The 107,783-nt window shown below is 70.7% G+C and carries 103 protein-coding genes and 1 riboswitch (1 of these 104 cut by a window edge); of the genes, 48 read left to right on the forward strand and 55 right to left on the reverse strand.

Features of this window, described 5'->3' with window-relative positions:
* The 4 genes from ACFY1H_RS36455 to hppD form a co-directional block, all read right to left on the reverse strand.
* Nucleotides 1–1,257 carry the beginning of a hypothetical protein gene (locus tag ACFY1H_RS36455; protein ID WP_386954143.1) on the reverse strand. The gene continues 2,691 nt to the left of window position 1, outside the view, so only the first 1,257 of its 3,948 coding nucleotides appear in the window; its start codon is at nt 1,255–1,257; the stop codon falls past the left edge of the window.
* The gene (locus ACFY1H_RS36460) at nt 1,257–1,571 is read right to left on the reverse strand and encodes a type VII secretion target (protein ID WP_366579906.1); all 315 of its coding nucleotides are present in this window, start codon (nt 1,569–1,571) and stop codon (nt 1,257–1,259) included. Before ACFY1H_RS36460 ends, ACFY1H_RS36455 begins: the two co-directional genes overlap by 1 nt.
* Nucleotides 1,572–1,609: 38 nt before the next feature.
* Complete coding sequence (locus ACFY1H_RS36465) at nt 1,610–2,155, reverse strand: YbaB/EbfC family nucleoid-associated protein (protein ID WP_386954146.1); 546 nt, start codon at nt 2,153–2,155, stop codon at nt 1,610–1,612.
* A gap of 299 nt (nt 2,156–2,454) precedes the next feature.
* Entirely contained in the window at nt 2,455–3,654 is a 1,200-nt protein-coding gene (hppD, locus tag ACFY1H_RS36470) for a 4-hydroxyphenylpyruvate dioxygenase (RefSeq protein WP_386954149.1), read from the reverse strand.
* Nucleotides 3,655–3,773: 119 nt separating this feature from the next.
* On the opposite strand from hppD, the gene ACFY1H_RS36475 reads away from it, so the two are divergent.
* Entirely contained in the window at nt 3,774–4,238 is a 465-nt protein-coding gene (locus tag ACFY1H_RS36475; RefSeq protein ID WP_326838059.1) for an Lrp/AsnC family transcriptional regulator, read from the forward strand.
* Here ACFY1H_RS36475 and ACFY1H_RS36480 read toward each other — a convergent pair.
* The 3 genes from ACFY1H_RS36480 to ACFY1H_RS36490 all read right to left on the reverse strand — a co-directional run bounded on the left by ACFY1H_RS36480 (nt 4,235) and on the right by ACFY1H_RS36490 (nt 6,281).
* Nucleotides 4,235–5,047, reverse strand: a complete 813-nt coding sequence (locus tag ACFY1H_RS36480; protein ID WP_366579899.1) for an MBL fold metallo-hydrolase — start codon at nt 5,045–5,047, stop codon at nt 4,235–4,237. The two genes, ACFY1H_RS36475 and ACFY1H_RS36480, sit on opposite strands and share 4 nt — an antisense overlap.
* A gap of 82 nt (nt 5,048–5,129) precedes the next feature.
* Nucleotides 5,130–5,627 (reverse strand): transcription elongation factor GreA, encoded by a 498-nt coding sequence (greA, locus tag ACFY1H_RS36485; protein ID WP_360594206.1) that lies wholly within the window; start codon nt 5,625–5,627, stop codon nt 5,130–5,132.
* Nucleotides 5,628–5,825: 198 nt separating this feature from the next.
* Nucleotides 5,826–6,281 (reverse strand): DUF4307 domain-containing protein, encoded by a 456-nt coding sequence (locus tag ACFY1H_RS36490; RefSeq protein ID WP_366579897.1) that lies wholly within the window; start codon nt 6,279–6,281, stop codon nt 5,826–5,828.
* 158 nt (nt 6,282–6,439) lie between these two features.
* Here ACFY1H_RS36490 and mca point away from each other — a divergent pair, with 158 nt between their 5' ends.
* The 4 genes from mca (at nt 6,440) to ACFY1H_RS36510 (ending at nt 10,410) form a co-directional block, all read left to right on the forward strand.
* On the forward strand, nt 6,440–7,354 hold the full coding sequence (mca, locus tag ACFY1H_RS36495) for a mycothiol conjugate amidase Mca (protein ID WP_386954154.1): 915 nt from the start codon (nt 6,440–6,442) through the stop codon (nt 7,352–7,354).
* A complete protein-coding gene (locus tag ACFY1H_RS36500) occupies nt 7,351–7,692 on the forward strand; it encodes a hypothetical protein (protein WP_366579894.1) in 342 nt (113 codons plus the stop codon). Before mca ends, ACFY1H_RS36500 begins: the two co-directional genes overlap by 4 nt.
* A gap of 69 nt (nt 7,693–7,761) precedes the next feature.
* Nucleotides 7,762–9,753 carry a thioredoxin domain-containing protein gene (locus ACFY1H_RS36505; RefSeq protein ID WP_386954157.1) on the forward strand — a complete coding sequence of 664 codons (1,992 nt, stop codon included), beginning with the start codon at nt 7,762–7,764 and terminating at the stop codon, nt 9,751–9,753.
* Between the two features lie 99 nt (nt 9,754–9,852).
* Complete coding sequence (locus tag ACFY1H_RS36510) at nt 9,853–10,410, forward strand: hypothetical protein (protein WP_386954159.1); 558 nt, start codon at nt 9,853–9,855, stop codon at nt 10,408–10,410.
* 353 nt (nt 10,411–10,763) lie between these two features.
* On the opposite strand, the gene ACFY1H_RS36515 is transcribed toward ACFY1H_RS36510, so the two are convergent.
* Nucleotides 10,764–11,258, reverse strand: coding sequence for a hypothetical protein (locus ACFY1H_RS36515; RefSeq protein WP_386954162.1), 495 nt, complete (start codon nt 11,256–11,258; stop codon nt 10,764–10,766).
* 127 nt (nt 11,259–11,385) lie between these two features.
* Here ACFY1H_RS36515 and ACFY1H_RS36520 point away from each other — a divergent pair, with 127 nt between their 5' ends.
* Entirely contained in the window at nt 11,386–13,281 is a 1,896-nt protein-coding gene (locus ACFY1H_RS36520) for an acyl-CoA dehydrogenase (RefSeq protein WP_386954165.1), read from the forward strand.
* On the opposite strand, the gene ACFY1H_RS36525 is transcribed toward ACFY1H_RS36520, so the two are convergent.
* Nucleotides 13,265–14,140 (reverse strand): AraC family transcriptional regulator, encoded by an 876-nt coding sequence (locus ACFY1H_RS36525; RefSeq protein ID WP_386954168.1) that lies wholly within the window; start codon nt 14,138–14,140, stop codon nt 13,265–13,267. The genes ACFY1H_RS36520 and ACFY1H_RS36525 overlap by 17 nt on opposite strands.
* 91 nt (nt 14,141–14,231) lie before the next feature.
* Here ACFY1H_RS36525 and ACFY1H_RS36530 point away from each other — a divergent pair, with 91 nt between their 5' ends.
* The 3 genes from ACFY1H_RS36530 (at nt 14,232) to ACFY1H_RS36540 (ending at nt 16,225) form a co-directional block, all read left to right on the forward strand.
* Complete coding sequence (locus ACFY1H_RS36530) at nt 14,232–15,125, forward strand: MBL fold metallo-hydrolase (RefSeq protein WP_386954171.1); 894 nt, start codon at nt 14,232–14,234, stop codon at nt 15,123–15,125.
* Between the two features lie 103 nt (nt 15,126–15,228).
* Nucleotides 15,229–15,369: a hypothetical protein gene (locus ACFY1H_RS36535; protein WP_386954173.1), complete on the forward strand. Its 141-nt coding sequence runs from the start codon at nt 15,229–15,231 to the stop codon at nt 15,367–15,369.
* A 46-nt stretch (nt 15,370–15,415) separates the two neighbouring features.
* Nucleotides 15,416–16,225 carry a hypothetical protein gene (locus tag ACFY1H_RS36540; RefSeq protein WP_386954176.1) on the forward strand — a complete coding sequence of 270 codons (810 nt, stop codon included), beginning with the start codon at nt 15,416–15,418 and terminating at the stop codon, nt 16,223–16,225.
* Nucleotides 16,226–16,252: 27 nt separating this feature from the next.
* Here the strand turns inward: ACFY1H_RS36540 and ACFY1H_RS36545 are convergent, their stop codons facing one another.
* On the reverse strand, nt 16,253–16,894 hold the full coding sequence (locus ACFY1H_RS36545) for a hemolysin III family protein (RefSeq protein ID WP_386954295.1): 642 nt from the start codon (nt 16,892–16,894) through the stop codon (nt 16,253–16,255).
* Between the two features lie 129 nt (nt 16,895–17,023).
* On the opposite strand from ACFY1H_RS36545, the gene ACFY1H_RS36550 reads away from it, so the two are divergent.
* Entirely contained in the window at nt 17,024–17,800 is a 777-nt protein-coding gene (locus ACFY1H_RS36550) for an isoprenyl transferase (protein ID WP_285972559.1), read from the forward strand.
* Nucleotides 17,801–17,886: 86 nt separating this feature from the next.
* Here the strand turns inward: ACFY1H_RS36550 and ACFY1H_RS36555 are convergent, their stop codons facing one another.
* Nucleotides 17,887–18,132, reverse strand: coding sequence for a hypothetical protein (locus ACFY1H_RS36555; RefSeq protein WP_364050513.1), 246 nt, complete (start codon nt 18,130–18,132; stop codon nt 17,887–17,889).
* A 735-nt stretch (nt 18,133–18,867) separates the two neighbouring features.
* Between ACFY1H_RS36555 and ACFY1H_RS36560 the strand changes: the two genes are divergently transcribed.
* Together ACFY1H_RS36560 and ACFY1H_RS36565 are read left to right on the forward strand one after the other, a co-directional pair.
* Nucleotides 18,868–20,154 (forward strand): PhoH family protein, encoded by a 1,287-nt coding sequence (locus tag ACFY1H_RS36560; protein ID WP_366579873.1) that lies wholly within the window; start codon nt 18,868–18,870, stop codon nt 20,152–20,154.
* A 101-nt stretch (nt 20,155–20,255) separates the two neighbouring features.
* Nucleotides 20,256–21,041, forward strand: coding sequence for a hypothetical protein (locus ACFY1H_RS36565; RefSeq protein ID WP_366579872.1), 786 nt, complete (start codon nt 20,256–20,258; stop codon nt 21,039–21,041).
* A 43-nt stretch (nt 21,042–21,084) separates the two neighbouring features.
* Here the strand turns inward: ACFY1H_RS36565 and ACFY1H_RS36570 are convergent, their stop codons facing one another.
* The gene (locus ACFY1H_RS36570) at nt 21,085–22,524 is read right to left on the reverse strand and encodes a GuaB1 family IMP dehydrogenase-related protein (protein ID WP_366579871.1); all 1,440 of its coding nucleotides are present in this window, start codon (nt 22,522–22,524) and stop codon (nt 21,085–21,087) included.
* A gap of 67 nt (nt 22,525–22,591) precedes the next feature.
* On the opposite strand from ACFY1H_RS36570, the gene ACFY1H_RS36575 reads away from it, so the two are divergent.
* Complete coding sequence (locus ACFY1H_RS36575) at nt 22,592–23,074, forward strand: DUF309 domain-containing protein (protein ID WP_366579869.1); 483 nt, start codon at nt 22,592–22,594, stop codon at nt 23,072–23,074.
* A gap of 2 nt (nt 23,075–23,076) precedes the next feature.
* Here ACFY1H_RS36575 and ACFY1H_RS36580 read toward each other — a convergent pair whose 3' ends face one another.
* Nucleotides 23,077–23,805, reverse strand: coding sequence for an SDR family NAD(P)-dependent oxidoreductase (locus ACFY1H_RS36580; RefSeq protein ID WP_366579867.1), 729 nt, complete (start codon nt 23,803–23,805; stop codon nt 23,077–23,079).
* 72 nt (nt 23,806–23,877) lie between these two features.
* On the opposite strand from ACFY1H_RS36580, the gene ACFY1H_RS36585 reads away from it, so the two are divergent.
* Nucleotides 23,878–24,645, forward strand: a complete 768-nt coding sequence (locus ACFY1H_RS36585) for a helix-turn-helix domain-containing protein (RefSeq protein WP_386954183.1) — start codon at nt 23,878–23,880, stop codon at nt 24,643–24,645.
* Here the strand turns inward: ACFY1H_RS36585 and ACFY1H_RS36590 are convergent.
* A complete protein-coding gene (locus ACFY1H_RS36590) occupies nt 24,642–25,265 on the reverse strand; it encodes an MBL fold metallo-hydrolase (RefSeq protein WP_366579864.1) in 624 nt (207 codons plus the stop codon). The two genes, ACFY1H_RS36585 and ACFY1H_RS36590, sit on opposite strands and share 4 nt — an antisense overlap.
* Nucleotides 25,266–25,372: 107 nt before the next feature.
* Between ACFY1H_RS36590 and ACFY1H_RS36595 the strand changes: the two genes are divergently transcribed.
* Nucleotides 25,373–26,593, forward strand: coding sequence for an NADH:flavin oxidoreductase/NADH oxidase family protein (locus ACFY1H_RS36595; RefSeq protein WP_366579862.1), 1,221 nt, complete (start codon nt 25,373–25,375; stop codon nt 26,591–26,593).
* Here ACFY1H_RS36595 and ACFY1H_RS36600 read toward each other — a convergent pair.
* Together ACFY1H_RS36600 and ACFY1H_RS36605 are read right to left on the reverse strand one after the other, a co-directional pair.
* Complete coding sequence (locus ACFY1H_RS36600) at nt 26,553–27,200, reverse strand: Pr6Pr family membrane protein (protein ID WP_366579860.1); 648 nt, start codon at nt 27,198–27,200, stop codon at nt 26,553–26,555. The two genes, ACFY1H_RS36595 and ACFY1H_RS36600, sit on opposite strands and share 41 nt — an antisense overlap.
* Nucleotides 27,201–27,269: 69 nt before the next feature.
* Entirely contained in the window at nt 27,270–27,737 is a 468-nt protein-coding gene (locus tag ACFY1H_RS36605; protein WP_366579858.1) for a MarR family transcriptional regulator, read from the reverse strand.
* 155 nt (nt 27,738–27,892) lie between these two features.
* On the opposite strand from ACFY1H_RS36605, the gene ACFY1H_RS36610 reads away from it, so the two are divergent.
* Both ACFY1H_RS36610 and ACFY1H_RS36615 read left to right on the forward strand, forming a co-directional pair.
* Nucleotides 27,893–28,435: a VOC family protein gene (locus ACFY1H_RS36610; RefSeq protein ID WP_366579856.1), complete on the forward strand. Its 543-nt coding sequence runs from the start codon at nt 27,893–27,895 to the stop codon at nt 28,433–28,435.
* 43 nt (nt 28,436–28,478) lie between these two features.
* Nucleotides 28,479–29,486 carry an iron-containing alcohol dehydrogenase gene (locus ACFY1H_RS36615; RefSeq protein WP_386954188.1) on the forward strand — a complete coding sequence of 336 codons (1,008 nt, stop codon included), beginning with the start codon at nt 28,479–28,481 and terminating at the stop codon, nt 29,484–29,486.
* A gap of 197 nt (nt 29,487–29,683) precedes the next feature.
* Here ACFY1H_RS36615 and ACFY1H_RS36620 read toward each other — a convergent pair whose 3' ends face one another.
* The 3 genes from ACFY1H_RS36620 to ACFY1H_RS36630 all read right to left on the reverse strand — a co-directional run bounded on the left by ACFY1H_RS36620 (nt 29,684) and on the right by ACFY1H_RS36630 (nt 33,275).
* Nucleotides 29,684–30,973 carry a S53 family peptidase gene (locus ACFY1H_RS36620; RefSeq protein ID WP_366579852.1) on the reverse strand — a complete coding sequence of 430 codons (1,290 nt, stop codon included), beginning with the start codon at nt 30,971–30,973 and terminating at the stop codon, nt 29,684–29,686.
* A gap of 124 nt (nt 30,974–31,097) precedes the next feature.
* Nucleotides 31,098–32,621, reverse strand: coding sequence for an ATP-dependent DNA ligase (locus ACFY1H_RS36625; RefSeq protein ID WP_366579850.1), 1,524 nt, complete (start codon nt 32,619–32,621; stop codon nt 31,098–31,100).
* A 66-nt stretch (nt 32,622–32,687) separates the two neighbouring features.
* Nucleotides 32,688–33,275: an NAD(P)H-dependent oxidoreductase gene (locus ACFY1H_RS36630; protein WP_366579848.1), complete on the reverse strand. Its 588-nt coding sequence runs from the start codon at nt 33,273–33,275 to the stop codon at nt 32,688–32,690.
* A 103-nt stretch (nt 33,276–33,378) separates the two neighbouring features.
* Between ACFY1H_RS36630 and ACFY1H_RS36635 the strand changes: the two genes are divergently transcribed.
* Nucleotides 33,379–34,239, forward strand: coding sequence for a helix-turn-helix domain-containing protein (locus ACFY1H_RS36635; protein WP_386954193.1), 861 nt, complete (start codon nt 33,379–33,381; stop codon nt 34,237–34,239).
* Nucleotides 34,240–34,248: 9 nt separating this feature from the next.
* Here ACFY1H_RS36635 and ACFY1H_RS36640 read toward each other — a convergent pair whose 3' ends face one another.
* The 4 genes from ACFY1H_RS36640 to ACFY1H_RS36655 form a co-directional block, all read right to left on the reverse strand.
* A complete protein-coding gene (locus ACFY1H_RS36640) occupies nt 34,249–35,409 on the reverse strand; it encodes an urea transporter (protein ID WP_366579844.1) in 1,161 nt (386 codons plus the stop codon).
* A 96-nt stretch (nt 35,410–35,505) separates the two neighbouring features.
* The gene (fmdA, locus tag ACFY1H_RS36645; protein ID WP_366579842.1) at nt 35,506–36,759 is read right to left on the reverse strand and encodes a formamidase; all 1,254 of its coding nucleotides are present in this window, start codon (nt 36,757–36,759) and stop codon (nt 35,506–35,508) included.
* A gap of 167 nt (nt 36,760–36,926) precedes the next feature.
* The gene (locus ACFY1H_RS36650) at nt 36,927–37,217 is read right to left on the reverse strand and encodes an FmdB family zinc ribbon protein (protein WP_386954298.1); all 291 of its coding nucleotides are present in this window, start codon (nt 37,215–37,217) and stop codon (nt 36,927–36,929) included.
* 256 nt (nt 37,218–37,473) lie between these two features.
* Nucleotides 37,474–38,871 (reverse strand): class II fumarate hydratase, encoded by a 1,398-nt coding sequence (locus tag ACFY1H_RS36655; RefSeq protein ID WP_366579840.1) that lies wholly within the window; start codon nt 38,869–38,871, stop codon nt 37,474–37,476.
* A gap of 138 nt (nt 38,872–39,009) precedes the next feature.
* Between ACFY1H_RS36655 and ACFY1H_RS36660 the strand changes: the two genes are divergently transcribed.
* On the forward strand, nt 39,010–39,981 hold the full coding sequence (locus ACFY1H_RS36660) for an NAD(P)/FAD-dependent oxidoreductase (protein ID WP_366579838.1): 972 nt from the start codon (nt 39,010–39,012) through the stop codon (nt 39,979–39,981).
* 35 nt (nt 39,982–40,016) lie between these two features.
* Here ACFY1H_RS36660 and ACFY1H_RS36665 read toward each other — a convergent pair whose 3' ends face one another.
* From ACFY1H_RS36665 to ACFY1H_RS36690, 6 genes are all read right to left on the reverse strand, one after another.
* On the reverse strand, nt 40,017–40,772 hold the full coding sequence (locus tag ACFY1H_RS36665) for a serine protease (RefSeq protein WP_366579836.1): 756 nt from the start codon (nt 40,770–40,772) through the stop codon (nt 40,017–40,019).
* Nucleotides 40,773–40,790: 18 nt separating this feature from the next.
* Nucleotides 40,791–41,846: a class II fructose-bisphosphatase gene (glpX, locus tag ACFY1H_RS36670; protein WP_364050444.1), complete on the reverse strand. Its 1,056-nt coding sequence runs from the start codon at nt 41,844–41,846 to the stop codon at nt 40,791–40,793.
* A gap of 88 nt (nt 41,847–41,934) precedes the next feature.
* Nucleotides 41,935–42,165 carry an exodeoxyribonuclease VII small subunit gene (locus ACFY1H_RS36675; protein WP_220244087.1) on the reverse strand — a complete coding sequence of 77 codons (231 nt, stop codon included), beginning with the start codon at nt 42,163–42,165 and terminating at the stop codon, nt 41,935–41,937.
* A 316-nt stretch (nt 42,166–42,481) separates the two neighbouring features.
* Nucleotides 42,482–42,925 (reverse strand): hypothetical protein, encoded by a 444-nt coding sequence (locus ACFY1H_RS36680; RefSeq protein WP_366579834.1) that lies wholly within the window; start codon nt 42,923–42,925, stop codon nt 42,482–42,484.
* Nucleotides 42,922–44,172 carry an exodeoxyribonuclease VII large subunit gene (xseA, locus tag ACFY1H_RS36685; protein WP_386954204.1) on the reverse strand — a complete coding sequence of 417 codons (1,251 nt, stop codon included), beginning with the start codon at nt 44,170–44,172 and terminating at the stop codon, nt 42,922–42,924. The genes ACFY1H_RS36680 and xseA overlap by 4 nt, the downstream gene beginning before the upstream one ends.
* Nucleotides 44,169–44,807, reverse strand: coding sequence for a lipid droplet-associated protein (locus tag ACFY1H_RS36690; protein WP_366579830.1), 639 nt, complete (start codon nt 44,805–44,807; stop codon nt 44,169–44,171). Before ACFY1H_RS36690 ends, xseA begins: the two co-directional genes overlap by 4 nt.
* A gap of 151 nt (nt 44,808–44,958) precedes the next feature.
* Here ACFY1H_RS36690 and ACFY1H_RS36695 point away from each other — a divergent pair, with 151 nt between their 5' ends.
* On the forward strand, nt 44,959–45,969 hold the full coding sequence (locus ACFY1H_RS36695) for a 4-hydroxy-3-methylbut-2-enyl diphosphate reductase (RefSeq protein WP_386954207.1): 1,011 nt from the start codon (nt 44,959–44,961) through the stop codon (nt 45,967–45,969).
* 703 nt (nt 45,970–46,672) lie between these two features.
* Here the strand turns inward: ACFY1H_RS36695 and ACFY1H_RS36700 are convergent.
* On the reverse strand, nt 46,673–47,575 hold the full coding sequence (locus tag ACFY1H_RS36700; RefSeq protein ID WP_386954210.1) for a DUF6542 domain-containing protein: 903 nt from the start codon (nt 47,573–47,575) through the stop codon (nt 46,673–46,675).
* 801 nt (nt 47,576–48,376) lie between these two features.
* On the reverse strand, nt 48,377–49,291 hold the full coding sequence (gene rmuC, locus ACFY1H_RS36705) for a DNA recombination protein RmuC (protein WP_386954301.1): 915 nt from the start codon (nt 49,289–49,291) through the stop codon (nt 48,377–48,379).
* A 309-nt stretch (nt 49,292–49,600) separates the two neighbouring features.
* On the opposite strand from rmuC, the gene ACFY1H_RS36710 reads away from it, so the two are divergent.
* Nucleotides 49,601–50,755: an exonuclease SbcCD subunit D gene (locus ACFY1H_RS36710; RefSeq protein ID WP_386954213.1), complete on the forward strand. Its 1,155-nt coding sequence runs from the start codon at nt 49,601–49,603 to the stop codon at nt 50,753–50,755.
* A complete protein-coding gene (locus ACFY1H_RS36715; protein ID WP_366579823.1) occupies nt 50,752–53,715 on the forward strand; it encodes an SMC family ATPase in 2,964 nt (987 codons plus the stop codon). Before ACFY1H_RS36710 ends, ACFY1H_RS36715 begins: the two co-directional genes overlap by 4 nt.
* Nucleotides 53,716–54,417: 702 nt before the next feature.
* On the opposite strand, the gene ACFY1H_RS36720 is transcribed toward ACFY1H_RS36715, so the two are convergent.
* Together ACFY1H_RS36720 and ACFY1H_RS36725 are read right to left on the reverse strand one after the other, a co-directional pair.
* A complete protein-coding gene (locus ACFY1H_RS36720; protein WP_366579821.1) occupies nt 54,418–54,918 on the reverse strand; it encodes a methylated-DNA--[protein]-cysteine S-methyltransferase in 501 nt (166 codons plus the stop codon).
* Nucleotides 54,915–56,345, reverse strand: coding sequence for a DNA-3-methyladenine glycosylase 2 family protein (locus ACFY1H_RS36725; RefSeq protein WP_386954217.1), 1,431 nt, complete (start codon nt 56,343–56,345; stop codon nt 54,915–54,917). The genes ACFY1H_RS36720 and ACFY1H_RS36725 overlap by 4 nt, the downstream gene beginning before the upstream one ends.
* 102 nt (nt 56,346–56,447) lie before the next feature.
* Here ACFY1H_RS36725 and ychF point away from each other — a divergent pair, with 102 nt between their 5' ends.
* The gene (ychF, locus tag ACFY1H_RS36730) at nt 56,448–57,530 is read left to right on the forward strand and encodes a redox-regulated ATPase YchF (protein ID WP_386954220.1); all 1,083 of its coding nucleotides are present in this window, start codon (nt 56,448–56,450) and stop codon (nt 57,528–57,530) included.
* 71 nt (nt 57,531–57,601) lie between these two features.
* Here ychF and ACFY1H_RS36735 read toward each other — a convergent pair whose 3' ends face one another.
* The 6 genes from ACFY1H_RS36735 to ACFY1H_RS36760 all read right to left on the reverse strand — a co-directional run bounded on the left by ACFY1H_RS36735 (nt 57,602) and on the right by ACFY1H_RS36760 (nt 61,730).
* Nucleotides 57,602–58,444 carry a hypothetical protein gene (locus ACFY1H_RS36735; protein ID WP_366579816.1) on the reverse strand — a complete coding sequence of 281 codons (843 nt, stop codon included), beginning with the start codon at nt 58,442–58,444 and terminating at the stop codon, nt 57,602–57,604.
* A complete protein-coding gene (locus ACFY1H_RS36740) occupies nt 58,437–58,751 on the reverse strand; it encodes a hypothetical protein (protein ID WP_386954224.1) in 315 nt (104 codons plus the stop codon). The genes ACFY1H_RS36735 and ACFY1H_RS36740 overlap by 8 nt, the downstream gene beginning before the upstream one ends.
* A 24-nt stretch (nt 58,752–58,775) precedes the next feature.
* Nucleotides 58,776–59,444, reverse strand: coding sequence for a hypothetical protein (locus ACFY1H_RS36745; RefSeq protein ID WP_366579813.1), 669 nt, complete (start codon nt 59,442–59,444; stop codon nt 58,776–58,778).
* A 2-nt stretch (nt 59,445–59,446) separates the two neighbouring features.
* Nucleotides 59,447–60,688, reverse strand: a complete 1,242-nt coding sequence (locus tag ACFY1H_RS36750) for a putative T7SS-secreted protein (protein WP_386954227.1) — start codon at nt 60,686–60,688, stop codon at nt 59,447–59,449.
* The gene (locus ACFY1H_RS36755; RefSeq protein WP_386954230.1) at nt 60,685–60,891 is read right to left on the reverse strand and encodes a hypothetical protein; all 207 of its coding nucleotides are present in this window, start codon (nt 60,889–60,891) and stop codon (nt 60,685–60,687) included. Before ACFY1H_RS36755 ends, ACFY1H_RS36750 begins: the two co-directional genes overlap by 4 nt.
* Before the next feature lie 560 nt (nt 60,892–61,451).
* Nucleotides 61,452–61,730, reverse strand: a complete 279-nt coding sequence (locus ACFY1H_RS36760; RefSeq protein ID WP_366579807.1) for a 4a-hydroxytetrahydrobiopterin dehydratase — start codon at nt 61,728–61,730, stop codon at nt 61,452–61,454.
* A 33-nt stretch (nt 61,731–61,763) separates the two neighbouring features.
* Nucleotides 61,764–61,879: riboswitch (TPP riboswitch) on the forward strand.
* Between the two features lie 17 nt (nt 61,880–61,896).
* On the opposite strand from ACFY1H_RS36760, the gene ACFY1H_RS36765 reads away from it, so the two are divergent.
* The 3 genes from ACFY1H_RS36765 to ACFY1H_RS36775 are packed head-to-tail and all read left to right on the forward strand — an operon-like array spanning nt 61,897 to nt 65,612.
* Nucleotides 61,897–62,955 carry a thiamine ABC transporter substrate-binding protein gene (locus ACFY1H_RS36765; protein ID WP_366579805.1) on the forward strand — a complete coding sequence of 353 codons (1,059 nt, stop codon included), beginning with the start codon at nt 61,897–61,899 and terminating at the stop codon, nt 62,953–62,955.
* A complete protein-coding gene (locus tag ACFY1H_RS36770) occupies nt 62,931–64,571 on the forward strand; it encodes an ABC transporter permease (RefSeq protein WP_386954233.1) in 1,641 nt (546 codons plus the stop codon). The genes ACFY1H_RS36765 and ACFY1H_RS36770 overlap by 25 nt, the downstream gene beginning before the upstream one ends.
* Nucleotides 64,572–65,612: an ABC transporter ATP-binding protein gene (locus ACFY1H_RS36775; RefSeq protein ID WP_386954236.1), complete on the forward strand. Its 1,041-nt coding sequence runs from the start codon at nt 64,572–64,574 to the stop codon at nt 65,610–65,612.
* Nucleotides 65,613–65,619: 7 nt separating this feature from the next.
* Here the strand turns inward: ACFY1H_RS36775 and ACFY1H_RS36780 are convergent, their stop codons facing one another.
* The 3 genes from ACFY1H_RS36780 to ACFY1H_RS36790 all read right to left on the reverse strand — a co-directional run bounded on the left by ACFY1H_RS36780 (nt 65,620) and on the right by ACFY1H_RS36790 (nt 68,672).
* The gene (locus ACFY1H_RS36780; protein ID WP_366579799.1) at nt 65,620–66,498 is read right to left on the reverse strand and encodes an ABC transporter permease subunit; all 879 of its coding nucleotides are present in this window, start codon (nt 66,496–66,498) and stop codon (nt 65,620–65,622) included.
* 72 nt (nt 66,499–66,570) lie between these two features.
* A complete protein-coding gene (locus ACFY1H_RS36785) occupies nt 66,571–67,557 on the reverse strand; it encodes an ABC transporter ATP-binding protein (protein ID WP_386954304.1) in 987 nt (328 codons plus the stop codon).
* Between the two features lie 11 nt (nt 67,558–67,568).
* A complete protein-coding gene (locus tag ACFY1H_RS36790; protein ID WP_386954240.1) occupies nt 67,569–68,672 on the reverse strand; it encodes an outer membrane lipoprotein carrier protein LolA in 1,104 nt (367 codons plus the stop codon).
* 145 nt (nt 68,673–68,817) lie between these two features.
* Here ACFY1H_RS36790 and ACFY1H_RS36795 point away from each other — a divergent pair, with 145 nt between their 5' ends.
* The 3 genes from ACFY1H_RS36795 to ACFY1H_RS36805 are packed head-to-tail and all read left to right on the forward strand — an operon-like array spanning nt 68,818 to nt 71,272.
* The gene (locus ACFY1H_RS36795) at nt 68,818–69,528 is read left to right on the forward strand and encodes a response regulator transcription factor (RefSeq protein ID WP_366579793.1); all 711 of its coding nucleotides are present in this window, start codon (nt 68,818–68,820) and stop codon (nt 69,526–69,528) included.
* Nucleotides 69,525–70,856, forward strand: a complete 1,332-nt coding sequence (locus ACFY1H_RS36800) for a sensor histidine kinase (RefSeq protein WP_386954243.1) — start codon at nt 69,525–69,527, stop codon at nt 70,854–70,856. The genes ACFY1H_RS36795 and ACFY1H_RS36800 overlap by 4 nt, the downstream gene beginning before the upstream one ends.
* 23 nt (nt 70,857–70,879) lie before the next feature.
* Nucleotides 70,880–71,272 carry a (deoxy)nucleoside triphosphate pyrophosphohydrolase gene (locus ACFY1H_RS36805; RefSeq protein ID WP_366579789.1) on the forward strand — a complete coding sequence of 131 codons (393 nt, stop codon included), beginning with the start codon at nt 70,880–70,882 and terminating at the stop codon, nt 71,270–71,272.
* A 61-nt stretch (nt 71,273–71,333) separates the two neighbouring features.
* On the opposite strand, the gene trpS is transcribed toward ACFY1H_RS36805, so the two are convergent.
* Nucleotides 71,334–72,299 (reverse strand): tryptophan--tRNA ligase, encoded by a 966-nt coding sequence (gene trpS / locus ACFY1H_RS36810; RefSeq protein WP_386954248.1) that lies wholly within the window; start codon nt 72,297–72,299, stop codon nt 71,334–71,336.
* Nucleotides 72,300–72,506: 207 nt separating this feature from the next.
* On the opposite strand from trpS, the gene ACFY1H_RS36815 reads away from it, so the two are divergent.
* Nucleotides 72,507–72,806, forward strand: coding sequence for a YciI family protein (locus ACFY1H_RS36815; protein WP_285972606.1), 300 nt, complete (start codon nt 72,507–72,509; stop codon nt 72,804–72,806).
* Nucleotides 72,807–72,930: 124 nt separating this feature from the next.
* Here the strand turns inward: ACFY1H_RS36815 and ACFY1H_RS36820 are convergent, their stop codons facing one another.
* A complete protein-coding gene (locus ACFY1H_RS36820) occupies nt 72,931–73,098 on the reverse strand; it encodes a hypothetical protein (protein WP_220247896.1) in 168 nt (55 codons plus the stop codon).
* Nucleotides 73,099–73,329: 231 nt separating this feature from the next.
* On the opposite strand from ACFY1H_RS36820, the gene typA reads away from it, so the two are divergent.
* Both typA and ACFY1H_RS36830 read left to right on the forward strand, forming a co-directional pair.
* Nucleotides 73,330–75,258 (forward strand): translational GTPase TypA, encoded by a 1,929-nt coding sequence (gene typA, locus ACFY1H_RS36825; RefSeq protein WP_366579784.1) that lies wholly within the window; start codon nt 73,330–73,332, stop codon nt 75,256–75,258.
* Between the two features lie 261 nt (nt 75,259–75,519).
* Nucleotides 75,520–77,244: an ABC transporter family substrate-binding protein gene (locus ACFY1H_RS36830; RefSeq protein ID WP_366579979.1), complete on the forward strand. Its 1,725-nt coding sequence runs from the start codon at nt 75,520–75,522 to the stop codon at nt 77,242–77,244.
* Between the two features lie 21 nt (nt 77,245–77,265).
* Here ACFY1H_RS36830 and ACFY1H_RS36835 read toward each other — a convergent pair whose 3' ends face one another.
* From ACFY1H_RS36835 to ACFY1H_RS36860, 6 genes are all read right to left on the reverse strand, one after another.
* Complete coding sequence (locus ACFY1H_RS36835; RefSeq protein ID WP_366579782.1) at nt 77,266–77,718, reverse strand: hypothetical protein; 453 nt, start codon at nt 77,716–77,718, stop codon at nt 77,266–77,268.
* A gap of 74 nt (nt 77,719–77,792) precedes the next feature.
* On the reverse strand, nt 77,793–78,824 hold the full coding sequence (locus tag ACFY1H_RS36840; protein ID WP_366579780.1) for an oligopeptide/dipeptide ABC transporter ATP-binding protein: 1,032 nt from the start codon (nt 78,822–78,824) through the stop codon (nt 77,793–77,795).
* Nucleotides 78,821–79,915, reverse strand: coding sequence for an ABC transporter ATP-binding protein (locus ACFY1H_RS36845; protein WP_386954254.1), 1,095 nt, complete (start codon nt 79,913–79,915; stop codon nt 78,821–78,823). Before ACFY1H_RS36845 ends, ACFY1H_RS36840 begins: the two co-directional genes overlap by 4 nt.
* On the reverse strand, nt 79,912–80,865 hold the full coding sequence (locus ACFY1H_RS36850; RefSeq protein ID WP_366579776.1) for an ABC transporter permease: 954 nt from the start codon (nt 80,863–80,865) through the stop codon (nt 79,912–79,914). The genes ACFY1H_RS36845 and ACFY1H_RS36850 overlap by 4 nt, the downstream gene beginning before the upstream one ends.
* Nucleotides 80,858–81,838 carry an ABC transporter permease gene (locus ACFY1H_RS36855; protein WP_366579774.1) on the reverse strand — a complete coding sequence of 327 codons (981 nt, stop codon included), beginning with the start codon at nt 81,836–81,838 and terminating at the stop codon, nt 80,858–80,860. Before ACFY1H_RS36855 ends, ACFY1H_RS36850 begins: the two co-directional genes overlap by 8 nt.
* A 185-nt stretch (nt 81,839–82,023) precedes the next feature.
* Nucleotides 82,024–83,772 (reverse strand): ABC transporter family substrate-binding protein, encoded by a 1,749-nt coding sequence (locus ACFY1H_RS36860; RefSeq protein WP_366579772.1) that lies wholly within the window; start codon nt 83,770–83,772, stop codon nt 82,024–82,026.
* A gap of 544 nt (nt 83,773–84,316) precedes the next feature.
* Here ACFY1H_RS36860 and mshB point away from each other — a divergent pair.
* Genes mshB through ACFY1H_RS36875 form a run of 3 tightly spaced genes read left to right on the forward strand, consistent with a single transcriptional unit; the run spans nt 84,317 to nt 86,334 of the window.
* Nucleotides 84,317–85,144, forward strand: coding sequence for an N-acetyl-1-D-myo-inositol-2-amino-2-deoxy-alpha-D-glucopyranoside deacetylase (mshB, locus tag ACFY1H_RS36865; protein WP_366579770.1), 828 nt, complete (start codon nt 84,317–84,319; stop codon nt 85,142–85,144).
* 34 nt (nt 85,145–85,178) lie between these two features.
* A complete protein-coding gene (locus ACFY1H_RS36870) occupies nt 85,179–85,544 on the forward strand; it encodes a hypothetical protein (RefSeq protein ID WP_366579977.1) in 366 nt (121 codons plus the stop codon).
* The gene (locus tag ACFY1H_RS36875; RefSeq protein ID WP_366579768.1) at nt 85,537–86,334 is read left to right on the forward strand and encodes a hypothetical protein; all 798 of its coding nucleotides are present in this window, start codon (nt 85,537–85,539) and stop codon (nt 86,332–86,334) included. Before ACFY1H_RS36870 ends, ACFY1H_RS36875 begins: the two co-directional genes overlap by 8 nt.
* Nucleotides 86,335–86,341: 7 nt before the next feature.
* Here the strand turns inward: ACFY1H_RS36875 and ACFY1H_RS36880 are convergent, their stop codons facing one another.
* On the reverse strand, nt 86,342–87,100 hold the full coding sequence (locus tag ACFY1H_RS36880) for a site-2 protease family protein (protein ID WP_366579976.1): 759 nt from the start codon (nt 87,098–87,100) through the stop codon (nt 86,342–86,344).
* A gap of 320 nt (nt 87,101–87,420) precedes the next feature.
* Between ACFY1H_RS36880 and ACFY1H_RS36885 the strand changes: the two genes are divergently transcribed.
* Both ACFY1H_RS36885 and ACFY1H_RS36890 read left to right on the forward strand, forming a co-directional pair.
* Nucleotides 87,421–87,678 (forward strand): WhiB family transcriptional regulator, encoded by a 258-nt coding sequence (locus tag ACFY1H_RS36885; protein ID WP_220247102.1) that lies wholly within the window; start codon nt 87,421–87,423, stop codon nt 87,676–87,678.
* A gap of 644 nt (nt 87,679–88,322) precedes the next feature.
* Nucleotides 88,323–91,682: a glycosyltransferase gene (locus ACFY1H_RS36890; protein ID WP_386954261.1), complete on the forward strand. Its 3,360-nt coding sequence runs from the start codon at nt 88,323–88,325 to the stop codon at nt 91,680–91,682.
* Here ACFY1H_RS36890 and ACFY1H_RS36895 read toward each other — a convergent pair.
* Nucleotides 91,643–92,071: a metallopeptidase family protein gene (locus tag ACFY1H_RS36895; RefSeq protein ID WP_220244053.1), complete on the reverse strand. Its 429-nt coding sequence runs from the start codon at nt 92,069–92,071 to the stop codon at nt 91,643–91,645. The genes ACFY1H_RS36890 and ACFY1H_RS36895 overlap by 40 nt on opposite strands.
* 115 nt (nt 92,072–92,186) lie before the next feature.
* Between ACFY1H_RS36895 and ACFY1H_RS36900 the strand changes: the two genes are divergently transcribed.
* The 8 genes from ACFY1H_RS36900 (at nt 92,187) to ACFY1H_RS36935 (ending at nt 100,498) form a co-directional block, all read left to right on the forward strand.
* Nucleotides 92,187–92,540 carry a DUF3499 domain-containing protein gene (locus tag ACFY1H_RS36900; RefSeq protein ID WP_204093559.1) on the forward strand — a complete coding sequence of 118 codons (354 nt, stop codon included), beginning with the start codon at nt 92,187–92,189 and terminating at the stop codon, nt 92,538–92,540.
* A 74-nt stretch (nt 92,541–92,614) separates the two neighbouring features.
* On the forward strand, nt 92,615–93,970 hold the full coding sequence (locus tag ACFY1H_RS36905; RefSeq protein WP_366579764.1) for a phosphomannomutase/phosphoglucomutase: 1,356 nt from the start codon (nt 92,615–92,617) through the stop codon (nt 93,968–93,970).
* Between the two features lie 86 nt (nt 93,971–94,056).
* The gene (locus ACFY1H_RS36910; protein WP_366579762.1) at nt 94,057–94,302 is read left to right on the forward strand and encodes a Trm112 family protein; all 246 of its coding nucleotides are present in this window, start codon (nt 94,057–94,059) and stop codon (nt 94,300–94,302) included.
* Nucleotides 94,286–95,380: a hypothetical protein gene (locus ACFY1H_RS36915; protein WP_366579760.1), complete on the forward strand. Its 1,095-nt coding sequence runs from the start codon at nt 94,286–94,288 to the stop codon at nt 95,378–95,380. The genes ACFY1H_RS36910 and ACFY1H_RS36915 overlap by 17 nt, the downstream gene beginning before the upstream one ends.
* Before the next feature lie 107 nt (nt 95,381–95,487).
* The gene (gene manA / locus ACFY1H_RS36920; RefSeq protein WP_366579974.1) at nt 95,488–96,720 is read left to right on the forward strand and encodes a mannose-6-phosphate isomerase, class I; all 1,233 of its coding nucleotides are present in this window, start codon (nt 95,488–95,490) and stop codon (nt 96,718–96,720) included.
* A 181-nt stretch (nt 96,721–96,901) separates the two neighbouring features.
* Nucleotides 96,902–97,816 carry a cation diffusion facilitator family transporter gene (locus ACFY1H_RS36925; protein ID WP_366579758.1) on the forward strand — a complete coding sequence of 305 codons (915 nt, stop codon included), beginning with the start codon at nt 96,902–96,904 and terminating at the stop codon, nt 97,814–97,816.
* Between the two features lie 89 nt (nt 97,817–97,905).
* On the forward strand, nt 97,906–99,456 hold the full coding sequence (locus ACFY1H_RS36930) for an amino acid permease (RefSeq protein ID WP_386954311.1): 1,551 nt from the start codon (nt 97,906–97,908) through the stop codon (nt 99,454–99,456).
* 334 nt (nt 99,457–99,790) lie between these two features.
* The gene (locus ACFY1H_RS36935; protein ID WP_366579756.1) at nt 99,791–100,498 is read left to right on the forward strand and encodes an LPXTG cell wall anchor domain-containing protein; all 708 of its coding nucleotides are present in this window, start codon (nt 99,791–99,793) and stop codon (nt 100,496–100,498) included.
* A 95-nt stretch (nt 100,499–100,593) separates the two neighbouring features.
* Here the strand turns inward: ACFY1H_RS36935 and ACFY1H_RS36940 are convergent, their stop codons facing one another.
* Nucleotides 100,594–102,867, reverse strand: a complete 2,274-nt coding sequence (locus tag ACFY1H_RS36940) for a hypothetical protein (RefSeq protein WP_366579970.1) — start codon at nt 102,865–102,867, stop codon at nt 100,594–100,596.
* Between the two features lie 98 nt (nt 102,868–102,965).
* Here ACFY1H_RS36940 and ahcY point away from each other — a divergent pair, with 98 nt between their 5' ends.
* Both ahcY and ACFY1H_RS36950 read left to right on the forward strand, forming a co-directional pair.
* The gene (ahcY, locus tag ACFY1H_RS36945; RefSeq protein WP_366579755.1) at nt 102,966–104,438 is read left to right on the forward strand and encodes an adenosylhomocysteinase; all 1,473 of its coding nucleotides are present in this window, start codon (nt 102,966–102,968) and stop codon (nt 104,436–104,438) included.
* Between the two features lie 354 nt (nt 104,439–104,792).
* Nucleotides 104,793–105,626 (forward strand): acetoacetate decarboxylase family protein, encoded by an 834-nt coding sequence (locus ACFY1H_RS36950; protein WP_386954268.1) that lies wholly within the window; start codon nt 104,793–104,795, stop codon nt 105,624–105,626.
* 54 nt (nt 105,627–105,680) lie between these two features.
* Here the strand turns inward: ACFY1H_RS36950 and ACFY1H_RS36955 are convergent, their stop codons facing one another.
* Nucleotides 105,681–105,977, reverse strand: coding sequence for a hypothetical protein (locus tag ACFY1H_RS36955; RefSeq protein ID WP_366579753.1), 297 nt, complete (start codon nt 105,975–105,977; stop codon nt 105,681–105,683).
* Nucleotides 105,978–106,073: 96 nt separating this feature from the next.
* Nucleotides 106,074–107,066: a hypothetical protein gene (locus ACFY1H_RS36960; RefSeq protein ID WP_285972627.1), complete on the reverse strand. Its 993-nt coding sequence runs from the start codon at nt 107,064–107,066 to the stop codon at nt 106,074–106,076.
* A 194-nt stretch (nt 107,067–107,260) separates the two neighbouring features.
* Here ACFY1H_RS36960 and ACFY1H_RS36965 point away from each other — a divergent pair, with 194 nt between their 5' ends.
* Nucleotides 107,261–107,692, forward strand: a complete 432-nt coding sequence (locus tag ACFY1H_RS36965; protein ID WP_366579751.1) for a hypothetical protein — start codon at nt 107,261–107,263, stop codon at nt 107,690–107,692.
* The last annotated feature ends 91 nt before the right edge of the window (nt 107,693–107,783 follow it).

Raw genomic sequence — 107,783 nt, forward strand, 5'->3', positions numbered from 1 at the left:
GCTGTGCGGCGCGGAGCCGCCGGACGAGGGCGAATCGCCGCCGAACGTCGACGCGGAGTTGTCACCCCCGGCGTCGTGGGTGCCGTTGCCCGTGCTCCGGCGCGACGAATCACCGGAAGAACCGTCCCTTGTGGAGGGACCGCCGTCCGGGCTCGACGACGCGGAGTCCCCGTCACCGGAGTGCGAGCCGTCGGCGTCCGAGTCGCCGGAGTGCGAGCTCGCGGAATCGGAGTCACCGGACCGCGAATCGCCGGAGTCCGGATCACCGGAGTGGGAACTGTCGGCCTCCGAGTCCCCGGAATGCGAGCCATCCGGGCTGTCCGAACCCTCCCCGCCGGGCGAGTCCCCGTCGGAGCCGCTGTGGTGCGAACCACCGCCGGCGCCGCCACCGCCCGTGTGGTGGGCGAACCCGCCGGCCTTGATGTTCTTCGTGCTGATCACGTCGAGGCCCGTGACCTTGCCGGCCAGCTTGCCCAGGATCTTGATGATCTTCGTGAAGACGTCGGCCAGCTTGCCGAGCAACGGCGACACCCGGCGCATCGTGTCGCACAGCTTGGTGAGCAGCCCGCTGATCTTCTCGCCCCACTTGGAGATCGCCGTGACGGCCTGCGCGACCACCAGCGGCGTGCCGAAGCCGAGGGAGAAGACCTCCTCCATGACCCACGAGATCAGCTTGCCCACCAGATCGGCGATCAGCTGCCGCACGGTCTCCCGCACGAACGACACGACCTGGCCCATGATCATCGTGACGGTGCCGATCGCACTCGCCACGGTCGCGGCCCCGCCAAGGGCCTCCGCGCACTCCGCCGCGCCCTTGCGGTACGCGTCGGCCGCGTCGCCGGTCCACTCCGCAGTGCCGGTCTTCACCGCGTTGGCGTAGTCGGCCTGCCGGTCCTGCAACGCTTTCGCGACGTTGCCCCAGGTGTCCGCATAGGACTGGATCACGGGCGGGTTGCCCGCCACCGAGTCGAGCATGTCCTTCAGCGGCTGCACGTGCTCCATGAGGAACGACGCCACCGACGACATCAGGTAGCCGAACGGGTCGATCGCCGCGCCCGCGATCTCGCCCGCGAGGCTGAGCACCCCGAGGCCACCCGAGACCCAGTCGCCGTCCTTGATGCCGTTGAACGCGTCCATCGCCGACTCGGCGACGCCGATGCCCGTGGCGTAGCCGTAGTCGCCGTTGCCCGCCGTGAGCGGCCCGGGACCGTCTCCGTCCTGCTTCGCCTGCGCGACGAGCGGGTTGCCGTCGGCCATCAGTCGGGCACCTTCGTGGAGGCGATGGCGTCGGTCGTGCCGGTTTCGTAGGTCTCGTACGCCTGCGCGGCGTTGCGGACCTTCTGCGCCTGCGCGTCCATCGCCGTGACGGTGTTCTGCAACGCGTTGATGCCGAACTCCTCCACCGGGTCGAGCATGGCGCGGAACGGCTGGCAGAGGATGCCGTACGCGTCGGTGGGCATGCTGACCTGGTTCGCGGCGTCGACGGCCTGGCGCAGCCCGTCGCTGATCCCGTCGAGCTGGCGCGCGTGCGCCTCGAGGTCGCTGCCGACCTCGTATCCCTTAGGTGCCATGGTGTTTCATCCCCCAGGATGGCTGTGCGAAACCGGAATCAAGAAAGGATCGAACCGCCGAAGTCATCATCGTCGTCGGACGTCTCGGCCCGGCGACGACGCGGTGGCGGTTGCGGCGCCTGCTGCCGAGGCGGTGTGGCCGGTGGCGGGGGAGGCGGGTCGTTGTCCTCGGGTCCGAACCGGTGCACGGGCGCGGGCGGCGGAGGTGGCTCTTCCGGCGGCGGCGCGGGGAACGTGCTCTTCGCGTCCTCCACGAGCTTGTCCCCGGTGGCGTCACTGCCCAGCGTCTCGCTCGCAACCTGTTGCAGCAGCTCGGGAATCCGCGCCTGTGCTTTCTGCACGAGCTGCATCACCTGCGCCGACACCTCCGCCATCCGCTTGCCGCTGGCGGACTCGGAGATCACGAGGTTCTTCAGCAGCCCCTTGGCATCCACGGTCACCTCGACCGTGCCGTCCTTCGCTCGCTCGGTCACGGTCTGGCCCTGCATGCGGTCGGCCATCGCCTGGTAGCGCGCAGCCGTCTCCTGCAGCTGCCGCGTCCAGCCGTCCACCATGCGCTGGCTGGCGTCGACGCCGTCCGACATCGGGCCCCCATTCCTCTCGAGCCGACTTCCCCACAGTGACGGATCCGGCCCGCCCCAGGTTCCGGTGCCGTCCGAATTGATCCGATCGGCCCAGTTTGCCATCCGGGTCAACCGGTCTCGCCGGCACCTGAATCGACTGTACGTGCCCGCACCGACACAAAACGTGGCAAGCGGCCCGCCCGCGACTTTTCGTCGCGAACGGGCCGCTCGTACCACTCAATCCTTGACAACCACGCCGATCAGGGGTTTCCTGTGGCGCCGCAAGGCGTCCGAGATTGCCTCGGCTGTGTCCGATGGCGTCAGAGATTGCCTCGCCGCTCCTGCTCCCGCTCGATCGCCTCGAACAGCGCCTTGAAGTTCCCCTTCCCGAAGCCCAGCGAACCGTGCCGCTCGATGAGCTCGTAGAACACCGTCGGCCGGTCGCCGATCGGCTTCGTGAAGATCTGCAGCAGGTACCCGTCCTCGTCTCGGTCGACCAGAACCTTGTGCTCCTGCAACGTTTCGATCGACACCCGCACCTCGCCGATGCGCGCGCGCAGCTCCGGGTCCTCGTAGTAGGAGTCCGGCGTGTCGAGGAACTCGACGCCCGCGGCCCGCATCGCGGTGATCGTGGCGATGATGTCGTTGGTGGCCAAGGCGATGTGCTGGCAGCCGGCGCCCTCGTAGAACTCGAGGTACTCGTCGATCTGCGACTTCTTCTTCGCCACGGCGGGTTCGTTCAGCGGGAACTTCACGCGGTGGTTGCCGTTGGACACGACCTTGCTCATCAACGCGGAATAGTCCGTTGCGATGTCGTCGCCGACGAACTCCGCCATGTTCACGAAGCCCATCACGCGGTGGTACCAGTCGACCCAGTAGTCCATCTTGCCGAGCTCGACGTTGCCCACGCAGTGGTCCACGGCTTGGAACAGGCGTTTCGGCGCGCCTTCCGGCCGCCTCACCGTGCTCTCGCGCGCCTCGAACCCGGGCAGGTACACGCCGTCGTAGCGCGACCGGTCGATCAGCGAGTGGCGGGTTTCGCCGTACGTCGCGATCGCCGCCATCCGCACCGTGCCGTGCTCGTCGGAGACGTCGTGCGGCTCCTCGAGGATCGTCGCGCCCTGTGCTCGGGCGTGCGCCACGCACTTGTCGACGTCGGTCGTCTCCAGCGCGAGGTCGCTCACGCCGTCGCCGTGGCGGCGGTGGTGGTCGAGCAGCGGCGAGTCCGGCCGCACGCCGCCGGTGATGACGAACCGCGCCGAGCCCGACTTGAGCACGAACGCCTTGCGGTCGAAGCGGCCCGTCTCCGGCCCGGAGTAAGCGACGAGCTGCATGCCGAACGCGACCTGGTAGAACCACGCGGTCTGCGTCGCGTTGCCGGCGACGAAAACCACCGCGTCGAGAGCCTTGACCGGGAACGGGTCGTTGGTGGCGTCGTGCTCGACGAGCCCCACGAGCTGACGGAGCTGGTCGAAGCTGACGTCGTCGAGTGCGCCCTGCGGATCCATGGTGTGGGTCATGCCGAAAGCATGGGTCCGCCACGGCAAGTTGAGCAACGGTCACCGAATTCACTGGACAATGTGCTCAGCGAAAACCCGTAAGCTGCGGTCAACGTGGACAACCTGCGCAGGGAGGAACCGTGCTCGACTCGCTCGACGCCCGGCTGTTGCTGCTGCTCACCGACTCGCCCCGGCTGGGGGTGCTGGAGTGCGCGCGCCGCCTCGGCGTCGCGCGCGGCACGGTCCAGGCGCGCCTGGACCGGCTCACCGAACGCGGCATCCTCGGCGGCTTCCCGCCCGAGCTGGACCTCGCCGCGATGGGCTACGGGCTCACCGCGTTCGCCGTGCTGGAGATCGCGCAGGGTCGGCGCGGCGGCGTGGCCGAGGCGCTCGCCGCCATCGAGGAGGTGTGCGAGGTGCACGCCACCACCGGGCAGGGCGACCTGTTCGTCCGGCTGGTGGCGCGCGACAACGACGACCTGCAACGCGTGATCGACGAGGTGGTCGGCGTGGACGGGGTGCTGCGCACGTCCACCTCGATCGCCCTGTCCACGCCGGTGCCGCCGCGCGTGCGTCCGCTGCTGGAACGTACGGCGCGCGGTTAGAACGCGTCGAGCGCGTGCGCGAGGTACCGCTTCGCCGAACGCTGCACGACCTCGTGCCCGTCACTGCGCACGATCCGGTCCCACCACGCGCCGTAGATCGCGTCGAACGCGTACGGCTCCAGCAGTTCGGCCGCGCGGCGCACCACGCTCGGCCGTTCCGGGATCAGGTTCGGGTAGCTGTACATGAAACCGACGTGGGTGCGGTCGGGGATGACCTGGACGATGTCGCCCGCCAGCAGGGCCCCGCGGCCGTCTTCACCCGCCGGCCAGTGGAGCACCGTGCCGCCGGTGAAGTGCACGCCGAGGTTGATCAGCCGCAGGTCGTCGGCCACGTCGAGGGTGGTGCCGGACCAGAGCCGGATCGACGGGTCGGGGCGGCCGATCCACTCCTGGTCGCCTTCGTGCAGGTAGATCGGCGCGTCGAACGCGTGGGCCCACTCGACCATCGTCGTGTAGTAGTGCGGGTGGCTGATCGCGATGCCGGTGATGCCGCCGAGTTCGGTGACCTGCTGCACCAGCGCGTCGTCGAGGTACGCCGCGCAGTCCCAGAGGAAGTTGCCGGAGGCGGCCTGCACGAGCAGTGCGCGTTGCCCGATCGCGAAACCGGGCTCGGAACCGATGCCGATCACGCCCGGTCCCTGCTCTTCGACGCGCGGGCGGTACTCGCCGCTCGACCGCAGCGTCGCGAGGTCGGTCCAGGCCTGGCCGGTGAGCGGGACGTACTGGCGTTCGTCCTCGCAGATCGGGCAGTCGTCGCGGGGTCCCGGGTATTGCATTCCGCAAGCGCGGCACATCGGTTCGGTGCTCATCGTGGCCTCCCAGTGGTGTTCAGGGGCCACGCTAGTCGCGTACCCGGCTCTCGCGAGCCGGGTACGCGGAGACCGCGGTGGGTCAGGCCTCGCTGTAGGGCACGGCCTTGACCAGCGTCACCTGCTGGGTACGGCCGTTGGGCAGCTCGTACTCGCGCGACTCGCCTTCCTTGGCGCCGAGCAGGGCCTTGCCCAGCGGCGACTCCGGGGAGTACACGTCGAGCGCGCCCTCGGCGCCCTCTTCGCGGGTGGCGAGGAGGAACTTCTCCTCGTCGTCGTCGCCCGCGTACTTCACGGTGAGGACCTTGCCGGGACCGGCGGTGCCGTCGTCCTCGGGCGCCTCGCCGACCTTCGCCGAACGCAGCAGTTCCTGCAGGTGGCGGATGCGCGCCTCGGCCTGGCCCTGCTCCTCGCGCGCCGCGTGGTAACCGCCGTTTTCCTTGAGGTCTCCCTCTTCGCGGCTGTCGTTGATGCGCGCAGCGATGACCGGACGATTCTCGATCATTTCGTCGAGCTCGTGCTTGAGCCTGTCGTAGGCATCCTGGGTCAGCCAGGTCACCTTGTCGCTCACGGTCACCATCTCCTCGTCGGGCCTGCCAGGCTTGGGTGTTCAAGCCGGCCTCCGCACGGGCTCACTGCGCCCGCACGGCTGGGATAAAGGAAAAACACGGCCCGCCTCGGGCCGTGCTGGTGTGTCAGCTTATCACGGCAGGGTGCAGCGACGCCGGTCCATTCCACGGCGCGCGGGCACTCGCCGCGCATTTCACCCCGTTGGCCGCTATGGGGTTGACATGTAACGTGGTATGGAGTACGAGCAGCCGTACACGTCGGCTGTCACCGGTTCCCCGATGCTCTTCACCACCGTGCTCACCCGGCTGTGGCCGGCCCCGGCGGGAACCAGCACCTCTTTCCGGCCGCTCTCGGAGCCGGACCTGTCCTGCACCCGCACGACGCACACCCCGGCTTTGTCGGGGTCGTCACGCGTCACGTTGATGGTGATCTGCATCGCGTTGCCCGGGCGGGGTTCGAACGCCACGCGCTCCGCGTCGATCGACGTCTGGCCGAGGTTGACGTAGGCGATCCACGCCACGGCGAAGCCCGCGACCACCGCGATCGCGGTGAAAACCCAGCGCTTCCAGCGTTTCGACCCCGTCTTGCCCGCCGACCCGTACCGGTCCGCGGGCGGCGCCGGACGGGCGTCTCCCTCGGCGGTTGCGGTCTCTCCGGTCTGCAAGTCCGGGCCTCCGGTCGTTCTTGTCGTACCCGCGGGGACAATGGGGGGAGCCCGCCTGGGGGCACCACCTGTCGTCGAGTATCCGCGAGCCGTTCCGGTGGCGTGGAGCCGGGGCAGGGTACGACGGAATAACGGGACACGAAAGGGTCGTTCGGAACATGGTGCGAGCTGACGAGCTGATGACGAGCGACCGCGCCTCAAACCTGCGTCTCATGGCGGTGCACGCGCACCCGGACGACGAGTCCAGCAAGGGCGCCGCCACGATGGCGAAGTACGTCGCCGAGGGCCACGAGGTCATGGTCGTGACGTGCACGGGCGGTGAGGCGGGCAGCATCCTCAACCCCGCCATGGACCGGCCCGAGGTGCTGGCCAACATGGCCGAGATCCGGCGCGACGAGATGGCGCGGGCGGCGAAGATCCTGGGGGTGAAGCACCGCTGGCTCGGCTTCGTCGACTCGGGACTGCCCGAGGGCGACCCGCTGCCGCCGGTGCCGGAGGGCTCGTTCGCCGTGGTGCCGCTGGAGGAGTCCACCGAGGCGCTGGTGCGCGTGGTGCGGGAGTTCCAGCCCCACGTGCTGATCACCTACGACGAGAACGGCGGGTATCCGCACCCGGACCACATCCGCACCCACGAGGTGTCGATGGCGGCCTTCGACGCGGCGGGCGACCCGAACCGGTTCCCGGACGCCGGCGACCCGTGGCAGCCGCTCAAGCTGTACTACGTGCACGGCTTCTCCAAGGCCCGGATGATCGCGTTCGACACGGCGCTCAAGGCGGCCGGCCTGCCCTCGCCGTACGAGGAGTGGCTCAAGTCCTGGGACCCCGACCGGGCCGACATCATGGAGCGGGTGACCACCCGGATCGAGTGCGGTGAATACTTCGAGGTGCGCGACGAGGCGCTGAAGGCGCACGCCACGCAGATCGACCCGACCAGCCGCTGGTTCGCGGTCCCGCTCGAGATCCAGCGCGAGACGTGGCCGACCGAGGAGTACGAGCTGAACCGCTCCCTGGTGGACAGCACGCTGCCGGAGGATGATCTGTTCGCCGGCATCAAGGAGAAGGTGAGTCCATGAGTTTCGGTGTGCCGGCCGTCGCGGTCGCCCCGCTGACGGCGTCGGCCCTGTTCCTGGCCCAGCAGCCCGACAGCGGTGACAACGGCGGCCAGGGTGAGGACTTCGGCAAGTCCTCGCCCGTCGGCCTGCTGGTGCTGATCCTGTTCCTGATCGCGGTCGCGTTCCTCATCCGGTCGATGAGCAAGCACCTGAAGAAGGTGCCGGCGAGCTTCGACAAGGAGGAGGCGTCCTCCGAGGGTTCCGACACTTCGGGCGAAAAGCCTTCGGACGACGCGGGCGAGCAGGTCGAGGCGAAGGTCGCCGAACCGGCGGACCCGGCGCGGGCCAAGTCCGACTGACCCTGCCCGCCGGGCGGGTTCGCCGACGGGCCTGACGAGGCCCGGCGAGCGCCGTGCCACCCTGGTGGCATGGCGAACCGACTGGCGGACGCGACCAGCCCGTACCTCCTGCAGCACGCGGGAAACCCCGTCGACTGGCGCGAATGGGGGCCCGAAGCGCTGGCCGAGGCGCGTGAGCGCAACGTGCCGATCCTGCTGTCGGTCGGCTACGCGGCGTGTCACTGGTGTCACGTGATGGCCCACGAGTCCTTCGAGGACGAGGGCACCGCGGCGCTGATGAACGCGCACTTCGTGAACATCAAGGTCGACCGCGAGGAGCGGCCGGACATCGACGCGGTCTACATGGCCGCCACCCAGGCCATGACCGGCCAGGGCGGCTGGCCGATGACCTGTTTCCTCACACCCGAGGGTGAGCCGTTCCACTGCGGTACCTACTACCCGCCGACGCCGCGGCCGGGCATCCCGTCGTTCGGGCAGCTGCTCGTGGCCGTCTCGGAGGCGTGGACGGAGCGGCCGGAAGACCTGCGCGAGGGCGCGCAGCGGCTGATCGGGCACCTCACCGAGCAGAGCGGGCCGTTGCAGGCCTCGGCGGTGGACACCGGCGTGCTGGCCGGCGCCGTGGAGAAGCTCGCGGCCGAGGTGGACCCCGTCCACGGTGGGTTCGGCGGCGCGCCGAAGTTCCCGCCGTCGATGGTGCTGGAGTTCCTGCTGCGCCACCACGAGCGCACGGGCTCGTCCGAAGCGCTGTCGCTCGCTTCGTCGACCGCGGAGGCCATGGCCCGCGGTGGCATCCACGACCAGCTCGCCGGCGGCTTCGCTCGGTACTCCGTGGACGCCGAGTGGATCGTGCCGCACTTCGAGAAGATGTTGTACGACAACGCTTTGCTGCTCCGGGTTTACGCCCATTTGGCGCGGCGGGGGTCTCCGTTCGCTCTGGGTGTCGCCGAGGGGATCGTCCGGTTCCTGGAGGCCGATCTGCTGACCGCGGAGGGCGGCTTCGCGGCTTCGCTCGACGCGGACACCGAAGGCGTCGAGGGTCTCACTTATGTCTGGACGCCGGCCGAGCTGCGCGAGGTGCTCGGGGACGAGGACGGCGTATGGGCGGCTTCGGTGTTTTCGGTGACGGAGTCCGGGACGTTCGAAAAGGGCTCGTCGACCCTGCAGCTGCCGGGTGATCCGGAGTCCACTGACCGGTTCGAGCGCGTCCGGCAGGCGTTGCTGGCCGCGCGGGCTTCGCGGCCGCAGCCGGCGCGGGACGACAAGGTGGTGGCCGCGTGGAACGGTCTCGCCATCACCGCGCTCGCCGAGGCGGGTGTCGCGCTGGAGCGTCCACAGTGGATCGAGCTGGCGCGCGGAGCGGCTTCGCTGCTGCTGTCCACGCATCTCGTGGACGGCCGGCTGCGGCGCAGCTCGCGCGACGGTGTGGTGGGCGTGCCGGCGGGCGTCCTCGAGGACTACGCGTGCCTGGCCGACGGGCTGCTCGCCCTGCACCAGGCGACAGGCGAGCCGCGGTGGCTGGAGGAGGCTTCGCGGCTGCTGGACCTGGCGTTGACGCACTTCGCTTCGGACGTCGTTGGCGCGTACCACGACACCGCGGACGACGCGGAAACGTTGGTGCAGCGCCCTTCCGACCCCACGGACAACGCGAGCCCTTCGGGAGCATCGGCGTTGGCGGGAGCGTTGCTGACGGCTTCCGCGCTGGGCGGGTACGAGCAGGCCGCGCGGTATCGCGACGCGGCCGATGCGGGGTTGCAGCGTGCCGGCCTGCTGATCGGCCGGGCGCCGCGGTTCGCCGGGCACTGGCTTTCGGTGGCTGAAGCGGCGCAGTCGGGGCCGGTGCAGGTGGCCGTCGTCGGGGAGGACCGGGCGGCGTTGATCGCAGCGGCCGCGCGACAGATCCACGGCGGCGGTGTGGTGCTGGGTGGCGCTCCGGACGCGCCCGGCGTGCCGCTGCTGGCGGACCGCCCGCTGGTGGACGGCGCTGCGGCGGCGTACGTCTGCCGCGGCTACGTCTGCGATCGCCCGGTGACCTCGGCGGAGGACCTGCTCGCGCAGCTCTGAGTTCCGCCCCTGGTGAACACTGCCCTGCCCGACGTGTATTCGGCGTAGCTTCAGTAGCGAGGTAATCATGTAATCGCGCACTTCGAGGTGGTGGAACACATGGGACGAGGTTGGAAGGGCCGCGGCGGCTGGCAGCAGGCCGAGGTGCCGTCGGCCGAAGACGCGGCCGCCTGGCTCGGCGGCCGCCTCCCGGACGGCTGGTTCACGGGCGACCCGGAGGTCACGGTCGACCGCGAGGAGATCATCATCGTGGGCGAGCTGCCCGCGCTGACCGGCGAATACGCCGACGACGCGGCCCGCGCGGCCGCCGAGGACGGCCGCATCAGCCGGTTCCGCGAAGACACGCGCGACGAGCGCATCGAGATCGCCCGGCAGGCCGAGCACCGCTACCAGCGCAAGGTCGCGTGGGGCGCCAAGCTCGGCGGCACGAAGGTGCTGTTCACGACGTTGTCCGCGCCCGTGATGACACGGCTGCGCCAGCCCGAACGCCTGGTCCTCGACACCCTCGTCGCGGCCGGCGTCGCCCGCTCGCGCTCCGAGGCCCTGGTCTGGGCCGTCCGGCTCGTGGGCGAACACGCCGACACCTGGCTCGCCGAGCTCCGCGACGCGATGACCAAGGTCGACGACCTGCGCTCGAAAGGCCCGGACCTGAGCTGACAGCCGGGTACCGACGGGGACCCTCGTGCTTCGGCGCGAGGGTCCCTTTCGCGTATGGGGCGGCTGACGGGCGCGGGTAGTGGCGTGGCCGGACCGGCGCGAAAGTCCCCGCCGCGCCCGAGCCGGCCACTCTCGGGCGCCCTCCCGCGCTGGTGTTCGCGGAGGACCCGCCGGGCAAGGGTTTTCGTTGCGGCGCGGGAGTTCCCCGCACGCAGGGGCCGGTTGTCGATCGCTGCGTGCGCGCGGTTGTGGTGGGTTCCGTCGCCCGGCCACTCTCGTCTGGCGCGAAAGTCCCCGCCGCGTGAGCCGGCCACCCTCCGCCGCGCGGCCGTTCCGTCGCCCGAGAGCCCCGGTCAGACCCGGGAACGCCACCGTCCCCGCAGAGTCCGGCGGTCCGTCCGCGTCAGCAGGCCGTCGGAGTCGCGGCCCCAGTGCCCGCCGTGGGAGTCGGTGAACTGCAGGCCCGGGACGGCGGCGGTGGAGTACAGGTCGTCGGCCGGGAGCTGGGCGTGGCCGAAGGGCAGGCCGCGCACGGCGGTGGCGCCGGGCGGGACGATGGCGAGCCGCAGTTGGTGCGGGGTGTTTTCGTCGGGGCGGCGGACGGTGACGGTGCAGTCGAACGCGGGGGCGTCGCCGCCGTTGTGGACGCACACGACGTAGTCCTCGGCGCGGTCGTAGCGGCCGCCCTCGTCGAGCCAGGCGGACACGGAGTGGGCCTGTTCCTGCTGCCGGATCTCGGGCTGGTCCTTGCGGTTGAGCAGCATGATCCACACGTACGACGCGAACCCGAGCAGTGAGCCGGCACTGCCGATCGCCGAGACCCACGTGGCGGTGACTTGCGAACTCATCGCCGCGGGCTTTCCCCGCCGGGACAGCCACCAAACGATCGAGTCGTCTTCGTCACCTCGACCTGCGACGACGCGGCGGCGGGAGCAGGCTTACCAGTGAGTAGCCCAGTCTCACCGAGGAGGAGCCGTGGACATCCCTGCCGTTCCCGCGAAGGTGGATCCGGACGCGCTCACCGCCGTCCTCGACGGCCGCTGGGCCGAGCTGCGCGGCGGTGTGCGTGCGCAGATGTCGGCCGAGGAGTTCCGCGATCCCGTCGACCTGGACATCGAGGCGCACCGCGCGCAGGTGCTCGACCAGCTGCGCAAACTCGCCGCCACGGACCGGCCCGCGCTCGGGTTCGACCGCGCCTACGGCGGGCAGAGCGACATCGGTGGTTCCGTGGTGTCGTTCGAGATGCTCGGCCTCGGTGACCTTTCGCTGATGGTCAAGGCCGGCGTGCAGTGGGGGCTGTTCGGCGGCGCCGTCCAGCTCCTCGGAACCCAGCGCCACCACGAGAAGTACCTGCGGCGCATCATGGACCTCGACCTGCTCGGCTGCTTCGCGATGACCGAGCACGGCCATGGCTCCGACGTGCAGCACCTGCACACCACCGCGACGTACGACCCGGCGACGCAGGAGTTCGTGGTCCACAGCCCGGATCCGGGCGCCACCAAGGAATACATCGGCAACGCGGCCCGCGACGGCCACGCCGCGGTCGTCTTCGCGCAGCTCGTGACGGGCGGCGAATCCCGTGGCGTGCACGCGTTTTTCGTGCCCATCCGCGACGACTCCGGCGAGCCCATGCCCGGCGTCACGATCGAGGACTGTGGCCGCAAGGCGGGCCTCAACGGCGTCGACAACGGCCGCCTGGCCTTCGACCACGTCCGCATCCCGCGCGAAGCGCTGCTGAACCGCTTCGGCGACGTCGCCGAGGACGGCACCTACTCCAGCCCCATCGAAAGCGACGGCCGCCGCTTCTTCACGATGCTCGGCACGCTCATCCGCGGCCGCGTGAGCGTCGGCGGAAGTGCCGGCAGCGCCACGAAACGCGCGCTGACGCTGGCCATCCGCTACGGCGAGCAGCGCCGGCAGTTCAAGCGCCCCGACGGCGACGAGGTCGTGATCCTCGACTACCTCGGCCACCAGCGCAAGCTCCTGCCTGCGCTCGCGAAGACGTACGCGCTGCACTTCGCGCAGGAAGAGCTCGTCGCGAAGCTGAACGACATCGCGCCCGACGCGCCCGAAGAGGAACAACGCGAGCTGGAATCCCGCGCGGCCGGCCTGAAAGCCGCCAACACCTGGCACGCCACCGCCACGATCCAGGCCGCCCGCGAAGCCTGCGGCGGCGCCGGTTACCTGTCGGAAAACCTGCTGGCCGGCCTCAAAGCCGACACCGACGTCTTCACGACCTTCGAGGGCGACAACACGGTTCTGCTCCAGCTCGTGGCCAAAGGCCTTCTCACGCAATACAAAGAGCACTTCGAAGACCTCAGTCCACTTGCGACCGCGCGCTTCGTCGCCGAACAACTCGTGGGCGCGGTGTTGGAACGCACCTCCGCCCGCAAGTTCGTCGAACGCCTGACGGAATCCGACGACGCCGAGGTGCTCTTCGACCGCGAATGGCAACTGCGCCTCTTCGAGGACCGCGAGGAACACGTGCTCGACGGCGTCGCCAACCGCCTGCGCAAGGCCGCCGACGACCCGTTCGGCGTCTTCAACGCCGCGCAGGACCACGTGCTGCGCGCCGGCCGGGTGCACGTGGATCACCTTGTGCTGTCGGCGTTCGCCCGCGCGGTCGACGCGTGCGCCGATCCGGAGGCCGCGGCTTTGCTGTCGCGGGTGTGCGATCTGTACGCCCTGTCGGCCATCGAGGAGGACCGGGCGTGGTTCCTGGAGCACGGACGCCTGACTTCGTCGCGGTCGAAGGCGGTGACTGCCGCGGTGAACGAGTTGTGTGCCGAGCTGCGCCCGCACGCTCGGACTTTGGTGGACGCTTTTGCGATTCCAGCGCAGTTCCTGGCCGCGCCTATGCTGCGGGACTGAGCCGGTACTGGCCCGGGGCCACGCCGAAATGTCGTTTGAAGGCGTGGGAAAACGCGTACGGCGAGCCGTAGCCGACCTGCCGCGCGATGGCGGACAACGCGCGGTCGCCGTCGCGCAGGAGGCGCGCCGCGGTGGCCATGCGCCACCACGCGAGGTAGGCCATCGGTGCGCGGCCGGTGAGGGCGGTGAAGCGGCGGGCGAGCGTCGCACGGGACAGGCCGACCTCGGCGGCCAGGTCCTCGAGCCGCCACGCGCGCGCCGGGTCCGCGTGCAACGCCTGCAGGGCCGCGGCGATTTCGGGGTCCTGCAACGCTTTCGGCCAGCCGGCTTGCGGGTGGTCGGCGAACCACGCACGTACGAGGTAGACGAGCAGCAGGTCCAGCAGCCCGGCAACGGCGGCGTCGCGACCGGGCCGGCTGTCGTGCACCTCACCGCCGAGCAGCGTGATGGCCGTGCGCAGCTCGGTGTGCTCGCCGACGCGGGCCGGCAGGTGCACGACGTCGGGCAGACCGTCGACGAGGAAGTGCGCTCGCGAGTAGTCGAAGCGGTACTTGCCGCAGAGGAGATCCGTGCCGCCCGCCGGATCGTCGACGGCGGTTTCGAACGGGACCGCGCGCCGGCCGTCGGGCGTAGCCGACAGGACGTGGGTGGCGCCGCGGGGCAGGAGCACGGCGTCGCCGGGGCTGAGCTGCACGGGTTCGTCTTCGGTGAGCAGCCAGCCGGTGCCCCGCAGGACCACGTGGAACCCGGCGCCCGCGTACGGCGCGAACCGGTAGCACCACTCGCCGCCGACGCGCAGCCGGTTGGACGACGGCTCGCCGGTGCGCATCACGGCGATCGCGTCGCTGAGCACATCCATGCTGCCCAGTGTAAGGCGATGAGACTTTTGCGCATCGATTCGCAGATTTGAAGCATTGGAATGCTCATCGGTGCGGCTTAACGTCGAGAGCATGATTCAGCTCGGTGAAGTCGAAGTGACCAAGGTCGTCGAGTGGTCGGGCGACATCGCGCCCGTGTCCGCCGTTCTGCCGGACACCCCGGCCGAACTCTGGCGCGACAACGAGGAGTGGCTCGCGCCGCGGCACTGGCACCCGGAGGCCGACGCGTACCACGCCGCCGTGCAGACGTGGGTGCTGCGCAGCGAGGGCAAGGTGATCCTCGTGGACACCGGGGTCGGCAACGGGCGCACTCGGCCGCAAATCCCGCTGTTCGACCACCTCGACACGGACTTCCTGGCACGCCTGGCCGCCGCCGGCGTGCAACCGGGCGACGTCGACGTCGTGGTCAACACCCACATCCACTACGACCACGTCGGCTGGAACACCCGCGCCGACGGCGACGGCTGGGTCCCGACCTTCCCGAACGCCACGTACCTCATCCCGCGCGCCGACCAGGAGTGGTTCGATCCGCGCAACGTCCACCGCCGCTCCGTCGACCCGCTTCGCTTGCAGGGCAGCCTCCTGGTCTACGCCGACAGCATCACCCCGGTCCTCGACCGCGCCGTGCTGTGGGAGGACTCGTACCGCATCGACGGCAACCTGATCCTTGAGTCCGCGCCCGGCCACACGCCCGGATCTTCCTTGCTGCGCTTGACTTCCGGCTCGGATCGCGCGGTGTTCGTGGGGGATCTGCTGCACAGCCCAGTGCAGATCCTGGCGCCCGCGCACAGCAGCTGCTTCTGCGAAGACCCCGTTCAGGCCGCCACCACACGCACCCGGGTCCTGACCCGCGCCGCCGACCTGGGTGAACTGGTCGTCCCGGCCCACTTCGCCGACGCCTCGGCCGTCGAGCTCCGCCGCTCCGGCTCCGGCCTCTCCATCCACACCTGGCGCGACGCCACCTGATCGGCCCCTCGCGGCGACCCCGGGCCGCCCGCTACCCTTCGGCCAGGCGCCGGTTCTGCCGCTGCCTGGGGGGATTCCATCCCCATCACTGGAGGTCCTGGCCTTGACAGCCACCCGGGGGACCAGCCACGCCACCCTGCTCACCGCCGCCAAAGCCGGCTGGGCGACGACGTTCCGTTACGCACTACTGGTTTTGATCAGCCGGGGGACCGTGGGAGCGGCGGTGTTCTTGTTGCTGCGGTGAGCCGGGAATCGGCAGTTTCGCGTGCCGGCGGCGATAAGCTGTGGGAATGATCGACGCCGCCGATTCGAGCATTGCCGGGTACCTGGTTCAGTACGGCGAGGTCGAAACCGCGCACTGGGTCTTGACTTGCACGGGGGACGAGCTCCTCCGGATCGGTTCGGTGGGGCACTGGCTGGAATTGCGTGGTCCCAGCACTCCGTCGGGCGGCGGCATGATGCCGGCGAAAGCCCTGGCGCTGGCCTCGGTCTACGTGCGCGAGGGCAAGCCGCGAGACCTCGTTCGTGGCCGCCGGAAGCTGACGGGAAACGTGAGCGTGGTTCCCCCGGAGCATCGGGAACGACGGCCGTCCTTCGAGGCTGGGTGGTTGGCGCTCCCGCGGGATCACGGGGTCGGAGACGACGCTCGGGACTACTGGGAGGAGCCCTCCGCGCAACTCGTTCAGCCATCCGTGGCAGTCGCTGCCTTGCCGAGCTCCGAACCCGAGGGCCTCGTCGTGTCCGACGCGATCATGCGGTGGTCGAACGGCTTCACCAAGTACAACCTCACTGAAGACCTGATCCGCAACGACGTCGGTTACCTGCGAACCGCGGGTCAGTTCCTGATCATCGAACGAACCGCGGCACCCGACGCGCACTACATCCAGTCGATGCGGCGCCCGCAGGGTGACTATCAGATCGAGTACCGGGCTGGTGGCCCGCAGGAGCACTTCCAGGCATACGCCAGAAATCGCCCCCAGGTTGTCGCTGCCCTGTGGGGCTGGTGCACCCGTGACAAGGCATGGCGCGACCGACTCGAGTGGACGAACATCGGCAGCATGCTCCTCGATCCGGGCCGGAGAACCCGGATCGAGGAGTGAGAGGATCGACCCCTCGAAGCACCGCAGCTACGCGTACAACGCCAGCCAAATCGCGATGTAGTGCGACACCGCCGCCAGCACCGTGCACGCGTGGAAGTACTCGTGGTACCCGAACGTCTCCGGCCAGTGGTTCGGCCACTTCACCGCGTAGAACACCGCGCCCAGGGTGTAGAACAGGCCGCCCACGCAGATGAGGACCAGGGCGGCGACGCCGGCGTGCTGGGCGAGTTCCGGCATGACGAAGACGGCGACCCAGCCCAGGGCGATGTAGATCGGCACGCCGAGCCAGCGGGGGGCGTGCGGCCACAGCATCTTCATCGCGACGCCCAGGATGGCGCCGCCCCAGACGATGGCCAGGATGATGTAGCCCGTGGGCTTCGACATGGCCAGCAGGGTGAACGGGGTGTAGGTGCCGGCGATGAACAGGAAGATCATGGAGTGGTCGGCGCGCTTCATCCACTTGTACGCGCGCGGGCTCCACAGGCGGCGGTGGTAGAGAGCGCTCACGCCGAAGACGCCGAGGACGGTCAGGCCGTAGACGGACGTCGCCAGCGCGGCCAGGGGTGAGACGGTCGACGCGGCGAGGCTGACCAGGACGGCGGTGCCCGCGACCGCGCCGAAGAAGGACCAGAAGTGGATGTGGCCGCGCAGGCGCGGGCGGGTGTCCACTGGCGCAGGGCCGGACGGTGGGGGTTCGGTCGTCACGCTCACCGACCCCACGCTACGGGAGCGTAGGTTTTTCGCCACCCCCCGTGGCGCGTCACACGTGTGACGCGGGGGTGCGTACGCTCAGCCGACGTGAGCCTCCGGTCCTTCCTGTCCGACGTCGTCTACAGCGTCTACGGCCGCCGCCTGATCCAGCAGGCGCGGGGCCGCCATCCTCGGCACATCGCGATCATGCTCGACGGAAACCGCAGGTGGGCGCGCGAAGCCGGGTTCACCGACGTGGCCGACGGGCACCGCGCGGGTGCCAAGAAGATCGCCGACTTCCTCAGCTGGTGCCGCGAGGCCGACGTCGAGGTCGTCACCATGTGGCTGCTCTCGACCGACAACCTCAACCGCGACCCCGACGAGCTCGAGCCGCTGCTGAAGATCATCACCGACGTCACCGACGAGCTCGCGGGTCCCGCCGTGCCGTGGCGGCTGCGGATCATGGGGGCGCTGGACCTGCTGCCGCTGGACGTCGCGAAGAAGCTCACCGCCGCCGCGGCCCGCACCGAGGACCGCACCGGCATGGAGGTCAACATCGCGGTCGGTTACGGCGGGCGACAGGAAATCGCCGACGCTGTGCGCAAGCTGCTGCTGCAGCACGCCGACGAGGGCACGTCGATCCGCGAGCTGGCGAAAATCCTCGACGTGGACCACATCTCGGAACACCTGTACACGTCCGGCCAACCGGATCCCGACCTTATTATCCGAACGTCAGGAGAGCAGCGGCTTTCCGGATTCCTGCTCTGGCAGTCGGCGCATTCGGAATTCTGGTTCACGGAGGCCTACTGGCCCGCATTCCGGCGCGTCGACTTCCTTCGCGCGCTTCGTGACTACGCCTGGCGGCACCGCCGCTTCGGAACCTGAGGCGCTCGGTCGGAGAAATCCCGGGCACAGCAGAAGAGCCCCCGGAGTCGGAACTCCGGGGGCTCTTCCGTAGCCGAGGTCGGCTATCAGCCGTGGTGCTCCAGCGAGTGGAGGACCAGCGCCGGGGTGGTGGCGATGCCCGTGTAGGCACCGGCGACCAGCGAGGCGGCACCGAAGCCCAGGGCCCCGCCACCCTCGATGAAGGTCGCGTAGGCGTCGCCGAACGTCGGGTCCGGGGTGTAGCCGTGGTCTGCCGGCGAGGCGAACGCCGTGCCGCCGATCATCATCAGGCCCGCAGCGGCACCGGCGACGATTCCAGCCTTCTTCAGCACTTCGCACACTCCTAGGTAGAGATATCTGGGATCCGGGGCACCGAAGTTTCCGGTGGTGTGTCCCGCAGTGAGAAAATTACCCTCGCCGGGCCCGAAATGAATGCCGCGTACGCCCATTGTGTGAGGCCGAAATCGCGTGGTTCACCCGGTCCGGTCCTGTCTTCAGGACGCGAACTGCATTCTCGTCCGGCCCGTGGTACAAGCCTTTGCGCTGATCTCGTGAACGCGTTCGGTGATCTTTTTTCCATGATCATGCCACCGCGTGATCGCTCGATCGCTGACTCGGTGACGCAGCGTGACAGTGACGGGGTGTCGATGTCGGACGACCTACGGTGAGGTGACGAATGAGCGAATCACCTGTGTGGCTGCCTGCACGAACCGCGATCCGTCGGTACCTTCCGGAAGTGAGGGCACGCGTTCCGTGCGGGTCCTCGCGGGAGGCCCTGGTCGTGGCGTTGATCGAGGGGGCGGCACAGCCGCCCACACGATGCACGAGGGGGCCGGCACCCGGCCCTCGTGGCCGTGCCCGCTGACGTAGCCAACGTCAGGGAGCACGGACCCAGCCAGGGAGGTGCCCGGCCCAGCGAGTGCGGGCGTGGGGTGCAACACGCCCTCGAGGGAGATGCCGTCGTGACTGCGCAGCGTTCACCCCGCAAGGCCTCTGGCCGTTCTTCGACCGGTGCCTCTGGCCCGGAGAAAGCCTCGATCTCGCCCGAATCCGGGCAGTCCACGTACGTGCTCGACACGTCTGTGCTGCTCTCCGACCCGTGGGCGGTGACGCGGTTCGCCGAACACGCGGTCGTGCTGCCCCTGGTCGTCATCAGTGAACTGGAGGCGAAGCGCCACCACCCCGAGCTCGGCTGGTTCGCCCGCGAGTCGCTCAGGTTGCTCGACGACCTGCGGCTCAAGCACGGCCGGCTCGACGCGCCGATCCCGATCGGCGACGAGGGCGGCACCCTGCAGGTGGAGCTCAACCACACCGACCCGTCGGTGCTGCCCGTGGGCTTCCGGACCGACTCCAACGACCACCGCATCCTCGCGTGCGCGCTCAACCTCGCGGTGGAACGGCCGTCGGTCACGCTGGTGACGAAGGACATCCCGCTGCGGGTCAAGGCGGGGGCCGTGGGTCTGGCCGCCGACGAGTACCGGGCGGGCGAGGTCACGCCGTCGGGCTGGACGGGCATGGCCGACGTGGACGCTCCTCAGGAGCTGATCGACAGCCTCTTCTCGGGCGGCACCGTCGACCCGGTCGAGTACGGCCTGCCCGACGTGGGTGAGCTGCCGTGCCACACCGGTCTGCGGCTGCTCGCGGGCAGCTCCAGCGCCCTGGGCCGCGTCACGGCGGACAAGCGCGTGCGGCTGGTGCGCGGCGACCGCGAGGCGTTCGGCCTGCACGGCCGCTCCGCCGAACAGCGCGTGGCCCTCGACCTGCTGCTCGACTCGGACGTCGGCATCGTGTCGCTGGGCGGCCGCGCCGGCACCGGCAAGTCGGCGCTCGCCCTGTGCGCCGGTCTCGAGTCGGTGATGGAACGCCGCCAGCACCGCAAGGTCGTGGTGTTCCGCCCGGTTTACGCCGTCGGCGGCCAGGACCTCGGCTACCTGCCCGGGTCCGAGAGCGAGAAGATGCAGCCGTGGGCGCAGGCGGTGTTCGACACTCTCGGCGCGCTGGTCAGCCAGGACGTGCTCGACGAGGTCTTCGACCGCGGCATGCTCGAGGTGCTCCCGCTGACCCACATCCGCGGCCGCTCGCTGCACGACTCCTTCGTGATCGTCGACGAGGCCCAGTCGCTGGAACGCAACGTGCTGCTCACGGTGCTCTCCCGCCTCGGCACCGCGTCGCGCGTGGTCCTCACGCACGACGTCGCCCAGCGCGACAACCTCCGCGTCGGCCGCCACGACGGCGTCTCGGCGGTGATCGAGAAGCTGAAGGGGCACCCGCTGTTCGCGCACGTCACGCTGACGCGCTCGGAACGGTCGCCGATCGCGGCGCTGGTGACGGAAATGCTGGAGGACCACGGCTGATCCGCTCGTGAGCCTGCCCGTCCCGAAACTGGGGCGGGCAGGCTCACGGTAGTTTCAGGTTCCCGGCCAAACGTCGGCCGGAGAACGGACATACAAACTTCGTGAGCCAGATCGAACTCTGCGCAGACCGCCCGGCTTGGCTCAAGATGGTGTGGCGCGGCTGGGCTCGGCCGGGAGCGACCAGCTCCGTCGAGGATGAGGCGGTCGCTGTGCGTGCCTACCGCCATTGGCGGCACGCCGAGGAGTTGCTGGACGTAGCGACGTCGGAGTTCCATCGAATTGACATTGTCACCACTCTCAAGCGGGCAATCGACCATCGGGTGCGATCTCTGCGCGAGATGTACCAGCTCAACCGGCTGAGACAGGTCGTGGGAGAGAGGAAGATCGGGGATCTGGAAACATTGCAGCGGCTGAACGTCTCTCGGCAGTTCATGCTGGGCAAGCTGATGCTGATCCGCAACGCCGTGGAGCATCAGGATGCGGTTCCACCGGCGGTCGCTGAGTGTCGCGAGCTCGTCGAATTGGTGTGGTATTTCCTGAAGTCGACTGACGCCTTGTTGTGCGTTCCACTGACTGAGGTGAATCTTGATTCCTCCACCACGGTGGAAGATGGCAGCTCCTCCCACTCGGAGGGCGGCGTGACTCTGTCGTTTGACTTCGAGACGTGGCTACCGAAGATCGCGGGGAATATGCCCGAGCGGCACTTCTCCCCGGTAGCTAAGCCAGGCTGGGCTGAAGTTCGCCTCGATGCCCTCGACGTACATGACAAGTGGGTGAGTTTCGCGGGTACAGTCCATGGCCCGCGCGAGGTGCTTTGGTCGATGTGGCGGGACTACTTCGCATGGGCTGCCGGCGGGCCGAGGGCAGTGCTTTACGAAGAGCATTGACTGGCTTGTCGCCACCCAGGTTCGGGTGGCGACAAACGCGTCCTCACCAGCCAGAAGGCAGCGGCCGTCCCTCCGCGAACCCGGCGGCCGACTGCACGCCCAGCAGCGCGCGCTCGTGGAATTCCTCCATCGTGCGCGCGCCGGCGTAGGTGCAGGACGAGCGCACGCCCGAGCAGATGGAGTCGAGCAGGTCCTCCACGCCGGGGCGGTTGGGGTCCAGGGCCATGCGCGACGTCGAGATGCCCTCTTCGAACAACGCCTTGCGGGCGCGCTCGAACACGTTGTCCGTGCGGGTGCGGGCGCCGACGGCGCGTTTGGACGCCATGCCGAACGACTCCTTGTACGGCCGGCCCTGCTCGTCGTAACGCAGGTCGCCCGGGGATTCGTGGGTGCCGGCGAACCAGGAGCCGACCATGGCGGCCGAGGCGCCCGCGGCGAGCGCCAGTGCGACGTCGCGCGGGTGGCGGACGCCGCCGTCGGCCCAGACGTGCTTGCCCAGCTCGCGGGCAGCGGCGGCGCACTCGGCGACGGCGGAGAACTGCGGCCGGCCGACGCCGGTCATCATGCGCGTGGTGCACATGGCGCCCGGGCCGACTCCGACCTTCACGACGTCAGCGCCCGCGTGGATGAGGTCGCGGGTGCCCTCGGCGGTGACGACGTTGCCGGCGACCACCGGGACCGCGGGCGAGATCGCGCGGACGGCCTTCAGCGCGGCGATCATCTTCTCCTGGTGCCCGTGGGCCGTGTCGACGACCAGCGTGTCGACGCCCGCGGCCAGCACGGCCTCGGCCTTCGCGGCCACGTCGCCGTTCACGCCGATCGCGGCGGCCACACGCAGGTTGCCGCCGGCGTCGGTGGCCGGGGTGTAGACGCCCGCGCGCAGCGCGCCGACGCTGGTCAGCACGCCGGCGAGGCGGCCGTCGGCGTCGAGGCCGAGCGCGAGGCGCCCGCCGTGGGTGTGGAGCAGGTCGAAGACCTCGCGCGGCGGCGTGTCCAGCGGCACGGCGACGGTCGCGGGCTGCGCGATCTCGGCCAGGCGCGCGAAGCGGTCGACGCCCGCGCACGCGGCTTCGTCGACAACGCCGACGGGGCGGCCTTCGCCGTCCACGATCACGACGGCGCCGTGGGCGCGCTTGTGGACCAGGTTGAGGGCGTCGGCGACGGCGTCACCGCCCGTGAGCACGAGCGGGGTGTCCCAGACGGTGTGGCGGCTCTTCACCCACGTCACGATCTCGGCCACCGCGGCGGTGTCCACGTCCTGCGGCAGCACCACCAAGCCGCCGCGGCGGGCCACCGTCTCGGCCATCCGCCGCCCGGCGACGGCCGTCATGTTGGCCACCACCACGGGGATCGTCGCACCGGTGCCGTCCACAGTGGACAGGTCGACGTCGAAGCGGGACTCCACGTCCGAGCGGTTCGGCAGCAGGAACACGTCGTCGTAGGTCAGGTCGTGAGGGGGCACGTGCCCGTCGAGAAAGCGCACGAGTCCCCAGACTACGTGCCGGAAGCTCCGGACGCGAACCCGGCGTGACCCGTGGAACAATGCCGTTATGAACGGCCGTGATCGCGACGAAACGGGCCGAGCGCGCAACGCCCGCCCGCGCGACGGGCTCGGCCGGCCCCTGCCGTACGGCGCCGATGGCGTCGCCCGCCAGCCGGAAGGCGTGGTCCGCACCCCGGCGGGGACGCTCGCCGAAGCCCAGCAGCTGCTCGACGAGGGCCGCCCGTTCCACGCCCACGAGGTCTTCGAAGACGCGTGGAAGGCCACGGACGGCCCCGAGCGCGAGCTGTGGCGCGGCCTGGCGCAGCTGGCCGTCGGCATGACCCACGCCCTTCGCGGCAACGGCACGGGCGCCGTCGCGTTGCTGGAGCGCGCCGCGGTGAACCTCGAGCCGTTCGCGGCCGCGCCGCCGCACGGGATCGACGTCCCCGGCTTGCAGAAGTGGGCGCGCGACCTGGCAGGAGAAGCGAAGACGCGCGTGCGCGCCGAACCGGCGGCGCCGCGGCTGAGTTCTGCCGGCACCACGCCCTGAGGTCACCAGGGCACGGGCCCGTCCTCGTTGAGGAACATCCCGGTCGGTGCCGCGGCGCCCTGCGCGACCAGGTCGAGGACCACGCGCGCGCCCTGTTCGGCGGTGCGGGGGCCGGTGTGGCCGTTGAGGTCGGAGGCGATGAAGCCGGGGGTGACGGCGTTGACGTGGAAGTGCGCATACGCGGGGTCGGCGCGGAACGTGGTCGCGTAGCGGATGGTGAGCATGACGAGCGCGGTTTTCGACGACGAGTAGGCGATGGTGTCCGTCGCGGCCGCGAACTGCGAGCCCTCCGCGGTGGTGAGGGCGAGCGACGCTGAGGTGCTGGCGACGTTGACCACGTGCGGCGCTTCGGCGGCGCGCAGGAGGTTCAGCATCCGGTGCGTGACGGCGGCGACGCTGAAGAGATTCGTTTCGTAGGCGCGGCGGAGGTGTTCCGCGGTCAGCTCGGCGGGTTCGACGGAGAAGCGCGCGCCGGCGTTGTTGACGAGGACGTCGAGCCTGCCGTGGCGGGTTTCGAGGTGGTGGGCGACGTCGTCGATGTCCGCCGCGGACGTCACGTCGAGCCGGACCGGCGTCACGGCCAGGCCTTCGGCACGGAGCTCGGCGGCGGTTTTCTCGCCGAGGGCGAGGTCGCGGCTGCCGAGCAGGACGGTGGCGCCCCGGCGGGCCAGACCGCGGGCGATTTCGCGGCCGAGACCCTTGTTGGCGCCGCTCACGAGGGCTGTGATCATGGCCGCCAGCGTCGTCGCGGGGCTCGGCGGTCACCAGGCCGCGACAGGGCCACCCGCGGTTAACCTGGGGACGTGAACGCCATCGGCGACTTCCTGCGTGCCCGGCGGGCGCTGGTGAGCCCCGCCGACGTCGGCCTGCCCGACGCCGGCCCGCGCCGCGTGCCGGGGCTGCGGCGAGAGGAGCTGGCCGCCGTCGCGGGCGTGAGCGTGGACTACTACGTGCGCCTCGAGCAGGGCCGCGACCGGCACCCGTCGCCGCAGGTGCTCGACGCGCTGGCTCGCGCCCTCCGCCTGGGCGACGACGGCGCCGCCCACCTGCACCGACTCGCGTCACCGCCCCGCGTCACCGGCGGCGAGCTGCCGGCTGGGGTGCGTGAACTGGTCGAGCACAACGCCGCCCCGGCGCTCGTGTGGGGACGGCGGATGGACGTGCTCGCCGCCAGCCCGCTCGCCGTGGCGCTGGCGCCGATGTACCGGCCGGGCACGAATCTCGCCCGCGCGTTTTTCCTCGACCCCTCGGTGCGTTCGCTGCACCCGCATTGGGCGGCGATGGCCCGCAACGTGACCGCGATGCTCCGCGCCCGGACCGCGCTGCGCGATCCGGCGCTGGACGCCCTCGTCGCCGAGTTGCTGGCGGCGAGCCCGGACTTCGCCCGGCTGTGGCCCCGCCACGACGTCCGCACGAACGCCGCTCCGCGCAAGGTTTTCCGCCACCCGGTGGCGGGTGAGCTGTCGCTGGGGCGGCAGGTGCTGACGGTGCCGGGCGGGGAGTGGGACGTGCTGATCTACCACGCCGAACCGGGCAGCCCTGCTGCCGACGCGTTGGGCCGGCTGGCTTAGCTCTCCGGCCAGTCCTTCGACGCCGCCTTTTCCTCGCCGATCGTCGTGCCCTCGCCGTGGCCGGTGCGGACGGACGTGGGGTCCGGGAGGGGGAAAAGGCGTTCACGGATGGACTTGACGATGGTGGGGTAGTCCGAATAGGACCGTCCGGTGGCGCCGGGGCCGCCGTGGAACAGGGTGTCGCCCGTGAAGAGGACGGACAGGTCGGGCGCGTGGAGGCAGACGGCGCCCGGGGCGTGGCCCGGCGTGTGGATCACCTTGAGGTCGGTGCCGGCGACGGTGATGGTCTGGCCGTCGGTGAGGTCGCCGTCCGGGGCGCGGTCCGGGTGCGTGAGGTCCCAGACGACGCGGTCGGCCGGGTGCAGCAGGATCGGCGCGCCGGTGCGTTCCGCGAGGGCGGGGGCGGCGTTGACGTGGTCGTTGTGGGCGTGGGTGCAGACGATGGCGCGCAGCGCGCGGTCCCCGACCACGTCGGCGATGGCGTCGGCGTCGTGCGCCGCGTCGATCACGATCACCTCCGTGTCGTCGCCGACGATCCACACGTTGTTGTCCACTTCCCAGCTGCCGCCGTCGAGCTCGAACACGCCCGACGTGACCAGGTTCTGCACTATCGCCGTCATGGTCTGCAGACCCTAGTGCCCCGGCGCCCGTCCGGCAGCCATACCGCCGGTACCTACTTTCCGGTAGACTTACTGCCGGTAAGTTAGCCGTGAAGACGGGAGTGCCCATGACCGCCGCTCGGGAACTGCTGGCCGAACCCCTCAAACTGCGCTGCGGCGCCGTCCTGCCCCACCGCCTGGGGAAGTCGGCGCTGAGCGAGCAGCTCGGCGACCGCCGCAACGCCCCGACGCGCGAGCTCGCCGAGCTGTACCGCACGTGGGCGCACGGCGGGGCGGGCCTGCTCGTGACCGGCAACGTGATGGTCGACCCCACGGCGCTCGGCGAACCCCGCAACGTCGCGCTGCCCGCCGTCCCCGATCCCGCCGCCTACGAGCCGTGGGCGCGCAGCGTGGCCGGCACCGACGCGCAGCTGTGGGCGCAGCTCAACCATCCGGGCCGCCAAAGCCCGCGATTCCTTTCCCGCCAACCGGTTGCGCCGTCCGCGGTGCCGTTCGGCAACCGCGGCGTCCGGACCGCGTTCGCCGCGCCGCGCGCCCTGACCGGCGACGAGATCGAGACGATCGTGGACCGCTTCGCGCTGGCCGCGCGGACGTTCGTCGACGCCGGGTTCGCCGGCGTGCAGCTGCACGGCGCCCACGGGTACCTGATCTCGCAGTTCCTCTCCCCGCTCACGAACCTCCGTGACGACGAGTGGGGCCGCGACCGCAGCCGCTTCCTGCTGGAACTTGTGCGCCGCGTGCGCGCGGCGGTCGGCGACAGCGTGCCCGTGTCGGTGAAGCTCAACAGCGCCGACTTCCAGCGCGGCGGCTTCGACGAGGACGAGTCGCTGCGCGTGGTCCGCGCACTGAGCGACGCCGGTATCGACCTGCTCGAGATTTCGGGCGGTACCTACGAAAAGGCGGTGATGATGGGCTCCGGACGCGAGAGCACCGCGCGCCGCGAGGCGTATTTCCTCGACTACGCGGCGAAAGCGCGGCAGGTGAGCGACGTCGCGCTGATGGTCACCGGCGGCTTCACCACCGCCGCCGGGATGGCGGACGCGTTGCGGTCCGGGGCGTTGGACGTGATCGGGCTGGGCCGGCCGCTGACCGTCGACCCGGAGCTGCCGGGGCGGTTGCTCGCGGGCGAGGACGTGCGCGCGGAACGGCTGTGCCCGCACACCGGGATCCGCCTGGCCGACAGCCTGCTCGAAGTCCAGTGGCACACGCAGCAGCTGCACCGCTTGGCGGCGGGCAAACCGGCCGACCGCGGCCGCGGCGCGTGGCGCGCGCTGGCGCACACGGGGATCAACGATCCGCTGAACGCGTTTCGGCGGGTGCGTGCGTGAGCCAGCCGTCGAGGACCTTCGCGACGCTCGCCAGCGCGACGAACAGCACGGCGATGAGCACGCAGTTCACGGCCACGCGGCCGTAACCGAGCTCGGCGGCGTTGACGAACGGGTACGGGTAGAACCCGCCCTGCGCGCCGCGGACCAGCGTGAACGCCAGCCACGCAAGCGGCCAGCAGACCGACCACGCCACCGTGCGCCACTGCAGGATCCGCGGCGACGCGACGAGGAACCCGAGCACCGCGATGATCGGCGACACGGTGTGCAGCATGACGTCGGCGAACAGGGCCGCGCCGCTGAGGTCGAACAGCCCGGACAGCGCGACGTGGTAGACCACGCCGGTCACCGCGATGCCGATCAGCGCGTCGAGCCACAGCACGCGCAGCAGCCCGTGGGCCCGCGCGCCGGCCACGAACGCGACGGAAGCCAGCAGCACCAGCACGTTCGACTCAATGGTGAAGTACGCGAACATGTTGGCGACGCGCGCGCCCGCTGAGGGATAGCGGCCCGGCGTTCCCGCGCTCACGAAGCCCTGCGTGACGAGCCCGATCAGGACCACGAGGGCCGTCACCCCGAACCAGGTCCGGGTCAGTCGCGTCGGTGGCATGCGGTGAGATTACGGTTCACCACCGCGTTTCCTCAGCTGAAACGGCCGGTGCCACCCCGTCGGGGGTGCTCAGGCAGGCGGTTCGCGCAGGCGTTCGGTGACCGTGCGGAGGGTGTGCAGCTCCGCGGCGGAAAGCCGGGAGGTCACGAGCCGGCGGACGCCGTCGAAGTGGGTGTCCATCGCCTTCGTGAGGAGCCCCTCGCCGGCCTCGGTCAGCTGCGCGTCGACGGCCTGGTGACCGGGCTGCGACACGCGGGCCACGAGCCCGCGGCTGTGGAGCCGGGTGATCAGCTTGGTCACGCCGCCCCGGCTGACCAGCAGTTTCTCCGCGAGGTCCTTCATGCGGCACCGGCCACCGGGCTGGAGCCACAGCTGGTAGAGCGTGTCGAACTCGGCGATCGACAGGTCGTGGTCCGCGCGCAGTTCGGCGTCGAGTACGCCGAGCACGCGCGCTTCGAGTTCGAGCAGCCCGCGCCAGGCGAGCAGCTCGTCCTCCGTCAGGTGGGGCACCGGGCGTTCCCCGTGCGACGCGGTCACACCCCCACCGTAACCGAGCGTGCTCGTTGGGCCGTTGGGGGCCGTCGTGGAAATCTTGTTGACGTGGAAATAAAATTACGCGTACCGTCATTATCACATCGCCGGGAAAAGTGAGAGGAATCGTCATGGGTATTCGGACGACCGGGTGTCATCACATGGCTTTCGTCACCAACGACATGGAAGAAACCGTGAAGTTCTACAACGGGATTCTCGGATTCCCCATCGTGGTGACGCTGCAGCTGCCCGACCCGGACCCGTTTCCCGGTGCGGTGCCCGGGAACCTCGCCGGCAGCAGGCACTACTTCTTCCGCATCAGCGAGCAGGACACGATCGCGTTCTTCGAGTTCAAGGACGTCGAGATCGCGGCGGACAACTCGTTGCTCGGGGCGGGTAACCACCTCGCGATCACGGTGCCTTCCGAGGGCGAACTGCAGCACGCGAAATCGGTGCTGGAGGAGAACGGGATCAAGGTCAACAGCGAGCTCGACCACGGGTTCTGCCACTCGATCTACTTCGAGGACCCGGTGAACAAGATCGCGCTGGAGTTCGCCACGTGGCAGCACCCGTGCGACGTCGCGCAGCCGTTCCTGCAGGACCCCGAGCCGGTGCCGGCGGCGCTGGCCGCGATCGGCTCGGACGTCTACGGGCAGCACCTGCTGCAGTACACCCCGGACGGCCACGGTGGCGCGGACCGCTGAACCCGTCCGCCGATCCCGCGACGCGGCAGTTGAGCAGAACCTGGTGTGGGGCAAGGGATCCCTGCGAGAACTTCCCGCGGTCGCCGACGCCCTGGGTTGCCGCCGCGTGATGGCGGTGGCAGCCCGGTCGGCGGATCCGGCCGTCGTCCTGCTGCCGGGGCTGCTCGGCGGGCGCTACGTCGGCCGGTGGTCGGACGTGCCCGCGCACGTACCGGCCCACCAGGCCAACCTCGCCGTCGGCTCGGCGCAGGAAACCCACGCCGACGCGGTCCTGGCCATCGGCGGCGGCTCGGCGATCGGGCTGGGCAAGATCGTTTCGCTCGCGCTGCGGCTGCCGCTGATCGCGGTCCCGACCACCTTCTCCGGCGCGGAGCGCACGTCGCGCTACTTCGTCACCACCGATCGCGGCAAGGAAACCGGGACGTCCGACCGGGTTCTGCCCCGCGCGGTGGTCTACGACCCCGAGCTCGTCGCCAGGCTGCCCCGCGAAGTCGTGGCGGGCAGTGGCATCGCCGCCGTCGCGCACTGCCTGGAGGTGCTGTGCCACCCGGCGAGCGAGGAAGCACTCGCGTCGGCCCGGGAAGGCCTGCTTCTGCTGTGGGACAGCCTGCCTTCGCTCACGGGCGGCGCCGGTGATCTCCCGACGCGCCAAGACGCCTTGGCCGGCGCCTGCTTGGCCGGGCACGCACTGCACGAGCTGCGCCGGCCCGGCGTGGTGCACCACCTTTGTGACCTGGTGTCCACGCGGCACGGGCTCGGGCGAGGCCTGCTGTACGCGCATTTTCTGCCGCTCGCACTGGACGCGTACGGCGACGCAGCCGTCGGGGCGCGTGCTGCTCTGGCGGAGTTGCGGCCCGGTGTGCCGGCTGAGCGGGCGGTGGCCGAGTTCGCGGTGCGGCTGGGACTGACTGCGGAGGTCGAGCCCGGGTTGGTTGCGGCGTCGGTTGGCCTTGGCGCAGCTGAGCTGCGGCCGTTGCTTGCCGAGTTGGCTCTGGCAGCAGGGGACCGGGCGGAGGCGGAGGTGTTCGAGCGGCTCGTCGGGAGCTGTTGACCTGCCTCGGCGAACGCTCAGGTCGCGTCGCTCAGTGAGTAGTTCGGCGGCGGTCGTTGTTTGGTGCGGCGGGCGCCGCCGAGGGCGAGGCACGGGCGCAGGGTTGGTCAAGCGGCTCGCCACTTGCCTCGGCGACAACCGCAGCGAAGGGCGCGACCCGCAGGCCGCGCCCTTCGCCGGAGTGGTTCAGGGCCGCGTCAGCGGAGCGCCTTCACCAAGGCGGGGACGAACACCGACGCGTCGACCGTGCCCCAGCCGCTGGCGATGTCGAAGCCCGGGGCGGCGGTGAAGCCCTCGACGCCGTCCTGGCTGTTGTCGCCGGTGGTGACGTCGACGATGCCGGCCTTGGCGCCCTTCGGGCCGAGCTTTTCGTACAGGGCGGGGTTGATCTGGCCGAGCTTGCCGTGGTTGGCCTGCACCGCCAGGGCGAGCACACCGGCGAACAGAGGCGCCGACTGCGACGTGCCGGAAACGCCTTCCATGCTGATGTCCGGGAACGAGCGCATCTTGCTGCCGGTGATCTTCTTGACGCCGTCCTGCCACGCCGGGCGCGCGTAGGCCTTCGACAGGCCCGCGCCTTCGCCGAAGCCGTTGTCGGCGACGTTCACCAGGTCGTCCGGCTTCGTGCGGGCGCCGGTGGAGTCGAGGTGCAGCTGCGTGCCGCCGAGGGTGGTCACGTGCGGGTCGCTGGCCGGCCAGCTCGCGACGCGGTACGGGTAGTTGCCCGGGCCCTGCAGGAAACCGCCGGTCGGGCCGTCGTCACCCGAGGACGCGACCATCGTGATGCCCGCCTTGCTCGCGCGCTCCAGCGCCGGGTCGAGCGTCTTGATGGACTGGAACGACGGGAAGTTCTCCTCGGTGGTGCCGAAGCTCATCGAGATCACGTCGGTGAGCTTGTGCTTCGTGAGGTAGTCGACGGCGTTCATCATCTCGGGCAGACCGGTGAAGCCCTGCGTCTCGGCGACCGGTGTCGCGGCGACGATGATCTTCGCGTTGGGCGCCATCGCGTGCATCATCGTGACGTCGAGGTCGGTCTCGCCGCCCCAGGACTCGCAGGTCGCCGTGTCGACGCCCGGGTCGGTGCACGCCGGCACCGAGCCCGACGGCTGGAGCACCTCGACGTTGGCCGGCGGCAGGCCGTGGCGCTGGGAGTACTCGTCGAGCACCTGCTTCACCTGGTCGTCGCCGAACGACACCAGCGTGGTGACGGTGGCGCCCGCCCCCGTGATGCCCTGGTTCCACAGCTTCGTGGCGTTGTACGCGACGCTTTCCCTGGGCAGCGCGGACATCGCGGCGTCGAGCTTCGCGACGCGCTCGGACACCGTGCGCGCGCCGATGAACGACTTCGCCGCCGCCGAGAAGTGGTGCAGCGGCGGAGCCGGCGCGTTCGTGGCCGCGCCGGCCGGAGCCGCCACGGCCGTGACGGCCAGCGCGACACCCGCGAGCAGGGTCATCGGCCGGGCGGCGGCCCGAACCCGAAAAGTCATGTCGTCTCCCCAGTGGTGAGCGATGCGGTACAGCCCACTCTCATGCATCGCCGGAGGGCACAACATCGACTTTCGTCTGGCCTTTCGGCCACGACCGGGCGAATTGACCGGTGATGTCCGGATGTCATTCGGCCCGATCGCCCCGCAGGAGACCGCGCACGGTGTCGATCGTGTCGGCGTCGGCCGCTTCCTTGTCCGGCCGGTACCGCACGACCCGCGCGAACCGCAGCGCCAGCCCGCCGGGGTAGCGCGTGCTGATCTGCGCGCCGTCGAGCTCGATCTCCACGACGACCTCGGGCCGCACGTACACGGTGTAGCTGTCGCGGTGGGTCTCGATCTCCTGGAACCGCTTCGTCTGCCACGCCAGCAGCTCGTCGGTCATGCCCTTGAACGTCTTGCCCACCATGATCGGCGGCCCGCCGTCCGGGTCGCGCGCGCCCAGGTGCAGGTTGGACAGCGTGCCCGTGCGCCGCCCGTGGCCCCACTCCACCGCGAGCACGACCAGGTCGATGGTGTGCACCGGCTTCACCTTCAGCCAGGCGCGGCCTCGGCGCCCCGCCGCGTACGGCGAAGCCAGGTCCTTCACCATCACGCCCTCGTGGCCGCCCGCCATCGCCGCGTCGAGCACCGCCGCCGCGTCGGCCGGCTCCACCTCGCCGGGGATCACGTGCTCGCCCGCGACCTTCCGCAGCGCCGCGTTGCGTTCCGACAGCGGCGCGTCGAGCAGGTCCACGCCGTCGAGGTGCAGGCAGTCGAAGAAGTACGGCCGCAGCAGCAGCGCCCGCACCTGTTCCTCCCGCGTGCTGCCGAAGCGGCTCATCGTCTCCTGGAACGGCCGCGGCCGTCCGTCGTCGGTGAGCGCGAGCGTCTCGCCGTCGAGCACCACCGACTCGCACGGCAGCGCCCGCACGAGGTCCACCAGCTCGGAGACGCTGGCCGTGATCTCCCGCAACGTGCGCGTGTAGACGTGGACTTCCGTGCCCTGCCGGTGCACCTGGATGCGCGCACCGTCCATTTTGTACTCGACGATCGCGTGCTCGTGTTCCGCCACCGCCTCGTCGAGCGATTCCGCGGGCGACGCGAGCATCGGCTTGATCGGGCGCCCGAGCGTGAGCCGGAACTCGGCCAGCCGCGCCGCGCCGCCCGTCATCGCCGCGTAGCCCGTGACGGAAAGCTTGCCGGACAACATGAACGCCCGCCGCACGTCCGCGGCGTCCACCTCGGCCGCCGCCGCGACGGCGTCGACCATCACGCCCTCCAGCGCACCCTGCCGCAGCTCCCCGGTGACCAGCCGGAAGAGGAACTCCTGCTCGCCGCGAGTGAGCCGCGTGAACAACGCGGTGAGCACCTCCGCGCGCCGCTTCACCGACCCCGCCCCCGAAGCCGCCGCGACCTCCGTGAGCGCCTCGTCGACCTCCCGCACCTCGACGGTCGGCGTTTCGGCGGGCTCGACGGCCAGCTCCGCGAGCGTGCGCCACCCCGCGCCCAGCCGGTCCTGCGCCGTCTGACCCGTGAGGTACGCGATCACGGCCGGCAGCTCGGCCGTCTCGGCGGCGCGCAGCACCGCGGCGAGGGTGGCGATCTTCGCCTTCCTCGACCGGGTGGCCGCCAGCTCGGCGGACGCGGTGACGATCTCGGTGAGCAGCACCCGACCATCATGACCCGCGGCACCGACAGTTTCCCGGCGAACGGCATCTGACCTGGAAAAACACCCTCAAGCGGGGTACGGCTCGGCCTCCCGCGCCCGCCGCAGCGCCCCCGCCCACCAGGCCAGTTGGTCGAGCAGCGTCTTCGCGTACGCAGGCGCTTGCGGGTCGAGCGGCAGGCCGACCTCCCAGGCGGTGAAGTAGTTCGGGAACGCGAGCCCGTCGCGGATGGTCACCGCGTGCAGTTCGGTCAGCACGTTCTCCAGGTGCAGCACCGCGTGCCGCCCACCGGCGGCGCCGCCGTAGCTGACGAACGCGACGGGCTTGGCCGTCCACTGCGTGAAGTGCCAATCGATGGCCGCTTTCAGCGACGCGGGATAGCTGTGGTTGTACTCCGGGGTGACGATGACGAAGGCGTCCGCGCTCTCCAACGCCGACGTCAGCACCGCCATCCCGGCGGGGCGCGGGTAGCCATCGCCCGCGTATTTGGGGGATTCCGCGGGCAGCGACAGCGGGATCTCGACGTCCGCCAGGTCGACGACCTCGACCTCGAACCCGCCGTGCTCCCGGGCCCGCTCGGCCACCCACGAGGCAACGGCCGGACCGAACCGGCCGTCGCGGACGCTGCCGACGATGATCACGAGTTTGTTTGCCATGGTCACCACCGTGCGCTCCGGCCGAAGCGGTAACCAGACCGCGCTCAGGCTGGCCCCGCCACGGCCACGCTGAGCCCGCCCGAACCGGCTTATGCTCGATGACATGGGGACGCCGCTGGGGGACTTCATCCGGGCCAAGCGCGACAGCACCCAGCCCGAGACGCTGGGGCTGCCTTCGCACGGCCGTCGCCGCTCGCCCGGCCTGCGGCGAGCGGACCTCGCCGCGCGGGCCGGCATCAGCGTCGAATACCTGACGCGGATCGAGCAGGGCCGCGACCGCAACCCGTCCGTGCCGGTGGTGAACGCCCTCGCCGACGCGCTCAGCCTGGGCCCCGCCGAACGCACCCACCTGCGCTACCTCTCGAAGATCACCGGCGGCGAGTGCACGGCCCGAATCCGGCCCGTGCAGCCACCGCGAGAGGTGCGTGCTTCGGTGCTGCAGACGTTGCGCCTGCTCGAACCCGGCATCGCCGTGGTCACCAACCGGGTGGGCGACCTTCTCGCCCACACCAGTGGCTTCGCGGCGGTGACGAGCGCAACCGGCCTGCTCGACGCCGAGGCGCCGAACCTCACCCGCTACGTCTTCACCGACCCCCGCGCCCGAGCGTTCTTCGCCGACTGGGCCGCGGTCGCCGACGAGCAGGCGTTCGACCTGTGGCTGGGGCCCGCGGTCGAGAACTCGGAGTGGCTCACGGCGGAACTCGCGCCCGTCGCCGGCGCGGAGTTCACCAGCCGCCTCAACTCGACCGTCGTGCCACCACGCGGGGTTCTGCGGTTGAACCACCCGGGCGGACGTTCCTTACGGCTGAACCGGGAAACGCTGGAGCTCGCGCAGGACTCGCAGCAGCTGGTCGTCTTCCTGCCGGCGGACGAAGAAACGGCTCGGGTCGTCGCGGAACTGCACCAGCAGGCGGCCGGACGGCTTCGGGTCGTCTCCGCCACGCGGGCTCGTTCTGTTGTGTGACCGGACAGGTCACGCGGCGTCGGTTTGCCGGTGCGCGTTGCCGGACGCCGCCATGGCGTGTTCGCGGTGCGAGCGCCGCACGTGTTCTTCCGGCGTGACGACCTCGGCGGGCGGCACCCACTCGAAGAACTTCGACGTGTCCTTCAGCAGCACGAACGTCAGCGTGCCGAAGCAGAACGGCAGGGTGAGCGCGGGCAGGCCCCACGGCACGAAGATCGACCCGATGGCCCCGAACAACAGGGCCGTGAAGATCGCGCACAGGACACCGAGAATGGCCGAGCGCCACGTCAGCACGTAGAACACACCGGCGATCGCCAGCGCGGCGTCGAACGAGTTGAAGCCCCACAGCCCGTTGTAGATCAGCACGCCGTCGGCGCCGAGAGCCATGCCGGTCAGCATGCCGACGGCCGAGCCGACCAGCGCGAAGAGGGCGGCGATCCGCGAGCAGAACGCGATCCCGACGATGATCAGCACACCGGCGAGGAGGCTGTTGCAGAAGAACAGCTGCCCGATGCCGCGGAAGATCGCGTTGATCACGGCCACCACGTCGGTGTTGCCGACCGCGTCGGCGCTCGCCCGCAATGACGTCCGCACCCCGGGCCCGTTCACCTGCGGTGCCGCCGGGGCGATCGCGTCGCTGAGCCGCCCGCGCGTGATGTGGAGCGCGGTGATCAAGAACAGGAGCGTGGTGATGTTGAAGGCCAGCGTGAACGGAGGCACACCCCACGCACCGCCGAACGCGGCCGCGAGCGCGGCCATCAGGATCGACGACACCGCGCTGAGCAGGATCATCCACAGGATCACGATCCCGTCCCACTCGGGCGCGAGGAACAGCGCGAGCCCGAGGCCGGTGAGCACACCGTTGAACCCGTAGAGACCCGCGTGGATCGCGTCACGGTCGAACCCCAGCGCCAGCGCGGCCAGCGTCGAAGCCACCACCCCGACCGTGGCCCCGAACCCCAGCCACGGTTGCTGCAGCCAGGCGGCCAGCAGGATGAACGCGCCCGTGATCGGGCTGTTCATGAACACCACCTGCCCGATTCCGCGCAGGCAGTACTCGACGAAGCCGACCACGGGCACCTTCAGCGCCCGTTCGTCGACCTCGGGCATGGTGCCGTTGATCCATCGCCACGGTCCGTGATGGCCGCGTTCCGGTGGTGCTGTGGTCATGACCGCCTCCTCCGGCGGATGGGGTGTGTTCTCGACGTGCCGGACCGGGCGGGAGGCCAGCCGCCTCCCGCCCGGGTCACCGGGCCGGCGTCGGCGTCAGAAACTCGCCGTCGGCACGCTCATGCCCTGCTCGACCTGCGCCGGGCCGGAAGCCGATGGACGCACGTCGATGTCGAAGATCGCGGTGGGCAGGTACACGGTGGAGCACGAGTTCGGGATGTCGACCACGCCCGAGAGCCTGCCCTCGATCGGCGCCGAGCCCAGGATCATGTACGCCTGGATCGCGCTGTAGCCGAACTTCTGCAGGTAGTCGATGGCGTGCAGGCAGGCCCGCTGGTACGACAGGTGCGAGTCGAGGTAGTGCTGCACCCCGTCGAGCGTGACCGAGGTGCCGGAGAACGCGAGCCACTGGCTGTACTGCGGGTCGACGTTGCCCGGCATGAAGATCGCGTTCTCGGAGACGCCGTAGGTCTCCATCCCGCCCTTGATCAGGTCGACGTGCAGGTCCATGAACCCGCCCATCTCGATGGCGCCGCAGAACGTGATCTCGCCGTCGCCCTGCGAGAAGTGCAGGTCGCCCATCGAGAGTTTCGCGCCGTCGACGAACACCGGGTAGAACACCCGGGTTCCCTTGGTGAAGTTCTTGATGTCCTGGTTCCCGCCGTTCTCCCGCGGCGGCGCGGTGCGTGCGGCCTCGGCCGCGACCCGGTCGAACTCGGCGCCGGTGAGGCTGCCGAGGATCGCGGAATCCGGCAGCGGCGGCAGCGCCAGCGGTGGCACCCGGTTCGGGTCGGTGTCGATCAGTGCCTGTTCGCGCGCGTTCCACTTGGCGAGCAGCGCACCGGACGGAGCCGTGCCCATCAGCCCGGGGTGCACGATGCCGGTGTAGGAGACGCCCGGAACGTGCCGTGAGGTGGCGACCCCGCCCATGAAGTCCCAGACCACCTTGTAGGCGTCGGGGAACCACTCCGTGAGGAAACCGCCGCCGTTCTTGGTGGCGAAGACCCCGGTGTAGCCCCAGCCCTGGCCGGCGAGCGGTCCCGAGTCCTCCTGCGGAATCGGGCCGACGTCGAGGATGTCGACGACGAGGAGGTCACCCGGCTGGGCGCCCTCGACCGCGATCGGCCCGCTGAGCACGTGCACGCCGGGCAGCGGTGCGTTCAGCACGTCTTCGGCGGAATCGTCGTTGTGGATCGCGCCGTCGAACCATTCGCGGCAGTGGACGCGGAACGAATCCCCCGGCTTGACCTGAACCTGGGCGGGAATGTCCCCGTGCCACCGGTTGTGGCCGACAATTTCTTGTTCGGTGAATTTCTTCGTGGAATCGAGTGAAAAAACAACTTGCGGCATGGCATCTCCCGACGGCTTGGTAGGCGACCGTATTTGTGCGTGCTGAGCACCTCCGCGACGCGGAGCGTGGCGGCTCCGCAGAGCACCCGGGCATCAGCCGCAGTTCTTCTTCGCCGGCCCAGCGAGCGGGCCATTGCCCGGCAGGGCGCAGGCTGGGCCGCGTTCGCCTAAGGTCTCGGCAGACGTCGCAGCGCGGGGTTCGGTGTCGGCACCGGCCCGCGCGACCGGCCGCGAGCGGGCGGCACCGCGGACACCACGGCCGGCTCGTCGCGAGTTTTCTCCGTGTGGTCGATGGCCGTGACCAGCTCACGCCGTGCCAGCGAAAGCATCGGCGCACAGTAGTTCCGGGCTGCTTCGCCGCCGCAGACCGGACACGACGATCTCGGCGCGGCCGTCCCCATCGGCAGGCGCACCTCGAAGACGCCGTCCCGTGCGCATCGATATTGGTACGTCGCCATCGCAGCCTCCCAACTGCTTGCTCTCTCTTCGCCGCGGAATTGATCAAATCGCTCCGCCGAAAAGAAAATCAGAGCAGTGAACGACGTTACCAGCCTGATGATTCGCGCACAATCAAGCGATACGCCGGAATGAATTTGTGCGCAGAGATACCCCTCGTCCACTTGCGGTGACCGGTCCGGTGGCCACCCGGCGCGGTGAAACGACGAACGGCCCGCCTCCCCGAAAGGAAGCGGGCCGCTCTTCGTGAAGAGATCTCTACTCGCCGCCGCGAGCCATCCGCAGCACGTCGAGCGCCTCGTCCAGCTGCGCCTCGGTGAGCTTGCCGTCCTTGACGAAGCCGCGTTCGATCACGACCTCGCGGATGGTCTTGAGCTCCTTGAGCGCCTGCTTCGCCACGGCCGCGGCCGCTTCGTAGCCGATGTACTTGTTCAGCGGCGTCACGATGGACGGCGAACCCTCGGCGTACTGCCGGGTCCGCTCGACGTTGGCGGTGACGCCGTTGAAGACCTTGTCCGCCAGCAGACGCGAGACGGCGGCCAGCAGGCGGGCCGACTCGAGGACGTTGCGGGCGATGACGGGCAGGTTCACGTTGAGCTGGAAGTTGCCCGCCGCGCCGGCGAAGGCGACGGCGGCGTCGTTGCCGACGACCTGCGCCACGACCTGCAGCGTCGCCTCCGGGATGACCGGGTTGACCTTGCCCGGCATGATCGAGGAGCCCGGCTGGAGGTCCGGCAGGGCCAGCTCGGCGAGCCCGGTGCGCGGGCCGGAACCGAGCCAGCGCAGGTCGTTCGCGATCTTGTTGAGGGACACGGCGATCGTGCGCAGGTGGCCGGATGTCTCGACCACGCTGTCCTGCGTCGCCTGCGCCTCGAAGTGGTTGCGGGCCTCCGTGAGTGGCAGGCCGGTGAGCGCGGCCAGCTCGGCGGACACGGCCGCGCCGAAGCCGTCGGGAGCGTTGAGGCCGGAGCCGACGGCGGTGCCGCCGATGGGCAGCTCGCCCAGGCGCGGCAGGCCGGACTGCAGGCGCTCGATGCCGAAGCGGATCTGTGCGGCCCACGCGCCGGCTTCCTGGCCGAGCGTGATCGGCACGGCGTCCATCAGGTGCGTGCGGCCGGACTTCACGACGCCGGCCCACTCCTGCGCGCGCGTCTCGATCGCGCCGGCGAGGTGCTCGAGGGCCGGGATGACGTCGGTGAGCACGGCTTCTGTGGCGGCCACGTGGATGGTCGTCGGGAAGGTGTCGTTGGACGACTGCGAGGCGTTGACGTGGTCGTTCGGGTGCACGTCGCGGCCGAGGGCGCGCGTGGCGAGCGTCGCGATGACCTCGTTGGCGTTCATGTTCGACGACGTGCCCGAGCCGGTCTGGAAGACGTCGATCGGGAACTGGTCGTCGTACTTGCCCTCGGCGACGCCGTCGGCGGCCGCGGCGATGGCCTCCGCGACGTCGGCGTCCAGCACGCCCAGCTTCTGGTTCACGCGCGCGGCGGCGGCCTTCAACAGGCCCAGCGCACGGATCTGAGCGCGCTCGAGACCGCGGCCGGAGACGGGGAAGTTCTCCACGGCACGCTGCGTCTGCGCGCGGTAGAGCGCGTCGACCGGGACGCGGACCTCACCCATCGTGTCGTGTTCGATCCGGTATTCCTGTTCTGCCATACCCCCGATTCTGGCCCTGATTCGTGACAACGGCGTGGTGGCGTCGCCCACGCCGAACCGGTATTTCACCCGTGAGATCGGACTAGGATCGGGTGTGTTCTCGATCACCGCCAACCACCACTGGCTGGAGCGAGCTGTATGGACTACGACCTCGTGATCATCGGCGCCGGGCCCACCGGGCTGTTCGCCGCCTACTACGCGGGATTCCGCGGCCTTTCCATGGCCGTGGTCGATTCCCTGCCCGAACCGGGCGGCCAGATCACCGCGATGTACCCCGAGAAGATGATCTACGACGTGGGCGGCTTCGCGGCCGTCCGCGGGCGTGACCTGGTGCAGGGCCTCGTCGACCAGGCGGCGCCGTGGAACCCGGCGTACCTGCTGGGCCGCAAGGCCGAGAAGCTGGAAACGGTGGGAGACCGCATCGAGCTGACCCTCGACGGCGGCGACGTGCTGAGTGCCGGAGCCGTCCTGATCACGGCCGGGATCGGCGAGTTCACGCCCCGCCCGTTGCCCGCGGGCGACGGCTGGCTGGGCCGCGGGATGGTGCACTTCGTGCCGTCGCTGCAGGTCCACGCCGGCCAGCACGTGGTCGTGGTCGGCGGCGGCGACTCGGCGTTCGACTGGTGCCTGGCGCTGCACCCGGTGGCGGCGAGCGTGACGCTGGTGCACCGGCGCGGGAAGTTCCGCGCGGCCGAGTCGATCGTGCGGCAGGTGCGGGAGCTGGGCGTGCCGCTGGTCACCGACGCCGAGGTGACGCGGTTCGTCGAGTCGCCTTCGGGCGAGCTGGAGCGCGTCGAGGTGTCGGTGAAGGGCGGCGAGGACCTGACGCTGCCGGCCAACGCCGTGGTCGCCGCGCTGGGGTTCACGGCCGATCTGGGGCCGATCGAGAGCTGGGGCCTGGAGATCGACCACCGCGCCATCACGGTCGACTCGACGATGGCGACGGCCCGCCCGCGCGTGTACGCGGCCGGGGACGTGGCCCACTACCCGGGCAAGGTGAAGCTCATCGCCACCGGCTTCGGCGAAGCGGCGACAGCCGTGAACAACATCGCGGTGGCGCTCGACCCGGACGCCCACCTGTTCCCGGGCCACTCCAGCAACGCCGAGTGATCCAGCCGGTCCGGTGAATCAGGCGGTCAGGTGGTTCAGCCGGTCTTCGACGAGAGCCACGGTTCGTACGCGACCACCGACGTGTAGATCGACGGGGCCGTCGCGCACGTCGGGGAACCGTTGCCGGGGCGGCTGGTCACGCCGATGAGCGTCCAGCGGTCGCCGTCGCGGGTCAGCTCGGGGCCGCCGGAGTCGCCGTAGCAGGAACCGGCCTTGCCGGACGGGTTGTCGGTGCAGAGCTCGGCCGTGCCGTCGAACGACGACGTGCAGTTGGCGCCCTCGACGAGGTGCGTGTCGAGCTGCTGCAGCGTCGGCACGGGATCGCCGCAACCGGGTGTGGCACAGGTCTGGCCCCAGCCCAGCACCCGGGCCGGAGTGCCCGGCGCGGCGGCGGCGCCGACGGCGATCGGCGCCGTCTTCGCGGGCGCGGCGAGGCGGACGAGCGCGATGTCACCCGTCTGCGTGGCGGCGTTGAAGTGCGGGTTGAGCACGATCTCGGCCGGCTGGGCCGTTTCGCCGCCGGAGTCGCTTTCGTTGGTGCCCAAGCGGAACGTGAGCGTCGCCGGGTCCTTTCCGGACACGCAGTGGGCGGCGGTGACCACCCACGCGGGCGCGATCAGCGAGCCGGCGCAGAAGAGCGTGCCCGATTCGGTGTGCATGGACACCGCGAACGGGTAGGGCTCGTCGGCGCCGGTCCCGCCGACGATGGCCGGTCCGGCGGCCGCGCTGCCGGCGGTGAGTGCGGTTCCCGCGACGAACGTGAGCAGCAGCGCGAACAACCGCTTGGGCACCGGGCGAACTCCTTGGGGTCAGGGCAGGGGCGGGACGACGTCTTCGTCCTCGCGCACGTCGAGGTTGCCGTCGAAGTTCACGGACGAGTAGGCCCGCAGCTTCTCCAGCCGGTGGTAACCGTCGATCATTCTGACGGTGCCGGACTTGGACCGCATCACGATCGACTGCGTGGTGGCGCCGCCGGCGCGGTAGTGCACGCCGCGCAGCAGGTCGCCGTCGGTGACGCCGGTGGCGCAGAAGAAGATGTTGTCGCCGCGCACGAGGTCGTCGTTGGTGAGCACGCGGTCGAGGTCGTGGCCGGCGGCCAGGGCCTTCTCGCGCTCGAGCTCGTCCTTCGGCCACAGCCGGCCCTGCAGCTCACCGCCGAGGCACTTCATCGCGCACGCGGCGATGATGCCTTCCGGGGTGCCGCCGATGCCGATCAACATGTCGACACCGGTCGTCGGACGGGCCGCGGCGATGGCTCCGGCGACGTCGCCGTCGGAGATGAAGCGGATGCGCGCGCCGGCCTCGCGGATCTCCTTGATGATCTGCTCGTGGCGCGGCCGGTCGAGCACGCACACGGTCACGTCGCCGACGCTGGAGTTCTTGGCCTTCGCCACGCGGCGGATGTTTTCCGCGATCGGCGCGGCGAGGTCCACCTTGCCCGCGGCGTCCGGCCCGACGGCCAGCTTCTCCATGTAGAACACGGCCGACGGGTCGAACATCGCCCCGCGCTCGGCGACGGCCAGCACAGCCAGCGCGTTGGGCATGCCCTTGGCCATCAGGGTGGTGCCGTCGACGGGGTCGACCGCGACGTCGCAGTCGGGGCCGTCGCCGTTGCCCACCTCCTCGCCGTTGAACAGCATGGGCGCTTCGTCCTTCTCGCCCTCGCCGATCACGACCACGCCGCGCATCGAGACGGTGGAGACGAGCTGGCGCATCGCGTCGACGGCGGCTCCGTCGCCCCCGATCTTGTCGCCGCGGCCGACCCAGCGGCCGGCGGCCATCGCCGCGGCCTCGGTCACGCGGACGAGCTCCATGGCGAGGTTGCGGTCGGGTGCTTCGCGACGTGGGTCACTGGCGGTGCTCATGCGGGCCTCCCGGATCGCGGAATTCGGCGGGAGAACAGTGTCTCAGATGATCGCGTCACCTGAACGATTCAGTCGCGCATGGTGCACATCACTGTGCGTCGTCGGAATTCTCCACGGACGCCAACGCCGCCTCGATCCGCTCGCGCGCGCCCTCCAGGTGACGCTCGCAAACTTTGGCGAGCTCCTCGCCCTTTTCCCACAACGCCAGCGACTGCTCCAGGGACAGGCCGCCGGCTTCGAGCTCCCTGACCACCTCGACCAGCCGGTCGCGCGCCTGCTCGTAACCGAGTCCGGCGGTTTCGCTGCCTGCTTCGCTCACGCTCGACGCTCTCCGATGTTCCGATGCACGGGCTGTTCGGGCACAGTACCGCGCTGGTGATGGTCGGCGCTGGACCGCTGGGCCGGCTGGGCAAGGCCTCCCGCCTGCGTGAGGTGAGACGCCCGTCGAGGCGGTTGTGCGCGGACCTTGGGGCGGACCGATTCTCCTGCGTCACCACGGCGGCGTCAGCGAGAGGCGATCAGGCTCCCTTGGCGCGCACCGTCGGTACCGTTCGGTCGCGTCTCGGCCGGTCGCGCTGAGCTTGGCTACCGAGTGGTGCGTCCGCGCTGCCACGGGCCGGCCGCGCCCGGGGCTGTCACGACCGGTGATCGACGCGGTGCCGTCCGCCCGTTCGCGGGGGCGGTGGGGCCGGCGGTGGGTTGCGGGACTGCTCGCGGCAGACGAGGGCGCTGGCCATGGCGTTGTCGTAGCCGACGAAGGCGAGGGCGAACTCCTGGCCGTCACCTTCGGCGATCGCGTCCTCGAGGGTTTCCTGGGCGCTCGCGACGCGGCGGCGGTGGTCGGCGCCCTCGGCGAACCACCAGCGGGTGCCGACGTGGACGGACGTGGCCTCGGACAGGCGGCGCAGCTGGGGGCCGAGCTGGCGGCGGGCGGCGGTGCCGCAGCCGGCGAGCAGGGCCGTCCAGCATTCGCTGGCGGCGCTGTCGGTGACGCGCGCCTGGTGGAGCAGGGCGCGGGCGTCGAGGCGGGCGGCGGCGTCGACGGTGAGCGGGAGGAACGCCGGCGCCCTGGTGGTCACGGCCCGTCTCCTTCCGTCTCGCGCGTTTCCGCGACGGCGTGGATCGCCCCGTCGGCGATCCGCACGCGCAGGCGTGCACCGTCCTCGATCTGGGAGACGGAGCGCAGCACCTGGAGGTTGCCTGCGTCGTCGGTGAATTGCACGACGGCGTAGCCGCGGGCCATCGTCGCGGCCGGGCCGAGGGCGGTCAGCCGGCCGCGCGCGCCGGCGATTTCGGCCTGGTCCTTGGCGAGCAGGCCGAGCATGGCGCGCCGGCCGCGTTCGCGGTGCATCTCGACGTCGTCGAGGCGGCGCTGGACCGGGCCCAGCGGGTCGGCGAGCGACGGGCGGCTGCGCAGCTGGGTGAGCAGCCGGGTCTGCGTGTCGACCCAGCCGTGCAGCGCGCGGCGGCCGCGGTCGCGCATCTGGCGGACGCGGGCGGTCTCCTCGCGCACGTCGGGCACGATGCGCTTGCTCGCGTCCGTCGGCGTGGAGCAGCGCAGGTCGGCGACGTGGTCGAGCAACGGCGTGTCCGGCTCGTGCCCGATGGCGCTCACCACCGGCGTGCCCGCGGACGCGACGGCCCGGCACAGCGCCTCGTCGGAGAACGGCAGCAGGTCCTCCACGCTGCCGCCGCCGCGGGCGATCACGATCACGTCCACCTCCGGGTCTTTGTCCAGTGTGGACAGAGCACGGAGGATCTGCGGCACGGCCTGCGGGCCCTGCACGGCGGTGTTCACGACCTTGAACAGCACGTGCGGCCAGCGGGCCTGCGCGTTGACGAGCACGTCTCGCTCCGCCGCCGAAGCGCGGCCGGTGATGAGGCCGATGCCTTGGGGCAGAAAGGGAATCGGGCGTTTGCGCTCGCCCGAGAACAGGCCTTCGGCCGCCAGCAGCTTGCGCAGCCGTTCGATGCGCGCGAGCAGCTCGCCGATGCCGACGGCGCGGATCTCGTCGGCGCGCAGGCTGAGCGTGCCGCGGCCGAAGAAGAACGACGGCTTCGCGTGCACCACCACGCGGTCGCCTTCGCGCAGCGGCGTCGCGAGCTCGCGCACCAGCCACATCGGCGCGGTCACGGACATCGAGACGTCGGCCGACGGGTCGCGCAGCGTCAGGAACGCCGTCTGCGTGCCGGGGCGCGCGTTGATCTGCGTGACCTGGCCCTCCACCCACACGGCGCCGAGGCGGTGGATCCAGTCGCCGATCTTGCGCGCGACGGTGCGGACCGGCCAGGGGTTCTCGGCGCTGGTCGAGGGGTCGCTGCTCACTGGCCTTCCGCGTCGTCGCCCTGCTGGCCCGCCTCTTCTTCCGCCTTGCGCGCGTTGCCGATGCGCCGCGCGAGCATGCCGACGAACGACGCGCGGTCGGCGTTGGCCTTCTCGTAGTCGAGGATCTCCTCGAGCTGCGGCACGGTCAGGCGACGCAGGCGGGCGCGCAGCTGGGGCAGCGTGAGGTCGTCGTAGCCGGCCAGGCCCGCGGGGCCACCGGTGCTGTCGTTCTCGCCGTCGGCGTGGTCCTCGGCCAGGGCGCGTTCTTCCTGCGTCCACGGGTCGTCGGCTTCGTCCGTGAGCCCGGGCAGGTTCGGGCGGTGGCCGTTGGCCTGCGGCTCGGGCAGGTCGTCGACGGGCACCAGCGTGGGACGCGTCGGCAGGTCGGGCTCGACGTCCTCGTCGAACGTCGCCCAGCTCGGCGTGTCCTCGACCGGGCGGAGGCCGGACAGCGCGTCGTCGCCCTTGATCGCCAGCTCGGTGACGTGTTGCTGGACACGCATGGACAGCTGGAGGACCTGGCTGACGACAGTCACGGGCAGGCCGGTGATCTGCTTCGGGAGCTCACGAACCCGCTCGGCGGTGGTGACGGCGAGGCCCGCGGCGACCCGGAGGGGGAGCGGGAGTGGCTTCATGCCGTCTAGCGTGCCGTATGTGGGCCATCCTGCCCAACCGAACGGGTGGGTTGGGGCACAGGACGTGACTCCCGGCACAGCCCGGATGGCCGCCGACGTCATCCGAAAGAGGACTTCGAAGCCGGTACGGCACAGCCCGTACCCTGGGGGCATGACTTCTGCGAGTCCCGGAACCGAGCCCGCCGGTACCCCGACGATCTCCCAGTCCGGCGCCGCCAAACGCGTGTTGCTCGCGAAGCCGCGCGGCTACTGCGCCGGCGTGGATCGCGCGGTGATCGCCGTGGAGAAGGCGCTGGAGCTCTACGGCGCGCCGGTGTACGTGCGCAAGGAGATCGTCCACAACCGCCACGTGGTCGACACCCTGCGCGAACGCGGCGCGATCTTCGTGGACGAGACGTCGGAGGTGCCCGAGGGCGCCCTCGTCGTGTTCTCGGCCCACGGTGTTTCGCCGGCCGTGCACGCCGAGGCGGCCGACCGCAACCTCCGCACCATCGACGCGACCTGCCCGCTCGTGACGAAGGTGCACAAAGAGGTCAACCGCTTCGCCAAGGACGACTACGACATCCTGCTGATCGGCCACGAAGGCCACGAAGAGGTCGAGGGCACCGCGGGCGAGGCGCCCGACAAGGTGCAGCTCGTGGACAAGGCCGAGGACGTCGACAAGGTCGACGTGCGCGACCCGTCCAAGGTGATCTGGCTCTCCCAGACCACCCTTTCGGTCGACGAGACGATGGAACGCGTCGACCAGCTCCGCGAACGCTTCCCCGGCCTGGCCGACCCGCCCAGCGACGACATCTGCTACGCCACCACCAACCGCCAGGTGGCCGTGAAGGCCATGGCGCCGGAGTGCGACCTGGTCCTGGTGGTGGGCTCGACGAACTCCTCGAACTCCAAGCGCCTCGTCGAGGTCGCCCTGAAGGCCGGCGCGCGTGCGTCGTACCTGATCGACTTCGCCTCAGAGGTCGACGAGTCCTGGCTTTCGGGCGTGTCGACGGTCGGGGTGACTTCGGGTGCCTCGGTGCCGGACGTGCTGGTGATGGACCTGCTGACCTGGCTGGCCGAGCGCGGCTACGGCCAGGTCGACGAGGTGACGACGGCGAACGAGAAGGTTGCGTTCGCGTTGCCGAAGGAGCTCCGGAAGGCCGCCAAGTCGGAGTCCTGACGAGGGCTTGGCTTTTTGAGGCCGCGGCGGTCGCCGGTTTTCCGGCGGGCGCCGCGGCTTTTTCGTGTGCTGCGCCTCGGATTTCGGGCGGGCGACGAGTTACTGCTGGGCTGCGGGTTGCGTGGAGCTGATGCTCTGCCGAGCCTGTTTCTCGCGATGAGTTCGGATTGCGACCGCTGCCGGCCTTGGCGTTCGATGCCAGGCGCCGGCGGGGGTCGGCCGATGCGGGCCGACGTTGTGAATCCCCGTGGTGGTGGCAGTGCCGGGCGCTTCACGGTGGTTCTTGCGATTGCTGCTGCCTGAGGTCCTCTGGTTGAGCTCCTAGGAGTACATGCGCTGGCTTCCCGGAACGGCCGCGATCGGGCGTTGAGCGCGGCTTCAGATTGCGTGCAGCCGGCCTTAGGTGTTGCCGCCCGAACCCGGAGCCCTCGGGGTGAGCCGGCGAAATACTCGCGTCGGTTCGCGGGGTTGGCGGTGCGGTCCTGGGTGTCGAGTGCGGCTTTCGGGTTGTCGAAGCCCTCAAGCCGGTTTGTTCTCGCCCCTGCGTTCTTGGAGTGGCTGCCAGTTGTGGGCGTCCGGCGGGCAGGGCGCGCGGCAGGGACTTCGCCACAGGTGGCGGATGTGCGAAGGCCGCCGATCCGGGGTGGATCGGCGGCCTTCGTGGTGGGCCGGGCCGGGTGGGCCGGCCGTCAACGTTGTCCGGTCAGGATTCGTCGTCCCAGGGGCGGGGGCGGCGCGGGGGTTCGCGGCGCGGCGGGCGCGGGCGGCCGGGTGGTGGTTCGTCGGCGCGGGGGCGGCGGCGGGGTGGGGGCGCGTCGCCGCGGGGGTCGCGGCGGCGGGGGTCGCCTTCGGGTGGGCGGGGGCGGCGGCCGTCCGGCGGGGGCTTGCGCGCGCCGCGGGGGGCGGGGTCGCCGGGTTCGCGGCGCGGGCGGGCGCCGGGGTCCGCAGGCGGCCGGGGGCGGCGCGGGGGTGGGCTGTCGAGGTCGCGGTCGCGGGGCGGGCGGCGCGCGCCGGCGGGCGGCGGGGCCTGACCGGCGCCGGCGGGACGACCCGAGCCCGGCGGGCGCGTGCGCGGGCGAGCGGGCGGCTCGTCGCCGTCTTCGCGGTCGCGCGGCGGTTTGCCGTTCTTGAGCTTCACGGCGGCGTCGGGGTCGCGTTCGCGGAAGATGCGGAAGAACCCGAACAGCAGCGTGACGCCGGTGGTGATCGCCATCGTCGGGAAGCCGTTGATCAGCGGCGTGCCGATGTTGAGCAGCTTCGACAGGGTGTCGCTGCCCGAGCCGGACCCGCCGGTCACCAGCACCACGCCGGGCACCGTGACGGCCAGCACCAGCGGCGGCTGCACCATCGGTCCGAACAGAGCGCGTCTCTGCACCGCGCCCACCGCGAACACAGCGCCCAGGAAGTAGCCGGCCTTGAACACGAAGTCGAGGCTGCCCTTGGTCTTCTCGTCGATGATGGCGCCCAGCACGGCCAGGCCGAAGCCCACGAGGACAGCCGCCCACCAAGGCAGGCCGCGCCTCTCGCCGACGACGAGACGCTCGTCCCAGGGCACGGTGGCGTCTTCGGCATCAGGATCGCTCTGGCGATCGCGTATCGCGGTCACGAGGCAACACCGTAGCCGTTACTTGTCACGATCTTGCTGCCACTGCCGAAGACCGCCCTGACCAGCCACCCGGCAGCGTGACGTGAGTTGCCGGCAGCTGGAACACGTGGTGTCCCGCGGCCCGTCTCGCCGCGTACCGCGCCCTGTCCGTGGTCTGGTCACCTGACCTGCGGATACAGCCCACTGGTCTGGTCCGACCGGCCGTCCCGTCGTCGCTCGGACGCCAGCCGCCCCGTCGCGCACCGGCCGCGGCGGTCGGCTACGCGGAACGTTCCCGCTACCCGGAAACCTCACAGCGACTGAACCAAACCCCGGGCAGCGCAAATGCCCCATCGACCCCGAACCGGCCACGGTCGGAACGCACCGTGACGAGCCGTGCCGCCTCAGCTGCCGCGATCACGAGCCACGCCGGGCAAGGCTGCCGCCGTCTCGCGCTGCCTCCGGTGCGGCGCGCCGTCCGCACGTCCGGCACCGGCGCCGAGCTACCGGCCACGCCTGGCTGGCGCGCTACGGGTTGCCGCGGTTCAGCTACCGGGGCCGCAGACCACCAGCCACGCGCACTGGACGCTGTGCACCGAGCATCCCGCGCAGAGTGCCGAGCAGGAGCCGTGCCGTCCAAGCGCCTGCCGCGGGCCGTACGATCCCTGCCGCCAGCTGCCCTGGCGATCAGCTGTGACCGAAAGCGTGACACCGCACTGTCCGCCGCGTCCGTCCGGACGCCGCCTCACGGGCGCGATCATCGAGGCAGGCCTCCACCCGCCAGAGGCCGTCCGGCGAAGGGCCGCCGCGAAGAAGCCGTCTTCAGCTAGCTGCCAACTCGTCCCCCTTCCGTACCTCCGGCACCTGCGACGGGCTGCCCGACGCGTCCGTCAGGGGTGCCACCGTCGCGCGGAAGCTCTCCAGCGCCTCCAGTTCGCGCCGTCGCGCGGAGAGGAACCGCTGCAGGTGCGTACTCGTGAGGTTGAGCGCCTCGACCGCGTTGCCCGCCGAACGGTGTGCCGCCGCGGCCCCGGCTCGGACCTGCTCGACGTCCTCCACCAGCGCCCGGTCGCTCGCGGCGAACAAGGCCGCCGACGCCAGCACCCCGAACCCCGTCGGTCCACACAGGAACACCCGGCGGTCGATCAGCCAGCGCAGCAGCTCCGGGTCGGTGTCGAGCGCGGCGACCACGGCCGCGTCGGACGGGACGAACATGATCGTGCCGTAGATCGCGTCGGCCCAGCGCTGGTAACCCTTGCCGGCGAGCTCGGCCGCGCGGGACCGGATCTGTCGCACGTGGGCGCGCAACGCGTCGAGCCGTTCCTCGGGATCGTCGGTCTCCACGGCCTCGGCCCAGATCGCCATACTGGCCTTCGCATCGACAGGCACGGTGCGGCCGCCGCCCACGCGCAGCACCATGTCCGGCTTCACACTGCCGCCGCCGGCCAGGTCGGTCTGCAGCGTGAAATGCAGTTCTTCGCGCAACCCCAACGCGCGCGCGGTCTCGACCAGCACCTGCTCACCGAGCTCACCGCGGCCGCTGATCGACGCGAACGCCACCTCGTACCGCCGCAACGCCAGCTGCTGCTGGTCGTTCTTCGCGCGCTCGGCCGCCACGAGCCGCGCCGCCGCGTCGGCCCGGCGCATGCCGTCGCCGTAGAGCCGCCACAGCAGCGCGACCGCGACGCACAGGAGCAGCGCGAGCACGACGGCCGCGGTCGTGATCACCGTCTCCACCCGAGTCTCCTTTCCTCGCCCGATCAAGCCCTGCTCGATCAAGCCCTGCTCGATCAAGCCCTGCTCGATCAAGCCCTGCCCGATCAACCGGACCAGTCGGAACGGCCGGTACCGATCGACGCCGACATCATGGCGGACCGCACCGACAAAAACCGGCAAGCGCGGTCGCGCTGCGTAGCTGACCAGCGCGTTCACCGGTTCGGCCGTCGGCGTGTCCACCAGGGCCCTGATAGGGTTCGTACACACGTTCGAGTGGCTCTCCGGCGAGTCTCCGCGGTTTCGTCGTGATCGCCTCTTACCGTGGTTGCCGTGAGACTCCTCCACACCTCCGACTGGCACGTCGGCCGCACGTTCCACGGCGCCGACCTGCTCGCCGAGCAGGAGGCCGTCCTCACCCACCTCGCCGAGCTCGTCACGAGCGAGCACGTCGACGTTGTGGTGGTGGCAGGCGACATCTACGACCGCGCGGTCCCTTCGGCCGAAGCGGTCCGAGTCGCGACCAAGGCCATGAGCCGCATCCGCCAGGCCGGCGCGCAGCTCGTGATCACACCCGGCAACCACGACTCCGCGGCGCGGCTGGGCGCCTTCGCGGACTTCGCGGCTGCCGGCGGTCTGCACCTGCGCGCCACGATCGCGGGCCTCGCCGAACCCGTGCTGCTGAACGACGAACACGGCGACGTCGCGATCTACGGCATCCCGTACCTCGAACCCGAGCCGTCGCGCCACGCGCTGGGTGTGCCCGAAGCGCGCGGCCACACCGGCGTGCTCACCGAAGCCATGCGCCGCGTGCGCGAAGACCTTGGCACGCGGCCGAAAACGCGCTCGGTCGTGCTGGCTCACGCCTTCGTGACGGGCGGCGCGAGCAGTGAATCCGAACGCACCATCGCCGTCGGCGGCGTCGAACAGGTCCCGGGCGACGTGTTCGACGGCGTCGACTACGTCGCGCTCGGCCACCTCCACGGCCCGCAGGCGCTCGCCGAGCACCTCCGCTACTCCGGTAGCCCGCTGGCCTACTCGTTTTCCGAAGCGCGCCAACGGAAATCGGTCTGGCTCGTCGACCTCGACGCGGCCGGGCTCGCCAACGTCCGCCGCCACGAACTGCCCGTGCCGCGCCCGCTCGCGACGTTGCGCGGCGAGCTGCAGGAGCTGCTCGACGCACCGGAACACGAGGAATGGCGCGACCACTTCCTCTCGGTCACGGTCACCGACCGCGTGCGCCCGGTCGACGCGATGCGCCGCCTGCGCGAGCGGTTCCCGTACGCGGTGCACCTCGACTGGGAGCCCGAGGGCGGGCTGGCAGGCGCGCAGCTGAAGTACGCCGACGCCGTCCGCGGCCGCACCGACATCGAGATCGCCCGCAGCTTCCTCGACGACTGCCGCGGCGCGCTCCCCACGGAAACCGAGGAACGGCTGGTGTTTCTCGCGCTCGAAGCGGCCAACCGGGCGGCGGTGGCGAAACTGTGAGGCTGCACCTGCTGGAGGTCGAGGCGTTCGGTCCGTACGCGGGCCGCGAGGTGGTCGATTTCGACGCACTCGGCGCCGACGGCCTCTTCCTTCTGCACGGCGACACCGGCGCCGGCAAGACCACGCTGCTCGACGCCATCGCGTTCGCGCTGTTCGGCGTGGTCCCGGGCGCGCGCGGTGACGTGAAGCGGCTGCGGTGCGACGTCGCCGCACCCGAACAGCTCACCGAGGTCGTGCTGGAGCTGACGGTGCAACGCCAGCGGCTGCGCATTGTGCGCAGCCCCGAGTACCAGCGCGCCAAGAAACGCGGCGACGGATTCACCACGCAGCAGGCGAAGGTGTCGCTGACCTGGGTCGGCGAGCCGCCGGCCGGGCTGCCGCCCGACGGGATCATCCGGATCGACGAGGTCGCGCGCACCGTCGAGCGGCTGCTGGGGATGACGGCGGCGCAGTTTTTCCAGGTCGTGTTGTTGCCGCAGGGCGAGTTCGCGAAATTCCTGCGCTCCGACACCACCGAGCGCGAGAAGCTGCTGGAGCGGCTCTTCGGCACCGAGCGGTTCTCCGACGTCGAGCGCTGGTTCGCCGATCTGCGCGCCGAACGCGGGCGGGCACTCGAAAAGCGTCAACAGGAGCTGCGGGAGCTCGTCGCGCGCTACGCCCAGGAAGCGCAGCAGGAGCCGCCCGAAGAAGATCAGGCGGAATGGGTCGACGCCGTGCTCGCGGAAGTCGCCGCACGCGCCGAAGCGGCGGAAACCGAAGCGGCACAGGCACGTTCGGCCGCGACCAAGGCCGAGACCACACTGCGGGAAGCCGAGGAAGACGCCGACCGCATCCGCCGCGTCCGCACCGCGCACACACGGCTCGCGCAGATCGCCGAGACCGCGGGCGAACGCGCGGAATGGACCGAGGAGATCGCGGCCGCGCGGCGGGCGTCGGCCGTGGTGCCCGAGGTCGAGCTGCTGGAGCGGCGGACTTCGGAGCTGGGCGACGCGCAGCTCGCCGAGGCCGACCACACGCGGGCCTTGGGGGAGCTGGGTTTCGACTCCGTCGGCCTCGCGTCGGCGGACCTGCGTGAGCGCGCCGGATCGTTGCGCGAGGAGGCGGGCGCGCTGGCCGAGCTGGTCGCGGAGGCCGAGCAGCAGCGTGTGGACACCGAGCGGCGCGACGAGCGGAAGGCCGCGGCCGGCGCGGCGGCCGAGCGCGTCACCGAGTTGCAGACGCGGCTCGCGGAGGTGCCCGAGCGGCTCACGGCGGTGCGAGGTGAGGCGGCGTCGGCGGCTGAAGCGGCGGCGAAGCTGGACGGTGCGAAGGCGCGCGTCGACGAATTGACGGTTGTTTCTCGCGCGGCCGCGGAGCTGCCGGAGGCCGTCGCGAAGGTCGGGCGCGGCGAGGCGAAGCTGCGCGAGGTCGTGGACGCACATCAGGCGGCTCGTCAGCATCGGCTGGACCTGCGGGAACGTCGGCTGGAAGGGATGGCCGCCGAGCTGGCCGCGAGCCTCGCCGAGGGTGCGCCGTGTCCGGTGTGCGGCTCGGCGGAGCACCCGGCGCCCGCGCGGCACGGGGCCGAGCTCGTGGATCCCGCCGAGGAACGGGCCGCGGAAGAGGCGGAGCAGAAGGCCGGCGCCTTGCGGCAGCGCGTGGTGTCCGCGTTGGAGGAGGCGAAGGCGCGGCTGGACGCGTTGCGCGAGCGGCTGGGCGAGTGGACGGCCGAGTCCGTGGCGGCGGAGCTGGCGGAGGCTCGGGCCGGCGTGGGGGCGCTGTCCGAGCAGGCCGCGCGAAAGGACCGGCTCGCTCGGCAGGTCGTCACGCTGGAGCAGGAAGCCGACCAGCTGGCGGAGCAACGGCGGCGGGCCGACCAGGCCGTCACGGAGGCGCAAGCCGAGGTCCGGGCGCTGGAGGAACGGCTGGCCGAACGCTCGAAGCGGCTGCTCGAAGGGCGCGGTGAGTTCCCGGACGTCACGGCGCGCCGGCGGCATCTGCTCACGTTGGCGGGCGCGTTGGATTCCGTCGCGGAGGCGCGTACGGCAGTGGGTGGTGCGGAGTCCCGGCTCGCCGAGCAGCACGGTCTGGTCGAGATCTCCTTGCACGCCAAGGGTTTCGCCACGCTGGAGGAGATGCGTGGCGCGGTCCGGTCCGACGAGCAGGTCACCAAACTCGAGCAAGGCCTCGCCGAAGCCGAGGCGACGGCCGCGGGGGCGCGGGAGCTGCTGGCGCAGCCCGAGCTGTTCGGGATCTCGCCCGACGACGTCGTGGAAGTCGCGCCGCTGGTCGAGGTGGCGAAGGCCGCGCGCGAACGGGCGGATACGGCGTTCGCGGCGTTGAAGTTCGTGTCGGCGCAGCACGGTGAGCTGAAGAAACTGGCCGCGCGGATGGGCAAGGCACTTGCGGAGTTCGCACCCGTCGAGGCCGAGTACAACGAGCTGCGCGCACTGTCCGAAGTGGTCAACGGCCGCGGCCAGAACTCACGCAAGATGTCGCTGCGGTCGTACGTGCTCGCCGCCCGGCTGGAGGAAGTCGCGCTCGCGGCCACCGCCCGCCTGCGCACCATGAGCCAGGGCCGCTACTCCTTCGTGCACTCCGACGCGGCCGGCGCGCGCGGCACCCGCGGCGGCCTCGGCCTCGACGTGCTCGACGACTACTCCGGCGCCATCCGCCCCGCCAAGACCCTGTCCGGCGGTGAGTCCTTCCTCGCGTCGCTCTCCCTGGCGCTCGGCCTGGCCGACGTCGTCGCCGGCGAAACCGGCGGCGCGCTGCTCGACACCCTGTTCGTCGACGAGGGTTTCGGCACCCTCGACGCCGAAACCCTCGACGTCGTCATGAACATCCTCGACGAACTCCGCGCCGGCGGCCGCGTCGTCGGTTTGGTCTCCCACGTCGAAGAACTCCGCCAACGCATCCCGACCCGCCTCCGCGTGCACAAATCCCGCACCGGCTCGCGAATCGAACTCCGCACGGCGTAGCTCAGCGCGAGTCGCGGGCCACCCCACGGCGCGGGGTCGTGGGGGCCGGGGAGAAACGCGGCATGCCTGCGTGAGCCGCCGCCTGAACGGCCAACGGCCGACGTCAGCGCCGGCGGGAGAACTGATGTCGCCGCCCGGTTGAGCCGCGAGGCGCGGGGAAGCCCGCCGGAGCGACGGGCCCCCTCAGACAGCCTCGTTCGTGAGCGGCTGGCAGTCGGTGTTAGCCGCGGCGGGAGAAGCCGATGCCGCCGCCCGGTTCAGCGGCAAGGCGGGCGGGCCCGCTGGGGTTTCGTCGAGAAGCGGGCCCGCTCAGGGGTCTCGCTCGGGGGCCGGCGGCGGTCGGTGCCAGCTGTGGCGAAGAAGCTGCCGCCGCCGGGTTCAGTAGCAGGGTGGGAGAGGCCCGCTGGGCTGCCCGAGAGACGGGACCGCTCAGGCAGCCTCGTTCGTGAGCGGCTGGCAGTCGGTGTCAGCTGTGGTGGCAGAAGGCAATGCCGCCGCCCGGTTCAGTGGGGAGGCCCGTCGGGCTGTCGCCGAGAAGCGGTGTGCCGCTCGGGCAGCCTCTCACTTGAGCGGTCGGCGGTCGGCGGTAGCTGCGGCGGAAGAAGCCGATGATGTCGCCGGGGCCCGGTGGCCAGGCAGGCGAGCGCGTTCCGGGAGCAACAGCAGCCGTGGTCGAGAACGGGCGGCGGGCCGCCTGCCCGGTCAGGCGGCTTCGTGCGTCAGAAGCCACCGCTTCGCGGCCGTGCCCCAGCGGAAGTTGCCGACGGCGCCGCCGGTGCGGACGACGCGGTGGCAGGGCACGAAGAGGGCGGCGGCGTTGCGGGCGCAGGCCGACGCGGCGGCGCGGACGGCCGTGGGGCTGCCCGAGAGGGTGGCGTACTCGGCGTAGCTCACCGGGCGGCCCGGCGGGACCTTGCGCAGCGTGTCCCAGGCGTGCTGGTGGAAGGCGCCGGAGCGTTGGCGGACCGCGATGTCGTCGACGGCGTCCAGTTCGCCCGCGTGGTAGCGGCGGATGGCGGTGGTGACGGGGCCGAGGTCGCGGCGCTGGGTGAGGGTCGCCGGGGCGAGCGAAGGGGAGATGAGCGGGGTCAGGTCGGCGACGTCGGCGGTCCAGCCGGACGCGAGGACGGCGCCGTCGCCCGCCACGACGGCGGTGAAGGGGCCGATCTTGGTGTCCACGGTGGACCAGAAGGCCGTGCTCACGAGAGGTTCTCCTCGGGGTCGAAGGTCTGCAGGTAACGGGTGGCGTACGAGCTCCACGGCCGCCAGCCGCGGGCCGCGCCGGGAAGGTCGAGGCCGAGGGCGGCGGCGGAGCGGCGTACGGCGGGGTCGGTGGCGAGCAGGACGTCGGGGGCGCCGAGCAAGCGCATCAGGACGTAGTCGGCGTCGACGCCGAAGGAGAGCAGCTCCGCCCGTAGCTCACCTGGGTCCCGACCGACGTGCGGGTCGAGGGTGCCGTCTGCCAAGGCCGCGGCGACCGGCTTGACGTGCGGTTTCACGTCGGCGGCGGCCACGACGTCGGGCTCCGGGAACAGCGTGGTCAGAGTGTCCATCGGCGGGTCACCGGGCGGCACCCGCGAGCCGAGCGCGGCAACGGAGGTGGCGGCCGAGCCGAGCACGGCGCGCAGGACCAGCTCGGGCCCATCAACCGCACCGGGCACGCGCAGCCCCGGCACCTTCGTGACCAGCGGCGCGAGCACCGGATCCGCACCGAGGACACGCGCGACGGCCTCGGGATCCGCGTCGAGGTCGAGCAGCCGCCGCACGCGGGAGACGGCGCTGCCCAGGTCACGCAGGTCGGTCAGCGCCAGGTCGCAGCGGACGTGATCCGGTTGCGGCGAGAGCCAGACCAGGCCGGGGCCGTGGGAAAGCCGCAGCGTGCGGCCGTAGCCGGTGATGCCCTCGGCGCTCTCCTCGACGGCCTCGACCCCGGGCAACGCGCGCGACGCGTGGTAACGCAGCACGCCCTGCGCGTCGAACGGCGCGCGGAACGGGAGTCTCAAGCTGAGCCGCGTCGAGCCGGTGGGTTCGGCGCGGCGTCCGCGCCGCAGTGAAGCGGCGCGAAGCTGCGAAGGCGTCGTCGCGAAGACTTCGCGGATGGTGTCGTTGAACTGCCGGATGCTGGAGAACCCGGCGGCGAAGGCGACGTCGGTCAGCGGCAGCGCCGAGAGCTCGATGAGCAGCCGCGCGGAGTGCGCGCGGTGGGCGCGGGCGAGCGCGAGCGGGCCGGCGCCCAGCTCGGCGGTGAGGACGCGGCCGAGCTGGCGCTCGGAGTAGCCGAGCCGCCGCGCCAGGCCGGGCACGCCTTCGCGCTCGACGAGGCCGTCGGAGATCAGGCGCATGGCGCGGGCGGCCAGGTCGGCGCGGACGTTCCAGTCGGGCGAACCCGGCACCGCGTCCGGCAGGCAACGCCGGCACGCGCGGAAGCCGCTCGCCTGGGCGGCGGCCGACGTGGGGAAGAACCGCACGTTCTGCGCCTTCGGCGTGATCGCCGGGCACGACGGGCGGCAGTAGATGCCGGTGGTGCGCACGGCCATGATGAACTGGCCGTCGAACCGCTGGTCGCGGGCGGTGACGGCCCGGTAGCAGCGCTCGGTGTCGCGCCAGAGCGGGGCGGTCTGGGTGGCCATGTGGTCGATGGTGCCAGCAGGTCGCGGGCTTGGCTGGCGGGAATCCGACACGGCGTTACCGGGTCGGCCGGGGCGTTTGCCGGGCACGTAGACTTTACTGTCGTGAGTCTGACCCTCGGTATCGTCGGCCTGCCCAACGTCGGCAAGTCCACCCTGTTCAACGCGCTGACGCGCAACGACGTGCTCGCCGCGAACTACCCGTTCGCGACGATCGAGCCCAACGTCGGCGTCGTCCCGCTGCCGGACCCGCGGCTCGACAAGCTGGCGGAGATGTACAGCTCGGAGAAGATCGTGCCGGCTGTCGTGTCCTTTGTGGACATCGCGGGCATCGTGAAGGGCGCGTCCGAGGGTGCCGGGCTGGGCAACAAGTTCCTCGCGAACATCCGCGAGGCCAACGCGATCTGCCAGGTCATCCGCGTGTTCGACGACCCGGACGTGGTCCACGTCGACGGCCGCATCGACCCGTCGAGCGACATCGAGACCATCAACACCGAGCTGATCCTCGCCGACCTGCAGACGCTCGACAAGGCCCTGCCTCGCCTCGAGAAGGAGGCGCGCACCAAGAAGGAGGCGCGCCCGGCGCTGGAGAACGCCCAGCGCGCCAAGGAAATCCTCGACGCCGGCCGCACGCTGTTCCAGGCGCAGAAGGAAGTGGACTTCGAGTCGCTGCGCGAGCTGAGCCTGCTGACGACGAAGCCGTTCCTGTACGTCTTCAACGCCGACGAGGGCGTGCTGACCGACGCCGCGCGCCGCGAGGAACTGGAAAAGCTCGTCGCCCCCGCCGACGCCGTCTTCCTCGACGCCAAGGTCGAGTCCGAACTGCTGGAACTCGACGACGAGGAATCCGTGCGCGAGCTGCTGGAATCCGTGGGCCAGGCCGAGCCCGGCCTCAACGCCCTCGCCCGCGCCGGCTTCCACACCCTCGGCCTGCAGACCTACCTCACCGCGGGCCCCAAGGAATCGCGCGCCTGGACCATCCCCCAGGGCGCCACCGCCCCCCAGGCCGCGGGCGTCATCCACACGGACTTCGAGCGCGGCTTCATCAAGGCGGAGATCGTGTCGTACACCGACCTGATGGACGCCGGCTCGATGGCCGCCGCGCGCGCCGCGGGGAAGGTGCGGATGGAGGGCAAGGACTATCTGATGGCGGATGGGGATGTGGTGGAGTTCAGGTTCAACGTCTGAGCCCCGCTCGCGGTCCTGGAAGAGATGGATGGACGCGACTCAACTGCGGTGATCTCGTGGAGTTCGCCTGGTCAGATGTTGTCGTCGAGGATTTCGCCCAGCTCTGTGCGTCGGCGCTGTCGGACGGTGGCGGCTTTCGCCACGGCCAGGCCGCAGAGTGCGAGCACGATGAGTGACACGGCGAGGAGCAGCCAGAACGTGCTGCCGTCGGCAGAGGTGAGCGTGCCGACGAGGACGAAGACGCCGATGAAGCCGTAGAACAACGCCAGCCTCACCTGCCTGGCGAACTGCCGCGCGTACAGCTTGTGCTTCTGCCGGGCGGCGTCCAGGGCCGTGGCCGACGGTGGCTCACCGGCGACCGTGAAAGGCCCGTCGGTGAGGTCGTGAACGGTAGTCGTTCCGGGCCGGGCCAGCTCGAGGCTGGGGCGTGCGCTGTCCTGTGCTGTTCGGCGTACTTCCCAGCCCGCGGATTCGGCGGCATGCCGGACGTCGGACAGGGGGAGGTCTGGGTACTGGCTGGCGTCCAAGAGGTAGCGGCCGTGGACGTCCGGCTCGGCGGCGGCCAGTTCGCCCGCCAGGCGAGTACGGGCACTGCCGACTTCCGCAGGCTCGGTCTGCCGAGCGAAGTGCAGTGTCCAGGCCGTCTCGCCGACGTCTTCGGTGCGTAGCGTCCAGCCCTGCCTGGCCAGTACGTCGAGCAGTTCGGGCTTGGGGATCTCCCGGTACTCCAGCCAGTCGAGGTGCAAGGAAGTGCCGGTGCGCAGGTTCCGCAGCCGGCCCAGCTGACTTTCGCGACGGCGTCGCCGGGTCGCCCGTGGAGTGCCGGCCACCTGTGCGGCGAGGACCAGCACGACCAGTGCCAGAGAGGGCAGCAGCAGCCAGAGTGCGATGGAGTCGGCGACCTTGTCAGACATCCAGTGACAGCTTCCGTCGCTGCTGAGGCGGCTTGAACTCGAGGCCGCGTGCGCCGTTGTAGGTCATCCGCTCGCCGACGTACCGGTAGCCACGCGCGGTGGCGAGCTCCTTGATCATATGGTCGCTCAACGGGTGCGCCGACCACACGGCGACCAACGCCGTCTCGGAGCCCGGGCGAAGTTTCGCCAGCTCGCGGTGCACCTGCTCGACGGCCTTGCCCAGCCGCTGGGTACGCCGCCGCAGCCGGTCGACGAGCAGACTCAGCGCGACCAGGGCGACCACGCTCGCGCCGATCACGTTGGTCACCGTGCCCTTCTCGTCATCTTGGGTTCACGCATCCAGTGTCGCGGTGATCGATCTGGTCGGTTGATCGGTGAACGAAACGCTGTTCACGATCCCATTGAGGATCACCATCAGGTACGGCCAGTCCTCGAGACTCTCACTGGACAGACCGAACGTGGCAATCCGGCGGCGCTCGGGGCACGCGAAACTGACCTGTGCCTGTCGGACCCGGTGCTCGGCAGGACCCGGTTCGCCGAGCGGACCGAACGGCACTGTCACGATCAGCTCCTCGGCGACGATCAGCCCGTCACCCGCGGGGAACCGCTCCAGGACCACTTCGCGTGGAGAACCGGGCGCGCGCAGACCTCCCGCCGCGCCGGCGAGCGGACGTTCCGCGTGCAGGTCCGCAGCGTGGACGGTGACCGAAAACTGAGCGGTGACGATCCGGTGGGGGTCGGTCTCGGACCGGGCACAGCACAGTCCGAAGTAGACGCCACCGTGGTCGTTCAGCTCGGCGATCAGGTATTCCTGGCTGTAGGCGAGATGCAGTGCCTGCCGCTCGGTGAGCCCGTGCAACGATGCACGGAGCCGGTCGTACGTTCGCCGAATCCTGATCTCCGGATTCTCCGTCAGGTCGATCTCGTGCAACTGTTCCGGCACCTTGAAGGCCAGCTGTGCCTCGGTGCGTCCGGGATTGAGCAGGTCCGAGATTCCCATGCTCACCTCGCGGTCAGGATGCCGGTGGCCAAACCGCCCCAGCCGGCTGCGTTCTTGGCGTCGGTCGTGGCGTCGTGCGTGTCGAACAGGCCCGCTGCCGACGGTACTTGCAAGGCGACGTTGGTTCCGCCTTCGAACGCCTTCGCGACGTTCTGCGTCAGCGCGGGGTCGGTGAGCGCACCGGTGCCCATCGCCTTGTCCGCCAGCCATTGTGCGGCCCGGCTCGGGTCCTTCATCTCGCTGATCACTCGCGGCATTTCGTCGGCGAACGCGCGCCCGCCCGCCACCGCGGCGTCGCTCGCAGTGCTCAGCGCGCCACCTGCCCTGGTGACGTCGACCAGGCGGTCGACGCCGGCGACGGCGTCACCAGCGGCGTTGAATCCCTTTGACACCGCGCCGATGCCGGGGATCAGCCCGACGACGTCCCCGCCGAGTGAGACCCACGCGTTCGGGTCGTCGTACTTCTCGTTGACCGCCATGTCCGCGCCGTGTGCGGCCAGCGCGACGGCGCCGGCACCAAGCGCGATCGGACCGCAGATCGGGGTCAGGACGGGGATGAACGCCAACGCACCCGCCACGGCGGACACGATGCCGGCGATGTCCCCGATATCGCCGAGGTGGTCCTTGAACCATCCACCGATGTCGTCGAACATGCCGCCGAGCGAATCCCAGAACGACTCCTTGGGAGCCTCCTCCGCGGCGTCTTTGAGCGCGTCCGCGCAGGTGTCCGCGTCGTCTTCCCAGGCATCGCGTACGTCTTCGGCCTGCCTGCGGAGATCGTCCACCCTGGCCCAAGCGGAGTTCGCCGCGCTGATCTTGTCCGCCGCCTCGTTGTGCATCGTGGCGTTGTCAGGCTGTTGCAGAGCAAGGTCGCGGGCGGACTCGGCTGCGGAGTTCTTCGCCTCGGCGTCCCCGAGAGCTTTCCGGCACTCCTCCTCCAGCTGCTTTGCTTTCTGCTGGTGCGCGTCGAGCCGGTCGGACCAATCGGCAAGGGCTTTGCCCGCCAGCGTCAGCGATTTCTGGCCCCTGTCGAGGTATTCGGGTAGCTGGTCGAGCTTGCCGGCGAACGCTTCGGCGGCGTCGCCGGTCCAGACGTCTTTCTTGTCCTGGATGGATTTCAGCACGTTGTAGGCTTCGTCCGTGTAGGTGGCGGTGTCCTTGATCTGCCTGGCCAGTTCACGAACTGTGCTGACATTGCCGCGCGCCGGGTCGAACCGGAGAGCCGGGTAGTCGGCGTCGCTCATCCGGCGGTCGCCTCTTCGACCTTGGCGGCCATGCGCTGGAGTGAGCTCTTGAGGCCTTCTTCAAGTTCGGCATAACCCTGGACCGCGTTGTCGAGGCCTCCCTTGATGCCGGTGACGGCTTCCTTGATCTTCTTCAGCCCGCCGGACCAGTCCGAGGTGAAGTCGGCACACGCTTCGTCGAGGTCGTCCCTCGGGCTTCGCAATGTCCAGTCCTGCCTCGTCGGCGGGCGTCAGCGGCCGACGAAAGAACCACCTTAGCCAAAACTGGGCGTTTCGGGTGCTGATTCGCCGGGTCTGGTGAAGGTGCGGACCGAATTCACGAAATCGGGGGGCGGAGTACCTCTTCGAGGCGGCCCGATGTTCGTCGGGCGCCGCGTGCTTCGGAGAGTGAAAAGAAGCGCTCAGCCCAGCAGGCCGAGCACCACCAAAGCCGCCAGCGTGAACGACGTCGCGAACAGCGTGATCCAGGCGCGCTGGGTGGCGGAGAGGGCAGTGGGCGAGTTGTTCATCGCGGGTCCTAGCGGGGCGGGGTGGGCGGATTCCGCTGGGATAGCGCGCTGATCAAGGGTGGTGTTACGGCCTGTGGTCGAGATCACGATGGGCGCGGAAAGTGCGCCACAGGACCGCGGCGGCGGAGGCCACCATCAGGGTGAACGCGGTGGTGCCGACGATGATCGCCTGGGTCATGAAAGTCCCCTCCGTGGAAGTGCGTACGAAGAGGGGACGTGTCAGCCCGCGGGAGGTGTCGCCGGGGTCGGGCAGATCACAGGGAGTCGATCTGGGCCGCGAGGGCGAAGTCCTTCGAGGTGAGGCCGCCCGCGGAGTGGGTGGAGAGGGTGAGCGTCACGGTGCGCCAGCGGATGTCGATGTCCGGGTGGTGGTCGGCGGCTTCGGCGAGGTAGCCGACGCGGACCACGAAGGTCACGGCGTCCGGGAAGGACGGGAGGTCGACCGTACGGGTGATGGAGTCGCCGGAACGGCGCCAGTCGGGGACGGTGGCCAGGGCCGATGAGATCTCGGAGTCGCTCAGTAGTTGCGCCATGTGTCCAATGGTGAACCCGTTTGGGCTACGCTGCACGGTTGCCACGGGAGTCCGGTGCAGCCGGGCTGAGAGGCGGGTGCCCGAGACCCGCGACCGTTCGCACCTGATTCCGGATCATGCCGGCGCAGGGAGGGCTGCTCTCCCCGCATCGGCGCAAGGAGGGCAGATGATTCCGCGGACCGCACGCACGGTGCTGGGCCTGGCCACGGTCACGGCGCTGGCGAGCGCGTGCTCGCTGTCCGGCGGCAGCTCGGGCGGCGACGCCCAGCAGACCCCGACGGTCACGCTCGTCACGCACGACTCGTTCGTCGCGCCGCAGGACGTGCTGGACGCGTTCCAGCGGCAGTCCGGGATCAAGCTCAAGATCCTCAAATCGGGCGACGCGGGGGAGCTCACCAACAAACTGGTGCTCACCAAGGCCAACCCGATCGGCGACGTGGCGTTCGGCGTCGACAACACGTTCGCCTCGCGCGCGCTGGGCGAGGGCGTGTTCCAGGCGTACACGAGCCCCGAGGCCGACCGCGGGCCGCAGCGGTACTCCGCGGATCCGCAGCACCGCCTGAGCGCCGTGGACGTCGGCGACGTCTGCGTCAACATCGACCCCGCCTACTTCGCGAGCAAGCACCTGCCCGAACCCAAGACCTACGACGACCTCGCCGACCCGAAGTACAAGGACCTCACCGTCGCCGAGAGCCCCGCTACGGCGTCGCCCGGGCTGGCGTTCCTGCTGGGCACCGTGGCGAAGTACGGCGAGCAGGGCTGGCACGACTACTGGGCCAAGCTCAAGGCCAACGGCGTCAAGGTCGACAGCGGCTGGGAAGAGGCCTACACCAAGGACTTCTCCGGCTCCTCGGGCAAGGGCCCGCGCCCGATCGTGGTCTCGTATGCGTCCTCGCCGGCCGCCGAGATCGGCGACGACGGCAAGCCGCGCACCAAGGCGCTGCTCGACACGTGCTTCCGCCAGATCGAGTACGCCGGCGTCCTCGCCGGCACCAAGCAGGTGCCGCAGGCCCAGAAGGTGGTCGACTTCCTGCTGTCGCAGCAGTTCCAGACGACGGTCGCGGCCAACATGTACGTCTACCCGGCCCGCGAGGGCGTCGACCTGCCCGCCGGCTGGGCCGCGGCCGCGCCGCTGCCCCAGGACCCCGCGACTCTGCCCGCCGACCAGATCCAGGCCGGCCGTGAGAAGTGGATCGGTGAATGGCGCTCGCTCATGGGCGCGTAACGCCGGCGCAGACCGCGCGCACGGCGGGCCTGGCGCTGCTCGGCCTGCTGCCCGTCGCGTTCCTGGTCGTGTTCTTCGCGTGGCCGGTCGTCGCGATCCTCGGCCGCGGCTTCTCGGCCGGCGGCGTGGACACGGTCCTGGCCGACGCGCAGACGTGGCAGCTCGCCGCGTTCACGCTGGTCAGCGCCGCCGCGTCGACAGTCGTCGCCGTGGTCGCGGGGCTGCCGGTGGCCTACGTGCTCGCGCGCGTGAAGCTGCCGGGTGTCGGGCTGGCGCGCACGCTGGTGCTGGTGCCGTTCGTGCTGCCCACGGTGGTCGTCGGGCTCGCGTTCCGCGCGCTGTGGCCCGACGGCGGTGTGCTGCCGCTGGTGCTGGCCAACGCGTTTTTCAACGTCGCCGTGGTCGCCCGGACCGTCGCCGGGCTGTGGAGCCACCTCGACCCGCGTGCGACCGAAGCCGCCCGCGCGCTGGGCGCCTCGCCGTGGCGGGCCTTCCGCACGGTGACGCTGCCCGCGCTCGGCCCGGCCGTCGCGTCGGCCGCGGCGGTCGTCTTTCTCTTCTGCGCCACCAGTTTCGGCGTGGTGCTCATCCTCGGCGGCGGCCGCTACCGCACGCTCGAGACCGAGATCTACCTGCGCACGGTCGACCTGCTCGACCTCTCCGGAGCGGCCGCGCTGTCGCTCATCCAGTTCGCCGCCGTCCTCGCCGCCCTCGCGCTGGGCGCGATCGCCCGGCGCCGCCGTGAGAACGCCGTGAAACTCAAGCAGGCCACGCCCCGGCGGCCGAGAAAAGGCGAATGGTGGACGGTCGGCGCGGCCACGGTCGTGATCGCCCTGCTGATGACGCCGATCGTCGCGCTGCTGCTGGAGTCGGTGTCCACACCGGACGGCTGGAGCCTCGCCGGCTTCCGCGCACTCGCGAGCACCGGCACGGACGACGCGCTGCAGGTCTCCGGCTGGGTCGCCGCCCAGAACTCGCTCGCCGCCGCCACCGACGCGACGCTGCTCGCCATGGCCGTCGGCGTCCTGGCCAGCGTCGTGCTCGTCGCCCTGCGGCGCGCACCCGGCCGCCTCGCCCGCGGCATGGGCGAGACGATGGACGCCGCCCTGATGCTGCCGCTGGGCGTCTCCGCCGTGACGGTCGGCTTCGGCTACCTCGTGACGCTCGACGCGCTGCCCGGCGACCTGCGCACGTCGCCGCTGCTCGTGCCGCTCGCGCAGGCGCTGGTGATCATCCCGCTGGTCGTGCGGATGATCCTGCCGGTGCTGCGCGCCGTCGACGTGCGGCTGCGCCAGGCCGCGTCGACGCTCGGCGCGAGCCCGGCCCGCGTGTGGCGCGAGATCGACCTGCCGCTCACCGCGCGCTCGCTCGTCGCGGCCGCCGGGTTCGGTTTCGTGGTGGCGCTCGGCGAGTTCGGCGCCACGAGCTTCCTCGCCCGCCCCGACGCGCCGACGCTGCCCGTCGCCGTCGCGACGCTCATCTCGCGCCCGGGCGAGCTCAACAACCAGATGGCGTACGCCGCGTGCGCGCTGCTCATGGTCGTGACGGTCGCGGCCGTCGCGCTGATCGACCGCTTCGGCTCCGTTCGCGGGCACGGCACGGTGGGGGAGTTCTGAATGGCGCTCACGGTGCGGGACCTCACGGTCCACTACGGCTCGTTCGCGGCGGTCCGCGACGCGCGCCTCGACATCACCGACGGCGAGGTGCTCGCCCTGCTCGGCCCGTCCGGCTCAGGCAAGTCGACGCTGCTGCGTGCCATCACCGGCCTCGAGCCCATGACGTCGGGCTCGGTGAGCTGGGACGGCACCGACCTCGCCACCGTGCCCGTGCACCGGCGCGGATTCGGGCTGGTCTTCCAGGACGGCCAGCTCTTCCCGCACCGCGACGTCGCCGCGAACATCGCGTTCGGCCTGCGCATGCACGGGATCCCCAAGACGAAACACCGGGCCCGCGTCGAAGAGCTGCTGGAACTGGTGGGGCTCAAGGGGTTCGGACGCCGGCGCGTCACCGAGCTGTCGGGCGGCCAGGCGCAGCGCGTGGCCCTGGCTCGCGCCCTCGCGCCCGAACCGCGGCTGCTGCTGCTCGACGAACCGCTGTCCGGCCTCGACGCGGGGCTGCGCGAGCAGCTCGCCATCGATCTCGCGGACCTGTTGCGGCGCAGCAAGATCACCGCCCTGCTGGTCACCCACGATCAGGAAGAGGCGTTCACGCTCGCCGACCGCGTGGCCGTCCTCGACGCCGGCGAGATCCGGCAGGAAGGCGCCGTGCGGTCGGTGTGGCGCAACCCGGCGGACGACGACGTCGCGAAGTTCCTCGGCGCCACGTCGTTCGTCGATGGGGTGGCCGCGGGCGGCCTGGTGCACACCGGCCTCGGTGACGTCGCGCTCCCGGAGCTCGAAGACGGTCCGGTGCGTCTGGGGCTCAGGCCGCATGCCTTGCGCGTGGCCGAAACCGGCGTGACCGGCGAGGTGACGGCCGCGGTGCACCGGCGGGAGCACCTCCGGCTGGTCGTGCGACTGTCCGAAAAGGACCATTCCGAAAACGACCATTCCGATAAGGACACCGTCGACGCCGTCGCCCCCGTGACGGCGGACCTGCGCGCCGGCGATCCCGTCCGGCTCGAACTCGACCCGGACGGGATCGCCGTCGTCGGCTGAACCCCCGTCAGCCGTCGCGCGTGGCGAGCCGCCCGTATGCCAGGGACAGGCCGACCACGATGTAACAAGCCGCCCGCAGCGCGCCCTCGCTGAGCATCGAGCCGCCGATCGGGTCCTGCAGGATCTCCGTCGGGGCCTCGGCCCAGTTGCGCGTGAGCAGGAACGGGTGCAGCCAGTCGAGCGAGGTCAGGAACCCCAGGATCGTGAACACGATGTCGCCGGCCAGCACGGAGGCGACCACGAGCATCGGGTGTTCCGTCCAGCTCGACACAGCCAGCGCGACCGCGCCGACGGCCCACAGCTGCAGCACGATCCAGCCCGCCACCAGCAGGATCCGGCCCAGCGCCGCGCCGAGCGACAACGTCGTGCCCGACAGCGTGAACAGCGATCCGGTGCCGTTGATGATCAGCCCGGTCACCACGCCCGTGACGCACATGGCCAGCACCGCGACCACGCACACCACCGCCACGCCGATGGCCTTCACCACCAGCAGCCGGCCACGGCTGACGGGAGCGACGAGCCACGCGCGCAACGTGCCGTGGGCGGCCTCGCCCGCGAGCGCGTCGGCGCCGGCCATGGCCGAGGCCAGCGGAAGCAGCAGGGCCAGCGTCATCGTCAGCGCGGCGATGGGCAGCACCAGCGCGTTGTTCACGGCCGACGCGAGCAGCGCCGCGTCGCCGTCGGCCGGGCCGCCGTCGGGACCGCTGTCGCCGACCAGCGTGAGGCCGATGCCGATCACGATCGGCACCAGGGCCAGCAGCGCGAGCACGGCCAGGGTGCGCGGGCGGCGGAAGATCCAGCGCAGCTCGGCCGCGACCAGCCGCGGCAGCGGCACCGTGTCGTGGCCCGTGCGGCTCACGGGTGCCGTGAGCGTCGCGGTAGTCATGCCGCCTCCGCGGGAGTGAGTACGTCGGCGGTGTTCATGCCGCCTCCGCGGGAATGAGTACGTCGGCGGTGGTCATGCTTCCCCCTCGGATTCCGAGCCGTTCGCACCTTCGGTGAGCCGGGCGAACAGGTCCTCCAGCCCGGTTCGCGCGCGAGTCGCCTCGTGCACCTCGACACCGGCGCCCACGAGCACCTGCAGCACCCGCGGCGCGGGCGTGGCGGTGAGGTCCGCGCGGACGCCGTCGGGCGTGAGCCGGGCCCCGATCCGGTTCTCCCGCAACACTTCCACCGCGTGTTCCGCGTCGGGTGTCCGCACGAGCAGCGCCGCGTTGCCCGACTCCAGCAGCTCCGCCAGCTCGCCCTGCGCCACGACCGTGCCCGACTGCAGCACGGCGACGTGGGTGCACGTCGCTTCGACCTCGGCGAGCAGGTGCGAAGACACGAGCACGGTGCAGCCGTCGGCGTGCAGCTCGGCGATGATCCGGCGGATCTCGCGCGTGCCGGCGGGGTCGAGGCCGTTGGTCGGCTCGTCGAGGATCACCATCCGGCGCGGCACGAGCAGCGCCGCGGCCAGCCCCAGCCGTTGCTTCATGCCGAGCGAGTAGCCCTTGTACCGGCGGCGCGCGGCGACGGTGAGGCCCACGCGTTCCAGCGCCCCGTCCACGGCCGCGGGGATCGCTCCCGACGCCAGCCGCGGCTCAGCGGCCGCGAAGCGCAGCAGGTTGTCGCGCCCGGAGAGGAACGGGTGGAAGCCCGGGCCTTCCACGAGCGCGCCGACGTCGGGCAGCGCGTGCGGCGCGCCGTCGGGCATCGGCCGGCCGAGCAGCTCGACCTCACCCTCGGTGGGCCGCACGAGGCCCAGCAGCATGCGGATCGTGGTCGTCTTGCCCGAGCCGTTGGGCCCGAGCATTCCGAGCACGGCGCCTTCGGGCACGTCGAGGTCGACGTGGTCCACGGCGACCGTGCCGCGGTAGACCTTGCGCAGCCCGCGCGTGCGCGCCGCGAGCGGGACCGCCGGGGCGGACACCTCCTGGGAGATGCCCGCCCCGGTCACGACCACTTCGGTCTCGGTCACTTCTGGCCCAGCGCTTCGTACAGCACCTGCTCCGGCACCGCACCGGCGGCGAACCGCCCGTCGTCGGTCAGCACCGCGCCGCCGACCTTGGTGGTGAACAGGTAGCCGCTGCCCCAGGTGCCGTTCACGCGCTTGGCGAAGCGGCTGAGCAGCTGCTGCGGGTCGACGTTGCGGCCCTCGGCCCCGGAGGCACCGGCCGGCTTCTTGCCGGACAGCGCGTCGGCCGGCACCTTGCCCGTGATGACGGTGTCCCAGCCGTCACCGACGAGCTTGGTGTCCTGCTTGGCCTCGTCGGCCATCGCCTTGGTCTGGTCGTCGACCTTCGCGGTCTTCTCCGTCACCTTGGCGCCCTGCGGGGGCGTGAAGGCGAACAGGTCGGCCGACTGCGGCGCGAACTTCACGTCGGTGAACGCCACCTGCAGCGCCGGCGCGGTGGTTCCGTTGCTCAGCACGGAAAGCCGCAGCGGCATGCGCGTCTGCGAGTCCACGGCCACGCGGATTTCGCGCAGCAGCGTGCGTTCGGTCGGCTTCGGGGTGAAGACCAGCTCGTAGGCCGGGCGGTCGGCGACGTTCGCCGTGCCGTCCACGGAGACGGTGCTGTTCTCGCGCACCTTGGCCAGCAGTTCCTTGGTCGCCGTGGCCGGGTCGGCCATCTCGCCGGCACCCATGTCGTGCTTCGTCGCCACGTCGGCCGGGATGGTCGTCTTCGTGGCCGAGTTGTTGCTGGAGTGGTAATCCCACACCGTCGTGCCGTCGCGGACGATCGTCTCCTGCGAGGCGCCGTTGGTCAGCGAGATCTTGGCCTTGCCGGCGCCGTCGCTGAACACGTGCGCGGAGTCGATGTTCAGCGCGCTCATCCCCGGGACCGCGCCGGCGGCCGCGCCCATGGCGGGCAGGCCGAGGTCGTTGCTCACGCTCACGGTGCCGTCGAACGGACCGGGGTTGGCCGTCATGACCGACTGCACCAGGTCCTCGGCGCTGATCTGCGGCAGCTTCGGCGCGTCGCCGGCCGAAGCCGGCATCGCGACCACCACGAGCCCCCCGACCCCCAGAGCGGTGCCGACGACGGCCGCGGTGATGGCCTTCTTCTTCGGATCCATGTCGTCTCTCCCTGTGTTTCCGAGCCCCAGTGTGCTCGGCTCCCGGAACCGACGCTTCCCTCTCGAGGCTGAGATACCCCTGAATGCTCGGCCTCCGCGGCTGAGATCGCGCTGAGAGCTCGCGCACGACCTGCGCAAACCGGCCATGATGAACCTCGTGAAACCTCGGGTGCTGGTGGTCGACGACGAGCCGGGCGTGCTCAAGGCGCTGCAACGCGGCCTGCGCGCGGAGGACATGGACGTGGTCACGGCGGCCGACGGGCCGTCCGGGCTGCGGCTGGCGCGCACCGGCGCGTTCGACGTGATCCTGCTCGACATCATGCTGCCCGGCCTGTCCGGTTACCGCGTTCTGCAGCAGCTGCGCGCGGAGAACGTGACGACGCCGGTCCTGCTCGTCTCCGCCAAGGACGGCGAGGTCGACCAGGCCGACGGGCTCGACCTCGGCGCCGACGGTTACCTCGTGAAGCCGTTTTCCTTCGTCGTGCTGGTCGCGCAGGTGCGCGCGGTGCTGCGGCGCGCCGGGCCCGACGCTTCGCGCGGCACGCTGCGCCTGGGCTCGCTGGAGGTGGACCGCGCGTTGCGGCAGGTGCGCTGGGACGGTGCCGAGGTGCCGTTGTCGCCGCGCGAGTTCGGGCTGCTGGAGGTGCTCGTGAGCCGCGCCGGCACGGTCGTCACGAAGGACGAGCTGCTGCGCGCGGTCTGGGGCGAGGAGCAGGCCGTGACGCGCAACCTCGTGGAGGTCTACGTCGGTTACGTGCGGCGCAAGCTCGACGCGGTCGGCGCCGGCGCGCTGCTGCGGACCGTCCGCGGCCACGGCTACCTCGCGTCCGACGCACAGCTGGACGAGGTCATGTGATCGGCTCGCCGTCCTGGTGGCGGGGCCGGTCGCTTCAGGTGCGGATCACGGTGCTGGCCACCACGATCACGCTCGCCTGCCTGCTCGGCCTCGCCACGCTCGCCGCCGGCCGGCTCGACTCGCTGCTCGTCGACTCCGTCGACCACGAGCTGACGACCGCGCTCGGACCCGCGTCGGCCTCGGTCTCGGCGGGCCGGCCGCCGGCGGACGCGGACCCGGTCTCGGTACGGGTGCTGGACATCTCAGGAGCGCCGGTCGACGGCCGGCCGCGCCCGCCGTTGAGCGGCGACGCGATCGGGCAGCTCAAGGCGGGCGTGCCGGTGCAGACGGACGGAGACCGCTGGCGGGGCCAGGTCGTGAGCACGCCGGACGGCAGCCAGCGGCTCGTCGTCGCGGGCGCGGGCCTTGTCGGATTCGCCGCGGCCGTGCACGCCGGCGGGTTGTGGCTGGTCATCGTCGCTTTGGTCGGTGCGGTGGTGGCGGGGCTCGCGACGTGGCTGGTGGTGCGCTTCGCGCTGCGGCCGGTCGCCCGGATGCGGGGCCTGGTGCGCTCGTTGCCGCCCAGCTCGCGGCTGCCGCTGCCCACGTCGCACGACGAGCTGCGGGTGCTGGCCGAGGAGTTCAACGCGCTGCTCGCCCGGCAGGAAGAGGTGAGCAGCCGGCTTCGGCGCTTCACCGGCGACGCGGCGCACGAGCTGCGTTCGCCCGTCGCGTCGATCCGGGTGCAGGCCGAGGTGGCCGTGACGAACCCGGATCCGGAGCTGGCGCAGGAGACGCTCACGGACATCCTGGCCGAGGCCGAACGGCTGTCGGCGCTGCTCGACGGTCTGCTGTCGCTCGCCCGGTCCGACGCCGGCGAGGTGCCGCCCGCCGAGCCGGTGGAGCTGGTCACGGAGGTGCGCGCGGCCGTGCACCGGCTGCCGGCGGGCGCGCCCGAGGCGCGGGTGAGCGCTGCCGTGGCGCAGGCGTGGGCGCTCGCGACGCACTCGGAGGTGGAGCTGGTGCTCGACAACCTCCTGCGCAACGCCTGCCGCTACGCCACCGGTCAGATCGTGGTGTCGGTGCTCGCCTCGCGCTCGGACGTCCGCGTGGTGGTGGACGACGACGGCCCCGGCATCGCGCCCGAGCACCGCGCCAAGGTGTTCGACCGCTTCTACCGCGTGGCCGACGACCGCGCCCGCTCGTCCGGCGGAACCGGCCTGGGCCTGGCGATGGTCGCCGAAGCCGTGCGCCGGCGGGGCGGGCGGGTGCGCGTGGGGGAGTCGCCGGACGGGGGTGCGCGTTTCGAGGTCAGGTGGCGCGCGGATCGGGCCGCGGCAACCGGGTGAACGCCGTGCGGGACACTGGGCCGATGGACGGGGTCATCGTCGGAGCGGCGCTGGTGCGCGACGGGAAGTTGCTCACCCAGCAGCGGGCGTGGCCGCCGCACCACGCGGGACAGTGGGAGCTGCCGGGCGGGCGCGTCGAAGAGGGCGAGACCGACTCGTACGCGCTGGCCCGCGAGTGTCAGGAAGAGCTCGACGTCGCCGTCACGGTGGGCGGGCGCGTCGGGGAAGAGGTGCCGTTGCCGGGCGGGAAGGTGCTGCGCGTGTACTCCGCCGCGCTGATCTCCCCGGGCGACGAACCTCGGGCCGTGGAGCACACGGCCTTGCGCTGGGTCGGGCCGGACGAGCTCGACGACGTCGACTGGCTGCCGGCGGATCGCGGCCTGATCCCGGCGTTGCGCGCGTTGCTGATCAGCTGACGTTCACCTGCGGCAGGGGGCGGGTTTCCCTTGTGCGTCAAGGAAAACCCGCCCGAGCTCTTCAGCCGGCGCCGATCAGGCGCAGCGCCGAGGACAGCCGGTGGTCACCGCGTTCGGCGGCGCGGACGGCACCCGCCTTGCGGACGCGTTCGAGCTCCGCGGTGTCGGCGAGCAGGGCCATCGTGCGTTCGCGCACTGGGCGCAGCTCCTCGATCACGGCGTCGGCGACGGCGTCCTTGAGCACGCCGTACGACGGGTACTCGTCCGCCAGCCGGTTCGGATCGCGGCCGGTGCAGGCGGCGAGGATGTCCAGCAGGTTCGCGATGCCCGGCCGGCTCTCCGGGGCGTACGCGGGCACGGACCCGCCGTCGGTGCGCGCGCGGCGGATCTTGCGGCGCACGTGGTCGGGCTCGTCGAGCACGAAGACCACGCCAGCGGCGTCGTGCGCCGACTTCGACATCTTGCGCGTCGGCTCGGCCAGGTCCTTCACCCGCGCGCCGGTGGGCGGCAGCACGGCCCGCGGCACGGTGAACACCTCGCCGTAGGTCGAGTTGAACCGCCTGGCCAGCGTCCGGGCGAGTTCCACGTGCTGGCTCTGGTCCTCGCCGACCGGCACGTCGGACGCGCCCTGCAGCAGGATGTCCGCGGCCATCAGCACGGGGTAGGTGAGCAGGCTCAGCCGCACTCCGGCCTGGCCCTTCGCCTTCTCCTTGAACTGGATCATGCGCGCGGCCTCGCCGTAGGAGCAGGTGCACTCGAGGATCCAGGTCAGCGCGCCCAGCTCCTTCGCGATGTCCGACTGCACGAACACGCGCTCGGGGTCGACGCCCGTCGCCACCATCACGGCCAGCTGCTCCGTGGCGAGGGCGCGCAGCTTCGCGGGGTTGTGCGCGGTGGTCATCGCGTGCAGGTCGGAGACGAAAAACAGGTCGTTGGGCTCGCTGTCGGACGCGAAGCGGCGCAACGCGCCTAGGTGGTTGCCGAGGTGCACGTGGCCGGACGGGGTGATGCCGGATAACTGGACCACTGGGGTTCCTCTCCTGGGTGTGTGCCCCGGGAGGAGACCCGCCTGACAAGCGAGAAGGCCGCCCACCGGGGCGGCCTTCGCTGGAGTTCAGCGCAGAGCAACGGGGCCGCCGGAGGGCGGCCACCACTGGGTGCTGTGCGCGAACATGGTGAACACCTTAGAACACTTGCGGGTGCTTACGCGCGGAACCGGGTTTACCGTCGAGACATGTTCGTCGTCTTGCTCACCTACACCGCGCCCATCGAGGAGATCGACCTGGCGCTGCCGGACCACGCCGAGTGGCTCGGCAAGCAGTACGACCACGGTCACTTCCTGGCCTCGGGCCGCCAGAACCCGCGCACGGGCGGCGTGATCATCACGCGCCCGATGGCGCGCGGGAAGCTCGACGCCATCCTGGCCACCGACCCGTTCGCGACTCAGCACCTGGCCCAGTACCAGGTGATCGAGTTCTCACCGACGAAGACGGCACCCGAGTTGCGCCTGGTCAACGAGGCCGTGGCGCACTGATCAGGGCGTTCGGCGGCGCGAGACTTCGGTCACGCTGAACCGGGCGCGCGGGGCGAACCCGGGCCGGGAACGGCCGGTGAATCCTCTCGGAACTGTTGCCGTCGGGAGCGATACGGGAAAGCGCTCAAGCCGCCTTCGCGAGGTCCGTTTTCGCCTTCTTCAGAGCGAGCACCGGGCATTTCTTGCACCGAGAGGACGACCGGCAGCACTTCTTCTTCACCTTGCCGGCCTTCATCAGCTTGCGGACGACCCCGGCGGGGGTGTCCGGCTGCTTCTTGTCCTTTTTGCCCACGGTGGGCTCCCACGTCCTCGGCGGCAGTTCCTGATGGTTCAGGTTAGGTGAGCCTAACCGATCATGGGGCGTGGCGGTCCTCACACTTCGGCAACAGGTATCCTTATGAAGTCCGCGTGTGGCCAAAGCCGGTCACGATGCCGGTTGAGGTGGCGAAGCCGTTCTGGTGGAGGCCACCGCTCCGCCCGCGACGCGGCCACCCACCCGCCTTTGAAGTTCAGGAGTCTTCGCGTGCCCGCAGCCAGCGCCACCGCAGTCGAAACCGGCCGCGCGTCCGGCAAGACCCGGCCCGACCTGCGCAACGTCGCCATCGTCGCACACGTCGACCATGGCAAGACGACCCTGGTCGACGCCATGCTCCGGCAGTCCGGCGCCTTCGCCGAACGCGCCGAGCTCGTCGACCGCGTCATGGACTCCGGTGAGCTCGAGCGCGAAAAGGGCATCACCATCCTCGCGAAGAACACCTCCATCCACCGCCAGACGCCCGACGGCCAGGTCACGATCAACGTGATCGACACCCCGGGCCACGCCGACTTCGGCGGCGAGGTCGAGCGCGGCCTGGCGATGGTCGACGGCGTGGTGCTGCTCGTCGACGCGAGCGAGGGCCCGCTGCCGCAGACCCGCTTCGTGCTCCGCAAGACCCTCGAGGCCGGCCTGCCGGTGATCCTTGTCGTGAACAAGACCGACCGCCCGGACGCCCGCATCTCCGAGGTCGTCGAGGAGACCCACGACCTGCTGCTCGAGCTGGCCAGTGACATCGAGGACGCCGACCACGACGCGATCCTCGACCTGCCCGTGGTCTACGCCTCCGCGCGCGCCGGCAAGGCGAGCCTGGAGCAGCCCGCCGACGGCGAGATCCCCGACAGCGAGAACCTCGACCCGCTGTTCGACACCCTGCTGCGCCACGTCCCGCCGCCCGCCGCGGACCTCGACGCGCCGCTGCAGGCGCTGGTCACGAACCTCGACGCGTCCAACTTCCTCGGCCGCATCGCGCTGATCCGCATCCACGCCGGCAAGCTGCGCAAGGGCCAGACCGTGGCCTGGATGCGCGAGGACGGCACGGTGCAGAACGTGCGCATCTCCGAGCTGCTCGTCACCGAGGCGCTCACCCGCGTGCCCGCGACGGAGGCGAGCGCCGGTGAGCTGGTCGCCATCGCCGGTATCCCGGACATCACGATCGGCGACACGCTGGCCGACGCCGACAACCCGGTGGCCCTGCCCCGGATCACCGTCGACGAGCCCGCGATCTCGATGACCATCGGCGTGAACACCTCGCCGCTGGCGGGGCGCAACGGCGGCGACAAGGTCACCGCGCGCCTGGTGAAGGCGCGGCTGGACCAGGAGCTGATCGGCAACGTCTCGATCCGCGTGCTGCCCACCGAGCGCCCCGACACCTGGGAGGTCCAGGGCCGTGGCGAGCTGGCGCTGGCCATCCTCGTCGAGCAGATGCGCCGCGAAGGCTTCGAGCTGACCGTCGGCAAGCCGCAGGTGGTGCTGCGCACGATCGACGGCAAGCTGCACGAGCCGTTCGAGCGCCTGTACATCGACTCGCCGGAGGAGCACCTCGGCGCGATCACGCAGCTGCTCGCGGCGCGCAAGGGCCGCATGGAGGACATGAGCGGCAACGGCACCGGCCGGATCAAGCTGGAGTACGTGCTCCCGTCGCGCGGCCTGATCAGCTTCCGCACCGACTTCCTCACCGAGACCCGCGGCACCGGCATCGCGAACCACGTGTTCGAGGGCTACTTCCCGTGGGCGGGCGAGATCCGCACCCGCCACAGCGGCTCGTTGGTCGCCGACCGCACCGGTCCGGTCACCGCGTACGCGATGATCCAGCTGGCCGACCGCGGCACCTTCTTCGTCGAGCCGGGCGCCGAGGTGTACGAGGGCATGGTCGTGGGCGAGAACCCGCGCTTCGAGGACCTCGACATCAACATCACCAAGGAGAAGAAGCTGACCAACATGCGTCAGTCCTCCGCCGACGTGATGGAGACGCTGGCCCGCCCGCGCAAGATGGGCCTGGAAGAGGCGCTGGAGTTCTGCTCCGTCGACGAGTGCGTGGAGGTCGCGCCGGAGGTCGTCCGCGTCCGCAAGGTCACGCTGGACATCAACACCCGGGCCAAGGAGCGCTCGCGCGCCAAGAGCCGCGAGAACGGCTGACGGTTCTTCTCGAAGGGCGCCTCTCCCCTCATCGGGGTGGGGCGCCCTTCGGCGTCTCACGGGCGGGTCGCGCGCCGGTCACGATGCCGCGCCGCTGATCACGAACGGGAACCAGGCGGGGTTCCCGCACGTCCACCGGTTGGCGGTATCCACTCCGGTGTCGGCCGGTCCGGCCGGATGTGGGAATCTCGGTGCCGAGCAGGCTCCGGCGTGGCAGCATGTCGGCTCGGACCACGGGAAATCGGGAGGGTACGCGTGCGGATGGGACGCAAGGCGGCGCCGGTGCTGGCGCTCGCGGGGGCGCTCCTCGCCGCGTGCTCGAACACGCCACCGCCGCCGGTGGTCACCTCGGCGCCGACGTCGAGCACCCCGGCGCAGCCCACGGCGTCACAGATCGTGGTGGGCGTCGACGACGTCGTGGGCGGCTACAACCCCCACACGCTCGCGGACTCGTCCACGGTCACCTCGGCGCTGTCGCAGCTGCTGCTGCCCTCGGTGTTCCGCCAGTCCGACGACGGCAAGCGCACGCTCGACAAGACACTGATGACCTCGGCCGAGGTCGTGTCGCAGATGCCGTTCACGGTGAAGTACGAGATCCGCCCCGAGGCTTCCTGGTCCGACGGCGCGCCGATCGCCACCGAGGACTTCACCTACCTCGCCGACGCCATGAAGTCGCAGCCCGGTGTGATCGAGCCCGCCGGCTACCGGCTCATCAGCGACATCGAGTCGCGAGACGGTGGCAAGGGCGTCGAAGTCACCTTCAGCAAGCCGTACCCGGCCTGGCAGACGCTGTTCGACAACCTGCTCCCGCAGCACCTGCTCAAGGACTCCCCGGGCGGCTGGCAGGCCGCCCTGGCCACGAGCTTCCCGGCCGTCGCGGGACCGTTCGCGATCAAGACCATCGACACCGCCCGCGGCGAGGTGACGCTGCAGCGCAACGACCGCTACTGGGACAAGCCCGCGGCCGTCGACACGCTGATCCTGCGCCGCTCCGACCCGTCCGGCATCGCGACCGCGCTGCGCAGCGGCAACGACCAGTTCTCCCTCACCCGCACCGACGCCAACGGCCTGCAGCTGCTCAACGACCTCGGCTCCGCTGTGAAGCTCACGACGCTGCCGCGGCCCATGGAGGCCACCGTCCTGCTGCGGCCGGTGAGCGCGGTGCTGTCGGACAAGCAGGTGCGCCAGGGCGTCGCCGCCCTGCTCGACCGCGGCAAGCTCATCACCGCGGGCGCCATGGGCGGCCCCGCCGCCGCCCTGAAGGCCGACGCCCAGGTCATCCCGCCCACCGGCGCCGGCTACGCGCCCACCATCCCGGCCGGCCCGCCCGCCGCGCCGGACCTGGCGAAGGCCGAGGGCTACTTCAAGGCCGCCGGCTACACCAAGGAAGCCGGCGTGTGGCGCAAGGGCACCAAGACGTTGTCGCTGGTCATCGCGTCGCCGGGCGAAGAGGAGCCCTACGCGTCGATCGCCAAGGAGCTCTCCGACGAGCTCATCGCCGGCGGCGTGCAGGTCAACACCATCAAGCCCGAGCCGCGCGACCTGTTCTCGACGCTGCTCGCCATGCCCGTGCTCAACGGCCAGCAGCAGGCCGGTCCCGACGCCAACGGCAACGTCGGCGTCGACATCGCCGTCGTCCCGCAGCCCGTCGGCGGCGACCCGGCCACGGTGCTCGCGTCCACCTTCGGCTGCGCCCCCGACCAGGCCACGGCGGACCCGACGAAGCCCGTCGTGCCCGCCAACTCGGCCGGCCTGTGCGACGAAAGCCGCCAAGCCTCGATCGACTCGGCCCTCACCGGCTCGACGACCTTGGCCGACGCGCTGAAGACGCTGGAGCCCGACCTGTGGTCGGCCAACGTGGTGATCCCGCTGTTCCAGGAAGCCGAGACCCTGGCCGTCGGCAAGGGCATCTCGGGCCTGACGCCGGGGCCGCCGATGCTGGGCCCGTTCGGCTCCGCGGTGAACTGGACCCGCGGCACGAGCTGAGCACCACCGTCCAGGCCTTGGTCAGCGCAGCCGATCCGCGATCTGCCGGAGGCCTTGGCGGATCAGCTGCCCGTACTCGTCGTCGCCGAGCGCGCCGATCGTCGCCTCCGCTTCGCGCAGGTGCTCGCGGGCGCGGCCGAGGTCGCCCAGCTTGCGGTGGCACTCGGCCAAGTTCAGGTGCAGCGACGGAGACAACGCGGCCGCCGACAGCGTCAAGCCGGCCTCCGCCATGCGGGCATCGGTCAGCTGCCCCGCGGCCGCCAGCGCACGCTTGTCCCAGCGCAGCTCTTGCCGAACGTCGTCCTGCACGTCGGCCATCGAGTGTGCGAGCGTGCACCGGTGCAGCGCATCGCCTCGCTCACCACCGATTTCGGCCCAGATCTCGGCGAACGCCCGGCGTGCGCCGTCCCGGTCGCCGCGGTGGCCGAGCTGCACCGCCTCGCCGATCCGGGTGAGCGTGGGGTCCGTGAGCACGGGTTTCTCCTTGCCTCACAACGAAAACGCCCCGGCGCACGCAGGGGCACCGGGGCGTTTGTCGTCAAGACGGCTCAGATCAGCTGCAGGCTCTCCGCGAAGTGGCAAGCCGTCGGGTGGCCCTGGCCGTGATCGATCAGCAGGGGTTCTTCCGTGCTGCACTTCTTGCGGCCCGCGTCGTCGATTTCGTTGGCGAACTTCGGGCAGCGGGTGCGGAAGCGGCAGCCCGAGGGCGGGTTCGCCGGGCTGGGCACGTCGCCGGTGATGACGATGCGCTGGCGGGTGCGTTCCTTGCGCGGGTCCGGGACCGGGATGGCCGAGATCAGCGCCTGGGTGTACGGGTGCGTCGGGCTGTTGAAGAGGTCCTCGGCCGCCGCGGTTTCCACGATCTTGCCGAGGTACATCACCGCGATGCGGTCGGACACGTGGCGCACGACCGACAGGTCGTGGGACACGAACAGGTACGACAGCCCGAGCTCGGCCTGCAGGTCCTTCAGCAGGTTGAGCACACCGGCCTGGATCGACACGTCGAGCGCCGACACCGGCTCGTCGAGCACCAGCACCTTCGGCTTGAGCGCGAGCGCGCGGGCGATGCCGATGCGCTGGCGCTGGCCGCCGGAGAACTCGTGCGGGAAGCGGTTGCCGTGCTCCGGGCGCAGGCCCACGGTCTTCATCAGGTCACGGACCTGCTGGCGGCCGCCGTTGTCGTAGAGGCCGTGGATACGCAGCGGTTCGGCGATGATCTCGTTCACCGGCAGCCGCGGGTCCACCGAGGCGTACGGGTCCTGGAACACGATCTGCATCTCTCGCCGCAGCCGCTGCAGCTCGCGCTTGCCCATCGTGCCGAGGTCGCGGCCCTCGAAGCTGACCTTGCCCGACGTCAGCGGCTGCAGCGCCAGCGCGACGCGTGCGGTGGTCGACTTGCCGCAGCCCGATTCGCCGACCAGTGCCAGCGTCTCGTGCGGGTAGATGTCGAACGACACGTCCGACACGGCCTGCACCGCGCCCGTCGTGCGCCGGATGAGGCCACCGCCGCGGATGGGGAAGTGCTTGACCAGGTTCTGCGCGGAGAGGACGGGCGTCCGGGTCGCCGTGGTCTCGCTCATCGGTTCGTCTCCGTGTCGATCGCGGCGTCGACGGTCACCGGGACGGCTGCCGTGTCGGCCGACGTGGCGCTGAACAGTTCGGCCGGGTCGCGGCCGATGACCTGCTCGGTGAAGTGGCAGGCCGCGAACTGCGAGCCGGGACCCGCCACCAGCGGCGGTTCTTCCTTGTCGCAGATGTCCTGCGACAGCGGGCAGCGCGGGCTGAACGGGCAGCCCAGCGGCATGTTCTGCGTGGCGGGCGGCGAGCCGGTGATCGGCGTGAGCCGTTCGGTCTTCACGTCGAGGCGGGGCAGGCTGCCCAGCAGGCCCAGCGTGTACGGCATCCGCGGCGTGTAGAAGATCTCGTCGACGCTGCCGGACTCCACCACCTTGCCCGCGTACATCACGTGCACGCGGTCGGCCTGCCCGGCGATCACGCCGAGGTCGTGGGTGATGAGCACCATCGCCGCGCCCGTCTCCTTCTGCGCCGCCTGCAGCGCTTCGAGGATCTGGGCCTGCACGGTCACGTCGAGCGCCGTGGTCGGCTCGTCGGCGATGATCACGTCCGGGTTGTTGGCCATGGCGATCGCGATCACCACGCGCTGGCGCATCCCGCCCGAGAGCTGGTGCGGGTACTCGTCCGCGCGCTGCTTCGGGTTCGGGATGCGGACGAGCTCGAGCAGGTCGATCGCCTGCTTCTTCGCCACGTCCTTGCGCACGTTGTGGTGCGCGGTGATCGCCTCGGCGATCTGGTCGCCCACGGTGTACACGGGGTTCAGCGAGGTCATCGGGTCCTGGAAGACCATCGAGATGCCCTTGCCGCGGACCTTGTTGAGCTCCTTCTCACTGGCCTTCAGCAGCTCGACGCCGCCGAAGCGGATCGAGCCGGAAACCCGCGCGGTGCGGGGCAGCAGGCCCATGATGGCCAGCGACGTCACGGACTTGCCGGAGCCGGACTCGCCGACGATGCCCAGCACCTCCCCGCGCTGCAGCTGGTAGTTCACACCGCGCACGGCCTTGACGAGGCCTTCGCCGCTCGGGAACTCGACGGTCAGGTCCTCCACCACGAGGACGGGATCACCGCCGAGTGCGTTGGAGTCGTACTCGGTCATGCGCGCACCTTCGTCTGCTGGGGGTCGAACGCGTCCCGCAGGCCGTCCCCGATGAAGTTGATCGTCAGCGCGATCAGGATGATGAAAACGCCCGGGAAGTAGAACAGCCACGGGCGGGTGTCGACCGCCGTCTGCGCGGTGCTGACGAGCAGGCCGAGTGACGTGTCGGGCGGCGTGACACCGAACCCGATGAACGACAGCGCCGTCTCGAGCAGGATGCCGATCGACACCAGGATCGTCAGGTTCACGATGATCGCGCCGAGCGCGTTGGGCACCAGGTGCCGGAAGATGATCCGGGCGTCGGTCGCGCCGAGCGCCTTGGACGCCTCGACGAACTCCTTCTCGCGCAAGGAGAGCACGACACCCCGGGCGACGCGGGCGACGTAGGCCCAGTACAGGGCGGCGATGACCACCGCGATCAGCCACCACGTGCCACCCACCTGGTGCGCCAGCACCGCGGCGACGGCAAGCAGCGGCAGGGTCAGGATCAGGTCGGCGATGCGCATCAGGACCGTGTCGATCCAGCCGCGGTAGTAGCCGGCGACCGAGCCCCAGATCGTGCCCACGAACGTCGCGAAGATCGCGATGAGCACGGAGATCTGCAGCGAGACCTGGGTCCCGCGCATCACCTGCGCGAGGGTGTCGTGGCCGACGGCGTCGGTGCCGAACGGGTGCGCGCCCGACGGCGGCGCGGAGTTGTCTTCGGTGATGTCGACCGGCGTGAACTTCCACACGAGCGGGCCGACGTACGCGAACAGGATGATCAGGATGAACACGATCAGGCTGATCATGGCCAGTCGGTGCTGCAGGAAGCGCTTGAAGACCAGCTGCGCCTGGCTGCGTTCCTTGACCGTGAACTCGCGCTCGGGAACGGTGTCCGGCTTGGTCGCGACGTCGAGGCGAGAGTCCGCGCCGGTCGGCAGTTCTTCGGTCGTCGATTCGTCAGGCATAGCGGATCCTCGGGTCGAGCAGGCCGTAGAGCAGGTCGGCGATGAGGTTGAGCAGGATGATGAACGTCGCCGCGATGAGCAGCCACGCCTCCACGGCGTAGACGTCGCTCTGCCGGATCGCGTTCAGCAGGAACGTGCCCGCGCCTTGCCATTGGAACACGGTCTCGGTCACCACGGCACCGCCGAGGATCGCGCCGATGTCCAGCGCGGTCACGGTGGTGAGTGGGATGAGCGCGTTGCGCAGTGCGTGCCGGCGGGTCACCGTCCAGCGGGGCAGGCCCTTCGCACGGGCGAGCCGCACGTAATCGGAGTTGAGGACCTCGAGCATCGACGCGCGCTGGAAGCGGCTCCAGGCCGCGTAGCTCGTCAGCGCGAGCGAGATGGTCGGCAGGATGAGGTGGCCGGCGACGTCGCTGAACTGTGCTCCGAACCCGGCGGGGGTGATCACCGACGAGGAGCCGATCGTGTAGAAGATCTGGTCGCCCACGGAGGTGTTGATCGAGATGCCGATCTGCTTCAGCACGATGGCGAACCAGAACGACGGCATCGACAGGAACAGGAAGCCGAAGAAGGTCGCGGTGTAGTCGAACTTCGAGTACTGGCGGGCCGCGCTGATCACGCCGATGAGCACGGCGAGGATCAGGGCCACGATCATGGCCAGCACGATCAGCCGCAGCGTCACGCCGAAGCGGACGAAGACCTCGTGGCCGATGTCGAGGTTCGACTGGACCGACGGACCGAAGTCACCGCTGAGGACGCCGGTGATCCAGTGCCAGTACCGCTCGAGGATCGGCTGGTCGAGGTGCAGGCGGATCCGCTCGAGCTCGATCGTCTGCGGGGGCGGCGGCGGGTTTCTCTGGATCAGGTAGCTCAGCGGGTTGGCTGAGAGCGACACCATCACGAAGACGAGGAACGTCGACACGATCAGGATCGGCACCGAGACGAGGAGCCGGCGCAGTGCGAAGGCAAGCATGGAGGTCTTCCTGCTCTGGCGGTTCTGCCGCGAACCCGCCGCTTGTGGTGGCTGGGCCGGGCGACGAGAGAGGCAAATCTGGAGTTCGGGATGAAGCGGACCAAAACGTTCGAACACGCGGTGAGGGGCCGGCAAACTGCCGGCCCCTCACCGGTGGTGTCCTGCGTGAATCTACCGGGTGGTGATCACTTGCGGAGGCCCCACTCCGCCATGTTGTAGACCGGGGCGTCGAGCGTGGAGTTGTTCCGGATGTTCCCGATCTTGTCGGAAGACGCGATGAAGGTCGGCTTCTGGTACAGCGGAAGCACGTACGCGTCATCGGACATGATCTGGTCGGCCTGGTTCAGCAGGTCCGTGGCCTTGGCCTGGTCGGTCTCGGCGTTGGCCTCGTTGATCAGGCTGTCGACCTGCGGGTTGCTGTACTTGCCGTAGTTGCTGCCCTGACCGGTCTCCCAGTTCTGGACGGCGCCCGCGAACGGGAACGGCGAGGACACCCAGGCGAACACGATGATGTCGTAGTCGCCCTTGGTGGTGGTGTCACCGAGGTCGTCGGTCGGCGACACGTTCACGGTGATGCCCAGCTGCTTGGCGGCCGCCGCGAAGAGCTCGCACTCGTCCTGGCGGATCTGGTTGCCGACGGTGTAGCGGATCCGGTACGGGCCCACGTTCTTGCCCGACGGGTCCTGCAGCTGCGTGCCGTTGAGCTTGTAACCGGCGTCCGTGAGCAGCTTCTTCGCCTTGTCGATGTCACCGGTGCCCTGGCCCGTCGACGAGATGACGTCCTTGAAGCCCTGCTGCTGCGGCATGAAGTTGTGGTTGTTCAGCGGCTCGACCTTGTTGGTGAACTGGCCGACCGTCTTCGCGATCATGTCCTTGCGGTTGATCGCGGTGAACAGCGCCTGACGCAGCGCCTTGTTGTCGAGACCCGGCGACTTCAGGTTGAAGTCGAAGTGCTCCCAGGTCAGGCCGAGGCCGATGTAGGAGGAGATGTTCGGCATGTTCTTGACCTGGTTCACGAGGTCGACCTGCGGCTGCGGGTAGATGACCTGGACCTCGTTGTTCTGCAGCGCCGTCGGCTCCTGCGTGGCGTCGGTGATGACGCGGAAGATCACGCTCGACAGGTGCGGCTTGGCGCCCCAGTACTTGTCGTTCGGGACCTCGGTGACCGACTGGTTGTTCACGAACTTCGAGATCTTGAACGGACCGGCGGTCCAGGTCGGCACGGTGTCGCCGAACCACTTGTACGACGAGGCCAGGCCGGCCGGGGTCTTGGTGTCACCGTGCTGGGCGGCCAGGTGCGCGGGGTACATCGCGCCCGAGGAGCTCCACAGCTGGCGCCAGTCGGTGAAGGGCTTGGAGAACGTCACCGTGACCGTCTTGCCGTTGTCCGAGCCGACGACCGAGGAAACCTGGTCGTAGCCGGAGGTGCTGGCCGGGGCGCAGTCGGGGCAGTCCTTGCCGTTCTGGACCTTCCAGTTGTAGATGAAGTCGTCGGCCGAAACCGGCGTGCCGTCGTCCCAGGAGGCCTTCGGGTTGATCTTGTAGACGACCACCTGCGGGTTGGTGCTGGTGACGTCCGCCGACTCGACGAAGTCCTTGTTCAGGACCGGCTTGAGGTCCGGCGTCGCGTAGAAGGTGTAGGGCAGGATGCCCTTGGTGACCATGCCCGTCTCGAAGACGTTGCCCTCGGCCGAAGTCACGTTCCAGTTGGGGATGTTCTTCTCGATGGCGTACGTGACGTCGCCGCCCTGCTGCAGCTGGTCGGCCGCGACGGAGTTGCAGGTGTTCGGGTCCTGGTCGCATTGGGCGAAGGCCTGCCCGGTTTGCACCGTGCTGTTGCCGCCACCGCCGCCCCCACAGGCGGAGAGCAGAAGGGCCGCGCCCGCGACGAACGCACCGAGCTTCACAGCGCGCGACCTAGTCGTCACTAACATTCATTCTCCTTGCTCGACGCCGTCGCGGGTTTGCGAGGCGACTTCTTCCTGACCGCGAGCTTCGATGTAATCGAGTTAGCTCACCGTAGTCGTGCAACCTAGGCAGTGGACAGCCGTCAAAACTATCGATCCGGACACTCTCAGTGAGATCGTGATGGAACAGCAATCTCGTCTTGCCTATCTCCACCACGGGTTCTGCGGTTGATCGACTACTCACGGTAGCTAATCTTCGATCACTGCAGGCCTCGTTCGGGGACGGCCACGGCTCGGTGGGTCATTCGGCTCGGGGGACAATAACCGACGCCATCCTCTTTGTGGACCCCGCGAATGGACTAGTCACACAGCCGTGACAAACCGGAAGTGACAAGGAATTAACCTGATCTCGTGAACGGTGGCGACCGTTTACCGGAGTGCGGGCCGCAGGGCGTGTCCGGCCCTTTCCGGGCGACCCCCGACGGGTGGGCGGAACCCCTGCCGCGGAACGTTCCGGGACTCGGAACGCCGGGGCCCCGGCTCCCGGGCCGGAGTTCATTAACCTGGTGCCGTGATCCGAAAGCTCCTGCTCGTCCACGCGCACCCCGACGACGAGACCATCACGACCGGCGGTGCCATCGCCCGGTACGCCGCCGAGGGGGCCGAGGTCTCCGTGGTGACGTGCACTCTCGGCGAGGAAGGCGAGATCGTGCCGCCCCGGCTTGCGTTGCTGGCCTCGGACGCCGCGGACCAGCTCGGCGGCTACCGCTCGGGCGAGCTCGCGGCCGCCTGCGCCGCCCTCGGCGTGACACGTCACGAGTACCTCGGCGGCATGGGCCGCTGGCGCGACTCCGGCATGGCGGGCACACCGGCCGCCGAGCACCCGCGCGCGTTCGCCGGCGGCAGCCTCGACGAGCAGGCCGCTCAGCTGGCCGAGCTGCTCGACGAGCTGCGGCCCCAGGTCGTGGTCACCTACGACTCCTTCGGCGGCTACGGCCACCCCGACCACATCCGGGCCCACGACATCACCATGGCGGCGGCGCCGCGCGCGGCCTCCGTCGAGCGCGTCTTCCACGTGGTGCACTCCCGCGCCGCGGTCGACGCGGGGCTCGCGCGGCTGCGGGCGAGTGACAGCTCACCCTTCCGGGTACCCGAGGACGACGAGCTCCCCGGCACCGCGGATGAGAAGGTCACGACTGTGCTCGACACCTCGGCCCACCTGCCGGCGAAGATCGCGGCCCTGCGCGCCCACGAGACGCAGCTGACGGTCGTCGACGGCGAGATCGTGCACTTCGCTCTCACCAACGACATCGCGCAGCCGATCCCGCCCGCCGAGTACTTCGTGCTCGCCCACGGCGACGCGGCCGGCGCGGACACCGACCTGTTCGGAGGGCTGTGACGTGCCGGCCCCGCTGAGCTCCGAGCAGCGCCTGATGCTCGTGGTGCTGTGCCTGGACGCGCTGCTGCTGGCGTTGCTCGAAGTGTTCTTCCTGCCGCTGCGCGTCGGCGCGCTCGGGGAGGTGCCGCTGCCGCTGACGGCACTCGTCGGCGCGGTCACCACGCCGTGGCTGGTGCTGACGACGGCGAAGCTCGTGCGGCCGGGGTTGTCCTGGGTGCCGCTCGTGGTGTGGGTGGTCGTGGTGTTCGGCATCGGTTTGGGCGGACCCGGCGGCGATCTCGTGCTCGTTCAGGACTGGCGGGCGATCCTGCTGCTCGGCGCGAGCGCGCTGCCGGCGGCGCTCGTGCTCGGCGGCGGGCTCGGCCGCGCGGCCGCGACGAAGGGCAAGGTCCGTGGCTGAGGCCATTTCGGACCGTCAGGTCGTGGCGGTGCTGCGGCCGTTCGTCCGCGCCTGCGCGCCGATGCTCGACGCGCTGCGCGAGGCGGACCCGTTCGGCTTGCAGGCGCGGGCCCGCTGGGCCGAGGCGGCCGAGGAGTTCGGCAACGACGGTTTCAAGGAGAAGGTGCTCGGCGCGCTCAGGTCCGTGAAGGTCCCCGGCACCGCCGGGTGGGCCCGGATGGACATCGACGAACGCTGCGGCTGGTGGGTCAACCGCGTCGGCCGGCTCACGGCGGCGCTCACCTCGATCCCCGGCCTCGGCGGTGCGCTCGCCGACCGGCTGCCGGTGCAGGACACGCTCGGCGCCGCATCGCAGGGGCTGCTGCTGTGCGCGATCGCGGGGGAGTACGGCGTGACCGATGTCGGCAGCCGGGTGCGGCTGATCGCGGCGGTGCTGTTCGAGCGCGACCTCGACCCGGTCCTCGCCGCGGGCAAGCCCGCCGACGAGTCCGCAGAGGACAGTGCGGCCGCACAGCTCACCGAAGAACTGACGGAATCCGAACGCGCCCACGGCAAGGTGACGGTCAGGGCCGTCGCCGGGACACTGTGGCGGCTCGGCCGGTCACTGTGGGGGATCACCGAGGAGCTCGAGAAGCGCCCGCGCGGCCGCTTCTACCACCGGGCCCTAGGGCTGGTCCCGGTGGTCGGCGCGGCGGGCGACTACCTCGGCGAGCGCTGGGGGCTCAAGCAGATCTGGAAACGCGCGCACGGGTGGCTCATGGCCAACTCGCACTGGGCGTCTTTTTCCTGAGCTCGCGTCAGCGCCAGAAGAGGAAGGCCGACTGCCCGATCTGCGCGGCCAGCCCGTCGCCGCCGAACGCGTCGAAGATCAGGCCGGCGACGTACCAGAGACCGTCGGACAGCGGGCGGAACGCGAAGAACAGCGCGAAGAGCACCAGCGGCGCCCACGGCCGCACGCGCGCGCCGAACGCCCGCGCCTGCGGTGAAAGATACGGCTCGATCGCACCCCAGCCGTCGAGGCCGGGGATGGGCAGGATGTTGATCAGGAACGTCATCACCTGCAGCAGCGCCAGGTAGGACAGCCCGAAGTACAGCCCGGGCGACATCGGGATCAGCGCCGCCACGAGGCACAGCGCGGCCCCCACCCCGAGGTTCGACAGCGGCCCGGCGAGCGACACCCACGACGACGTCGCGCGGTTGCGCAGCGCGCCGCGGTTGATCCACACCGCGCCGCCGGGCAACGGGATGCCGCCGATGAGGAGGAAGATCAGCGGGAGCAGGATCGACAGGACGGGGTCGGTGTAGCGCCGCACGTCCAGCGTGAGGTAGCCCTTCTGGGCGACCCCGGCGTCGCCGCCGCGGTAGGCGACGAAGGCGTGGCCGAACTCGTGCAGGGTCAGCGAAGCGATCCACCCGCCCGCCACGAGGAGTACGACACCGGTGACGTAGAGCGGGTCCTTGTCACCCCTCAGGCTCAGGGAATCACCGTACGCGGCCAGGATTCCGCCGAGGACGGTGACCGCGAGGATGCCGATGAAGACCGGGCTGGGCCGCACTGCTGATCTCTGCACCCCACCAGTCTTCCGTATGCCCGGTGTGAAGTGTTCGGCGTGTCCCCTTGCGCGATCGGCCCGAGGTATCCCCCGAACTCGCTACTCCGCTTGACCTGACCGCACTACACGGGTGTAATCACAGTGATGTCATTCGCTGTCGAGAGGGGACAGCGGATGTCGTTTCACCACCGCCAGCCTGGGGAGTGCGTAGGAGCGAGGAGGCGGACGTGCGGTTGGAAGCGGAAGGCTCGAGGACCGACTCGAGGCCTGAAAAGAGGGAGTGGGGGCACGTCGTGGGTTGGGGCGAGAACCCTGAGCAGGAGCTGGGGGATCTGACCGACCTCTTCGATGCCACCGAGGAGGAACAGGACTGGCAGGAGCGCGCCTTGTGCGCGCAGACGGACCCCGAGGCGTTCTTCCCCGAGAAGGGCGGCTCGACCCGCGAAGCCAAGCGGATCTGCCTCGGCTGCGAGGTCAAGGACGAGTGCCTGGAGTACGCCCTGGCGCACGACGAGCGCTTCGGCATCTGGGGCGGCCTGTCCGAACGCGAGCGGCGGAAGCTGAAAAAGCGCGCGATATAGCGATGGGCGGGGTGTGTCCGCGGAAAGCGCGGACCATCTCGCTGTCCGGGTGTTTCCTGGGGTGCGACCCCCAGACCCCGCCCGGGGGCACGCCCCCGGACCCACGGCTGTGGTCACCTTTGCGGCCGGGCGTGGGTTCTGCGAGGAATGAGGTGGGGTCCGTGCGCGGCACGGGCCCCTCTCGCTTTTGTGGTGTTTTCGCTGGTATAGCACCAGATTGGGTTGGTGGGCGCCGGCGCGTGGCCGGGTTGCGGCCGGCGTCGAGCGGGGTCGAGGGCGTGGGTTTCGGTCTTCGGCGAAATTCGGGGTTTGGGCGGGCAACCGCCTGGGTAGCCAGACGTCATCTGAGTGTGCGTGGGGAACTTGCCGTGGTGGTGGGGTTTCGGCGCGGACCAATCCCAGCCTGGCGGTGGGGATCGAAAGCAGTGCGACGACGGTAGTTGTGCCGTCGTCGTGTGTCGCATGTGGTCGGTGCGTCCCGAGGCGTGGACGTGTGTGGCGGAGACGTCAGTGTGATCCCTGCGGCGTTCGGCGCGAAACGTTCGGTGCCGCGACGGCGAAAGGTGGGTGCGGGTCCGGCGCCGCGTGCGCGGGTGAAGCCGTAGGGTGACCGCACCCGCCCGCAGCCTGACCAGGAGTGGTTGTTGACCCGCACCGTCGCACCGTCGCTTGTGAGGACGTTGCCCGTTCTGGCCATTGTGGTCTGTCACGACGGCGAAGAGTGGCTGCCGCTCGCGCTTTCTTCCTTGCGGCGCAGCACGGTCCGGCCGCGGCACGTGCTCGCGGTCGACACCGGCTCCACCGACCTGACCGCCAAGCTGCTCGCCGAAGCGGCCGAGCCCGGCGGGGTCGCGGCAGGGCCCGATTCGCAGCCGGTGCTGTCCGGCGTCATCACTCTTTCGAGTGAAACTGGCTTCGCTGCGGCGATCGCGGCCGCCGTGGCGCACGCGGTGAAACGGTGGGGCGACCCCGGCGCGTGGCTGTGGTTGCTGCACGACGACTGCGCGCCCGAACCCGACTGTCTCGAGCAGCTCCTGCACGCCGCCGAAGCGGCGCCGTCGGCGAAGGTGCTCGGGCCGCTCGGGCTCGACTGGGCCGAGCCGCGCCTGATCGTGGAGGCGGGGCTGTCCACGGACGCGTCCGGGCACCGCCAGCAGATGGCCGCGCCCGGCGACGAGCCCGGTGAGGTGCTCGCCGTGCCGAGCGCGGGATCGTTGGTGCAGCGCGAACTCTGGGACACCCTCGGCGGCTTCGACGAGGACTTCTCCTTGCTGCGCGAGGATCTCGACTTCGGCTGGCGCGCCAACGCCGCCGGCGCGCTCGTGCTCTCGGTGCCCGCCGCCCGCGTCCGCCACGCGCGCGCCCTCTCGACCGGCCGGCGCACGCCCGACGCGGCAGGCCGCTCGCTCGCCGCCGTGAACCGCGCGCACGGGCTGCGCGTGTTCCTCGTGAACTGCTCGCCGTTCTCGTTCTGGTTCGGGCTCGTCCGGCTGCCCGTGCTCCTGCTGCTGCGTGCGCTCGTCTTCTTCCTCCTGCGGCGCGTTTCCGAAGCGCGCGCGGAGCTCTCGGCGCTCGCCTACGTCACGAGCGGCCGCGGAAAACTCCGGGCGGCACGGGCGAACCGGCGGGAATCGCCGCGTCCCGGCACCGTGCGCGGGTTGTTCGTCGGCCGGTACACGCGGCTGCGCAACGCCTTGCGCGCCGGCGTGGTCGGGCTCGTGCGCCGTGGCGTGGAGAGCGACGTCGCGCTCGGCACGGTCCCCGAAGGCCTCGCCGAGGAGCCGGCCTGGATCGCGCCCGAAGCGCTCGGCGCCGCGGACCGAAGGCCCGTCGGACCCGACGCGCTGCCCGCCGGAGCCTTGCGTGGCTTGAGTTCCCGCGGTTCGGGGCTGCGCCGGCCGGGCACGGTCGTGGCGGTCGCCGTGCCGACCGGACAAGAAGCCGAACGCGAGGAAGTCCCGGCGGAATCCGTCGTCGTGCCCGACGACGGCCCGAAGCCCTCACCCGCACCGCGCCCGGCGCCGGCCCGCGAACCCGGGCTGGTCTTCGTCGAGGTGAACCGCCGCCGCGTGCTGGCCGCGACGATCTTCGCGCCGCCGGTGGTTCTCGTCGTGCTGCTGACGGCTCTGGCCTTCGCGGTCAACCGCGGCCGCCTCGGTCTGGACCTCTCCGGCGGCGGGCTCCTGCCCGTCGGCGGCCTCGGCGACCTCTGGTCCACCTACCTCGCGCCGTGGCACGCGGTCGCGGGCGGCACCGGCGCGCCCGCTCCCGCGACGCTGCCCGTGCTCGGCACCATCGGCGCGATCTTCGCGCCCCTGGGCGGCCCGGCCGCGCTCGTGGCGATCCTGCTCATCGGCGACATTCCGCTCGCGGCGCTGAGCGCGTACGCGGCCACACGCAAGCTGCCCGTCCGCCGCTGGGTTCGCGCGGTCGTCGCGGCGACCTACGCCCTGCTGCCCGCCGCCACCGCGTCGGTCGCGCAGGGTCGCCTCGACGTCGTGGTGGTCCACCTCGTGCTGCCGCTCGTCGTCGCGGGGATCGCGCGGCTGCTGACGCGCCCGGGCACGCGCTGGCTGCACGTGTCGGCGCTCTCGGCGTTCGGCGTCGCGGTGCTCGGTGCGTTCTCGCCGCTGGCGCACGCCCTCGCGCTCGTGGGCCTGTTGCTCGGCTTTGTGGTCCTCCCGGCGCCGACGGGCCTCGCGCGCCGCGCCGCGTCGGTCGGCATCGTGGTGATCCTGCCGCTCGTGCTGCTGCTGCCGTGGCCGACGGTGCTGCTCAAGCACCCCGAACTCCTCCTGCACGGTCTCGGCGGTCCCGCCGCGCCGGCGTCCGGCGCCGATCTGGCCGGGCTGACGCCGGGTGGGCCCGGTGCGTGGCCGATCGGCGTCGCGGTGCTGGCGGCCACGCTCGTCGCACTCGTGGTCCGGCCGACGAAGCAGGTGGCCGGCGGACTCGCGCTCGCGGTGCTCGGTGTCGCCGCGGTGGTGCTCGTGCGGCAGGTCCCGGTGACGCCGATGCAGGGCGGTCCCGCCGCGACCGGCTACACGGGTGTGCCGCTGCTGGTCGTCGGTGCCGGGCTGCTGTGGGCGGTCCTCGCGACCTGGCAACGCGGCGGCTCGGCGGGCGTGCCCGCGCCGTGGCTGCCGAAGGTCGCCGGTGTCGCCGGCCTGGTGGTCCTGATCGCGTTGGGCGTCAGCGCCGTCGGCGCCGGGCACACCGGCCCGCTCACGGCCCAGCCGCGGCCCGCCCTCGCTCCGGAAGTGGCCGCGGACATCGCCGGCAGCGGCCGCGCGGTGCTCGACCTCGGCGAGCTCACCCGCCAGACCGGCGGCCGGCTCGCGCTCTTCGGCGACGACCAGCTCGCGCCGACCCCGGGCACGCCCGGCCGGCTCGCGGACTGGCGCCGCGATCTGCTCACGGGCGACGCCGGTGCGGTCAAGTCGGCCGTCGCGGCCGCTGCGATCTCCGGCGTCGAGTACGTGATCCTCCCGCCCGGCAGCAACCCGCAGGCCCTCGTCTCCCTGGCCGGCGACCTCGTCGCGCCGGCGGCCCCGATGTCCGACGGCCGGCCCGTGGTCCGGCTCCTGCCGAAGGCCGGCGAGGTCACGCTGATCTCCCCGGAGCTGGCCAAAGCGGCCGTGACGGGCGGCGGCGCGCCCGGCGCGTCACCCGGGGTCTCGCCCGTGGACGCGCGGCTGCCCGACGTTCGCGTGCGCGCCTCCGACGGCCCGACCGGCCGGCTGCTGGTGCTGGCCGCCGAGCAGGAGGCCGGCTGGACGGCGAGCGTGAACGGCAAGGCGGTGCCGATCGTGCCCGCGTGGGGTCACCAGGTGGCGGTGTCGATCCCGCCGCAATCGTCGGAGGTTTCGCTCGCGTTCCCGGGCACCGAGCGCGGTCTGCTGCTGCTCGCCCAGCTCGCCGCGGTGCTGTTCACGGCGCTCACCGCGGTGCCCTCACGGAGGCGTCAATCGCCTTCGATCACGTCCGGTTCGACGCCGAGGTAGCCCGCGACCTGTTCCACCAGCACGTCGTGCACGAGTTCCGCCAGCTCACCCGGGTCCTTGGCCCGCGCTTCGAGCGGCCGCCGGTAGAGCACGATGCGCGCCCGCGTCGGCAGACCCGCGCGGTCGACCCCGGCCGGGACCAGGCGCGACAGGGGAACCGAGCCGTCGTGGAGCACGCCCTCGGCCGGCGCGCGGCCGTCCGGGCGCACCTCGGGCACCTCGTCCACCGCCACGTCGAGCTTGGTCAGCTCGTGGCGCCAGCGCGCTTCGATGGGTTCCAGCGCGTCGAGCACGAGCGCGTCGAACTTCTCCGCCCGGCTCGCGGCGGCGGGCAGGGACGCGGGATAGAGCGCCCCGCGCAGGCCGCGGCCGTGCCGGTCCCTGCGCATGCGCTGCCGCTGTCGGTAATCACGAGCCGTCGCCACCGCGCAAGTCTATGCGGTCGTGCGCGTCGCGCGCGTGTCGCCGGGGCCCCCTTGCGGCGACGCGCTATCGTTCTGGATCGTGCGGAGCGTACGGAAATGTTCGCGAACGGGTTGTCCAGAGCCCGCTGTCGCCACGCTCACGTATGCGTACAGCGATTCCACCGCCGTCGTCGGTCCCCTCGCCACCGCCTCTGAGCCGCATTCGTACGACCTGTGCGAGGCCCACGCGCTGCGGCTGACCGTGCCGAAGGGCTGGGAAGTCGTGCGCCACGAGGGCACGTTCGCCACTCCGGAGCAGTCGGCCGACGAGCTGACCGCGCTGGCCGAGGCCGTCCGCGAGGCGGGCCGCTCGGACCGGCCGGCGCCGCCGCCCGAGCCGGAGGGCCCGTCCGGCAGGCGCGGCCACCTCCGCGTGCTCCCCGGGCGCGCCTGAGCCCCGCTCCCGCCGGTAGGCTTTCCGCGCGGCGCGACCGGCGCCGCGACGAGAACTGACGGCGGGGAGACGGCGTGCCAGATCTTTCGGGCATCGTGAAGGCCTACGACATCCGCGGTGTGGTCGGCGAGCAGCTCGACGCGGCACTGGTACGCGACTTCGGCGCGGCGTTCGCGCTGCTCATCAAGACCGAGTCGCCGTCGGTGGTGATCGGCCACGACATGCGCGACTCGTCGCCGGGGCTGTCGGCCGCCTTCGCCGAAGGCGTGACGTCGCAGGGCCTCGACGTGGTGTCGATCGGCCTGTGCAGCACGGACGAGCTGTACTTCGCCTCCGGCTCGCTGAACATGCCGGGCGCGATGTTCACCGCCAGCCACAACCCCGCGAAGTACAACGGCATCAAGATGTGCCGCGCCGGCGCCAGCCCCGTCGGGCAGGACACCGGCCTGACGGAGATCCGCGACACCGTCGAGCAGGGCGTGCCCGCGTTCGAGGGGAAGACCGGCAGCGTGAGCGAGCGCGACGTGCTGGGTGACTACGCCGCCTACCTGCGCAACCTCGTCGACCTCACGCATTCGCGGCCGCTGAAGATCGTGGTCGACGCCGGCAACGGCATGGGCGGCCACACCGTTCCCACCGTCTTCGCCGGGCTGCCGATCGAGATCGTGCCGATGTACTTCGAGCTCGACGGCACCTTCCCGAACCACGAGGCCAACCCGCTGGACCCCGCCAACATCGTCGACCTGCAGGCCAAGGTCCGCGAGGTCGGCGCCGACGCCGGTGTGGCCTTCGACGGTGACGCCGACCGCTGCTTCGTGGTCGACGAGCGCGGTGAGCCCGTTTCGCCGAGCGCGATCACGGCGCTGGTCGCCGTGCGCGAGCTGGCCAAGGAGCCGGGCGGCACGGTCATCCACAACCTGATCACGTCGAAGGGCGTGCCGGAGATCGTCGCCGAGCACGGCGGCAAGCCCGTCCGCACGCGCGTGGGCCACTCGTTCATCAAGGCGGAGATGGCGCGCACCGGCGCGATCTTCGGCGGCGAGCACTCCGCGCACTACTACTTCCGCGACTTCTGGCGCGCCGACACCGGCATGCTGGCCGCGCTGCACGTGCTCGCGGCGCTGGGCGAACAGGACGGCCCGCTGTCCGCGCTCACGCAGGACTTCTCGCGCTACGCGGCCTCGGGCGAGATCAACTCGACCGTGACCGACCAGGTCGCGCGCATGCTCGCCGTGAAGGACGCGTACGCGGACAAGTCGGGCGTCGAGATCGACGAGCTCGACGGCCTGACCGTGCAGCTCCCGGGCGGCGCCTGGTTCAACCTGCGCCCGTCGAACACCGAGCCGCTGCTGCGGCTGAACGTGGAGGCGGCCGACCGCGCCGCCGTCGAGGCGCTGACCGACGATGTACTGGCAATTGTCCGGGGCTGAGCAAGCCACGCTGATGGGGACCGACCGAGGCGAACTGTGTCCGGAAGGTGCCGTTGCGACCCACCTACGCGTGGTATGGAGGAACCATGGCCATCACGCTTGACGCCCAGCTGCTCGAGATCCTCGCGTGCCCGTCGCCGGATCACGCACCGCTGCGTCCCGGCACGCCGGACGACGCGGATGCCGAAGCGCTGACCTGTACCGAGTGCGGCCGGGTGTACCCGGTCCGTGACGGGATCCCGGTACTGCTTCTCGACGAAGCCGTACTGAGTGGTGACCGTGTCCCTGGCACCCCCGGCCGGCCGGATGACAGCCATGCCGACAGTGCTTGACGATTCGCTGCTCGACGACCCCACGCGCCTGGCCGAGGCCGACAGCGCGGGGCTGCTGCGTGCCGCCGCCATGGCCGGGGCGCAGGTGCGGGCGACTGCCGAGGCCGCGGCCGAGCTGGAACTGAGCGACCGGCTCGACCTGGGGCGCCCGCGTTCGCTGGTGCTGATCGACCGGCCCGGCGTGAGCCGCACGCTCACGCGGCTGCTGGCGGCGCTGCTCGCGCCGGCGTGCCCGGTGCCGGTGGTGACGGCCGAGATCGTGCCGTCGTGGATCGGCGCGCTCGACGTGGTGTTCGCGCACACCGACGACGCGGGTGACCGCGAGCTGGCCGCGTCGCTGGAGCGCGCGGCCCGGTTCGGCGCGACCGTGGTGCTGTCCGCTCCGGCGGAAGGCCCCGTCGCCGCTTCGGTGGCCGGCAAGGGCGTGCTGCTCGCGCCGCGCATCCCGGTGCCGCCGGAGCTCGCGTTCCCGCGCGGGCTGGCCGCCGGCCTGCTCACGGCCAACGCGCTGGGCCTGCTGGTGGCCGACGTGCAGGCGTTGGCCGACCAGCTCGACCTCGAGGCCGAGAAGGACTACCTCGCGCGCGAGTCGTTCGCGAACCCGGCGAAGGCGCTCGCGCTGCGCGTGGCCGACCGCGTGCCGCTGCTGTGGGGTCTCGACCCCGTTGCGGTGGCCGTCGCGGAGCACGCGGCACACGCGTTCGCGGCTCATTCGGGCGTGGTGTGCGACGCCGAGGACTTCCGGCAAGCGCTTGCGCGGCCCGCGCTTCGCAGAGTTGCGCAATCGGGCGGCCAAGAGCGTGACATCTTCGCCGATCCGGACGACTCATCCGGTGGAACCGCCACGAGGGTGCTGTTGCTCTCGGTGCGGACCGGGCCCGCCGCCGAGGCGGCCCGCTTCCAGGCCGAGGAGTTCCTCCCGGACGCGGACGTGATCGCGCCGGCCGAGGAGTTCGAAGCGGACGAGATCGTCCGGGCCGCGGTGCTCGCGCTGCGGTTCGAGCTCGCCGCGGTGTACCTCGGGCTCGCGGCGGGCAGCATCGGTGGCGCCGGGAGGTACGAGCCGGCCACCGCTTGACGGCTCACGGGATCAGGGGGAGGAAGTGCCGGCGAGCGCCGTGGGGACGGCACCGCCCGCACGACATCGGCTCCGGCCGATGGGAAGGATTGGGAGTTGAGGTGACAGTGGAGCTGTTGCGCAACGCCGTACGGCCCTACGCCTGGGGATCGCGCACCGCGATCCCGCAGCTGCAGGGACGTCCGGTGCCGGCGCCGCACCCCGAGGCCGAGCTGTGGATGGGCGCCCACCCGGGCGACCCGTCCCGCGTGCTCGCCCCGGACGGCACCGAACGGAGCCTCCTGGAGCTCGTCGACGCCGATCCGGTCGGCCAGCTCGGCGAACGCTGCGCGAAGCGCTGGGGCGGCCGGCTGCCGTTCCTGCTGAAGATCCTGGCGGCCGAGGAGCCGCTGTCGATGCAGGCCCACCCGTCGGCCGCGCAGGCCGCCGAGGGGCACGAACGCGAGGAGCGCCTCGGCATCCCGCGCGACGCGCCCAACCGCAACTACCCGGACCCGACGGCGAAACCCGAGCTCGTCTGCGCGCTCACGGAGTTCCACGCGCTGGCCGGGTTCCGCGACCCGCAGCGCACGGTGAAGCTGCTCAAAGCCATCGAAACGCCGGGGCTGGCGAAGTACACCGGCCTGCTCGAAGCGCAGCCGGACCCGGCGGGGCTGCGCGCGTTGTTCACCACGTGGATCACGCTGCCGCAGGCCTCGCTCGACGAGCTGCTGCCCGAGGTCCTCGACGCGTGCGTGCGCCACGTCGCCGACCACGGTGAGTTCGGCCTGGAGTGCCGCACGATCCTGGAACTGGGCGAAGCGCACCCGCGTGACGCCGGTGTGCTGGCCGCGCTGCTGCTCAACCGCCTGACGCTGCGCGCGGGCGAGGCGATCTACCTGCCGGCCGGCAACCTGCACCTCTACCTGTCGGGCACGGCCGTGGAGATCCTGGCCAACTCCGACAACATCCTGCGCTGCGGCCTCACGCCCAAGCACGTGGATGTGCCGGAGCTGCTGCGCGTGGTCGACTTCGCGTGCGGCGAGATGCCGGTGCAGCTGGGCGAATGCGCCGGCCAGGGCATGGCCGTCTATCACACGGACGCGCCGGAGTTCGAGCTCTCGCGCATGCGGTGGGAGGCCGGCGACGACACCGAGCTCGTGGTCGACTGCACCGGTCCGCAGATCCTGCTCTGCACCGACGGCGACCTGCTCGTGACGGCCGAGGACGGGGAGCAGGTCGAGCTGCTGCGCGGCCAGTCGGTGTGGCTGCCCGCGGCCGACCCGGCCGTCTCGGTCCGCCCGCTCGCGGGCCGTCCGGCCCAGCTGTTCCGCGCCACCGCCGGCACCTGCGAAGACTGACTTCCGCCGTTCCGGGAAGGGGCACCTCGGGGACTCCGATCCCCGCGAGGTGCCCTTTCCCGTGCGCGGCGTTCGCGCACAAAACGTTCACGTGGCCGAAGCGACGGCGTGGTGATCGGTCCTCTAGGCTCCCGATCGGGCATTTCGGGAATCCATTGCGCAACAGGCAGGGGAGCACGCCGTGTCAGCAGGTGGCGGTACCAAGGCGATCATCGCGGCGCTCGCGGCCAACGCCGGGATCGCGGTGGCGAAGTTCGTCGGGTTCCTGGTCACGGGCTCGTCGTCGATGCTGGCGGAGTCGGTGCACTCCCTGGCCGACACGTCCAACCAGGGCCTGCTGCTGCTCGGCCAGAAGACGTCACGCCGGCGCGCCACTAAGGAACACCCCTTCGGGTTCGGGCGGGAGCGGTACTTCTACTCGTTCATCGTCGCGCTGATGCTGTTCACGCTCGGCTCGGCGTTCGCGCTGTATGAGGGCATCCACAAGATCATCGAGCCCGAGCCGCTCGAATCGCCGATCGTGGCCGTGATCATCCTGCTGGTCGCGATCTGCCTGGAGGGCTACAGCTTCTACACCGCCATCGGCGAGTCGCGGAAGATCAAGGGCACTGTCGGCTGGTGGCGGTTCATCCGCCAGGCCAAGGAACCCGAGCTGCCCGTCGTGCTGCTGGAGGACACGGGCGCGCTCATCGGCCTGGTGTTCGCGCTGCTCGGCGTGGGCCTGTCGGTGATCACCGGCGAGCCGGTGTTCGACGGCATCGGCACCGTGTTCATCGGCGCGCTGCTCGGCGTGATCGCCGTGATCCTCATCGTCGAGATGAAAAGCCTGCTCATCGGTGAGGGCGCGACCGACACCGATCTCGAGACGATCGTCGACGAGCTGGCCGCCGGCAAGGTCGAGCGCGTGATCCACATCCGCACGCAGTATCTCGGCCCCGACGAGCTGCTCGTGGCGGCGAAGCTCGCCCTGGTGCCCGGCCTCGACACGTCCGAGGTCGCCCTGGCCATCGACGACGCCGAGGCCCGCGTGCGCGCGAAGGTCCCGGTCGCGTCGCTCATCTACCTCGAACCGGACCTCGACCGCGACGCGCGGTGATCAACTCCTGCCGCGCAGCCTCCGGTTTGCCGCGTTAGGGTGAATGACCCGTTTCCATGCAGGTCATCGCAGGTCATCTGGAGGTCGCTGTGCCCGGGCAGGGTTTGTGGCGCACGAAGTCGATCGAGCAATCCATCGCGGACACCGACGAGCCCGAGACCAAGCTCCGAAGAAACCTGGGTGCTTGGGATCTGACCGTGTTCGGTGTCGCGGTCGTCATCGGCGCGGGCATCTTCACGCTCACCGCGCGCACAGCGGGTGACTTCTCCGGCCCGTCGGTGTCGGTCGCGTTCGTGTGCGCCGCGGTCGCGTGTGCCCTGGCGGCGCTGTGTTACGCCGAGTTCGCCTCGACCGTGCCGGTCGCGGGCAGCGCGTACACGTTCTCCTACGCCACGTTCGGCGAGTTCATGGCGTGGATCATCGGCTGGGACCTGATCCTGGAGCTGGCCGTGGGCGCGGCGGCGGTGTCGAAGGGCTGGTCGGTCTACCTCGAGACCGTGCTCGGCTACCTCTTCGGCGAGGGCGCCAAGACCACGATCGACCTCGGCTGGGTCACCATCGACTGGGGTGCGCTGGTGGTCGTGGTCGCGTTGACGACGCTGCTGGCCATCGACACGAAGCTGTCTTCGCGGTTCTCCATGGTGATCACGGGGATCAAGGTCGCCGTGGTGCTTTTCGTGATCATCCTCGGCGTCTTCTACATCAAGGGCGCGAACTACACGCCGTTCATCCCGGAGGCCAAGCCCGGCAGCCCGGGCGACAGCGGGGTCGACCAGTCGCTGTTCTCGGTGATCCTGGGTGGCGGCGGCAGCGTGTTCGGCATCTTCGGTCTGCTGGCCGGTGCGTCGCTGGTGTTCTTCGCGTTCATCGGGTTCGACATCGTGGCCACCACCGCGGAGGAGACGCGCAACCCGCAGAAGTCCGTGCCGCGCGGCATCTTCGGCTCGCTGGCCATCGTCACGGTCCTGTACGTGGCCGTGTCGCTCGTGGTCGTCGGCATGGTGCCCTACACCGACTTGGCGACCGAGGCGGGCGACGGCAGCCACAAGACGCTCGCCACGGCCTTCTCCGTCAACGGTGTCGACTGGGCCGCGAACATCATCTCCGTCGGCGCGCTCGCCGGCCTCACGACCGTGGTCATGGTGCTGATGCTCGGCCAGGTGCGGATCATCTTCGCGATGTCGCGCGACGGCCTGATGCCGCGAGGGCTGGCCAAGACCGGCGGCCACGGCACCCCGAAGCGCGCGACGCTGCTCGTCGGCGGCCTGGTGGTCGTGGCGGCCACGTTCTTCCCGGCCGACAAGCTCGAGGAGATGGTGAACGTCGGCACGCTGTTCGCGTTCATCCTCGTTTCGGCGGGGGTGCTGGTGCTGCGCCGGACGCGACCGGACCTGCCGCGCGCGTTCCGCGTGCCCGCGGTGCCGCTGATCCCGATCCTGGCGATCCTCGCGTGCCTGTGGCTGATGCTGAACCTGACGGTGCTGACCTGGCTGCGGTTCGTGGTCTGGATGGTCGTCGGGGTCGTCATCTACTTCGTCTACAGCCGGCGCCACTCGCTGCTCGGCAAGCGGATCGCCGCGGGGGAGGAACCGGCCGCGAAGTCCGCTTCGCCGGAGTCGCCGGCGTCCTCAGAGGACTGAACCACTGCCCGCAACGGCCCGCCGTCCCACTCGGGGTGGCGGGCCGTTTTGCGTCCCTGACCTGGGCATTCACCGAGGTTCGGGAAGGTTGCGTGATGTGGCCGAGTTGTCACCTAAGTCAGAATGATCACGCAAGGGTAACGTCGATATCTCGGTTTGGATCACGTCTCGAACGCAGGGTGAGCGAGTGAGCCGTTTGCGATACCGTCCGCCTCGGCTTCCCTCTGACGGGTTAATCACTCGTGTGTGATTCATACGGTAAGTGGTTTCGATCCTCACTGGGAGTGCACTGATCTTCTCTAGGTATCCCCCGTTCGGTACAGGAGTTCACTGAATGCCCACCATCACCAGACTGCGTGCGGGTTTCACGGTCGCCGCGGTGGCCGGACTCGCCCTGCTGGGCACCGCGACGTCCGCCCTCGCGTGCACCTCCGACGACGGCCGCGCGAACCCGATCCAGGGCCACGCCCCCGACTGCTCCCAGATCAAGGGTGTCAGCGGCAAGAAGCTCGACCAGGGTGACTTCACGTTCACCGGCGGCGACAAGAGCAAGTCGCTCAACATCACCGCCACCAAGGAAGGCGTCAAGGTCGAGGCGCTCGTCGTCGCCGGCGGCGACGACGGCTACGCGGTGTACGTCCCGGGCAAGAAGAACCTGACCAAGGACCTGCCCTGGAACAACCTCATCGCGCCGCACAACTACAACGGCAGCCAGCCGAAGATCGACAGCTGGTACGCCTGCGGCACGAAGACCGCGCCGGAGTCGACGCAGCCGACGAAGCCGTCGGAGACCCCGACCACGCAGCCGACCGAGACCGAGTCCCCCGCGGTCCCGACCACGTCGCACGCCGCGACCGAGGCTCCGACCAGCACCACCGCCGTCGCCGCCGCCCCGGCCGGCAACGAGACCGGTGGCACCGGCGGCCAGCTCGCCAACACGGGCTTCGACAACGCGTGGCTGATCTACATCGCCGCGGCGCTGCTCGTCGTCGGTGGTGGCCTGCTCGCGCTGCTGAAGTTCCGTCGCCGCAGCGCCAACTGACCTGCATTTCGGGTTCCTGAAACCGGAGGGGAGCCACGCCCGTTTGCCCACGGGTGTGGTTCCCCTCCGGTCTTTTCGTTACGGCGCAAGGGTTTCTAACGCGGCCGCGGCAGATCGCCGAACAGCGAGCCTTGTTCGCCCAGCAGCCGCGAGCGCCCGCTCGGGCGGCCGAGCCCCGCGGCCATCGCCACGGCCTGGTCCCACTCGGCGTCGGCCAGGTAGTCGGTGTGCTTGAGCACGCCCGGGGCCCAGCGGTGGCGGCCGTCGGGCGCGCGCAGCGGGTCGGGCAGCCAGTGGTCGCCGCCGAGCACGAGCACGCCGGACTCCTCGGGTGTCGCTTCGAGCGGGCCCGAGCCGCCTTCGGGCCGGTAGCCGTCGCCGATGAGGTGGCGGCCGGAGACGTTGTGCCGCCAGGTCGTGACGCCGCCGCCGAAGATGTCCGTACCGCGGCACAGCGCGCGCCAGCGGCCGTCGAGGTCGCCGAACAGCGTCGCGAGCGCATCCTGCGGCAGCACCGCGGGGAACGCACGCTGGTAACCCCACTGCAGGGGCGACCCCGCGGTGAGCAGGCCGACGCGGTCGCGTTCGTCGGGGGTCAGCTCCGTGAACAGGCGCGCGGCCGTGAGCACGGTGAGCAGGCTGCCGAGGTTCTGTCCCGACAGGACCACGCGCGTGCCCGGTTCGGTGAGGTGCTCCTTGACGCGTTCGGCCAGCTCGGGCACGACCTTCAGCGCGTAACACGGTGGCACGGTCGGGTGTGCCGCGCGCGGCCAGAACGACACGAGGTCCGCCAGCGCGCCGAGGTGCCGGTTGCGTTCCGGCGTGCGCGCTGCGGAGTAGACCACCCGCAACAGGCCGAGCGCGAAGCCGCCGAGCGCGAACACGCCGACGGCCGACACCGGTGTGAACCACGAGGGCCGCAGGTCGAAGCCGAAACGCACCACCAGCAACGCGAGTCCCGCGACGCCGAGCCCGATGGCCACGATCATCGCCAGCTGGTGCAGGTGCCGGCGTTCCCACGCCGAGCGGGCCCACGCGCGGGCCGCGGCCTGCTCCTGCTTCGCGTCGAGCTGCACCAGTTCGACCAGCGCCGGGATCCCGCGGCGCCGCCGGCGCAGCGGCACCGCGATCGCGTAACCGGCCACGGCGAGCACCGCGATCAACGCGAGCCCGGCGCCCCACAGCACAGTGATCAGCTCGTAGGTGTCGGGCAGCCGCAGCCCGCCCGTGCCCAGCAGCCGGCGGACGGCGATGGCCAGCCCGGCGCCGAAGCCGCCGCCGAGCAGGCCCGCGAGCGCGACCACCGGTGCCGCCGCCCAGCCGCCGAGCCACGGACGCAGCCGTTTCGGCCGCGTCTTCCACGTCGTTCGCGCGAGCAGCGCCATCGGCACGAGGGCCAGCGCGAACAGGATGGTGATCGCGAGCAGCGCCGCGCCGAGTCCTTCGACCGTGCCGTCGGTGCCGCGCAGGCCGCCGCGCGCGGGCAGCGGTGCGGCGAGCACGGCAGCGAAAATCACGAGCGCCGCGGCGAAGGTCATCAGCGTGCGCCGCGCGACGCGGCCGGGGTCGCTCCCGATCGCCGCACCGACGATCACCGCGACCACCAGCCCCAGCACGCAGATCCAGCCGATCAGCCGGGGCACGTCGTCGGGCACGTGCAGCGGTCCGCCGAGCAGCAGCAACGCGACGCAGGCCAGGGCCGCGACTGTGTGCGTCGCGGACATCCCGGGCGCCTCCGGGTCGGCGAGCAGCTGCAGCGGCGAGCCGCGCCGGGCACGGGGTTCAGGGGCCTTGACCTGCCAGTTCGACGACGAGACCCGGTGCAGCAGGACCACCACGGCGAACAGCACGGCGACCCCGATCGTCAGCCGCGCCGCGTCCGAGCGCAGCCACGAGGGCGCCCACGGCAGGCAGCCGCTGCCCGGCGCGAGGCACTGCGTGGCGAACAGGTCGAGCACGGTCACGGCGACCTGCCCGATCAACAGCATCGTGAGCAGCACCGCGACCACGCGCAGCAGCCCGCGGCACAGGCCGCCGAGCCACCGGGCGCGGTGCACCGGCGGCAGCATCCAGAACGCGACGTTGGCCAGTGAGAACGGGAACAGCAGCGCCCACGTGGCCTTGGCGGCGCCGCCCGAGGTCATGCGGCTCCACAGGTATCCTTCGAGCGTGCGTGGGATGGAACGGCCCAGCGCGGGCACCATCGGACCGGGGGCCGGGCGCCGCAGCCGGTCCGCCGGGCGCACGACCCGGCCGACCCCGTCGCCGGCGACGTCGACGGTGGACACCGCGTCGAGCAGCGTCTCGCCGCTCGTGCCCGCGAGTCCGGCCACCCTGAGCTCGACGATGCGGGTGTCGGGGCCGGGCAGCGGGGCGGGCACGGTAAGGGTCTCCTAAGCCGGTCGGGGGGACGTCAAGCCGACAACGGTACTGTTCAGATGCCATCAATCCTTGGAGGAACCGCACTATGACCCCCGAAAGCGTTGCCAAGCGGCACGACACCCGGGGCGGCATCGAGTTCGCCGTCGCCGACCTCGAGGCCGCCGAGTTCGGCCGCAAGGAGATCCGCCTCGCCGAGCACGAGATGCCGGGCCTGATGTCGCTGCGCCGTGAGTACGCCGAGGTCTACCCCCTGCGGGGTGCGCGGATCTCCGGGTCGCTGCACATGACGGTGCAGACCGCCGTGCTCATCGAGACGCTGGTGGCGCTGGGTGCCGAGGTCCGCTGGGCCTCGTGCAACATCTTCTCCACGCAGGACCACGCGGCCGCCGCCGTGGTCGTCGGCCCGCACGGCACCACCGAGGAGCCGAAGGGTGTGCCGGTGTTCGCCTGGAAGGGCGAGTCGCTGGAGGAGTACTGGTGGTGCACCGAGAAGATGCTCACCTGGGACGGCGAGGGTCCGAACATGATCCTCGACGACGGCGGTGACGCCACCATGCTCGTGCACAAGGGCACCGAGTACGAGAAGGCCGGCGTCGTGCCGCCCGCCGACGACGAGGACCCCGACGAGTGGAAGGTCTTCCTGGAGCTGCTGCGCGCTTCCGTTGCGGCGGACTCCTCGAAGTGGACCACCATCGGCGAGGGCGTCCGCGGCGTCACCGAGGAGACCACCACCGGCGTGCTGCGGCTCTACCAGCTGGCCGCCGCGGGTGAGCTGCTGTTCCCGGCGATCAACGTGAACGACGCCGTGACCAAGTCGAAGTTCGACAACCGCTATGGCATCCGCCACTCGCTGATCGACGGCATCAACCGCGGCACCGACGTGCTGATCGGCGGCAAGGTCGCCGTGGTCTGCGGTTACGGCGACGTCGGCAAGGGCGCGGCGGAGTCGCTGCGCGGCCAGGGCGCGCGCGTGATCGTGACCGAGATCGACCCGATCTGCGCGCTGCAGGCGGCGATGGACGGCTTCCAGGTCAAGAAGCTCGAGAACGTGCTCGGCGAGGCCGACATCGTGATCACCACCACCGGCAACAAGAACGTGGTGATGGTCGAGCACATGGCGAAGATGAAGCACCAGGCGATCGTCGGCAACATCGGCCACTTCGACAACGAGCTCGACATGGCCGGCCTCGCGCGCTACCCGGGCATCCACCGGATCAACATCAAGCCGCAGGTCGACGAGTGGGTGTTCCCCAACGGCAACACGATCATCGTGCTGTCGGAGGGCCGGCTGCTCAACCTCGGCAACGCGACCGGGCACCCGTCGTTCGTGATGTCGAACAGCTTCTCGAACCAGGTCATCGCGCAGATCGAGCTGTTCACCAAGCACGAGGAGTACGACAAGGAGGTGTTCCGCCTCCCCAAGAAGCTCGACGAGAAGGTGGCGCGCATCCACCTCGAGGCGCTGGGTGGCGAGCTGACCAAGCTCACCAAGGAGCAGGCGGAGTACATCGACGTGGACGTGGAAGGCCCGTTCAAGTCGGACCACTACCGCTACTGAGCTTTCCGCACGGCCGAAGCGGCGTCCGGGGTGTCTCCCGGGCGCCGCTTCGGCGTTGCTGCCTCCACAGTGGACACCCAGGTGGCTCGGACCACCGCGCGGTGTACTCCGGTTCCCCGAGGACAAGTCCACGACGTCCGATGTGCCCGAAGATCCGCCCCGGGTCTGCCTCCTGGACTCCGGCCTCCGCGCATCCGTCCGCGTTCGGCGCAATCCCGTGGTTCCTTCGGAGAGGAGCGGTCGCGTACGACGGCCGGGGGATTGTCGAAGTGAAGGGGATCTGCCTTGTCCGCAGGAGAAGTGGGCCGAAGAGGGGTAATCGCCGGAGGGCTGGCCGCGGTGGCGGCGGGGGCGATGAGCACCCCCGCGTTCGCCGAGGGCGCCACGACCACGCCGGTGAACGAACGGCTCAAGGGCTACAGCTATCCGCTCAGCGCTCGTGGGGTGGCCAACCTTGCGCCCACGCCGCCGTGGCACTACGTGGGTGACGTGGTCGGCGTCGAGTTCTGGACCACGCCGGCCGCGGCCGCCGCGTCGCTGCCGACCGGGCTGGACCCGGACCCGGCGAGTTCGGGGCACGGCTACGCGCTGTTCATCGACTGGCAGTTTTCCGCCAGCGACAACGAGTACCTCGACCCGGTGCGCAGCCAGTACAGCGAGTTCCTCGTGCTGCTCGACGCCGTGCACAAGGGTTCGCCGGTGGCGTGGTGCCCGTTCATCTACGTGGACAACGACGAGGCGCTCGCCCGTGGCTGGATCCAGGGCTTCCCGAAGAAGATCGGGGCCGTGCACCAGACCCGGGCGTTCGGCGTGCCGAGCCAGGCCGGCCCCGTGGTCGGCCCCGGCGGCCGGTTCGGGGCCACGCTGTCGTCGAACGGCCGGCAGCTGGCCGAGGCCCGCGTGACGCTGGAGAAGACCGCGCCGACCATCCCGGCGCTCGGGCGGCCGATCGTGAACCTGCGCCACTTCCCGCGGCTTTCGGCCGGGCAGTACCAGAACCCCGCCGTGCACGAGCTGACGCAGTCCGTTTTGGACACTCCGCAGGTGGCCGGCACGTGGACCGGCACCGGCGAGCTGTCGTTCTTCCCGGCCCAGGCCGAGGAACTGGCCGACCTGGCACCGCAGCGCACCGGCGCGGGCTTCCGCGGCTCGTTGTCCTACAGCGTCACGGATCTGATCATCCTCTGACCTGATCACCTCTGACGAGGTCGCGGCCGGGTCGCCCGCGTGGCGCCCGGCCGCTCAGAGCCGTTCGTCCCGCATCACCTCGAGGTTGTGGAACACCGGCGGTTCGTCGCACAGCTTGCCCATGCGCTCGGCGATCTTGGCGGTCGCCGGCAGCTCCGAGTTCCGCATCGCCTCTTCGTACGACGGGAACTCGACGAACTCCATGTACGTCCCGGGGTTGTCGCGGTCGCTCATCACCACCGCGTGGGTGGCCGTGCGAGTGCCCTGTGTCGCGGTTTTCCACTCGTCCATGAGCTCGTTCAGCTCGTCCGGGTGCGTGGTCTTGAACTCGATGACTTGTACGAAACTCATTTTCGGCTCCTGGTGAGGCTGCCCCGAAAACTCATCGTGCGCGTGGCACCGGGGCCCGTCAACGCAGGTCGGGGGCCCCGTTGTTCACCGGAGAGCTCAGTTCCACTCGACGGCGATGCCGGCCAGCCCCGGTCCCGCGTCGCGGAAGTAACCGCTTGTCACGCCACCCGTGTCGAGCGGGAGCTCTTCGGCCTCGACGGGCAGGGCGTCGTCGCGGGCCCGGACCTGGCGGGTGCAGCGGGCGGGCATCGCGGTGGGCGCGAACTGCAGCTGCAGCAGGTAGCTCGCGGCCTGGTCGCGCAGCATGCGGTAGTAGCCGGGGAACAACGCGCTGGAGTCGTCGCGCACCTCGAAGCAGAAAACGTGGATGTCGCCTTCGCCGAGTTTGCGGTCGAAGAGCAGCTCGGTCGCCATCGTCTCGCCGCCGGGGTGGCGCCGGATCCGTCCGACGCGGCAGCCCTCCGCGGTGATCAGCTCGACGTCGTCGATCTTGCAGCCGGGGTCGCCGTTGTACACGGTCACGTAGCGATCGGGGCCGTGCCGCCGGGCGCGCGTGACCAGGCGCGTGCGGATGCTGACCTGGCGGCGGCGCTCGTCGACCGTGATGCGGTCGTGGACCGAGAGCAGCTCCAGGTCGGCGTTGGAGTGGTTCGACGAGGGCAGCACGCCCAGGTCGGTGAGCAGCTGGTCGACGATCGAGCCCATGTCGCCCGAGCGCAGGTCGTGGAACGACACCGCGGCCTGGTGCCCGCGCGGGCGGGCGGTGCGCGGGCCGATCAGCACCACGAGCGAGTCGGCCGGCAGCTGCAGCACCGACTCCAGCGCGCGCACGGCCGGCAACGCCTTGGGCACCTCGGGCTGGCGCAGCCCGCGCTGCCAGTAGCTGAGCGTCGACTGTCCAATCTGGACACCGCGCAGCGCCAGGTGGGCGCGCAGGCGGGCCAGTGACAGTCCCCGGTGCGAGATGGCCGTGCGCAGGGCGTGGTGGAACTCGCCGGTGCGCAACGCGTCGGCCAGCTCGGCGGGCAGGTCGCCCGAGCCACGGCGAACAGGTTCGATGATCAGTGCGCCTTCCCCGTCTCGAGACACCGCTTGTCCCTTCACCAGACCAGTGTGGAGATCACTGCGTGCGCCGGCCGTGAACACCGCGGAACGTTCACGTTAGCAGCGCACGGTAGCCGCTCCGACCCCCGTTCGGGGTGGTTGGCCACGCAAGGGTGCCCATTCCGTGTTCCAGAACTGACCCGGAACGCGTTGATCACCGGAAGAGCATCTTGCTCCGCGTGACCGCACTGTTCACCGTTGTGACGACCGAGGGGCACATCGTGGGGTGGGGAGGTTCCGTGCCGGTGTTCGTCAAGCAGTCACTCGTCACCGTCCGGGCCGCCGTCCACCGTGGCCGGGTCCGGATCGAGAGAGTACGCACCACAGGCCGGGTTCTGGCGCTCGTGGTGCTCGTCGGCACGGCGTTGCTGACGTCGGCACCGGGCGCGAGCGCGGCGCAGCCCTCCGGCGTCGGCAACGCCCACCTCGTCCCGCAATCGGCCACCGGCGAGGCGCGTGCCGTCCGGCTCGTCGCCGACGTCCTGCCGCGCGGCGACACCCCGCCGCCCGAAGACCACGACTCCGGCTGGCTGCCGCTGCTCATCCTCGCGGGCCTGCTGCTCACCGGCGGCGGGGGCTACCTGCTGCACTCGCGGCGCCAGGCCGCCTAGGTGTATTCGGCCGTCAGGTTGGTGGCAGTCGACTGGTGGGTGGATGCCCGCCGAGTGCGCTGTGGCGGCGTTGAGTGTTGTAGTGCTGGAG

This window comes from Amycolatopsis sp. NPDC001319 (assembly GCF_042896185.1).
Lineage (GTDB): Bacteria > Actinomycetota > Actinomycetes > Mycobacteriales > Pseudonocardiaceae > Amycolatopsis.

What these genes read in the sequence shown, in the direction of transcription:
- ACFY1H_RS36860 (WP_366579772.1), bottom strand. Translation starts at nt 83,772, where the DNA reads ATGTTAGTGACGACTAGGTCGCGCGCTGTGAAGCTCGGTGCGTTCGTC.
- ACFY1H_RS36595 (WP_366579862.1), top strand. Translation starts at nt 25,373, where the DNA reads ATGACCGCCGCTCGGGAACTGCTGGCCGAACCCCTCAAACTGCGCTGC.
- ACFY1H_RS36630 (WP_366579848.1), bottom strand. Translation starts at nt 33,275, where the DNA reads ATGGCAAACAAACTCGTGATCATCGTCGGCAGCGTCCGCGACGGCCGG.
- ACFY1H_RS36460 (WP_366579906.1), bottom strand. Translation starts at nt 1,571, where the DNA reads ATGGCACCTAAGGGATACGAGGTCGGCAGCGACCTCGAGGCGCACGCG.
- ACFY1H_RS36830 (WP_366579979.1), top strand. Translation starts at nt 75,520, where the DNA reads ATGGGACGCAAGGCGGCGCCGGTGCTGGCGCTCGCGGGGGCGCTCCTC.
- ACFY1H_RS36580 (WP_366579867.1), bottom strand. Translation starts at nt 23,805, where the DNA reads ATGATCACAGCCCTCGTGAGCGGCGCCAACAAGGGTCTCGGCCGCGAA.
- ACFY1H_RS36505 (WP_386954157.1), top strand. Translation starts at nt 7,762, where the DNA reads ATGGCGAACCGACTGGCGGACGCGACCAGCCCGTACCTCCTGCAGCAC.
- ACFY1H_RS36590 (WP_366579864.1), bottom strand. Translation starts at nt 25,265, where the DNA reads ATGACGGCGATAGTGCAGAACCTGGTCACGTCGGGCGTGTTCGAGCTC.
- fmdA (WP_366579842.1), bottom strand. Translation starts at nt 36,759, where the DNA reads ATGCCGCAAGTTGTTTTTTCACTCGATTCCACGAAGAAATTCACCGAA.
- ACFY1H_RS36525 (WP_386954168.1), bottom strand. Translation starts at nt 14,140, where the DNA reads ATGGATGTGCTCAGCGACGCGATCGCCGTGATGCGCACCGGCGAGCCG.
- ACFY1H_RS36640 (WP_366579844.1), bottom strand. Translation starts at nt 35,409, where the DNA reads ATGACCACAGCACCACCGGAACGCGGCCATCACGGACCGTGGCGATGG.
- ACFY1H_RS36725 (WP_386954217.1), bottom strand. Translation starts at nt 56,345, where the DNA reads ATGGCCACCCAGACCGCCCCGCTCTGGCGCGACACCGAGCGCTGCTAC.
- hppD (WP_386954149.1), bottom strand. Translation starts at nt 3,654, where the DNA reads ATGACCCACACCATGGATCCGCAGGGCGCACTCGACGACGTCAGCTTC.
- ACFY1H_RS36915 (WP_366579760.1), top strand. Translation starts at nt 94,286, where the DNA reads ATGCCGACAGTGCTTGACGATTCGCTGCTCGACGACCCCACGCGCCTG.
- ACFY1H_RS36690 (WP_366579830.1), bottom strand. Translation starts at nt 44,807, where the DNA reads ATGAAGCCACTCCCGCTCCCCCTCCGGGTCGCCGCGGGCCTCGCCGTC.
- ACFY1H_RS36795 (WP_366579793.1), top strand. Translation starts at nt 68,818, where the DNA reads ATGATGAACCTCGTGAAACCTCGGGTGCTGGTGGTCGACGACGAGCCG.
- ACFY1H_RS36465 (WP_386954146.1), bottom strand. Translation starts at nt 2,155, where the DNA reads ATGTCGGACGGCGTCGACGCCAGCCAGCGCATGGTGGACGGCTGGACG.
- ACFY1H_RS36770 (WP_386954233.1), top strand. Translation starts at nt 62,931, where the DNA reads ATGGCGCTCGCTCATGGGCGCGTAACGCCGGCGCAGACCGCGCGCACG.
- ACFY1H_RS36660 (WP_366579838.1), top strand. Translation starts at nt 39,010, where the DNA reads ATGGACTACGACCTCGTGATCATCGGCGCCGGGCCCACCGGGCTGTTC.
- ACFY1H_RS36650 (WP_386954298.1), bottom strand. Translation starts at nt 37,217, where the DNA reads ATGGCGACGTACCAATATCGATGCGCACGGGACGGCGTCTTCGAGGTG.
- ACFY1H_RS36575 (WP_366579869.1), top strand. Translation starts at nt 22,592, where the DNA reads ATGAACGGCCGTGATCGCGACGAAACGGGCCGAGCGCGCAACGCCCGC.
- ACFY1H_RS36870 (WP_366579977.1), top strand. Translation starts at nt 85,179, where the DNA reads ATGCTCGTGGTGCTGTGCCTGGACGCGCTGCTGCTGGCGTTGCTCGAA.
- ACFY1H_RS36745 (WP_366579813.1), bottom strand. Translation starts at nt 59,444, where the DNA reads ATGGGAATCTCGGACCTGCTCAATCCCGGACGCACCGAGGCACAGCTG.
- glpX (WP_364050444.1), bottom strand. Translation starts at nt 41,846, where the DNA reads ATGAGCACCGCCAGTGACCCACGTCGCGAAGCACCCGACCGCAACCTC.
- ACFY1H_RS36840 (WP_366579780.1), bottom strand. Translation starts at nt 78,824, where the DNA reads ATGAGCGAGACCACGGCGACCCGGACGCCCGTCCTCTCCGCGCAGAAC.
- ACFY1H_RS36480 (WP_366579899.1), bottom strand. Translation starts at nt 5,047, where the DNA reads ATGAGCACCGAACCGATGTGCCGCGCTTGCGGAATGCAATACCCGGGA.
- ACFY1H_RS36845 (WP_386954254.1), bottom strand. Translation starts at nt 79,915, where the DNA reads ATGACCGAGTACGACTCCAACGCACTCGGCGGTGATCCCGTCCTCGTG.
- ACFY1H_RS36655 (WP_366579840.1), bottom strand. Translation starts at nt 38,871, where the DNA reads ATGGCAGAACAGGAATACCGGATCGAACACGACACGATGGGTGAGGTC.
- ACFY1H_RS36790 (WP_386954240.1), bottom strand. Translation starts at nt 68,672, where the DNA reads ATGGATCCGAAGAAGAAGGCCATCACCGCGGCCGTCGTCGGCACCGCT.
- ACFY1H_RS36620 (WP_366579852.1), bottom strand. Translation starts at nt 30,973, where the DNA reads ATGACTTTTCGGGTTCGGGCCGCCGCCCGGCCGATGACCCTGCTCGCG.
- ahcY (WP_366579755.1), top strand. Translation starts at nt 102,966, where the DNA reads ATGACCCCCGAAAGCGTTGCCAAGCGGCACGACACCCGGGGCGGCATC.
- ACFY1H_RS36955 (WP_366579753.1), bottom strand. Translation starts at nt 105,977, where the DNA reads ATGAGTTTCGTACAAGTCATCGAGTTCAAGACCACGCACCCGGACGAG.
- ACFY1H_RS36750 (WP_386954227.1), bottom strand. Translation starts at nt 60,688, where the DNA reads ATGAGCGACGCCGACTACCCGGCTCTCCGGTTCGACCCGGCGCGCGGC.
- ACFY1H_RS36780 (WP_366579799.1), bottom strand. Translation starts at nt 66,498, where the DNA reads ATGACTACCGCGACGCTCACGGCACCCGTGAGCCGCACGGGCCACGAC.
- ACFY1H_RS36805 (WP_366579789.1), top strand. Translation starts at nt 70,880, where the DNA reads ATGGACGGGGTCATCGTCGGAGCGGCGCTGGTGCGCGACGGGAAGTTG.
- greA (WP_360594206.1), bottom strand. Translation starts at nt 5,627, where the DNA reads ATGGTGACCGTGAGCGACAAGGTGACCTGGCTGACCCAGGATGCCTAC.
- ACFY1H_RS36500 (WP_366579894.1), top strand. Translation starts at nt 7,351, where the DNA reads ATGAGTTTCGGTGTGCCGGCCGTCGCGGTCGCCCCGCTGACGGCGTCG.
- ACFY1H_RS36910 (WP_366579762.1), top strand. Translation starts at nt 94,057, where the DNA reads ATGGCCATCACGCTTGACGCCCAGCTGCTCGAGATCCTCGCGTGCCCG.
- ACFY1H_RS36515 (WP_386954162.1), bottom strand. Translation starts at nt 11,258, where the DNA reads ATGAGTTCGCAAGTCACCGCCACGTGGGTCTCGGCGATCGGCAGTGCC.
- ACFY1H_RS36600 (WP_366579860.1), bottom strand. Translation starts at nt 27,200, where the DNA reads ATGCCACCGACGCGACTGACCCGGACCTGGTTCGGGGTGACGGCCCTC.
- ACFY1H_RS36950 (WP_386954268.1), top strand. Translation starts at nt 104,793, where the DNA reads ATGAGCACCCCCGCGTTCGCCGAGGGCGCCACGACCACGCCGGTGAAC.
- ACFY1H_RS36895 (WP_220244053.1), bottom strand. Translation starts at nt 92,071, where the DNA reads ATGCGCAGGGACCGGCACGGCCGCGGCCTGCGCGGGGCGCTCTATCCC.
- ACFY1H_RS36540 (WP_386954176.1), top strand. Translation starts at nt 15,416, where the DNA reads ATGATCGACGCCGCCGATTCGAGCATTGCCGGGTACCTGGTTCAGTAC.
- ACFY1H_RS36815 (WP_285972606.1), top strand. Translation starts at nt 72,507, where the DNA reads ATGTTCGTCGTCTTGCTCACCTACACCGCGCCCATCGAGGAGATCGAC.
- mca (WP_386954154.1), top strand. Translation starts at nt 6,440, where the DNA reads ATGGTGCGAGCTGACGAGCTGATGACGAGCGACCGCGCCTCAAACCTG.
- ACFY1H_RS36635 (WP_386954193.1), top strand. Translation starts at nt 33,379, where the DNA reads ATGGGGACGCCGCTGGGGGACTTCATCCGGGCCAAGCGCGACAGCACC.
- ACFY1H_RS36760 (WP_366579807.1), bottom strand. Translation starts at nt 61,730, where the DNA reads ATGGCGCAACTACTGAGCGACTCCGAGATCTCATCGGCCCTGGCCACC.
- ACFY1H_RS36850 (WP_366579776.1), bottom strand. Translation starts at nt 80,865, where the DNA reads ATGCCTGACGAATCGACGACCGAAGAACTGCCGACCGGCGCGGACTCT.
- ACFY1H_RS36610 (WP_366579856.1), top strand. Translation starts at nt 27,893, where the DNA reads ATGGCTTTCGTCACCAACGACATGGAAGAAACCGTGAAGTTCTACAAC.
- ACFY1H_RS36530 (WP_386954171.1), top strand. Translation starts at nt 14,232, where the DNA reads ATGATTCAGCTCGGTGAAGTCGAAGTGACCAAGGTCGTCGAGTGGTCG.
- ACFY1H_RS36765 (WP_366579805.1), top strand. Translation starts at nt 61,897, where the DNA reads ATGATTCCGCGGACCGCACGCACGGTGCTGGGCCTGGCCACGGTCACG.
- ACFY1H_RS36855 (WP_366579774.1), bottom strand. Translation starts at nt 81,838, where the DNA reads ATGCTTGCCTTCGCACTGCGCCGGCTCCTCGTCTCGGTGCCGATCCTG.
- ACFY1H_RS36775 (WP_386954236.1), top strand. Translation starts at nt 64,572, where the DNA reads ATGGCGCTCACGGTGCGGGACCTCACGGTCCACTACGGCTCGTTCGCG.
- ACFY1H_RS36735 (WP_366579816.1), bottom strand. Translation starts at nt 58,444, where the DNA reads ATGTCTGACAAGGTCGCCGACTCCATCGCACTCTGGCTGCTGCTGCCC.
- ACFY1H_RS36695 (WP_386954207.1), top strand. Translation starts at nt 44,959, where the DNA reads ATGACTTCTGCGAGTCCCGGAACCGAGCCCGCCGGTACCCCGACGATC.
- ACFY1H_RS36935 (WP_366579756.1), top strand. Translation starts at nt 99,791, where the DNA reads ATGCCCACCATCACCAGACTGCGTGCGGGTTTCACGGTCGCCGCGGTG.
- ACFY1H_RS36510 (WP_386954159.1), top strand. Translation starts at nt 9,853, where the DNA reads ATGGGACGAGGTTGGAAGGGCCGCGGCGGCTGGCAGCAGGCCGAGGTG.